The 115,343-nt window shown below is 41.3% G+C and carries 113 protein-coding genes and 1 tRNA gene (1 of these 114 running past the window's edge); 53 read left to right on the top strand and 61 right to left on the bottom strand.

The genetic code is table 11. From position 1 onward, the window contains the following. From B3394_RS10545 to B3394_RS10515, 7 genes are all read right to left on the bottom strand, one after another. Positions 1-8 carry the 5' end (the start) of a T9SS type A sorting domain-containing protein gene (locus B3394_RS10545; RefSeq protein ID WP_286920108.1) on the bottom strand. Its footprint begins 1,585 nt before the window's first position, so only the first 8 of its 1,593 coding nucleotides appear in the window; its start codon is at positions 6-8; its stop codon lies off the left edge, out of view. Positions 9-186: 178 nt separating this feature from the next. Then, positions 187-468, bottom strand: a complete 282-nt coding sequence (locus tag B3394_RS10540) for a helix-turn-helix domain-containing protein (protein ID WP_286920106.1) — start codon at positions 466-468, stop codon at positions 187-189. A gap of 12 nt (positions 469-480) precedes the next feature. After that, positions 481-828 (bottom strand): helix-turn-helix domain-containing protein, encoded by a 348-nt coding sequence (locus B3394_RS10535; protein ID WP_286920104.1) that lies wholly within the window; start codon positions 826-828, stop codon positions 481-483. Between the two features lie 778 nt (positions 829-1,606). Further along, a complete protein-coding gene (locus tag B3394_RS10530) occupies positions 1,607-2,035 on the bottom strand; it encodes an RNA polymerase sigma factor (protein WP_414654270.1) in 429 nt (142 codons plus the stop codon). A gap of 208 nt (positions 2,036-2,243) precedes the next feature. Beyond that, the gene (locus tag B3394_RS10525) at positions 2,244-3,833 is read right to left on the bottom strand and encodes a site-specific integrase (protein WP_286920053.1); all 1,590 of its coding nucleotides are present in this window, start codon (positions 3,831-3,833) and stop codon (positions 2,244-2,246) included. A gap of 491 nt (positions 3,834-4,324) precedes the next feature. Further along, positions 4,325-4,409 (bottom strand) — tRNA-Ser (locus tag B3394_RS10520). Positions 4,410-4,524: 115 nt separating this feature from the next. After that, positions 4,525-5,244 (bottom strand): DUF3667 domain-containing protein, encoded by a 720-nt coding sequence (locus tag B3394_RS10515; RefSeq protein WP_286920051.1) that lies wholly within the window; start codon positions 5,242-5,244, stop codon positions 4,525-4,527. Between the two features lie 112 nt (positions 5,245-5,356). On the opposite strand from B3394_RS10515, the gene B3394_RS10510 reads away from it, so the two are divergent. Beyond that, positions 5,357-6,121, top strand: coding sequence for a LuxR C-terminal-related transcriptional regulator (locus B3394_RS10510; RefSeq protein ID WP_286920045.1), 765 nt, complete (start codon positions 5,357-5,359; stop codon positions 6,119-6,121). 45 nt (positions 6,122-6,166) lie between these two features. Further along, the gene (locus B3394_RS10505; protein ID WP_286921937.1) at positions 6,167-6,745 is read left to right on the top strand and encodes a YdeI/OmpD-associated family protein; all 579 of its coding nucleotides are present in this window, start codon (positions 6,167-6,169) and stop codon (positions 6,743-6,745) included. Positions 6,746-6,832: 87 nt separating this feature from the next. Here B3394_RS10505 and B3394_RS10500 read toward each other — a convergent pair whose 3' ends face one another. Continuing rightward, positions 6,833-7,729, bottom strand: a complete 897-nt coding sequence (locus tag B3394_RS10500; RefSeq protein WP_177733439.1) for a LysR family transcriptional regulator — start codon at positions 7,727-7,729, stop codon at positions 6,833-6,835. A gap of 100 nt (positions 7,730-7,829) precedes the next feature. Between B3394_RS10500 and B3394_RS10495 the strand changes: the two genes are divergently transcribed. The 4 genes from B3394_RS10495 to B3394_RS10480 are packed head-to-tail and all read left to right on the top strand — an operon-like array spanning position 7,830 to position 10,691. Further along, positions 7,830-8,447 (top strand): NAD(P)H-dependent oxidoreductase, encoded by a 618-nt coding sequence (locus B3394_RS10495; protein WP_286920042.1) that lies wholly within the window; start codon positions 7,830-7,832, stop codon positions 8,445-8,447. Beyond that, positions 8,444-8,731, top strand: coding sequence for a putative quinol monooxygenase (locus tag B3394_RS10490; protein ID WP_286920035.1), 288 nt, complete (start codon positions 8,444-8,446; stop codon positions 8,729-8,731). Before B3394_RS10495 ends, B3394_RS10490 begins: the two co-directional genes overlap by 4 nt. An 11-nt stretch (positions 8,732-8,742) precedes the next feature. Next, positions 8,743-9,726, top strand: coding sequence for an aldo/keto reductase (locus B3394_RS10485; RefSeq protein WP_286920031.1), 984 nt, complete (start codon positions 8,743-8,745; stop codon positions 9,724-9,726). Between the two features lie 2 nt (positions 9,727-9,728). After that, entirely contained in the window at positions 9,729-10,691 is a 963-nt protein-coding gene (locus tag B3394_RS10480) for a cyclase family protein (RefSeq protein WP_286920028.1), read from the top strand. Between the two features lie 85 nt (positions 10,692-10,776). Here B3394_RS10480 and B3394_RS10475 read toward each other — a convergent pair whose 3' ends face one another. From B3394_RS10475 to B3394_RS10460, 4 genes are all read right to left on the bottom strand, one after another. Further along, positions 10,777-12,324, bottom strand: a complete 1,548-nt coding sequence (locus B3394_RS10475) for an FAD-dependent monooxygenase (RefSeq protein ID WP_286920027.1) — start codon at positions 12,322-12,324, stop codon at positions 10,777-10,779. A 73-nt stretch (positions 12,325-12,397) separates the two neighbouring features. After that, positions 12,398-13,183 (bottom strand): DUF6597 domain-containing transcriptional factor, encoded by a 786-nt coding sequence (locus tag B3394_RS10470; protein ID WP_218618711.1) that lies wholly within the window; start codon positions 13,181-13,183, stop codon positions 12,398-12,400. A 256-nt stretch (positions 13,184-13,439) separates the two neighbouring features. Continuing rightward, positions 13,440-13,763, bottom strand: a complete 324-nt coding sequence (locus B3394_RS10465) for a nuclear transport factor 2 family protein (RefSeq protein ID WP_286920026.1) — start codon at positions 13,761-13,763, stop codon at positions 13,440-13,442. 20 nt (positions 13,764-13,783) lie between these two features. Then, positions 13,784-14,578 carry an SDR family oxidoreductase gene (locus tag B3394_RS10460; RefSeq protein WP_286920025.1) on the bottom strand — a complete coding sequence of 265 codons (795 nt, stop codon included), beginning with the start codon at positions 14,576-14,578 and terminating at the stop codon, positions 13,784-13,786. Positions 14,579-14,702: 124 nt separating this feature from the next. Between B3394_RS10460 and B3394_RS10455 the strand changes: the two genes are divergently transcribed. The 14 genes from B3394_RS10455 to B3394_RS10390 all read left to right on the top strand — a co-directional run bounded on the left by B3394_RS10455 (position 14,703) and on the right by B3394_RS10390 (position 27,764). Continuing rightward, complete coding sequence (locus tag B3394_RS10455; protein ID WP_273246169.1) at positions 14,703-15,080, top strand: winged helix-turn-helix transcriptional regulator; 378 nt, start codon at positions 14,703-14,705, stop codon at positions 15,078-15,080. A gap of 3 nt (positions 15,081-15,083) precedes the next feature. Next, entirely contained in the window at positions 15,084-15,953 is an 870-nt protein-coding gene (locus B3394_RS10450) for a helix-turn-helix domain-containing protein (protein ID WP_286920024.1), read from the top strand. A gap of 73 nt (positions 15,954-16,026) precedes the next feature. Next, positions 16,027-16,812, top strand: coding sequence for an alpha/beta hydrolase (locus B3394_RS10445; RefSeq protein ID WP_286920023.1), 786 nt, complete (start codon positions 16,027-16,029; stop codon positions 16,810-16,812). Positions 16,813-17,128: 316 nt separating this feature from the next. Beyond that, complete coding sequence (locus B3394_RS10440) at positions 17,129-17,896, top strand: methyltransferase domain-containing protein (protein WP_286920022.1); 768 nt, start codon at positions 17,129-17,131, stop codon at positions 17,894-17,896. 142 nt (positions 17,897-18,038) lie between these two features. Then, a complete protein-coding gene (locus tag B3394_RS10435; protein WP_286920021.1) occupies positions 18,039-19,058 on the top strand; it encodes an SDR family NAD(P)-dependent oxidoreductase in 1,020 nt (339 codons plus the stop codon). 218 nt (positions 19,059-19,276) lie between these two features. Continuing rightward, positions 19,277-20,089, top strand: a complete 813-nt coding sequence (locus B3394_RS10430) for a helix-turn-helix domain-containing protein (RefSeq protein WP_286920020.1) — start codon at positions 19,277-19,279, stop codon at positions 20,087-20,089. A 266-nt stretch (positions 20,090-20,355) separates the two neighbouring features. Continuing rightward, complete coding sequence (locus B3394_RS10425) at positions 20,356-21,645, top strand: hypothetical protein (RefSeq protein ID WP_286920019.1); 1,290 nt, start codon at positions 20,356-20,358, stop codon at positions 21,643-21,645. Positions 21,646-21,724: 79 nt separating this feature from the next. After that, positions 21,725-22,177, top strand: coding sequence for a hypothetical protein (locus tag B3394_RS10420; RefSeq protein WP_286920018.1), 453 nt, complete (start codon positions 21,725-21,727; stop codon positions 22,175-22,177). A gap of 77 nt (positions 22,178-22,254) precedes the next feature. Continuing rightward, entirely contained in the window at positions 22,255-23,496 is a 1,242-nt protein-coding gene (locus B3394_RS10415) for a Na+/H+ antiporter (RefSeq protein ID WP_177733408.1), read from the top strand. Positions 23,497-23,578: 82 nt separating this feature from the next. Beyond that, positions 23,579-24,220, top strand: coding sequence for a FadR/GntR family transcriptional regulator (locus B3394_RS10410; protein WP_177733406.1), 642 nt, complete (start codon positions 23,579-23,581; stop codon positions 24,218-24,220). A gap of 166 nt (positions 24,221-24,386) precedes the next feature. Continuing rightward, positions 24,387-25,220 carry a sulfite exporter TauE/SafE family protein gene (locus B3394_RS10405; RefSeq protein WP_177733404.1) on the top strand — a complete coding sequence of 278 codons (834 nt, stop codon included), beginning with the start codon at positions 24,387-24,389 and terminating at the stop codon, positions 25,218-25,220. A gap of 20 nt (positions 25,221-25,240) precedes the next feature. Continuing rightward, on the top strand, positions 25,241-25,642 hold the full coding sequence (locus B3394_RS10400; protein ID WP_177733402.1) for a DUF1634 domain-containing protein: 402 nt from the start codon (positions 25,241-25,243) through the stop codon (positions 25,640-25,642). Positions 25,643-25,772: 130 nt separating this feature from the next. Beyond that, the gene (locus B3394_RS10395; RefSeq protein ID WP_177733400.1) at positions 25,773-26,624 is read left to right on the top strand and encodes an aldo/keto reductase; all 852 of its coding nucleotides are present in this window, start codon (positions 25,773-25,775) and stop codon (positions 26,622-26,624) included. 243 nt (positions 26,625-26,867) lie between these two features. Next, positions 26,868-27,764, top strand: a complete 897-nt coding sequence (locus B3394_RS10390) for a 3-hydroxyacyl-CoA dehydrogenase (RefSeq protein ID WP_286920017.1) — start codon at positions 26,868-26,870, stop codon at positions 27,762-27,764. Positions 27,765-27,820: 56 nt separating this feature from the next. Here B3394_RS10390 and B3394_RS10385 read toward each other — a convergent pair whose 3' ends face one another. The 3 genes from B3394_RS10385 to B3394_RS10375 all read right to left on the bottom strand — a co-directional run bounded on the left by B3394_RS10385 (position 27,821) and on the right by B3394_RS10375 (position 30,205). Next, positions 27,821-28,681: an SDR family oxidoreductase gene (locus tag B3394_RS10385; protein WP_177733396.1), complete on the bottom strand. Its 861-nt coding sequence runs from the start codon at positions 28,679-28,681 to the stop codon at positions 27,821-27,823. Positions 28,682-28,700: 19 nt separating this feature from the next. Continuing rightward, the gene (locus B3394_RS10380) at positions 28,701-29,549 is read right to left on the bottom strand and encodes an oxidoreductase (RefSeq protein ID WP_286920016.1); all 849 of its coding nucleotides are present in this window, start codon (positions 29,547-29,549) and stop codon (positions 28,701-28,703) included. A 71-nt stretch (positions 29,550-29,620) separates the two neighbouring features. After that, a complete protein-coding gene (locus B3394_RS10375; RefSeq protein WP_286920015.1) occupies positions 29,621-30,205 on the bottom strand; it encodes a TetR/AcrR family transcriptional regulator in 585 nt (194 codons plus the stop codon). 311 nt (positions 30,206-30,516) lie between these two features. Here B3394_RS10375 and B3394_RS10370 point away from each other — a divergent pair, with 311 nt between their 5' ends. Continuing rightward, the gene (locus B3394_RS10370; RefSeq protein WP_177733391.1) at positions 30,517-31,050 is read left to right on the top strand and encodes an HdeD family acid-resistance protein; all 534 of its coding nucleotides are present in this window, start codon (positions 30,517-30,519) and stop codon (positions 31,048-31,050) included. A gap of 90 nt (positions 31,051-31,140) precedes the next feature. On the opposite strand, the gene B3394_RS10365 is transcribed toward B3394_RS10370, so the two are convergent. Next, positions 31,141-31,533 (bottom strand): VOC family protein, encoded by a 393-nt coding sequence (locus B3394_RS10365; protein ID WP_286920014.1) that lies wholly within the window; start codon positions 31,531-31,533, stop codon positions 31,141-31,143. A 28-nt stretch (positions 31,534-31,561) separates the two neighbouring features. Further along, positions 31,562-32,500, bottom strand: coding sequence for a ketopantoate reductase family protein (locus B3394_RS10360; protein ID WP_286920013.1), 939 nt, complete (start codon positions 32,498-32,500; stop codon positions 31,562-31,564). Between the two features lie 284 nt (positions 32,501-32,784). On the opposite strand from B3394_RS10360, the gene B3394_RS10355 reads away from it, so the two are divergent. Continuing rightward, positions 32,785-33,426, top strand: coding sequence for an NAD(P)-dependent oxidoreductase (locus B3394_RS10355; protein ID WP_286920012.1), 642 nt, complete (start codon positions 32,785-32,787; stop codon positions 33,424-33,426). 39 nt (positions 33,427-33,465) lie between these two features. On the opposite strand, the gene B3394_RS10350 is transcribed toward B3394_RS10355, so the two are convergent. The 11 genes from B3394_RS10350 to B3394_RS10300 all read right to left on the bottom strand — a co-directional run bounded on the left by B3394_RS10350 (position 33,466) and on the right by B3394_RS10300 (position 46,919). Then, positions 33,466-33,846 (bottom strand): VOC family protein, encoded by a 381-nt coding sequence (locus B3394_RS10350; RefSeq protein ID WP_286920011.1) that lies wholly within the window; start codon positions 33,844-33,846, stop codon positions 33,466-33,468. Positions 33,847-34,076: 230 nt separating this feature from the next. Further along, positions 34,077-36,515 carry an outer membrane beta-barrel family protein gene (locus B3394_RS10345; protein ID WP_286920010.1) on the bottom strand — a complete coding sequence of 813 codons (2,439 nt, stop codon included), beginning with the start codon at positions 36,513-36,515 and terminating at the stop codon, positions 34,077-34,079. A 443-nt stretch (positions 36,516-36,958) separates the two neighbouring features. After that, a complete protein-coding gene (locus tag B3394_RS10340; protein WP_286920009.1) occupies positions 36,959-37,384 on the bottom strand; it encodes a VOC family protein in 426 nt (141 codons plus the stop codon). 10 nt (positions 37,385-37,394) lie between these two features. Beyond that, a complete protein-coding gene (locus B3394_RS10335; protein ID WP_286920008.1) occupies positions 37,395-38,819 on the bottom strand; it encodes an alkaline phosphatase family protein in 1,425 nt (474 codons plus the stop codon). Next, a complete protein-coding gene (eboE, locus tag B3394_RS10330; RefSeq protein WP_286920007.1) occupies positions 38,761-40,068 on the bottom strand; it encodes a metabolite traffic protein EboE in 1,308 nt (435 codons plus the stop codon). The genes B3394_RS10335 and eboE overlap by 59 nt, the downstream gene beginning before the upstream one ends. Positions 40,069-40,070: 2 nt before the next feature. Next, positions 40,071-41,231: a 3-dehydroquinate synthase gene (locus B3394_RS10325; protein WP_286920006.1), complete on the bottom strand. Its 1,161-nt coding sequence runs from the start codon at positions 41,229-41,231 to the stop codon at positions 40,071-40,073. A 24-nt stretch (positions 41,232-41,255) separates the two neighbouring features. Beyond that, entirely contained in the window at positions 41,256-42,146 is an 891-nt protein-coding gene (gene eboC, locus B3394_RS10320) for a UbiA-like protein EboC (protein ID WP_286920005.1), read from the bottom strand. 26 nt (positions 42,147-42,172) lie between these two features. Then, the gene (locus B3394_RS10315) at positions 42,173-43,078 is read right to left on the bottom strand and encodes a TatD family hydrolase (protein WP_177733369.1); all 906 of its coding nucleotides are present in this window, start codon (positions 43,076-43,078) and stop codon (positions 42,173-42,175) included. 31 nt (positions 43,079-43,109) lie between these two features. Beyond that, complete coding sequence (locus B3394_RS10310) at positions 43,110-43,937, bottom strand: EboA domain-containing protein (protein ID WP_286920004.1); 828 nt, start codon at positions 43,935-43,937, stop codon at positions 43,110-43,112. Positions 43,938-43,965: 28 nt separating this feature from the next. Beyond that, entirely contained in the window at positions 43,966-45,075 is a 1,110-nt protein-coding gene (locus B3394_RS10305; protein WP_286920003.1) for a ferritin-like domain-containing protein, read from the bottom strand. Positions 45,076-45,104: 29 nt separating this feature from the next. Beyond that, positions 45,105-46,919 (bottom strand): hypothetical protein, encoded by a 1,815-nt coding sequence (locus B3394_RS10300; RefSeq protein ID WP_286919977.1) that lies wholly within the window; start codon positions 46,917-46,919, stop codon positions 45,105-45,107. Between the two features lie 542 nt (positions 46,920-47,461). Here B3394_RS10300 and B3394_RS10295 point away from each other — a divergent pair. Next, positions 47,462-48,685, top strand: coding sequence for a hypothetical protein (locus B3394_RS10295; protein ID WP_286919969.1), 1,224 nt, complete (start codon positions 47,462-47,464; stop codon positions 48,683-48,685). A 53-nt stretch (positions 48,686-48,738) separates the two neighbouring features. On the opposite strand, the gene B3394_RS10290 is transcribed toward B3394_RS10295, so the two are convergent. From B3394_RS10290 to B3394_RS10270, 5 genes are all read right to left on the bottom strand, one after another. Further along, positions 48,739-50,961: a peptidase domain-containing ABC transporter gene (locus B3394_RS10290; protein WP_273246119.1), complete on the bottom strand. Its 2,223-nt coding sequence runs from the start codon at positions 50,959-50,961 to the stop codon at positions 48,739-48,741. Further along, the gene (locus B3394_RS10285) at positions 50,933-52,258 is read right to left on the bottom strand and encodes a radical SAM/SPASM domain-containing protein (RefSeq protein WP_177733357.1); all 1,326 of its coding nucleotides are present in this window, start codon (positions 52,256-52,258) and stop codon (positions 50,933-50,935) included. Before B3394_RS10285 ends, B3394_RS10290 begins: the two co-directional genes overlap by 29 nt. Before the next feature lie 130 nt (positions 52,259-52,388). Continuing rightward, positions 52,389-52,643 (bottom strand): hypothetical protein, encoded by a 255-nt coding sequence (locus B3394_RS10280; protein ID WP_177733355.1) that lies wholly within the window; start codon positions 52,641-52,643, stop codon positions 52,389-52,391. A gap of 111 nt (positions 52,644-52,754) precedes the next feature. Further along, positions 52,755-55,079: an outer membrane beta-barrel family protein gene (locus tag B3394_RS10275; protein ID WP_286919930.1), complete on the bottom strand. Its 2,325-nt coding sequence runs from the start codon at positions 55,077-55,079 to the stop codon at positions 52,755-52,757. Positions 55,080-55,401: 322 nt separating this feature from the next. Beyond that, entirely contained in the window at positions 55,402-56,055 is a 654-nt protein-coding gene (locus B3394_RS10270) for a response regulator (RefSeq protein ID WP_177733351.1), read from the bottom strand. Positions 56,056-56,146: 91 nt separating this feature from the next. Between B3394_RS10270 and B3394_RS10265 the strand changes: the two genes are divergently transcribed. The 4 genes from B3394_RS10265 (at position 56,147) to B3394_RS10250 (ending at position 59,490) form a co-directional block, all read left to right on the top strand. Beyond that, positions 56,147-56,860: a LytR/AlgR family response regulator transcription factor gene (locus B3394_RS10265; RefSeq protein WP_273246113.1), complete on the top strand. Its 714-nt coding sequence runs from the start codon at positions 56,147-56,149 to the stop codon at positions 56,858-56,860. 161 nt (positions 56,861-57,021) lie between these two features. Next, positions 57,022-57,180 carry a hypothetical protein gene (locus B3394_RS10260; RefSeq protein ID WP_286919899.1) on the top strand — a complete coding sequence of 53 codons (159 nt, stop codon included), beginning with the start codon at positions 57,022-57,024 and terminating at the stop codon, positions 57,178-57,180. A 19-nt stretch (positions 57,181-57,199) separates the two neighbouring features. Further along, positions 57,200-57,412, top strand: coding sequence for a hypothetical protein (locus tag B3394_RS10255; RefSeq protein ID WP_177733344.1), 213 nt, complete (start codon positions 57,200-57,202; stop codon positions 57,410-57,412). Between the two features lie 80 nt (positions 57,413-57,492). Further along, a complete protein-coding gene (locus B3394_RS10250) occupies positions 57,493-59,490 on the top strand; it encodes a tetratricopeptide repeat-containing sensor histidine kinase (protein WP_286919896.1) in 1,998 nt (665 codons plus the stop codon). A gap of 8 nt (positions 59,491-59,498) precedes the next feature. On the opposite strand, the gene B3394_RS10245 is transcribed toward B3394_RS10250, so the two are convergent. Then, the gene (locus tag B3394_RS10245; RefSeq protein ID WP_273246109.1) at positions 59,499-60,248 is read right to left on the bottom strand and encodes a metallophosphoesterase family protein; all 750 of its coding nucleotides are present in this window, start codon (positions 60,246-60,248) and stop codon (positions 59,499-59,501) included. Positions 60,249-60,381: 133 nt separating this feature from the next. Continuing rightward, on the bottom strand, positions 60,382-61,878 hold the full coding sequence (cls, locus tag B3394_RS10240; protein ID WP_286919829.1) for a cardiolipin synthase: 1,497 nt from the start codon (positions 61,876-61,878) through the stop codon (positions 60,382-60,384). A 214-nt stretch (positions 61,879-62,092) separates the two neighbouring features. On the opposite strand from cls, the gene B3394_RS10235 reads away from it, so the two are divergent. Beyond that, positions 62,093-63,094: an alpha/beta hydrolase gene (locus B3394_RS10235; RefSeq protein WP_286919826.1), complete on the top strand. Its 1,002-nt coding sequence runs from the start codon at positions 62,093-62,095 to the stop codon at positions 63,092-63,094. On the opposite strand, the gene B3394_RS10230 is transcribed toward B3394_RS10235, so the two are convergent. The 4 genes from B3394_RS10230 to B3394_RS10215 form a co-directional block, all read right to left on the bottom strand. Then, the gene (locus B3394_RS10230; RefSeq protein ID WP_286919818.1) at positions 63,095-64,735 is read right to left on the bottom strand and encodes a patatin-like phospholipase family protein; all 1,641 of its coding nucleotides are present in this window, start codon (positions 64,733-64,735) and stop codon (positions 63,095-63,097) included. 176 nt (positions 64,736-64,911) lie between these two features. Then, positions 64,912-65,727: an alpha/beta hydrolase gene (locus B3394_RS10225; protein ID WP_414654267.1), complete on the bottom strand. Its 816-nt coding sequence runs from the start codon at positions 65,725-65,727 to the stop codon at positions 64,912-64,914. A 301-nt stretch (positions 65,728-66,028) separates the two neighbouring features. Further along, a complete protein-coding gene (locus tag B3394_RS10220) occupies positions 66,029-66,967 on the bottom strand; it encodes a hypothetical protein (protein WP_286919814.1) in 939 nt (312 codons plus the stop codon). Positions 66,968-67,055: 88 nt separating this feature from the next. Next, complete coding sequence (locus tag B3394_RS10215; RefSeq protein ID WP_286919808.1) at positions 67,056-67,598, bottom strand: helix-turn-helix domain-containing protein; 543 nt, start codon at positions 67,596-67,598, stop codon at positions 67,056-67,058. Between the two features lie 190 nt (positions 67,599-67,788). Here B3394_RS10215 and B3394_RS10210 point away from each other — a divergent pair, with 190 nt between their 5' ends. Continuing rightward, positions 67,789-67,929 (top strand): hypothetical protein, encoded by a 141-nt coding sequence (locus B3394_RS10210; RefSeq protein ID WP_177733329.1) that lies wholly within the window; start codon positions 67,789-67,791, stop codon positions 67,927-67,929. A 52-nt stretch (positions 67,930-67,981) separates the two neighbouring features. On the opposite strand, the gene B3394_RS10205 is transcribed toward B3394_RS10210, so the two are convergent. Beyond that, complete coding sequence (locus B3394_RS10205) at positions 67,982-68,704, bottom strand: pseudouridine synthase (protein ID WP_286919806.1); 723 nt, start codon at positions 68,702-68,704, stop codon at positions 67,982-67,984. A gap of 229 nt (positions 68,705-68,933) precedes the next feature. Between B3394_RS10205 and B3394_RS10200 the strand changes: the two genes are divergently transcribed. Further along, a complete protein-coding gene (locus tag B3394_RS10200; RefSeq protein WP_177733326.1) occupies positions 68,934-69,128 on the top strand; it encodes a cold-shock protein in 195 nt (64 codons plus the stop codon). A gap of 310 nt (positions 69,129-69,438) precedes the next feature. Beyond that, entirely contained in the window at positions 69,439-70,041 is a 603-nt protein-coding gene (locus B3394_RS10195; protein ID WP_177733324.1) for a TetR/AcrR family transcriptional regulator, read from the top strand. Here B3394_RS10195 and B3394_RS10190 read toward each other — a convergent pair whose 3' ends face one another. Continuing rightward, a complete protein-coding gene (locus tag B3394_RS10190) occupies positions 70,042-70,884 on the bottom strand; it encodes a polysaccharide deacetylase family protein (protein ID WP_286919781.1) in 843 nt (280 codons plus the stop codon). A 9-nt stretch (positions 70,885-70,893) separates the two neighbouring features. After that, a complete protein-coding gene (locus tag B3394_RS10185) occupies positions 70,894-72,195 on the bottom strand; it encodes an Ig-like domain-containing protein (protein WP_286919767.1) in 1,302 nt (433 codons plus the stop codon). Positions 72,196-72,359: 164 nt separating this feature from the next. Between B3394_RS10185 and B3394_RS10180 the strand changes: the two genes are divergently transcribed. The 3 genes from B3394_RS10180 to B3394_RS10170 are packed head-to-tail and all read left to right on the top strand — an operon-like array spanning position 72,360 to position 74,114. Further along, positions 72,360-72,824 carry a hypothetical protein gene (locus B3394_RS10180; protein WP_286919726.1) on the top strand — a complete coding sequence of 155 codons (465 nt, stop codon included), beginning with the start codon at positions 72,360-72,362 and terminating at the stop codon, positions 72,822-72,824. Between the two features lie 3 nt (positions 72,825-72,827). Then, complete coding sequence (locus tag B3394_RS10175; RefSeq protein WP_286919723.1) at positions 72,828-73,142, top strand: DUF3817 domain-containing protein; 315 nt, start codon at positions 72,828-72,830, stop codon at positions 73,140-73,142. A 3-nt stretch (positions 73,143-73,145) separates the two neighbouring features. After that, the gene (locus tag B3394_RS10170) at positions 73,146-74,114 is read left to right on the top strand and encodes a hypothetical protein (RefSeq protein WP_286919705.1); all 969 of its coding nucleotides are present in this window, start codon (positions 73,146-73,148) and stop codon (positions 74,112-74,114) included. A gap of 41 nt (positions 74,115-74,155) precedes the next feature. Here B3394_RS10170 and B3394_RS10165 read toward each other — a convergent pair whose 3' ends face one another. The 6 genes from B3394_RS10165 to B3394_RS10140 all read right to left on the bottom strand — a co-directional run bounded on the left by B3394_RS10165 (position 74,156) and on the right by B3394_RS10140 (position 79,888). After that, complete coding sequence (locus B3394_RS10165) at positions 74,156-76,498, bottom strand: outer membrane beta-barrel family protein (RefSeq protein WP_286919701.1); 2,343 nt, start codon at positions 76,496-76,498, stop codon at positions 74,156-74,158. A 22-nt stretch (positions 76,499-76,520) separates the two neighbouring features. Further along, a complete protein-coding gene (locus B3394_RS10160) occupies positions 76,521-76,649 on the bottom strand; it encodes a hypothetical protein (protein WP_286919691.1) in 129 nt (42 codons plus the stop codon). A gap of 84 nt (positions 76,650-76,733) precedes the next feature. Continuing rightward, positions 76,734-77,792 (bottom strand): hypothetical protein, encoded by a 1,059-nt coding sequence (locus B3394_RS10155; RefSeq protein ID WP_286919670.1) that lies wholly within the window; start codon positions 77,790-77,792, stop codon positions 76,734-76,736. After that, on the bottom strand, positions 77,773-78,315 hold the full coding sequence (locus B3394_RS10150) for an anti-sigma factor (RefSeq protein ID WP_177733308.1): 543 nt from the start codon (positions 78,313-78,315) through the stop codon (positions 77,773-77,775). Before B3394_RS10150 ends, B3394_RS10155 begins: the two co-directional genes overlap by 20 nt. Then, the gene (locus B3394_RS10145; RefSeq protein ID WP_273246084.1) at positions 78,312-78,878 is read right to left on the bottom strand and encodes an RNA polymerase sigma factor; all 567 of its coding nucleotides are present in this window, start codon (positions 78,876-78,878) and stop codon (positions 78,312-78,314) included. The genes B3394_RS10150 and B3394_RS10145 overlap by 4 nt, the downstream gene beginning before the upstream one ends. A 164-nt stretch (positions 78,879-79,042) precedes the next feature. Then, complete coding sequence (locus B3394_RS10140; protein WP_177733304.1) at positions 79,043-79,888, bottom strand: DUF2911 domain-containing protein; 846 nt, start codon at positions 79,886-79,888, stop codon at positions 79,043-79,045. Positions 79,889-80,022: 134 nt separating this feature from the next. On the opposite strand from B3394_RS10140, the gene B3394_RS10135 reads away from it, so the two are divergent. Both B3394_RS10135 and B3394_RS10130 read left to right on the top strand, forming a co-directional pair. Then, a complete protein-coding gene (locus tag B3394_RS10135; RefSeq protein ID WP_273246083.1) occupies positions 80,023-80,511 on the top strand; it encodes an SRPBCC family protein in 489 nt (162 codons plus the stop codon). A gap of 10 nt (positions 80,512-80,521) precedes the next feature. Further along, positions 80,522-81,808 (top strand): cryptochrome/photolyase family protein, encoded by a 1,287-nt coding sequence (locus B3394_RS10130; RefSeq protein WP_286919646.1) that lies wholly within the window; start codon positions 80,522-80,524, stop codon positions 81,806-81,808. Positions 81,809-81,842: 34 nt separating this feature from the next. On the opposite strand, the gene B3394_RS10125 is transcribed toward B3394_RS10130, so the two are convergent. Further along, a complete protein-coding gene (locus B3394_RS10125) occupies positions 81,843-82,514 on the bottom strand; it encodes an HAD family hydrolase (protein WP_286919592.1) in 672 nt (223 codons plus the stop codon). 189 nt (positions 82,515-82,703) lie between these two features. Here B3394_RS10125 and B3394_RS10120 point away from each other — a divergent pair, with 189 nt between their 5' ends. From B3394_RS10120 to B3394_RS10110, 3 genes are all read left to right on the top strand, one after another. Continuing rightward, positions 82,704-83,246, top strand: coding sequence for an RNA polymerase sigma factor (locus B3394_RS10120; RefSeq protein ID WP_177733297.1), 543 nt, complete (start codon positions 82,704-82,706; stop codon positions 83,244-83,246). Between the two features lie 98 nt (positions 83,247-83,344). Beyond that, the gene (locus B3394_RS10115) at positions 83,345-83,758 is read left to right on the top strand and encodes a hypothetical protein (RefSeq protein ID WP_177733295.1); all 414 of its coding nucleotides are present in this window, start codon (positions 83,345-83,347) and stop codon (positions 83,756-83,758) included. A gap of 4 nt (positions 83,759-83,762) precedes the next feature. Next, entirely contained in the window at positions 83,763-84,206 is a 444-nt protein-coding gene (locus B3394_RS10110; RefSeq protein WP_177733293.1) for a sensor of ECF-type sigma factor, read from the top strand. A gap of 25 nt (positions 84,207-84,231) precedes the next feature. Here the strand turns inward: B3394_RS10110 and B3394_RS10105 are convergent, their stop codons facing one another. After that, positions 84,232-85,311: a WD40/YVTN/BNR-like repeat-containing protein gene (locus B3394_RS10105; RefSeq protein ID WP_286919553.1), complete on the bottom strand. Its 1,080-nt coding sequence runs from the start codon at positions 85,309-85,311 to the stop codon at positions 84,232-84,234. A gap of 43 nt (positions 85,312-85,354) precedes the next feature. Then, positions 85,355-85,714 (bottom strand): DUF983 domain-containing protein, encoded by a 360-nt coding sequence (locus B3394_RS10100; RefSeq protein ID WP_286919552.1) that lies wholly within the window; start codon positions 85,712-85,714, stop codon positions 85,355-85,357. A gap of 103 nt (positions 85,715-85,817) precedes the next feature. Here B3394_RS10100 and B3394_RS10095 point away from each other — a divergent pair, with 103 nt between their 5' ends. The 4 genes from B3394_RS10095 to B3394_RS10080 all read left to right on the top strand — a co-directional run bounded on the left by B3394_RS10095 (position 85,818) and on the right by B3394_RS10080 (position 90,352). After that, a complete protein-coding gene (locus B3394_RS10095) occupies positions 85,818-86,690 on the top strand; it encodes a helix-turn-helix domain-containing protein (RefSeq protein WP_286919517.1) in 873 nt (290 codons plus the stop codon). A 49-nt stretch (positions 86,691-86,739) separates the two neighbouring features. Further along, the gene (locus B3394_RS10090; RefSeq protein WP_273246076.1) at positions 86,740-87,954 is read left to right on the top strand and encodes an RsmB/NOP family class I SAM-dependent RNA methyltransferase; all 1,215 of its coding nucleotides are present in this window, start codon (positions 86,740-86,742) and stop codon (positions 87,952-87,954) included. 14 nt (positions 87,955-87,968) lie between these two features. Further along, on the top strand, positions 87,969-89,063 hold the full coding sequence (locus B3394_RS10085; RefSeq protein ID WP_273246075.1) for an endonuclease: 1,095 nt from the start codon (positions 87,969-87,971) through the stop codon (positions 89,061-89,063). A 212-nt stretch (positions 89,064-89,275) separates the two neighbouring features. Beyond that, positions 89,276-90,352, top strand: coding sequence for an endonuclease (locus B3394_RS10080; protein ID WP_286919508.1), 1,077 nt, complete (start codon positions 89,276-89,278; stop codon positions 90,350-90,352). Positions 90,353-90,423: 71 nt separating this feature from the next. On the opposite strand, the gene B3394_RS10075 is transcribed toward B3394_RS10080, so the two are convergent. Together B3394_RS10075 and B3394_RS10070 are read right to left on the bottom strand one after the other, a co-directional pair. Beyond that, positions 90,424-93,852, bottom strand: a complete 3,429-nt coding sequence (locus B3394_RS10075) for a methylmalonyl-CoA mutase family protein (RefSeq protein WP_273246074.1) — start codon at positions 93,850-93,852, stop codon at positions 90,424-90,426. A 193-nt stretch (positions 93,853-94,045) separates the two neighbouring features. After that, the gene (locus B3394_RS10070) at positions 94,046-95,533 is read right to left on the bottom strand and encodes a catalase (RefSeq protein ID WP_286919506.1); all 1,488 of its coding nucleotides are present in this window, start codon (positions 95,531-95,533) and stop codon (positions 94,046-94,048) included. Positions 95,534-95,744: 211 nt separating this feature from the next. Here B3394_RS10070 and B3394_RS10065 point away from each other — a divergent pair, with 211 nt between their 5' ends. Next, a complete protein-coding gene (locus B3394_RS10065) occupies positions 95,745-96,464 on the top strand; it encodes a DUF4197 domain-containing protein (protein ID WP_286919442.1) in 720 nt (239 codons plus the stop codon). 236 nt (positions 96,465-96,700) lie between these two features. Here the strand turns inward: B3394_RS10065 and B3394_RS10060 are convergent, their stop codons facing one another. The 3 genes from B3394_RS10060 to B3394_RS10050 all read right to left on the bottom strand — a co-directional run bounded on the left by B3394_RS10060 (position 96,701) and on the right by B3394_RS10050 (position 100,710). Continuing rightward, the gene (locus B3394_RS10060; protein ID WP_273246071.1) at positions 96,701-98,083 is read right to left on the bottom strand and encodes a di-heme oxidoredictase family protein; all 1,383 of its coding nucleotides are present in this window, start codon (positions 98,081-98,083) and stop codon (positions 96,701-96,703) included. Positions 98,084-98,226: 143 nt separating this feature from the next. Then, on the bottom strand, positions 98,227-99,321 hold the full coding sequence (locus B3394_RS10055) for an imelysin family protein (RefSeq protein WP_177733271.1): 1,095 nt from the start codon (positions 99,319-99,321) through the stop codon (positions 98,227-98,229). Between the two features lie 30 nt (positions 99,322-99,351). After that, a complete protein-coding gene (locus B3394_RS10050) occupies positions 99,352-100,710 on the bottom strand; it encodes an autotransporter outer membrane beta-barrel domain-containing protein (protein ID WP_286919404.1) in 1,359 nt (452 codons plus the stop codon). A 103-nt stretch (positions 100,711-100,813) separates the two neighbouring features. Here B3394_RS10050 and B3394_RS10045 point away from each other — a divergent pair, with 103 nt between their 5' ends. From B3394_RS10045 to B3394_RS10015, 7 genes are all read left to right on the top strand, one after another. Then, positions 100,814-102,205: an HTTM domain-containing protein gene (locus B3394_RS10045; protein ID WP_286919402.1), complete on the top strand. Its 1,392-nt coding sequence runs from the start codon at positions 100,814-100,816 to the stop codon at positions 102,203-102,205. Positions 102,206-102,343: 138 nt separating this feature from the next. Then, positions 102,344-103,702 (top strand): GEVED domain-containing protein, encoded by a 1,359-nt coding sequence (locus B3394_RS10040; protein WP_286919391.1) that lies wholly within the window; start codon positions 102,344-102,346, stop codon positions 103,700-103,702. 9 nt (positions 103,703-103,711) lie between these two features. Further along, the gene (locus tag B3394_RS10035) at positions 103,712-104,146 is read left to right on the top strand and encodes a thioredoxin family protein (protein ID WP_177733264.1); all 435 of its coding nucleotides are present in this window, start codon (positions 103,712-103,714) and stop codon (positions 104,144-104,146) included. Continuing rightward, positions 104,143-105,138, top strand: coding sequence for an FAD:protein FMN transferase (locus B3394_RS10030; RefSeq protein WP_286919382.1), 996 nt, complete (start codon positions 104,143-104,145; stop codon positions 105,136-105,138). Before B3394_RS10035 ends, B3394_RS10030 begins: the two co-directional genes overlap by 4 nt. Continuing rightward, the gene (locus B3394_RS10025) at positions 105,135-105,341 is read left to right on the top strand and encodes a DUF4266 domain-containing protein (protein ID WP_177733260.1); all 207 of its coding nucleotides are present in this window, start codon (positions 105,135-105,137) and stop codon (positions 105,339-105,341) included. Before B3394_RS10030 ends, B3394_RS10025 begins: the two co-directional genes overlap by 4 nt. A gap of 3 nt (positions 105,342-105,344) precedes the next feature. Continuing rightward, the gene (locus tag B3394_RS10020; protein ID WP_286919367.1) at positions 105,345-106,841 is read left to right on the top strand and encodes a DUF3570 domain-containing protein; all 1,497 of its coding nucleotides are present in this window, start codon (positions 105,345-105,347) and stop codon (positions 106,839-106,841) included. Positions 106,842-106,885: 44 nt separating this feature from the next. Beyond that, complete coding sequence (locus B3394_RS10015) at positions 106,886-107,491, top strand: hypothetical protein (RefSeq protein ID WP_273246065.1); 606 nt, start codon at positions 106,886-106,888, stop codon at positions 107,489-107,491. A 51-nt stretch (positions 107,492-107,542) separates the two neighbouring features. Here the strand turns inward: B3394_RS10015 and B3394_RS10010 are convergent, their stop codons facing one another. From B3394_RS10010 to prfA, 3 genes are all read right to left on the bottom strand, one after another. Beyond that, positions 107,543-108,340 carry an ABC transporter substrate-binding protein gene (locus B3394_RS10010; RefSeq protein WP_286919365.1) on the bottom strand — a complete coding sequence of 266 codons (798 nt, stop codon included), beginning with the start codon at positions 108,338-108,340 and terminating at the stop codon, positions 107,543-107,545. 224 nt (positions 108,341-108,564) lie between these two features. Continuing rightward, positions 108,565-109,383, bottom strand: coding sequence for an orotidine-5'-phosphate decarboxylase (pyrF, locus tag B3394_RS10005; RefSeq protein WP_286919331.1), 819 nt, complete (start codon positions 109,381-109,383; stop codon positions 108,565-108,567). 131 nt (positions 109,384-109,514) lie between these two features. Next, complete coding sequence (gene prfA, locus B3394_RS10000) at positions 109,515-110,588, bottom strand: peptide chain release factor 1 (protein ID WP_177733249.1); 1,074 nt, start codon at positions 110,586-110,588, stop codon at positions 109,515-109,517. A 108-nt stretch (positions 110,589-110,696) separates the two neighbouring features. On the opposite strand from prfA, the gene B3394_RS09995 reads away from it, so the two are divergent. Next, positions 110,697-111,191, top strand: coding sequence for an SRPBCC family protein (locus B3394_RS09995; RefSeq protein WP_286919329.1), 495 nt, complete (start codon positions 110,697-110,699; stop codon positions 111,189-111,191). 14 nt (positions 111,192-111,205) lie between these two features. Then, positions 111,206-111,724 carry a DUF6265 family protein gene (locus B3394_RS09990; protein WP_286919294.1) on the top strand — a complete coding sequence of 173 codons (519 nt, stop codon included), beginning with the start codon at positions 111,206-111,208 and terminating at the stop codon, positions 111,722-111,724. A 35-nt stretch (positions 111,725-111,759) separates the two neighbouring features. On the opposite strand, the gene B3394_RS09985 is transcribed toward B3394_RS09990, so the two are convergent. Then, a complete protein-coding gene (locus tag B3394_RS09985; RefSeq protein WP_286919248.1) occupies positions 111,760-114,069 on the bottom strand; it encodes a hypothetical protein in 2,310 nt (769 codons plus the stop codon). Beyond that, positions 114,029-115,057, bottom strand: coding sequence for a hypothetical protein (locus tag B3394_RS09980; RefSeq protein ID WP_286919246.1), 1,029 nt, complete (start codon positions 115,055-115,057; stop codon positions 114,029-114,031). The genes B3394_RS09985 and B3394_RS09980 overlap by 41 nt, the downstream gene beginning before the upstream one ends. Between the last annotated feature and the right edge of the window lie 286 nt (positions 115,058-115,343).

The raw sequence follows: 115,343 nt of genomic DNA, 5'->3' as shown, positions 1-115,343 counted from the left end.
TTAAACATGAAAACACATAGTTAAATTGATTAATAATAAGTTACATTTTGATCGTAAAAATATACAAGTATGTATATAGAATCCAAATGAAAAACCGTATTGACGCAAAAAAAGGGGGTATTCCCCCCCTCTCAACAGTAAATACACTTAACTAACTATCAACTAATTACGTATAAACACGTAATTTCAATTTTCAAAATGATGCCTTAGAAATTGATGAACATCACTTTCAAGATAAAAAGTCTTTTGCCCGATCCTTTTAAATGGTAAATTACCGGAAGCTCTATAGCGTTGTAAAGTTCTCTTACTAACTTTTAGTAATAAACATAAATCCTGGTTATCAAGAAGTTCTTCACTACCCAGCCTATTAGTAGAATTAAGCAACTTATCCAGTTTACGGCTCAAGAATTCTATTCTTTCCAGAATCCTTTCCATGTAAATCTCAAATTCTCTTTTATCAATATACATAACCGATCTATTTTAAGTTCTTCGATTTACATTCTCTAATCGCAATAGATACTGCTTTTTAAATTCAGATAAGGTAGCCGCATCTCCTTTGATCAAACGATCACTTAATGCCTTTTCTATATCAATAAGCCTATATACACATTTGCCCCGCAACATAGCGTATGGGATAAATTTATCATTCCGCAATCGTTGTAATGTTCGTGAACTGATATTAAGCAATTGACAAACATCTAGTGTGTCCATCCATATTTCATCCGAACTCTTGTTAGGTCCCTCCAGCTTAATAACGTATTCAGCAATCCGATCAATCTTAGCTACCAGAAGGCGATAAACCTCACTTTCCATTGTAATGATTTCCATAGTTTTCCTTTTTTACCAAAATTGCGATCCATTCAAAAGTTCTTTCACAATATCGGCACCGACTCGGATATGATTTTTTGAAATAAGGATGGTACAATCAATCTTCTAAAGCTTAGAAAAAGGATATTTATGAAAGTGGTTTTTACTTAGATAACCAGAAATCTCTTCTAGAAAAAACTACTATTCAGACAATTCGTCTAAAATGATCTTTATCTGCTTAATATATTTACCGTAAAAAAAGTTAATCCACATTGTCATTACAAGCATAACAATTCCTGTAAAAATCATTAAACATAAACTGAGCCATAATATTTTTTCATTAACAAAGAGATCAAAGGACTTCCCTTTTACCAGGTGTTTGTTAACGGCAAATAAAGCCAAACAAATAAGTCCATACGGTATCATTAGAAACCAAAATGACTTGTACTTTTCCATATACAAACGCAAGTCATAATATAGGTATATCAAACTGTTTTTAGTGTCCATTTCGTATTGATGAACGGTCTTATAAAATTTGTAAAAGCTATACAAATAATACGTTGACACAACAACAAGCATGGAATAAGCCATGAAATATACGGACTGTAAGGACTCTTGAAGCTTGAAAATATAAGGAAAAAACACAAACCCAATTATTCCCAAAATCTGAAAATAAAATTCTAGTTTCATATTCCTTTTAAGCTGCTCTAGCGGATGCATCGATTTCTTAAGCGTTTTGACACTTTTGGGAATATCCTGATCATTAATCTCGTCCCTTTTCCATTCTGATTTTAATTTTTCAAAATTCATAACCAAGCTTCTTGATGATTTTCTGTATTTTATCTTTGGTACGATTCAATTTTACTCGAGCGTTTACTTCGCTAATACCCAAATGTGACGCTGTTTCTTTATGCGATTGCCCCTCCATGTAATAAAAAACTAATGCTTTCTCAATTTGATTTAACTGTTGAGCTGCCTGATAAAATGCTCGCCATTGCACATCCTTTTCTCCTGTATATTCATCTGATACAAGGTCAGGAAGATTGTCTTTGTAATGCAGTAGACCTCTTTTTTCCTTTTTTAAGTACGTTATAGCGGTATTCACAGCAACTTTATACATCCAGGTAGAACGTAAGCTATCTCCTCTAAAACTACTATAAGATTTCCACAACTGAAGAATTATTTCTTGTTGTAGGTCCTTTCGATCTTCATAATTATAGAAATAAATTTGAGCTACTCTCCTAAGAATCCCTTTATGGTTCTCGATAAATTCAAGAAATGAGTTTTCGTCAACTTGTTGCACAGAGCGTATCGGCTAATATTCGCCCAATATATATACAAACAGTAAATTCTAAGAAAATTTTACTTTAAAAAACAAAAGGATTACAAATCTTGTAACCCTTTTATAGTCCTAAAATTTTAGAAAGTTTTCTGAATCAAGATACCATGCTATTTAAAACATTTAAAGGCTTTAACTCATTAATAGCAATTTTACCATAATGCATTTGTCCCAGAAATCCGGTTGGATAACTCATAAGCGTAAAATACCCTTCCATTATTTCTCCAAAAAAAACTGAACCAATAACTACTTCATCTTTACCCATTGCAACAACAAGATGATCGGTTTGGTACAAAACCATCAATTCCTTTGCTTCAATCGATTTCAAATAATGAGAGTAAGGGATTTCATCAAGTTCTCCACTTTGATTTACCAAGAAACGCTGAGCAATTCCAAAACCAGGATCAATTGTCTTATCCGTAGTTTTAGGAACAACTACCGGAGCTTTCTCCAATTCGCCATTATAGTTCCTTTTAATCGATGAAAACTCATCATGCAAACTTTTCATATCATTGGATATTTTGGAATCAGTAATACGTGCGTAAAGCTGCGTAGTAGTTATATTAGTATGTCCCAACATCTTCGACACCGTTTCTATAGACACCCCTTTCGCCAATGTAACAGTCGTAGCAAAAGTATGTCTGGCAATGTGAAAAGTCAACTTTTTAGCGATTCCACAAACCGTTGCGATTTCTTTTAAGTACTCATTCACTTTCTGATTACTAGGAACGGGTAATAAATTCTGCTTTTTGTCCTCGCAATCTGCATATTTACGAATTATTGCTTTAGGTATTTCCAAAAGGGGAATCCGAGACTGTATATTAGATTTCTGTCTATTCTTAAAAATCCAAAGATTTCCATCAAACGAATTTGTAATATCGGTAGTTTTAAGATTCCTAACATCAATATACGCTAGCCCAGTAAAACAGGAAAAAAGAAAAACATCCCTTACCCTATCCAATCTTTCTGATTCGAATTTCTTGTCAGTAATAAGCAAAAGTTCCTCTTCGGTAAGATAACCTCTATCAACTTTATTAAGCTTAATTTTATATTCCGCAAAAGGATCTTCCTTAATCAGTTTAGATTTTATAGCTGCCAAGATAATCCCTTTAAAAAACTGAATATACTTAGCTATTGTATTTGGAGCACACTTATACTTAGTCGCAAGATAGTCTTGATAATCTACAATAAAATCGTGCGTCAGATCATTAAGGTCTATGTCCGATAATTTGTATTTGGTCTTCAATAAACTTTCTAACCGCACACAATTTACCTCATGCTTATCCAACAGTACTTGGGATTTAATCTTGCTTTTCACAAGTTCTTCAAGGCTCTTATTTTTTTGTTTATAATATTCGATCAGATTATTACTGAGGACATCCTTATTTTTAAATCTGTTACGAATTTTCTCAGGTGTAACCGATCCTAAATCACTAAGCTCCTTATGAATCTTCTTTAAACTAACCTTTATCTCATCTAAGGTATCATTGAGAACTTTAGCTTCAGGAGACTTCCCAATCATCCGTTTTTCTTTGTCGTCCCAGTCATCAACAAAAATTTCCAAGTCAGAAGCAAACGGGCATTGCTTAGAATTAATTGTTAAACGTATCATAATCGATACTGTTCCATTTTTGTTTGGTCTATTCTTTCTCAAATAGAACAAGATACTTAATCCTTTCTTCATCATAACACTCATCATTAGAGTTAAACATAATTTATTATTTGTTAATAATGAGCTGTTTAAGCCTGCCTAATATTGACTAATGACCGACTAATGAGTAAATCGTTACCATTTTTTTAAGAGATTTCAATGGTAACGAATTGGTAACGTTTTCTATGTAAAAATTGGCTTTTAGTTGTCGTGACATGGAATAGACTCAAAGGAATGAAAAAGCGCCTTAACACATTACTGCATTAAGGCGCTTTCTTGATTTGGCAGACAAGTGTCTGACTATTTAGCGGAGAGTGAGACTCCCAAACCTTATTTTATAATACTTTGCAAATGTGCTAGTTACAATACCTTTTCAAATCATCGGTAACTATTTTGTAACGATTTAAAAGAACAATTTTTCATTAAATTGTCACCATTTGTCATTACCACGTTTACAAAAAAAAAGCCCTGAGATTAAAAATCTTAGGGCTAAATATGCGTTTTCTTCATTCTTTAGAAGATAGTCGCGGAGAAAGAGGGATTCGAACCCCCGGACCTGTTACAGTCAACAGTTTTCAAGACTGCCGCAATCGACCACTCTGCCATTTCTCCAATATGTCGCAACCATTTGCTGATTGCGGTTGCAAATATAGAAAGCTTTTTTATTTCTGCAAATTTTTATGGCAAAAAAATAAGCCAATTACTCCCTTATAAAACTTACCTCCTTTTACCGTTTTATAATCAGGTCTATAAAAACAGCTAAAAACGTTACAGTAATCGTAAAACAGAGCATCCCTAAGATGTAAGAAGCCGCCGCTTTAAAATAATTTACCGGTCTGACCGGATCAAAAAACTGCCCGATTGCCCAGGAACAGTAAACTAAAAACAACATTCCTGAAATCTGCATTAAACTGATATTCGTTACACCTTCGGCAATGGCGAAAACAGCAAACAACAACATCCCCATACCCATCACAAAGCATAACAGGATTAATATCTCAAAAAAATTATAGCGGTATTTGCGGAAGAACAGCTTTACCCAGGCTGCAATAAACACGCCCATGATAATATTGGAATACCCGTAATGATTCTGAATCCAGTCAAAAATAGCAACCAATGCCGAATTCTTTACCTCCTTCAGCTGCACATACCCACCTTCGATATGGAAAAAATGACTGATGATCGAATAAATCAGCGAACTGACAATAACAAAAAGTATCGGCTTAACAAGCCGGCTTCTGTTATCCGTGATAAACTCCCGGATGTTTTGCCCGGGTCTGATTATCAGCTCCTTTATCGTAAACAATATCCCCTTTTCAAAATGCAGTACGTGTTCGATCTCATGCAGGATATAATGAGCATCTATTCGTTTGAGATTTACCGGCTGTCCGCAATCGGAACAAAAATTCCCGGTCAGCTCACTTTTACAATTTTTACAATTACTCATTTCTTACTTCTTATATCTTACCTGAAACCTATAATTATCCATTAATAATCTTGTACAAAGTACAGAAAGATATTTAATTTGTACCTTACACCTCAGTGTAGTTTTAACATCCATGGAAAGAAATAAAAAAATACTGTTTTCCGATAAAAATCACATCTCAAGTATTGCGAAAGAAGAATCGTTTCAACTTGAGAATTACCTTGAAGTTGTCAGATCCTTTTCCCGTTTAACGTATGAAAGTATCTACGTGATCGACTATAAAGACATGGTATTTGAATTCGTTTCGGACAATCCCCTGTTTTTATGCGGCCATACTCCGGCCGAAGTTCAGGAATCCGGTTATGATTTTTACCTGAAAAATGTTCACCCGGACGATCTTGAATTACTCACAGTGATCAACACGGAAGGATTTAACTTTTTTGATAAATTACCCAATAATGAAGACCGGAAAAGCTATACCATCACCTACAACTTCCGCCTGATCAATGAAAAAGGAAAACCGATGCTCATCAGCCATAAGCTCACCCCGGTCTTTCTGACGAATGAAGGAAAAATTTGGAAAGCGATCTGTGTGGTTTCCCTTTCAAACAATCAGAAATCCGGAAACATCATCATCTCCAAACAAGGCTCCGGCAGTATCTGGAAACTGGACACCGGCAGCCGCGAATGGCTGGTGGAACAAAAACAAAAACTATCGCCAAAGGAAATCGAGATCCTGAGACTATACACCCAGGGATACAGCATCAACCAGATTGCCGAAATGACTTTTGTAACCTCCGATACCGTTAAATACCACAGGCGTAAAATCTTTGAGAACTTTGGGGTCAGCAACATTACCGAAGCCTTATTCTATGCCATCAACAACAAACTCATTTAAAAGTGTTTTTTGTATCTTTGGTCAGCACCCCGTTATGTAACCGCTATGGACCCTAAAGTTGATTTTTATTTTGATAAAGCCGACACATGGCAGAAAGAACTGAAACAATTGAGAACGATTGTACTGGAATGCGGACTTACCGAAGAATTAAAATGGGGTACTCCCTGCTATACCTTTCAGAAAAACAACATCGTTTTACTACATGTATTTAAAGAATACTGTGCCGTTTTGTTTTTCAAGGGTGCGCTGCTGCACAATACCGATGGCATCCTGATACAGCAAACAAAAAACACACAGGCTGCCCGCCAGATCCGGTTTACCAATGTACAGCAAATAACGGAGCAGAAAACCATCCTGAAAGCCTATATCTATGAAGCCATAGAAGTGGAAAACGCCGGATTGGAAGTCCGCTTTAAAAAAACGGATGAATTCACCGTTCCGGACGAATTTCAGCAGAAACTAAACGAAATACCGGCTCTGAAAATGGCATTTGAAGCCTTAACACCCGGACGCCAAAGAGCCTATCTCCTTTATTTTGCCGCACCCAAACAATCCAAAACCCGGGAATCAAGAATTGAGAAATACACCTCACAAATTCTCGAAGGCAAAGGATTAAAAGATTAGTCACATCCAAAAACCAACACATACCTCATACTTCACACTTCTAACCTCATACTTCTAACCTCATACTTCTAACCTCATACCTCAAACCTAAACCATCACCTCCCGGAACAGACTCTTAATCAACTCAATCTCCTTCGCATAGGTCGTATTCTTCCGGTTGGCAAAATAAAGCGTATTTTTCAGCTGCTTATGCCCTTTCCAGACCAGCTTTACCAGTCCGTTTTCAATTTCTTTACTGCACAGGAAATCCGGTATAACCGCCAGTCCTTTCCCGCTGCTCAGGCATCTGACGATCGAATTAAGATTCGGCACTATATAATTAGGTCTGAAATCGGGATTACTGCCAAAATTAAGCTGCCAGAAACGAAAAAGATGCTCCATATCCCCTGTTGTACCGTACCATTTCTGTGCTTTCAGCCATTGCTCCGCTTCGGCATATTTTTTCTGTTTGGTCAATTGCTGAAAAGGAACAGCATCGATATCTTTCCCCGCTACCAGTACAATGGTCTCCGATGAAAATGCCTGATGTTCAATATTACCGGAAGTCCCTTTTTGCGGCGTGATAATTAAATCCAGAATACCCTTATCCAGATTGTCGAGCATTTCGTGATAATCGCCAAAACGGATAATTACATTAAACGGAAGCGTAGAAATATACTGCTCCAGTGTGATCTGGAACGTTTCAAAACACATTCCGATACTAATGGTGGGCGTATGTTTTTCCGTGCTACGCTGGAAATTCTTCTCCGCTTCTTCCAATGAAGCAAGACTTTCCGCAACAGCGTTATACAAAATCTTTCCCCTTTCGGTAGGAACCATTTTCCTGCCGGAACGTTCAAAAAGCTTATAGCCCACATAACTTTCCAGGGAACTCAAATGCAGACTGACACCCGGCTGGGAAATAAACAAAGATTCCGCAGCACCAGTGAGCGTTCCGCTTTGATAGATTGCTTTAAACGTACGATACCATTCCAGATTTACCATAGCTAACTATAATTATTATAATACAAAGGTATAAATCATATTATTTTTATGATACTAATTTACCCTTTAATTTTGTCCTGTCATTTAATAACAAAATACAATGAAAAAAATATTGATCATAAATGCAGGACAAAACTTCGGTCATTCCGGCGGAAGGTTCAACAATACTATAGCAGAAGAAACACTTACTTTTTTCGGCGGTCAGCAAAACGTAGCGCTACAACAGACCACTATCGCAAACGGGTATAACCCGGACGAGGAAGTAGCCAAATTTGTATGGGCCGACACCATCATCTACCACACCCCGATATGGTGGTTCCAGGTACCGAACGGCTTTAAAAAATACATTGATGAGGTATTCACTGCCGGACATCAGAAAGGCATTTACCACAGCGACGGCCGTTCGGCAGCAAACCCGAAAATCAATTACGGAACCGGCGGTATGCTTCACGGCAGATCCTATATGCTTACCACAAGCTGGAATGCTCCGGAAACCGCATTTACCCTGCCCGGAGAATTCTTTAACGAACATAGTGTCGATGAAGGTCCTCTATTCGGTTTTCACAGAATGAATGCCTTTATCGGTCTGCAACCGCTAAAAAGCTTCCATTTCCATGATGTGGAAAAAAATGCCGACATAGACCGTGACATGGCTATTTACCGGGAACATCTCGCAACCGTATTCAACACCCAATTACACGAAAAAGCCGTACTATGAAAATACATTTAACAGCCATCATTAAAGCAAAAGCCGAATACCGGGACGACGTGCTGGCCGTATTACAGCACATGGTCACCCAAACCCGCAAGGAAGAAGCCTGCGAATTGTACAGCCTGCATCAGGGACTGGAAGACAAAAACATTTTTTCCTTTTACGAAATATGGAAAAATAAAGAAGGACTGGAAGCTCATAACCAGCAGCCTTACATTCAGGCATTTGGCGAACTTATAGCCGAAAAGCTACAGGAACAGCCAACCATTTTACGCACAACATTACTATAATACACCACAACATGGAATACAGAAAATTAGGAAATACAGCATTGGAATTATCGGCAATTACTCATGGCGCTTTTGCCATTGGCGGTAATATGTGGGGCGGCAACGAGAAAAAAGATTCCATCAACTCCATTCACGCCTCCTTAGATCACGGAGTAACCTCCATTGATACCGCTCCATTTTACGGATTCGGTTTAAGCGAGCAAATGATAGGCGAAGCCATTAAAGGAAAAGACCGCTCCAAAATACAGCTTTTAACCAAATTCGGATTGGTCTGGGACGGCAGCAACCAGGGAAAAGGTGAATTTTTCTTTGACGCCGAAGAAAACGGAACCAAAATCCCGGTATACAAATTTGCTTCAAAAGCCAACATTATTAAAGAAGTAGAAGAAAGCCTGAAACGTTTAGGAACAGACTATATCGACCTGTTACAATTGCACTGGCCGGACAGCACAACCCCCATCAGCGAAACGATGGAAGCGTTGGATTTACTGATCCAACAGGGAAAAATCCGCACAGCCGGTGTGAGCAATTATAGTGTAGACCAGTTAAAAGAAGCTTCCGGCACCCTGAAATTAGCCAGCAACCAGGTTTCCTACAGCATGCTCAACCGTGCTATCGAAAACGATTTAGTACCCTACTCTTTAGAAACCCAGACCGGGATTATCGTATACAGCCCGATGGAAAGAGGCCTGTTAACCGGTAAATACTTTAAAGAAAGTAAACTGAAAGACAATGACCACCGCAACGGATACTTCTCCCAGTTTGATCTGGATAAAGTAAAAACCTTTTTGGAAGCCATTGAACCGATTGCGCAAAGCAAAGGCGCCACGCTTTCCCAGTTGGTGTTACGCTGGACAACCCTTCAGCCGGCTATCAGCGTAGTATTGGCCGGTGCCCGAAACGCTGCACAGGCAATTGCCAACGCACAGGCGATGAACATTACCATCACGCCCGGTGAGCTGCAGCTGATTAACGATGAACTTTCAAAACTGTAATCATGAAAGCTAAAAATCTTTTATCAATCATAAGCCTGGCAGCGATAGCATTATCCGGCGGATTTTCGCTGCAAGCCCAGAACCAGGCAAACAACAGCTGGTATCCGTCGGGATATGGCGCAGCCGATGAAATCGGCGCCGCCAATCTGATCACTCCCGAAGTAGTCATGCAGGCTGTTAAACTGGTAAAAACAGGTAAAACATACCCTTTGGCTGTTCCGGTAGACAAAAACTTACCCGCCTTCCGGCACCGAAGCTTTCACCTGTATAACATCCAGCCCGGAGAACAGGGCGGACAGACATTAGGCCCGAATAAATTCAGTTTTAACGACGAACTGGTAAATGCCTGGACCGGCGTAGGAACCCAGCTTAACGGTATCGGTCATATCGGGATAGACAACATATATTACAACGGCAATAAGGCTGCCGATTTCGTTACCGTTGAAGGAGTCAAAAAACTGGGTATCGAAAAAGTACCGCCAATCGTAACCCGCGGGGTGGTTCTGGACATGACAGCTCATTACGGAAAAGCCATTGTACCCGGCGGTACCGAGTTTAGCGTAGCCGATATTCAGGCCGTACTTAAAAAGCAGGGATTAACGATCCGTAAAGGCGATGTGGTGCTGTTCAACACCGGATGGCTGGAACTGATCGGAAAAGATAACAAACAATTCCTGGAAGTAGAACCGGGTATCGGTATGGAAGCCGCAAAATGGCTGGCCGATCAGGGCATCGTTGCTTTTGGCGGCGACACCTGGGCTTCGGAAGTATATCCCAATCCGAAAAGTAATGACGAATTTCCCGTTAATCAGTTTATGCTGGCAAAACGCGGCATCTACAATCTGGAATTAATAGACAGCCGGGCATTAGTGAAAGATAAAGTCTGGGAATTCCTGTTTGTTTTGGGGCAGCCGTTATATGTAGGCTCCACCCAGGTTAACATAAACCCCGTTGCGATACATTAATTTCCACCGGTTAACGTTACAATACAAAAGGCTGGTGTAGTCCTGTTTTAGCAGTGCTACACCAGCCTCTTTCTTTTTTAATCTCTTAATTACGGACAAACCAACAGGCAGCAACCATTTGGAGTTCGCCGTAATCCGGTGCCGCATCACAAGCCCAGGCAACAATCCCGTCAGGACGTACCAGTATGGCACTCAATCCCAATTGCTCCTTTGCACTGCCCGAAACATACCGGATTTCCCGGCTATATTCATTTGCTAAACTCTTTAGGGAATCATTATTATTAAAATCAAGCAGTATTCCTTTCCCGTCATGCATCAAATCGCCAATTGTTGTACCGTCTTCCAACTCAAAATTGGGAACACTGTAACCGGTTAAAGGATGATTGCCACCGAGATGGTAATGCGTATGTACACCCCATACCCGTCCTGCAATATAGGTAGCTCCATCGCGGGTGTCGATAAGATCACGGACAATTGCATACAGCGCCCGGGCATCCGGATCCGGTTTCATGATCGCTGCCTGCGCACGCGACCAATCCAAAACACGCGCACCAATCGGGTGCCTTTCGGTAAAATAACTGTCCAGTAAACTTTCCGGTGCAGCCGTTTTGATAACCGCAGCAAGCTTCCAGCCCAGGTTCATCGCGTCGCCCAGTCCGAGGTTAAGTCCCTGACCGCCCAACGGTGCGTGAATATGCCCCGCATCACCGGCTAAAAATATCCGTCTGTTGCGATAAGCTGTCGCCTGCCGTGCCCTGTCGGTCCAGGTAGTGGCGATATACAGGGCAGTGATCGTAACATCAGTGTCCGAAATACGGCGCAATACCTCCTGAACATGTTCGGCCGTGACCGGCTCTCCCGAATTATGAAATGCCCCGCCATCAAAATCCTGTATAACCAGAAAACCCGGCTGCGATTGCAGGTACATCCCGGTTGCGGTCACGTTTCGGCCCGGAAGAAGTTTTTCCGGATTGGCCAGGTCAACTTTAGCAGAATAGCCGGTAAACTCCGGTTCCGTACCGGCAAACTCAAAACCGCCCGCCTTGCGGACAACACTACGGCTGCCATCACAACCCACAAGCCATTTGCCGGTAAAAGACTGTTCTCCGGACCGGACTGTCACGCCAGCTTCCGTTTGACAAAAATCCGTTACGGCAAAACCGCGTTTGATGGTTACTCCCAAAGTTACTGCCCGGCGGGTAAACACCGTTTCAAGCTCCTCCATTTCAGATAACAAATTCGTTTCCGTTGCACCGGACAGCCGGTACGGCCACTGCGTGCTGTCAATATTGCCTTGATGGAATGGAATACCGGCAAAGTGTCCTACCTGGCGGCGCGGTCCTGCTACGGCATGGGAATGCGGATTTTTAACGCGTTTGTGTATTTCCAGTTCATGGAGCAGTCCGCGGCGGTAAAGTGCTTCGATAGTAGGTGCCGAAAGTCCGCGTATCCCGAAAGGAAGCTGCTTTAAAGGCGAATGCGGCTGCGCTGCCTTTTCCAGTACCAGCACCGAACATTTTGCCAGAGCCAGTTCACAGGCAAGGAATAAGCCTACCGGTCCGGCACCGGAAATGATAACATCATAAACCGTAGGCTGCTGTGCGAAATTGTTGCTTTCAATTGTTGCTTTCATAATGATATGATTGAAGCACAAAATTCCGGAATGCTGCTGTGTCTGGCTTGTACAAACACGACAAAATTACGGCTTACAGGCGGTTTCCCTTTTTTGCTTTGCGGGCAAATGCCGCCGGCGTCGTACCGCTGTAGCGCTTGAATTCCCGGCTGAGATGGGATTGATCCGTATAACCGAACTCGTGTGCCAAACCGGCAAGATTCGAATCCGGATAAAGCCATAAGTGGTTTCGCACCTGTTCAAAACGCATCAAACCGGACACGTCTTTAACCGTATAACCGGACGATTGTTTGAATTTCCTTTCCAGCGTACGAACCGTTGCATGAGCCGCTGCCGCTACCTCGCTAACCGGCAGCATCCCGTTGGCGCTTCTCATCGCCACTCCTGCTTTGGATAGTAGATTGTTGGCAGTAACCTGCGGCCGTGCCTCCAAAAAATACTGTTTTACCCGGGTCACCGCTTCATCAATCCTGCCGGCATCGATAAACGGATGTAATTCCGACTGAAGCCGGGCAACAGGATGTTCAAACAGGTACACTGCTGTGTTACCGGACGGCAGTCCGAGTAAGTCAAACACTGTCCAGGGAAAACAACGGATACCGATGATTTCCAGGCGGTCTTTTGTGTTTAGAATAACCGGCTGATTGAGCAGCCCCATAATAAACGGTGATGGTAACGGCTGCAGGTTTCCTTCAGAAGAAATGCTGCAGGGACTTCCGAAATGAAAAATTATTTCGGCATAGCCATCGGGCATTACCTCAAAATCTGATTGCAGTCCGCCAAAGTCTATTTGGGTATACCAAAAACATTTTATGATATCCCGCAGTTCCTCCGGTGGTTCAAATTCCTGGTGCAGCATGTTGAAAGATAGCCTGTTTGGGTTATGGAATATATAAACGAAAAACTACCATATTTCAGCGTGTCTTCCGGAACAGACCGGAATACGTTTACAGATTCATTAAAAAATTGCCTTATCGTCTAAAAAGCCTTATACCAACTGATTAAACAAGGAAACAATCCTATTCAAAACTAAGCAATTATTTTAAAGAATGAACAAAAGGACTAACGGGAATTGTTCCCGCCAGTCCTTTTTATGGGCAATAACCCGGCTTTGGTTATCCAGTTATTTTCAACGACTGAATAAGCCCGGCAGCTTGTTCAAAATAATACTTTAAAATTATCGGGCTGCCGGCAAATGTGCCTGAAATTTCGGCTGTCAGCACACCAAAAGTACCGCTTTCGGTATATTTAAGCGGTGTCATTACGGTTTTATAATCTTCGTTTGCTTTCGCAATCCATTGGGCAATTTCACTTCGCCCATTGTAGGTATTGCCTTCGTCAATAACTATGGCTGTTTCGGTAAAACAGGCGGCATAAGCAGCCGTGTCATAATTGTCCTGAGCTGCTATTAATGCGGCTATACTATCGGGTAAATTCATCCGGTTCTCTTTTATGGTTATTAAATGGTAGGAATCGTTCCTCCGTCAATCACATACTCCGTTCCTGTTAAATAGTGTGCTCTCGGCGATACTAAAAAGCCCACTAACTCTGCAATTTCTTCCGGTTGTGCCGGTCTGCCAATCGGGATACCGCCCAAAGCATCCATAACGCTTTGCGTTGCCTGCCCGACTGTACTGTTCGAACTTTCGGCTATCCGTTCCATCATTCTTGTTGCCGCTGTGGTCATGATCCAGCCCGGAGAAACGGTCAGCACACGAACCCCTTGGGACGACACTTCATTGGACAGGCTTTTGCTGTAATTGATCAGTCCGGCTTTAGCTGCGGCATACGGTAAGGTAGCATCAAATAACGGCAGCCTTCCCTGTATCGAAGCAATATGAATGATTACGCCGCTTCCTCTGGCAATCATCTGCGGTAATATTCCCCTGTCTAAACGAACAGGTGCCAGTAAATTCGTCTGGATCGTTGCCTCCCAGTCACTATCGGTAAGTGCGGCAAAACCGCCTCCGGGTGTTTCCGAACCGCCCAGATTGTTGATCAGAATATCAAGCCGCCCAAACTGCGACAGCACCCCAGTCACTACAGCCTGCGTTCCTTCGGGCTTGCTCAGGTCGGCAGCGATAAAGTGCAGCCGTCCGTCTTCTTTTTCAGGAGCATTACGCGCCGTGATAATAACGGTTGCCCCGGCTTTCAGTAATCGGTCGGCAATCGCTTTTCCGGCTCCTTTTGTTCCGCCGGTAACCAATGCGATCTTGCCCGACAATTCATTATTAAAATTAAATTCCTGTTCCATGGTGTTCTTTTTTATTGCAAATTTGGGGCGTATGATCAAGCTGTACAAGTACGGAAAAACGATTCCCATAGGGATAAATTGATCCCCTATTGTACATTTTGAAACATCGGGTTAAATTTGTATTATGTACGAAAGAAAAATTATTCCGAACCTGAACTGCGGCCTGGACCTGATTGGAGAAGTCCTGTACGGCCGGTGGAAAATCCGTTTGCTCTGGTTTATCAATGAAGGATACCTGCGGCCCAGCGAACTGCAACGCAAAATTCCCGATGCTTCCAGAAGGGTTTTGAATATGCAGCTTAAGGAACTGGAAGAACACGAATTGATTGTCAAGGAAATTTATCCCGTTGTACCGCCCAAGGTCGAATACCGCTTAACCGCATTTGGTGAAACCTTAATCCCTGTTATTTCCGTTTTAGGGCAATGGGGCGATCAAAATGAGGAGCGTTTAAGAACCGTGATCCTGAAAAGACTTGAAGACATCCGAAATTTAAAATCCTAAAAAATGGCGCTTTCCAACTACTTTGAATCCAATTATAAAATGTTCGGCTATGTCAGAATAGATGACGCTGTGCTGCACAATATCAATACCGGTCTGTATAAAATGTACATACAGGTATTGTATCTTCCTAAAGGTTATAAACTGACCATCGATTTTAATGACTATACCACGGAAGAGTCCACTTTGTTTTTTGTGAGCAACAACCAATACATTCAAATACTGGAAACCGGCAGCGAGGAAGCACACTTTATTTACTATAACCGTGATTTTTACTGCATACAGATCCATGATGCCGAAGTGGCCTGCGACGGAATACTGTTCAATAACATCTATAACATGCCAATGACCCGCTTATCGGAAGGAGAAGCGGCTATGATTGATCATGTCTATACGCAACTGATAGACGAGCTTACCATAAAGGAATCGTCGCAGGAAGAAATGCTCAGAACCTATCTGAAACAGCTGATCATCAGAGCCACCAGGATATGGAAAAAACAGCAGCTTGGCAGACTAAATGAAGAACCCGCCAAAGAAATCGATTTTTTCAGGGACTTTAGCCGCCTGGTGGAAATACATTTTAAAGACAAACATACCGTGGCAGATTATGCCGATCTTTTAGGCCTGGCTCCCAAAACAATCTCTGCCCGTTTTAACCGCCTGGATCTGGCAGCCCCGAATGATATTATTAAGGACCGGATAATACTGGAAGCAAAACGACTGTTGTGTTATTCTCCATATAGCGTAAAGGAAATCGCGTACAAACTGGGTTATGAAGATCCGGCATATTTTAACCGCCTGTTTTTGAACAAAACGGGTGACACGCCTTCCAATTTTAAGAAAAAATACCTTTTAGGGAAAAATATACAATTATAATCAACTTTTACACATTTTTTAAGCTTGTCAACCGAAATATCTTTGCCCTGTTAATAATCTAAACATTAAAGATATGAAAGTAGCATCCCTGTCAAAAATCAAAATCCTGACCTGCCTGTTAGTATTATCCGGTATTTTCGGAAATGTAACAACAGCCTTAGCACAATCATCAAAAACAATTAAAAATGTAGTCCTGGTACACGGGGCATTTGTGGACGGTTCCGGCTACAGAGGTTTATACGATATCCTGACCAAAAAAGGCTATAACGTTACTGTAGTGCAAAACCCTTTAAGTTCCCTGGCAGCCGATGCAGACGCGACCACAGCAGCTTTGGACAGACAGGACGGTCCGGCAATTTTAGTAGGCCACTCTTATGGCGGAAGCGTAATTACCGAAGCGGGCGATCATCCTAAAGTTGCGGCTTTGGTTTACCTTGCCGCTTTCCAGTTAGATAAAGGCGAATCGGCTTTGGATTGGGCCAAAACGGAACCCGGTTCTTCCAAAAACGGTATTTTACCAGCCGATGAAAAAGGAATACTGTATTATGACAAAGCCAAATTCCATGAAGGATTCTGTGCCGATGTTCCGAAAGAACTGGCAGACTTTATGTATGCTTCACAAGGCCGTTTTGCCGCCGCTGCATTAGCCGCAAAAGTGACCAGAGCACCCTGGAAAACAAAACCTTCCTATGGTATCGTGGCTACTCAGGACGAAGCAATCCTGCCTTCCATTCAACGTAAAATGTATCAAAAAGCAAAAGCTAAAATAACCGAGATCAAAGGCAGTCACGCTGTGTTTATCTCACATCCGCAGGAAGTGGCCGACGTGATCATCAAAGCTTCAAAAGAAATAAAATAAGTCTTATCCTAATTATAAAAACACTCCGCAAATCCCGGAGTGTTTTTTTTGTATACCCGGAATCTGATTTATACTATCCCTATTGTTTTACAGGATCGTACTTTGTTCCTGATAGCTTTTTTTTGCGGCGGCTACCTCATCACACTAATTAGCAACATTTTAAAACCCTGTAATATTCTTTAGTAATACTATGGGATTGCCATTCTGAACAACGTTTTATGTTTACATATTCGTTATATTGCGTATGCAATAACTACTAATAAATGATTGTTCAATTGTCCTCTGTTTCTAAAGAGGCGCTTAAAACACTATTGATATGCCCTGGAATCCCGAATTATACGACCAGTTTAAAGACGTCCGTTACCGTCCTTTTTATGATTTAGCCGCCTTGATTACACCTGAAGAATCGTTTCAGGCAATCGATCTAGGCTGCGGTACAGGAGAGCAGACAGCCATATTGACCCAAAAATTTCCCGGAGCCCATTTTACCGGTGTGGATGCCTCTCCGGAAATGTTAGCCAAATCCAAAGCTTTTGAAAACGAACGTTTGCAGTTCCGACAGGCAACAACCGAAGCCATTACCGGTTCCGGCCAGAAATGGGATCTGATTTTCAGCAATGCCGCTTTGCAATGGTCGCCCGATCATGAAACCTTATTCCCGAAAATGCTTTCCCTCTTACATCCCGGCGGACAATTTGCCGTGCAGATGCCGGTTCAGAAAGAGAACGTGCTGAATAAAATTTTATTTGAACTCATCGAAGAGCAGCCTTTTGCAACTTACCTCAACGGTTATAAAAGAGATTCTCCGGTATTGTCCTTAGACAGCTATGCACAGCTTTTGTTTGATAACGGTATGAAAGACATCCAGCTGTTTCAGAAAGTATACCCCATCATTGCTACTGATCACGATACACTGTACAACTTTATCTCCGGAACATCGCTGGTTCCTTATATGGAACGTCTGGACAAGGAACAGCAGGAACATTTTATCAAAGCTTTTAAAGAAAGGATAGCCCGGAATTTCCCTAAACTGCCTGCAATATATGCGTTTAAACGAATCCTGATGTATGGCATCAAAACATAATCCCTGCAACCGGACTTCCATAAAAGAGGCTATTTCAAAGCATTACCAATCCATTTTGATAGTTACAACAAAGTAAAATGATACGCTCAACAAAATACAAAAGAGAATCCCGTTCTAATTTTGCAGTATCAAATCATACAAAATGGAACAAAACAATTATCAGGGGGCATTACAGAAACCTATAGGTTCTGGATTTAATGCGGCATCCACAGCACAGGATGTCATTAAAGGAATCGATCTTACCGGAAAAACAGCCATCATTACCGGCGGCCATACGGGTATCGGATTAGAAACAACCAAAACACTTGTAGCCGCTGGTGCTACGGTTATCGTGCTGGTAAGGGATGTGGAAAAGGCTAAAAAGAACCTTCAGGGCATTACAAACATCGAGCTGGAAACCATCGACCTGATGGAACCCGAATCCATTGAAGCTTTTGCCCAAAAATTCCTGGCAACCGGAAGACCAATTCATTTACTGATCAACAATGCCGGTATTATGTGGGTACCTTTACGCCGCAACAGCCTTGGCATCGAATCCCAGCTGGCTACGAATTATCTGGGTCAGTTCCACCTGACGGCCAGGTTATGGCCGCTGCTAAAAAAAGCCAACGGCGCAAGAGTACTGAATGTTTCGTCCTTTGGCCACCAAATGGCACCATTTGACTTTGAAGACCCTAATTTTGAACGTCGGGAATACCAGACCTTATCGGGCTACGGACAATCAAAAACAGCTTGTAACCTGTTTGCTTTAGAATTGGACAACCGAGGTAAAGCCTTTAATATACGGGCTTATGCACTGCATCCGGGTTCGGTGTATGGTACCGATCTGGGCAGGGAAGAACCGATCGAACTATTCAAGCAACTGGGTACGCATGATGCTGAAGGCAACATTAAACCGGAAGTTGCTGCCCGGTTAAAAACCATTCCGCAAGGTGCTGCTACCACCGTTTGGTGCGCTACAAGTGCAGCCCTAAACCATATTGGCGGTGTTTACTGTGAAGATTCGGATATTGCCGAACTGGATACAGGACAAATCGAACACCGTTATGATGAGCCGTCCACCATATACGGTGTACAGCTGTATTCACTGGATGAAAACCATGCAAAACAGCTTTGGACATTAAGCGAAAAACTAACCGGTATATCGTTTAAAACCAATTAATCAGCAGTCTTTTTTTTCCTTTAACAAGGCTATAATCGAAATATTAATCCCACTGTCTTTGGCAGCTATCCGCATACCTTCCAAAGACAGTTTTTTTAGCAAACTTTCCCGTTCCAGTACAATTACGATCAAAAAATAACCTGATCCGGCGTAAAAGCACGGATATTGTTTATTTTTACAGGAATAGAACAGCTTGCTGCAGCAATACCCTATACCCGATGGAATACCAGGCAAAATACATCACTCCGGACATCAAACTCTCCTGTTATGAGGATAAGCTTTTTAAATCCGAACTACTTTTCGATTACCACATGCTCGTCTGGTTTATTTCTGGCGAAACAAGGATCATACAGGCCGACAAGATCTATTGTTTCGGGGCCGGTGATATTTTCCTGATTCCGCGAAACTGCCTGGCTACGGTGATCAATTACCCCAAGCACGGATTACCGCATAAAACAGTGGTGATGCACCTGGCTACAGAAAGGCTGCAAGAATTCTACTCCGGTATTGCCGTTAAACAGCAGAGCAGTACATCCCAAAAGATCTTTCATTTCAAAGACCATCCTTTACTGGAAAGCTGTCTGGCTTCCTTAATTCCTTATTTTGACATGGAAGGTGTTTTTCCCGAACATCTTGCCAGCCTGAAAATTACGGAGGCGCTGAGCATTTTGCGGGAAATCGATACGGATGTGGACCAGGTTCTGGCAAATTTCGGAGAACCCGGAAAAATGGATCTGATGACGTTTATGGAACGTAATTTTATGTTCAACATGTCTTTAGAAAAATTTGCCTACCTCACCGGAAGAAGCCTGGCAACCTTCAACAGGGATTTCCGGAAATTGTTTCACGCCACTCCGCAACGCTGGCTGCTACAAAAGCGGCTGGAACTGGCACATTATTACCTTGCCGAAAAGCACAAAAAGACCACCGAAATTTACCTGGAAGTGGGTTTTGAAGATATCTCCCATTTTTCCTATGCGTTTAAAAAACATTTCGGCTACACTCCCACCATGCTGCCGGCAAAAGGGTAATTTTATTTTTTAAATTAAAAAAATAGCCCTAAATTTATATTCCGCTACCCGGTACCGTTTTGCCGGATGGTTCCCATCTCCCCTTGATGCATAAGGACGTTTGGTACGATACAGAAATGTAATGTTGCAAACGAATGCTTATACCCAAAATGTTGTTCAAAGGTCAGAATAAGCCTGCCCTTATAATGCGCAGTAATGCCAATAAATATTACCGAATAAAAAGCCCCCGGAGTTACAAAAAAATAGTGTTAATCTAAATGTATTCCATGCTTAAATTCTTGCTTTTCTTTTTCCTGCTTCCGACGGCCACACCGGTAACGGATTATGAGTTGGCCGAAATAATGTCCGGATTATCCAACAACCAGAAAACCATCCTTTACCAATATGGTACGTTAAAAACCTACGGTAATACTGCAACTGCTGACGCTTTCTGGATAGCACACCAAACCGGACTGGCACCATTAACCAAACAGCAGGCCGCCCTGATCGCTTCGGATTTATTAGAGAATGCGCAATTGGCCTATACTGTCAAAAAAACATCACGCCTGCAAGCCTTAACCGGATTGTTCACTGCGGCACGGCTTTTATCGGCTGCAGCGGCTTTAATAGCAACCTTTGCCCTGCTGATGCTGCTCAAACGTTTCTGGCATCATATCTATGAACGGATTCTCCAATATTTAACCCCGTTCTTCCGCTTGCTTTTTTCGCCAAAAATACTCCGTTTTGAACTGCTGCTGCTGGCTGTGGCAGCGCTATATTTCGGTCCGGAGCTAAAGGATGTTGTCCTTCGTACCGTCACAATACACCTCGGCCTGGCTGTATTCTGGGTACTGCTGACCTCGTTTACAACCGGGAAGCCTTTTTATAAAATCACTTCCTTTTCTTTTACCTATAAAAAGCTGACTCCAAAAGAAGTACTGATACAAATAACGCTGCCCGCAGTGATAACAATATTGGCGATGATCCGGGTAATCTACCAGACCAAAGATCCTTGGTATCCGTTTGAAATAACCGTGTCTGTCTTAATCACCTTATACCTGCTTCCTCCCGTACACAGGCTGCTGCCTAAAGCCTGGCGGTTATTATTCCCTTTTCCGGATACTTTATCCCATTCAAAAAAAATCCCGGCTTCCTGTATTGTACTCCTAATGCCGTTATGGCTGGTACTGCTGTTTTTACCGGCAGCGTTCGTAGCGCCATTGCTGGTGCTTAGCCTGTTGCTGATCCTGCTTTTACTATATGTCTCCCTAAACGAATCCTTTTCGGATAAAAGTTATAAGAATTATATCGGAATACAGCTGTTCACCGTCGTCTACCTGTGTGCCTGCGTGATTGCAGGCGAAAAATCACATGTTGCCACACTCACTTGGGCCGGACTTTGCGGTATCTTCTTTTATGTACTGATCAAATACTGGGAAATTCCGGTACTGTTTGGCTGGAGCTGGAAAAACAAAAAAGCACTGGGCATTCTGGGTATGGCAATCTTAATATGGGGAATTGCCCGGCTGCTTGTGTATTTCCCAAAACTGTTTCCGGGCTTTTCAGGCAGCTTATAATACGTATTAAAATGATGTTTTTTATTAATAGCATGGCACAATAATTATCAAACCAATGTTCACTTTAAATTTCGCAACCATGAAACACTTACTATACCTTTTTGTATGCCTCACATGTATGACAGCAAAGGCACAATTAATCGAAAATTCAGCCATCAGTGTCGGTTACCAATACCTGGGCCGCCACAGCCTTAGTCTGGGTACCGAAACCAAGATATTTGCCCAGGATGAACGCAATGCAACCGGTTTAACAGCAGGTTTGGGCATACGGTATCTGTTTAACGGATCCGGTTATCCCGATGTAATTCCAGAGGGCAGCCTTGCATACAGACGTATGTTTTTCTACGGTAAACTACAGGTATCTCCCCAACACATCAATCCCAATATCGGACTACAAATGTTCAATGCGATTTCGTTGCACAGTGGTTATAGCTGGAATCTGGGCGACAATCACAGCGGCATAAAAGGATTTACCATCGGACTCAATATTTCATTAGGAGGCCGTAATTTTTATGACAAATTATACTATTGATAAAACAGATTCTCTATTTTTACATAGCTCCTTGCGGGTAAATAACGAAACATTATTTATAGTCAAAAAATACTTTAATGGAAAACTACAGTGTGGTTATATTCATAATGGCTATTATGATTGCGCTTACCGCTATAGCCGATAAAATTAAACTACCTTACCCGATACTGCTAATAACAGCCGGAATCGGTATTGGCTTTATTCCTTCCATGCCCAATATTGAGCTTAGCCCCAAAGTCGTATTTCTGCTTTTCTTACCGCCTTTATTGTATGATGCCGCTTTTAATATCTCCTTTAAAGACTTTAAAACCCATATCAATACCATCGGGACCTTGTCTATCGGTTTGGTTTTCCTGACCACTACCGGTATCGCGGTCACTGCACATTATTTAATAGATGGTATGAGCTGGCCGTTATCTTTTGTATTGGGTGCCATACTTTCTGCTACAGATGCCGTAGCAGCTATTGGCATTACCAAAGGACTCGGTTTGTCCCATAAATCAATTACCATATTGGAAGGAGAAAGCCTAGTAAACGATGCCTCCGCGCTTGTTGCTTACCGGTTTGCCGTGGCTGCCGTTACCGGATCGGCCTTTATCTGGTGGAAAGCGTCCCTGGAATTTTTAGTACTCATGGCCGGCGGTTTGCTGGTAGGTATCGTCCTGGGGAAAATCCTCACCTATATACTCCGGCTGGTGCATCATGATATTTTAGTGACGATCAGCTTTATCATTTTAATGCCTTTTGTCACTTACCTTGTTGCCGAAGAAATTGGTGTTTCCGGTGTCATTGCGGTAGTTACCATTGGTTTGAGTATTTCCCGCATCAGCCGGAAAATATTCCCGGAAAACCTGAAACAGCAATCCCGGACCATCTGGGATATTATTGTTTTCCTGCTCAACGGACTGATCTTTATCCTGATTGGCCTGGAATTTCCGTATGTCCTGAAAAACATAGAAGAACACCAGATCCTTCCCTACATTGGTTATGCCTTCCTGATTACGGTTGTAGCCCTGGGACTGCGAATGGCAAGAGTGTTTTTACAGAAAATAAATCTACAGCGTGCATTTCAAAGTAAAAAGCGAAAAATACCCGAAGATGCTTTACTGGACTTTTCAAACAGTTTAATTATCAGCTGGTCCGGTATGCGGGGTATTGTATCGCTTGCCATAGCAATAGGTTTGCCGGCCACTCTAAAAGACGGCACGCCTTTTCCGTTACGCCACGACATTATATTTATTGCTGTGGTAGTGGTTCTTTTTACACTGCTCGGACAGGGGCTCACATTACCCTGGGTTGTAAAAAAATTAAAACAGTAAGCTTGCTTTTGTAAAATCGGCATCACAATTAAAGCCAGTTTTTAAACGAAACATCTTATGTTTGTAATAAATTAGAACTGTTATGAAACTGTATACCAAAATAGTCAACCAGATCAAGGAAGATATTGCCGGCGGAAAGTACAAACCCGGCGAAAAAATTCCTGCAGAACCGGAACTGATGCAGCAATACGGCGTTGGAAGATCAACCATACGGGAAGCTATCAAAACACTGGCGATTTCCGGTATACTGAAAGTTCAGCAGGGTTCCGGCACTACCGTTAACAGCGACTACAGGGAACTAAACATGGAGCAGCGCCTTCAGCATGCCGATTTTGATGAAATTAACGCCGTCCGGAGACTGCTTGAAGAAGAGATCATAAAACTGGCAAGTGTTAACCATACTAAAGAACAGCTTGAAGCAATCGAAAAATGTTTAGAGCGGCGTAAAGCAGCCATACTTGCCGAAAATCCACAGGAATGTGCCGATGCCGATATTGATTTCCACATGGCCATTGCTTTTGCTTCCGGAAATAAGGTTTTGGCCGAGCTATACTATGGTTTTACGGTAGTACTGCGCAATTTCTTTAATGCCCGTGAAACTAACGGCACCAGTAAATTTGCGATAAACCATTACCTGCACGAACAATTACTGGACGCGATAAAAAAGAAAAAAGCCAATACCGCCTTACAGGTATTAAGGAAAATACTGGAGCGCAATTACTAATATTCCTGTGTTAATTTTTTTCCAAAAAACATCAAAACATCTGATGTTTAAAAAAAATAGCGTACGTTTGTATTGAAATTTAAAACGATGTAAAAAAGCATACGGAATACGCGTATAAAACGATTGCATATTCCGTAGGATACCGTAACCCTCAATATTGAATTTTATGACCATACTTACCTTTACCCTTATCCTGTTAGTAGGTGCTTATCTGGCGGGTTTATTAGGTTCGCTGACCGGTTTGGGCGGCGGCGTTGTTGTCATTCCGCTGCTAACCCTTGGTTTTGGCGTTGACATCCGTTATGCCATCGGTGCTGCTTTACTGGCATCAATAGCAACCTCTTCCGGTTCGGCCAGTGCCTATGTAAAAGAAGGAATCACCAATATCCGCCTGGGCATGTTCCTGGAAATAGCCACGACCATCGGAGCCGTGATTGGTGCCCTCATTGCGGTTTATACGCCAACCAATACCATTGCAATACTGTTTGGTATTGTCCTTATTTTTTCGGCAGTAATGACCTTACGCAAGAAAAACCAGGTGGCTTTAACCGAAGGCAGCAGGCTTTCCTATGCCTTAAAGCTAAACAGCACCTATCCTACCAGTCAGGGTGAAGTGGCCTATAAATTAAAAAATGTAGGTGCCGGTTTCTCTATTATGACAGTGGCCGGTGTGCTATCCGGTTTGTTGGGAATCGGTTCCGGAGCCTTAAAGGTACTGGCAATGGATACCACTATGCGTATTCCTTTTAAGGTGAGTACCACCACCAGTAACTTTATGATCGGGGTTACCGCTGCCGCCAGTGCAGTGGTTTACCTGCAAAGAGGCTATATCGATCCGGGCATTGCTTTCCCGGTAATTATAGGTGTTTTAGGTGGTGCTTTTACCGGCTCAAAATTATTGACCCGAATGGATCCTAAAGTGCTGCGCATCATTTTCTGTATCGCCATTACTTTTGTGGCCATTGAAATGATTTACAACGGTTACCAGCATCAATTCTAACGAATCGCTATTTACAACTTATGAAAAAGCTACTTTCAAAAAATTTGTGGAACGACACCGATGTAGAACAATTGGTTGGTCAGTTATTGCGCTATGGCGTGATCACCGCCTGTATTTTAGCGCTTATCGGCGGTATTGCCTATTTAACGGAACACGGCAGCAACCCGGTTCCGCAGTATGGTATTTTCACCGGTGAAGGTGCAGAATACACCACTTTTAAAGGTATTTTAAACGGTGTTTTAACCTTAAATCCAAACGAGATCATACAGTTTGGCGTACTCGCATTGATTGCCACGCCTATTTTGCGGGTGTTGTTTTCCCTGTTCGCCTTTATACTGGAAAAAGACAAACTGTACATCGGCATCACCCTTATTGTTCTGTGCATCCTGATGACCAGTATTTTTGGCGGTCTGAAAGTTTAACCGGAAATACAACAAAAATTTAACGTACATCCCTTCAAAAATGGATAACTTTGGTTATATACTTTATGGCGTAACTCTTACACGATAAACCATTACCAACATTCATTTTTTTAATAAAACCATATACACTATGTCCCATTCCATTAAAAATTATACCTTAAATAACGGCGTTGAAATTCCGGAAATAGGATTTGGAACCTGGCAAACACCCGACGGAGCAACAGCTGTTCTGGCCGTTAAATCGGCATTGGAAAACGGGTATCGCCATATTGATACCGCAGCGATTTACGGAAATGAAAAAAGTATCGGACAGGCGATTGCCGAATCCGGTATTTCCCGAAAGGAATTATTCATTACCAGCAAATTATGGAATTCCGAAAGAGGTTATGACAGTACGCTAAAAGCCTTTGACAAAACCCTGAAAGACCTGCAAACCGATTACCTGGATCTATACCTGATCCACTGGCCGGCTACCGAAAAACAATTTGCAGACTGGCAGCAGAAAAATGCCGATACCTGGCGTGCTTTTGAAAAATTATACGAAGATGGAAAAATTAAGGCTATCGGGGTCAGCAACTTTTTAGTGCACCATCTGGAAGCCTTACTGGCAAATGCCAAAGTGAAACCGGTTATCAACCAGATCGAATACCATCCGGGTTACCTTCAGCCAGAAATCGTTGCCCTGTGCCAAAAAGAAAATATACTGATTGAAGCCTGGTCGCCGTTAGGAACCGGAAAAATGCTGACCAATGCTGTTTTAATGGAAATTGCTGCCCGTTATCAGGTATCCGTTGCTCAATTGTGCATCAGATGGTGCCTCCAAAACGGAACTTTACCATTGCCAAAATCCATCACTCCGGAAAGAATCCAGCAAAACCTGGATGTTTACGGATTTACGATTACCGATGCAGACATGGAAGCCATCAATGCTTTACCCTACATTGGCGGATCCGGCTTGTATCCGGACGATGTGGACTTCTAAAAATAAATAACGGCATCATGCCCGTCAGAAAAGGATAATGAAGATTATCCTTTTTGTTTTTTGATCATTATTCAAAAGTCATAAGATTGATAATTATAATGGTTTTACAGGATTTCCATTCCGATTTTTGGTAACTTTAGCCTTAGCCGGAATACCTGTTTTGGCTTAACCGTTTTAGGATTGCCCGCTAACAGGACAAATCATACTTATAGCAACAACCGATTAATTCAAAATATAAAAGAAATGAATATTAAAATTGTAACAGTAGCCGGAAGCGGTGTTTTGGGAGCGCAAATTGCTTTTCAAACGGCTTTTCACGGATATACCGTAAAGGTTTATGATATTAATGACGCTATATTAGAAAAAGCAAAAACTGCTTTTCAAAAGCTGGGAACGGCCTATCAGGCTGATCTGAACGCCACTCCGGAACAGGTTGAAAAAGCAATACAAAATTTAAGTTATTATACCGATCTGGCAGCAGCGGTAAAAGATGCTGATCTATTGATCGAAGCCGTTCCTGAAAATCCGGCCATCAAAACGGATTTCTATAAAAAGCTGGCTGCCGTGGCTCCGGAAAAGACCATTTTTGCGTCCAATTCTTCCACGCTCCTGCCGAGTCATTTTGCCGGCGCTACCGGAAGGCCTGAAAAATTCCTGGCATTGCATTTTGCCAATGAAATATGGAAACACAACACAGCCGAAATCATGGGGCATCCGGGTACCGACGCTGCCATTTTTGACACGGTGGTTACTTTTACCAAAACCATCGGAATGGTTGCTTTACCGCTCCACAAAGAACAGCCGGGCTATATCGTAAATTCCCTGCTGGTTCCTTTATTGGGTGCCGGTCTTGATCTACTGGTGCGAGGCGTTGCCGATGTGGAAACGGTCGACAAAACCTGGATGGTTGCCACCGGAGCTCCGGTAGGTCCTTTTGGTATACTGGATGTCGTGGGTATCACCACCGCATACAACATTAATAAAATTGCGGCTACCGCTTCCAAAGATCCCGGCCAGATAAAGGTAACCGAATACCTGAAAAGACATTTTATAGATACCGGAAAACTGGGTGTTGTTTCCGGAGAGGGGTTTTATAAATATCCGAATCCGGCCTATGAGGATCCTGATTTTTTAAAATAAAAGCAAAGCCGGTTTCATTCTAAAACGAAACCGGCTTTTTTATACCAATCCTATATTTAGCTTAAAACCTGTATCATCGTTTCAACCAGGCCTTTGGTTGCCTGATTGATCTGCTGAACATATTGTGCCATCGTTGCACCGCCAACAACGGTCCACAACGGTCGCTCCCCTGCCGGAAGCTCTAATAAACCGGCTACAGCATCGGCCACTTCCTGCGGATCGGAACTGTCTGTTGTAGGGGTAAAAAAGTGATCGAGTCCCGCTTTTAACCGGTGAACATCCTGTCCGTATGCAGACGCTGCTCCCGGATTTCCCGGTTGTAATGCCTTAGCTGTAATATCTGTGGTCTGATAAGCTCCCGGCTGAATAACCGCAACATCAATACCCGCCGATTTAAGTTCGTAGTGATACCCTACCGATAAGGCATCCAAAGCCGCTTTTGTACTGTTGTAAGTCGCTAACAGCGGTCCTACATTTCTCGCCTGTACACTGGTCAGGTTAATGATCAATCCTGACTTTTGCTGGTGCATCAGCGGCAATACCGCCTTGATCATTCTGTCCGGACCAATAACATTTACCTGGAACAGCTGTTCCGTTTGCTGTATGGTTAAGGTTTCGGCAATACCGATATAAGAAATACCGGCATTATTGATCAGTACGTCAATGTGACCTCCTGATTTTTCCGTTATTTCCGAGATAGCTTTCGCTACCGATGCATCACTGGTAACATCCAGCTCCACAATTTCAATAATACCGTTATGCGCTTTCGCCCATTCTTTTAGCGCTTTTGCCGGTTCTGCATTCGCACCGTTAATGTTACGCATTGTTGCATACACCGTATGCCCTTGTTTTACCAATGTTTTTGCCGTTAATAGTCCGAAACCGCTGGCACTTCCTGTTAAAATAATCTTTTTCATTGCTTTTTTATATAATAGTTTAATTTTTCTGATGATCGGTACTCACGGATAAGGTTTCCCATTCCGCTACTTCTTTTGCTATAATGCTCATTTTGGCTTGCAGGGCACTTACCGCATCTTTACCAACCGGTAAGTGTAACGGCGGATGTTCCGCGTTGGCCAGCTCCAGAATTACCTGAGCCAGTTTTGCAGGATCGCCGGGCTGATTGCCGTGAAGCCCCGCAACAGCCTGCCGCACCTGACCGACCGTTCCCTGGTATTCCTCCAGTAGTAGCTGTGAGCTTTTATAGGAATCACCGGAAGCAAAATCAGTACGGAACAATCCCGGGGCAACGGCTGTTACGTGAATACCAAACGGTTTTACTTCCAGCTGTAATCCTTCCGTGATGCCTTCTACTGCAAATTTTGTAGCCCCGTAAAGCCCGAAACCGGGAACCGTAGCCGCATATCCGAAAAGAGAAGAGATATTGATGATATGCCCTTTTTGACGGCTGCGCATATACGGTAAAACCGCTCTTGTTACATTCAGCAATCCGAAGACATTGGTATCAAACTGGCTTCTCACCTCCTGATCCGTTATTTCTTCCGTAGCTCCCAATAATCCGTAACCGGCATTGTTAACCAGTACATCTATTCCGCCAAATGTGGCAATTGCCTTTTCTACTCCGGCTATAACCTGTTTTTCCTGTGTGACGTCCAGAACCACCACGCTTAGATTTTGCTGTTCCGGAAACTGCTGTTCAAACTGTTCCGGGTTGCTTCTAACGGTAGCCACTACTTTATCGCCGGCTTTCAGCGCGGCTTTGGCAATTTCCAATCCGAATCCTCTTGACGCTCCGGTGATCAGCCATACTTTTTGTTTTTTCATGTTTTTATAGTTTTGATAAGTATTCATATATTTCAAAAATGACCGATAGGTCATTTTTTAGGTAAAAAAATTTAGTCTAACAATTCAATTTCTTTTTTTAAGATCGCAACGATCAATGGCATCGTTTTGCTGTTTTCTTCCATTCTGGACATCATAATGCCGCCTTCCAACAGGGCAAACATTTTGGTTGCAAATTCTTCGGCATTAAAAGGCTGCCGGAATTCGCCGGAAGCGATTCCTTCTTTTAAAATACTGGTTAAGGTAGCCACAGCAAGTGTTATGTTTTTGTTCACTTTCTTTTTGATAACCGGGTTGGTATCGTCTGCCTCCATACCAAAATTCAGCATCGGGCATCCACCGGGAATGGGCGGCTGTTTGGTATTGCTCAGAAAGTCAACATAGGCAAATAATTTCCCTTTGGCTGTTTTTTGACGGTCCAGCTGCTGTTTTACTTTTTCAGATAAACAATGCATCGTATAATCTACCACAGCATTGCAAAGTTCTTCTTTATTTTCAAAATGTACATACAGACTGCCTTTGGCTAAACCGGTGGCTTCCATAATGTCACTCATTGCTGTTGCCGCAATTCCTTTTGTATTGAAAATGGGTGCTGCCTGTTCAATGATGAGCTGTTTGGTACGTGCTGCTTTTGTCATTTCGTTCTGAATTAGAGTACAAATTTAAATGACCTTTCGGTCACTTTTTGCATTTGCTGCAAATTTTAACAGAAATTTATTGTTTGTGCCGTATTCTGTGCATTTGTCCATACCCGTCTTAATTTTCCGCTGCTAAAACACGGTAAATGCAAAAATGATGCGAACAACACATAATCTCTTCGTAAAAACATTGCTGTTTTATCAGAAAAATAGACTATTTTTATAGTACCAATCCGGAAACCAAATAATACTAAAACTGCTATAAATGATTTGATTACAAAAATATTCAGTAACTATTAAACACAATAATCATGAATAACAAATTAATTTACTTTTTACTTGGTCTTCTTTTTATTGCCGTAGGAATATGGGTTTTTAAAACTCCGGTGGAATCCTATATTGCGCTTTCTACATTATTCAGCCTGACTTTTTTGATTAACGGTATATTGGAAGTTATTTTCTATGGCTATCAGCGTAAAAGAATGAATGGCTATGGCTGGGGAATAGCCGCCGGTATTTTAGATATTATCTTAGGTTCTTGGCTGTTATCCAGTCCGTTATTATCCATGGAAATAATGCCGTTCTTTATCGGCTTCATGCTTTTATTCCGATCTTCAACCATTATTGCCCTGGCCATTGATGTGGCTGCACTGAAACGAAAAAACTGGGGCTGGTATCTGGTGTTTGGAATTTTGGGACTTATTTTTTCTTTCTTATTGATCTGGAATCCGTTATTCGCACAGATGACCATAATTGTATGGACTGCCCTGGCATTTATCACCATCGGACTTTCCAAAATATTCTATGTTTTTCAGTCACCGGACAATATCCAGCAGATTCTGTAAGATTCATCCAACGATAACAATATAAAAGCAGGAAACGCGTGCGACAAACGGGTTTCCTGCTTTTGCAATTATAGTCTTAGCCTGTTTTATTTAATGTGCCGGTGTACAGATTTCAACCAGGAAACCGTCTGTATCCCGTATATAAGCGACAATCTGTCCCCATGGTTTTTGTTTGGGCTCCATGACAACAACCGCTCCGGCCTTTTTAGCCTGCTCGGTTACTTCCGCGACCTGATCTGTAACAAAACCCAATTCTATTGCAAAAGGTTTGTTCTCCGGGCTGCTTTCAATAAAACCGTTCGGCAGGTTCGTAGCCGCCAATCCTTTTGAAGCAAAAGAAATTGTGGTGGCACCGGTATTTAATTCGCCATAATCGTTTTCCGGTGTTATAAATTTTCGTTCAAAACCAAAAGCGTTTTCATAAAAGCTGATGGCTTTGGTGACGTCAGCGACGTATAGAATTGTATATCCGAATTTTACCATTGTTTTCTTTTTTTGAATGTATGATTGCTTACTGTTGTGCCTTATGTTCCAGTGCGCCGAACATTTTGTTGAATACCGGCGTTTTCAGTCCGTATTTTTCTCCTTCCCGAACAACATAACCGGTGAGTGACTGCAGTTCGTTATGTGCCTTTTTATTCAGAAAATCGGAATGCATGGACGATGTTGCTTCCGCTGGCATGGCATGTAATATTTTTAATGTTCTGTCGGTTATATCCTGAACAATGGCAATTTGTTTTGCCAGAGCAACCTGTTTTACTTCATTGACTAAATCGGTAAAAGCCTGCACCTTTTCAGGATCGGACACTATAGCTCCGATATTGCAGTCAAAATAGGTTGTAGCCGTGGCAATAGCGGCAATAAAAATAAATTTCTCCCAGATAACCGTAGCGATATTAACCGATAATTTGGCTTCTATGCCCGCCTGTATAAAAAGGCTTTCCAATTGCCGTAATTGTTCGTTTTCGAAATGATCCAATCCGAAAAACAGTTTTTCAATATTCCCCAGGTTCTCTACTTTTCCGGCTTCTGTTAAGCGGGAAACAATATAGGCACAGCCATCCAAAACCATATTTTCCGGAAAAACACTTTTAATACGCTCCCGGCTGTCTACACCGTTAAGAAAAGGTACAATAACGGTTTTACTGTCAATACAGGGTTTTAACTGAACAACAGTCTGCTCCAAATCATAGCTTTTAGTGGTAACGATAACAAAATCTGCGATACCAATCTCGGAAGCATCATCTGTTGCCAATGCCGGCATTGCTACAAACTGATCCGCTCCTTTTACGACTTTCAGGCCATCCTTCTTTATCGCTTTTAAATGTTCGCCACGAGCTAAAAAACAAACCGATACGGCATCATCCTTATCAAAATGTTTTGCTAAAAGTCCACCGAAATATCCGCCAACGCCTCCGATTCCGGCAACTACTATTCTGGTTTTATTCATATTTAGTATTTATAAAAAATTGTAAATCAATATCATAAACCCTCTCATACCGGGATATACAACACATCATTGTGAATTCCGAAGTTATGAAAATTATTTATTCCGTACAGTCAATTCCCTTTCTTAAACCGCATTTCGTTTTAAAATACAGGCTATATTTACACTATTAGAATCTGTTTATAAAATAGTACCCCTGATTTTGCGAAACATGTGTTTTGCAGAAATTACTGTTCTTCACGAAGAGGAGCATGATTTTTCCATGTCTAATTTTATAAACAATGATTATGAAACCAATCAAAATAGCCGTACTTGGCGGAACCGGTAAAGCCGGAAAATTTCTTGTAACTACCTTACTAAACAGCGGTTTTGAGATCAGACTGCTGATCCGGAATCCGGAACACCTGCCTTTCGAAAATCCATTAATGGACGTGATTACCGGCAATGCCAATTGCTATCAGGATATCAAATCGTTATTGACGGGTTGTGATGCCATCATCAGTACGCTCGGTTTAGGAATACCCAACAGTGAAACGTCCATATTCAGTACCGCCACAACAAATATATTAGCGGCCATGCAAGAGTTAGAAATCAACCGGTATATCGTTATTACCGGTTTAAATGTAGCTACACCTCAGGATATCAAAAATCCGGCGGTGCAGGCAGCTACCGACTGGATGAAAACGCATTACCCGGAAACGACTGCCGATAAACAGCAAGAGTATGCCATATTATCGCAAAGCGAGGCCGACTGGACTTTGGTCAGGCTTCCGTTAATTGAACTGACCGATGCGATTACCGAAATCAGGGTCAGTACACAGGATTGTTCCGGGAATATGATCGGTGCAAAAAACCTGGCCCTTTTTCTTATTGCCCAATTAACCGATACCCAATATCATAGGAAAGCACCTTTTATTGCAAACGTCTGATCGAAGCAGCGGGTTTTTAAGCCCGCTGTTTTTTTTATATTAACGGACAAATTGCCGTAAAGCGATCCGGTTTCCTTCACTGTCTTCAAATTCGGCTACAAAGCCCCATTCTCCGTTGGAGGTTTTCGGAAAAAGGATTTTCCCGCCGTTTTGCACTGCAAGTGCCAATGTTTCGGTTATGTCTGCTGTTCGGAAATACAGCAAGCAACCGTCTGTCGTAGGTTTATAGATTTCTCCTTTTGCCAGTCCGCCCGAAATACCGGAACCGTTTTCTTTTATCGGGAAAAAAGCCATTTCATTGCCGTCAATTATATCCTTTTCAAATTCAAAAGCAAAAACGGTCTGGTAAAATGTTATGGCCCGGTCTATATCCGTTACCGGAATTTCAAAATAGACCACCGGGTTGTGGGGGGTGTTCATGAGGTTAGATATTAGAAGTTTGATATAGGATATTAGATATATGAGGTTTGAAGTTTGAGGTTAGATTTTTGATTGTGTGAATGTGTCCGTAACTCAATTTGTCCTATTCAAATATACTAAAAACAATGCTGTTGTTCCGGTTATTGGTATGAGGTATCCCACAAAAAAATAGCGAACCCTTTATAATGGTTCGCTATTGAAATAGTTTGTATTCAAATTCCGGTTGGTTACTATTTCATTCTTTTTTTCGTATCGTCCTCTTCCTTGTTTATTTTTCGGGCGGCATTGCTCTGGTCACCGAAATTATACGTAAATGAAACGTTTACAATACGGCTGTCGAGATTGATATTCTCTTTCATGTCGATATTGTTAAACTGCATGGTTCTGTAGAAACGTCGGCTTTTAAAGATATCGTTTACCGCTACTTTCACTGTTGCCTTGTTGTCCAGTATCTTTTTTTGCAATCCTGTGGATACCACAAAAAAGTCTTTTCGTTCGAAAGTGCTGTAAATGGATCTGGAGTTGTACTGGAAACTGAATTCGGCCGATAATCCCTGTTTAAATTTCATACTGTGCTGGGAATTGACGGTATAGCTCCAGATGCCCGTGGCTACAGCTGTTTCGTTTTGCTCACCGCTGAATTCATTTTTATAGACATTCACAAAGGTGTTCGCATCCCACCAACGGCTTATTTTTACAGCAGACGTAAGGCTGAATCCGTAATTCTTTCTTTTACTCAGGTTTTCCGAACGCAGTATGGTGGTATTGCTATTGTCTATCTGCGTAATCGCATCAACAATCACATCATCGGTACTGCTGTAGAAAAAGTTAATCATGTGCTTGCTCAAAAAGGAATAACCACCTTCCACAGAATGGGTCAACTCCGGCTGCAGGTATGGATTTCCTTCATAGAAAATAAACGCATCCCTGAAAAAACGGAACGGGTTCAGGTCGTAATAATCAGGACGGTCAATCCTTCTGCTGTATGACAGTTGTACGGCATGACGCTCGCCGATGTTTTTCTTTAGGAACAGGCTCGGGAACAGCTGTACATAATCTCTTTTAACAACGGAGTTCAGCGTTACCTGGTTTCCTTCCGCATGTGTATATTCCGCTCTCAGCCCTGCCTGAACTTCCATAAAGCGGAAACTTTGCTTGTAATTGACATAACCGGCATGGATCTGCTCTTTATAAATAAAATGGTTGGTCGTTCCTTTGTCAATCGTCCAGTTACCGGCCGCAATTGTATCGTATTGCACATCGTTGTCCGATTTTACAAAACTGCTCTTCCATCCGCCTTCAAAGCTTAATTTTTCTTTGATGCGATAAATATAATCGGCTTTGGCTACAAAAATAGTAGTCGACGAAGGGGTCATTCCCCTACGGGTCGACAGATAAGCATTCTGGCTGGCTGTAGGATTGAATTGGGTTTCCAGAAGCGCATTGTCCCGGAAGCGGGAATGGGTATAATCCAGATCGGCACTGATTTCCTGCTTGCCCTGGTTGAATTTATGTAAAAAACTTCCGTTATAACTCAGGCTGTTCCATCTGGAATGGTTGTGATTGTTTGTCAGCGCATCGGAAAGCAACTCGCTGGCTGCTGATCGTACTTTATTTTCCGACATACTGTTGCTGGTATAGCTTCCCACATCGCCCGTAAGGCTAAAACCGATAAAGGTGTTTTCGGAAATATCATACTCTACTCCGGCTTTAAAGTTGTTGGTTTTTAAAGGTTCGTCGGTCACACTGTACTGATTCGAGATTTTGTCAAGCTGCTGACGGTTCCCGTCGGTATAAAATTTTCGTTCGAAAGTGAATGTTTCGCTTTCCCCGCGGTAATACTGGTCGTAGCTACCGTAAAAATTGTATTTACTGGCTTTATAATTCAGGTTTAATCCGCTGCCAAACCGGTTTTTACGTCCCCTGCCGTAATTGCCGTTTACCGATCCGTTAAATCCGGATTTGTTGTTTTTCTTTAGTTTGATATTAATGACTCCGGCATTTCCGGCCGCATCATATTTGGCAGAAGGATTGGTAATCACCTCAATCGTTCCTACCGAAGAAGAAGCCGTTCCTTTTAGCAGATTGGTCAGCTGCTGCTGGGATAAATATGTTTTCTTATCATTAATCATGATCGTCACTCCCTGCTTTCCTCTCAGGCTGATGTTTCCGTCATTATCCACTATAACTCCCGGTGCTTTTTCGAGTAGTTCCAAAGCCGTATTCCCTTCTGATAAGGCACTGTTTTCAATGTTCATCACAATCTTATCCGATTGCAGCTGTATCAAAGGTTTCTTTACCGTGGCTTCTACCACAACTTCATTGAGCAGTGTTTTATCTTCTTTTAACACTATGGCGGCTATTGTTTTATTCCGGTCACCGGAATGGATCGTGATGCGTTCCGATCCGGAAGTGCTGTAACCAATAAAGCTTGCCGTTACGACATAATCGCCGGGTGCCACTGCCGCAAAAGTATAGTTACCGTTTGTATCGGTAATCGTACTGCTAATTATTTTCCGGGTATCACTATCCAGTAGTGCTACCGTGACAAATTCAAGGGGAAGGTTATTGTTAAGGACATTTCCGTTTAGTTCGGTATGGGAAGTATTCTGGGCGGTAACCTGATACTGGATGAGCAATATCAGCAGAAGGGTAAAAATTTGTTTCACAATATGGGCTTTATATAATCGGGAGCAAAAATACATCTATTTAGACTAAATAAAAATAATATCAGCGTTAAAGTTTCGGTTAAACCTTTTAAAGCATTGGCAGTCTTATGTACTATAAAGCGATAGTTTTAGATTTCTTAACAGCCACTATTTTCTATAAGCTATATAAGGATCTGATTTTTAATCCCAAATCAACGCTCGTTATGACAAAAAAAATTATTTCTCTATTTTTTCTTGTCATTTTAATCCTGATATCCGGATTTCACAATGACAAAGGTATCTGAAATTATTCCTGAAATGCTATAGCTGCTAATTGCAGTCATGTACCGTTTAATTTCAACAGGAAGTATTGTTTTACAACACTTTAATTACTAATTGATCCATAAAAAAACACGTTGCCGGATTTTATCCGGCAACGTGTTTTTTTAATTCAAAATGTCTTTTTAATTCATATTCTGGCGGATTGCCAAGGTATTGTTATCAGGATCCGAAAAGAAAGCGAAGCGGTCAATATAACCTTTGTCGGAAGTATTTTCAACAATATCACTAACGGTCACCCCTTCCGAAAGCAAATATTGGCGAACCGAATCGATGTCTTTTACGATAAAAGTAGGTGCGGTTCCGGTATCTTCCGGCTGCAGCGGTTCGTCAATATCCTTATACAATCCCAAAGCAACTTTGTGCTCCATTCCTTCGTTTGTGAGCTGTATATAGGAATCTTTTTCATAGGTACCGCCTTTGTTGATGGTGTAGTCCGGTACCACTTTAAAACCTAATTTTTCGGTATAAAACTTTTGCGCTACCGCTACGTTGCTTACCGATAATTTAATGACCACCTGGTTGGTCTGAATCATGTCTGTTAAGTCCATAATGGTAAAATTAACTGGTTATTGGTATTTGTTCCATAATTGCCGGTTCCGTTTTACCGGATGCCTGTTCTCCGAAAATTGCTTTCAGAATAATCGGGCACACTTCTGTTGCGTTTATTTTTTGGGCAGTATCCAGCGGACTTATCAGCAATGGTTTATCGGTATCTTCAACGGCTATTCTTCCGTGTGATCCTTTTACAAGACCGGCATCCAGTGGAATAACATCCATCAGGGTGCGGAAACCTAATTTTTTACGCAGCAGTTTCAGGGCAATTCTGGGCAGCATCATTTTTTTATGCGGATCCAGAAACATTTCCACGGGATCATAGCCCGGTTTTTTATGAATATCGACCGTCCGGGCAAAATCCGGAGCCCTGTTATCGTCTTTCCAGTAATAATAGGTAAACCAGCTGTTTTTATCGGCTATACAGATCAATTCCCCGGCGCGTTCGTGGTTAATGTTATACTCTTTTTTGCCGGCTTCGTCCAGTACAAGTTCAATACCGGGAACCTGTTCCAGTATGGTTTTGACGACATTAATCTTTTCGGGATTGCGCACATACACATGAGCGATCTGGTGATCGGCAAGGGCAAATGCCAATGACTGACCGGCATCCAGCAACTCCAGTCCTCTTTCTTCCCGTATGGTAATATAGCCGCTGTCGCGTAATATCCTGTTAATATGGATCGGGTGGTTTACCGGTGTGATCCCGTATTCCGAAACCACTATCGGGGTTACTCCCCTGGCTTCAAAGAAACCGATCAGGTCTTCACAAACGGCATCAATTTCTTTTAAATCTTTTTGTATTTCCGGTGAACCGGGCGCAAACTTCTGACAGCAGTAATCCAGATGCGGCAGGTAAACAAGCATAAGGGTAGGATTTTGCCATTGGTGTACCAGTTTAGAAGCATCGGCGATCCACTTACTGGATTTTATGGTTGTTTTTGGTCCCCAGAAATCAAATAAGGGAAATGTTCCCAGTTCCTGCTGCAACTGATCCCGAAGGAAGGCCGGCTGACTGTAGCAATCGGGTTTCTTCTGTCCGTCAGCCCAGTACTGCGGCCGCGGTGTAACCGAAAAGTCCGCTCCGGAATACATATTGTACCACCAGAACATGTTCGCACAGGTAAATTCCGGATTCAGGGCTTTTGCCATGTCCCAGATTTTAGGAGCCTGTACCAGTTTGTTGGACTGTTTCCATAATTTCACTTCGGCTTCATCCCTAAAGTACCAGCCGTTCCCCACGATACCGTGTCCGGCAGGGTGTTTACCGGTCAGATACGTTGCCTGAGCCGTACAGGTGAGCGCCGGAAAAACGGGTTCAATCGTGCTGAGCTGTCCTTTTTTGCTTAGCCATTTACTCAGAAAAAGGTCCTTATCCTTTAATAACCCGGAAGTGAGTCCTACTATGTTTATGACTGCTGTTTGCTGCATATTTAATTCCTTTAACGGGTGGTTTTTGGTTTTCTTTTTTGTGTTCAATACAGTGCAGAACCCACGCTAATTCACGTTGAATAGCGTCTGTTAGATCCATCTGAAGCTGTGAGGGCGAAACATCCCAGGTATAGGTTTCTACTTCCAGATGTGCGGTATACGGCTGTTTCGTCCATATTTCCAGAGCGGTAACAATATCTTCCTGGGTGGAATACAGTCCCTGATAATCCGGCAGGAATATGGGTACGTGAAAATGGGTACGCAATTCTTCCGGATCATGCTGCTGCATCGCCTCGATTCCCTGTTGTAAATCAGGGTATTTTAACAACGCGCCCGATTTTGTTCTGAGTACCGCCTGATGCAGGTAAACCGGCTCGTTGAACTGGTTTAAACGCCGGCACAATTCTGCTGTTGTCACCTCATCCGTAACCGGACAGCGCAAGGCAGCACTGATTTGCAGCTTGCCGATTTTTATCCGGCTGTCGGCCATTTTCTGAATCACCGTTTCCGGTTTTTCAAAAGCTACCGCAAAATGGCAGACATCATAACAAAGCTGCAGGTGTTCCCGGATGTAATGCCGGGCTTCCGCTCCGGTACATTTCAGTTGTCTGATCAGGGCAATCACACCGTCTTTTAAAAGATAATTCTGGAAAAAATCAATAAAATCATCGGTATTTTCCAGCAATCCGTCCGGTTCCGGTTCTATATCGAGGTGCATTTTCTTTCCGGTCCACTTGTTTAGCTGCACCAGATGAAGTACTACCGCAACCAGATGCTCACAGCTTTTCTTTTTGGCAAGGTCACGGTCTTCTTCAATGGCATACCAGTATTTATAAGATAGCGGCGAGGTGGAAATACCGCCTTCCATGCCTTTGGGCAGCAATTGTGCCAGCAAGTCAAACAGCATGCAGGTATAGTTCACTCTTTCATGGCTTAGCCAGTCCGGAGCATGAACCTGGTCTTTTACCTGCTGTCCGTGGAAATTACCATACGGAAAGCCGTTAATGGTAAAAACATAGGTTTTATTTTCGTCCAGCCAGTTTTTAAAGGCGCTGCAATTTTCTGCCTGCGACAAAGTCACCGCACTTTCGTAGGAAAGTCGTAATCCGATACCAAAATCGGTTTCGGGAGCCATTTTTTCCTTTACCGCCAGCGTGTATTGTTTTAGGCTGGCAAACACTTCTTCCCAGGATTCTCCCGGGTGAATGTTAGTGCAATAGCTCAAATGAGCTTCATTCCTGATTTTCATTCCTATTCCTGAATTAAAACATTCGATTTTGCTAAATACTGAACAGCCTCCGAAAGAATATTTTTGTTCAGGTGGTGTACTTCCTCCCCTGTCCCGATATTTCTTAACAGCATGACTGTGAGTTCTCCTCCCAGATGTTCTCTGAATTCTTCCAGTCCTTTTACTAATGCCGGATTGATCTCCATAGTGGTTTCCTGCAATAGCAGCGGATGAAAAATCTCAAATCCCAATGTGGTTAAAACGTTTAAAATGTGCTGTAAATCGGTACCATCCAGACGTCCAGACAGTCGGGAATATACTGCGTCCAGCGCTACTCCTACCGCTACCGCTTCTCCATGCAGTACCTGGTAACCGGAAAGGTATTCCAGTTTGTGAGCCGCCCAGTGCCCGAAATCAAGCGGACGTGAGGATCCTTTTTCGAATGGGTCACCAGCCGTTCCGATATGTTCCAGGTGCAATTGGGCACAACGGAAAATCAGCTGCTCCATTATTTCCATATTGCGGTCATTCAGTGCCCTACTGTTTTCGGTTATCCAGTTAAAAAAAACAGCATCTTTTATCAGGGCAACTTTTATGGCTTCGGCTATACCGGAACGCCAGTTTCTTTCATCGAGCGTTTCCAGAAAAACGGAATCATTGATCACCGCATAGGGTGGAGAAAAAGTGCCTAAAAAGTTTTTCTTTCCAAAGTAGTTCACGCTAGTTTTTACTCCAACGCCCGAATCGTTCTGTGACAGAACCGTTGTGGGAATACGGATTAAACGGATGCCGCGATGGGCAATTGCAGCAGCATAGCCGGCAGCATCAAGTACCGCACCGCCGCCAACAACAATTAAATAGGAATGGCGATCCACCTGGTTGTTGTGGATCAGCTGTAATATTTCTTCGGTGGCACGGGTATCGTTTTTAATACTTTCGCCGCCTTTCACAATCAAAATACTGCTTTCCACAGTATCCATCTGAAAGTATCCGGCAATATCGTTAATGATTCCCGGATGGTAAACGGCGATATCTCTTTCGATAACCACCACAATTTTAGCGTTATCGTTGTTGATGATATTTTTTAGTGCTGTGTTCGTCTCGTTAAAAACATTTCGGGTAAAAACAACCTTATAGCTATAATCAACCTGAAAGTGCTGTTGAATGGTTTGGGCTTTATACATGGGTTATAATGTTTGGGTTAAAAATCAGGTTACGGCAAATTTCTTCGCTAAAACAACCGAAAAAGGCAATAAAATCAATACCGGAACGGCGTAGTTCCAATTGGCAAAGCCGGCGACATAACACGCATTTAAAAGTATGAGCGAAAGCACTCCCGTTTTTACGGCTCTTTTAATCCAATTCGACTCGTTATAGCGGTAAGCTTTGTATTTTGCTAAAAAGTTCACCCCATACCAAAGGATTAAAAACGGTGCGGTTACCGCCAGGTTAAGGTCGCTGTAACGACTGATCCCTATAAACAGCAGGACTACAACAGCATCCAGCAGCATGGCCATCAGTATCGCTGTTTTGTTGTTTCCGCTAACTTCTTTCTGGGCCGTCAGGGTTATGGCTGCAATGAATATAATCGGTATGATAATGATATACCAATCCCGGAACATCGTCCCGGGAAGTATGCTCATTCCCAGTAGCAGGTTAGCCCCGCGGCAAAGCCCCATATTCAGGGGACCGAAAAACTGGTAGTGTTTGGCTATTTTATTATAGGTGAGTGCCAATAGTGCTATAATCAGGGCCAGCAGTCCGCTTAAAAGGGAAACCATTATAGCCGCAGCGATACCGATTGTGAAAAGCAGCACGCCAAATTGTATGGCTTCTTCATAGGCTACTTTTCCGCTGGGCAAGATGCGTTCCGGGCGTTTTTTGCAGTCCTCTTTCAAATCAAAAATATCATTAAAAACGATTCCGCCTCCGTAAAGCCCTATAGTGGACAACGTCAGCAGACCAATATTTCCCAGTGCTGCCGCGTTCCAATCGGTACTTACAAAAAAACCGGAAATCGCCACACCACCCAGTATATCCGAAATGGCAGTAACAATATTAGCCGGACGCATCAGTGTTAAATAGTACTGTATTTTCATCTTGTATCGGGTATTGGCACAGGTGATTAATTGTCAATAATATTGGAATAGGAGATCACTTTGGCTTCCTGTCCGCGCAATATTCCGCTTCCGTCAAAAAGGGCTGCCTGTTCCACAGTCATTTCTTTTTTCCAGTCTTCTTCTTTCATCTGCCCGCTTTGCGAATAGGCCGTTAAAGCATTTTTATAGCAGGTAAGGTGTACATCTTCTTTGGCAATCCCGCGTTCAAGCATTAAAGCGGCCGTTTTCGGAACCGATAGCGGATCACTCACGCCCCAGTCTGCCGAGCTGTCCACAATGATTCTTTCCGAGCCATATTGTTTTACGATTTCCACCATTCTTTCATTTCCCATTTTTGTGTTGGGATAAATGGTAAAAGCGGTCCAGTATCCTCTGTCCAGTACATGTTTTACCGTTTCTTCATTGTTGTGGTCAATAACGACCATGTGTGGCGGTATTCCGTGTTCTTCCAGTACATCCATACTGCGGATGGTTCCGTTTATTTTATCCCGGTGCGGCGTGTGTACCATGACCGGTAAATTGAATTGTAAGGCAATTTCAATCTGCTGTCTGAAATATTTATCTTCTGCCGGAGTCTGGTCGTCATAACCAATTTCGCCTATGGCTACTACACCTTCTTTTCCGGCAAACAGCGGCAGCAATTCCATAACCTGCTCTGCCAGCGCTTCATTATTGGCTTCTTTGGAGTTCAGTCCCATCGTGCAATAATGTTTGATGCCAAACTGGGAAGCACGGAATCGTTCCCATCCGATAAGGGTACTGAAATAATCTTTAAAAGAGCCTGCTTCAGTTCTGGGTTGTCCCAGCCAGAAAGCCGGTTCAATAACAGCTACTATACCAGCTGCGCGCATGGCCTGGTAATCGTCCGTTGTGCGGGATACCATGTGAATATGTGGGTCTATAAAATACATCGTTGTTTGTTTTAGTTATTAATAATTGTGTTTAGGCCTGTGTTGTCTGGATCAGGAAGGCCGCTCCGATCTCGTTCCAGGATTTGCAGGATCCTTTTAAGGCTTTTATAGCTGCTTCCTGTTCTAAAAATGTTCCGGTTTCGATCATTTTGTTCAGATCGGCAGCTATTTCGTCATTGACAAAGCCGGTGATTCCTCTCCATATTTCCGGTGAAACAGTTCTTCCTGCCGACCAGCGTTCCTGGATATAACCGTGCAGTATCAGTGCTAATCTTTCGTTGGCACGCTGATCCAGTCCGTATATTTTGAACAGGGGTCTTCCGGTAAAAACAGCCTTTAGTACCAGCTGGTTCCAGGCATCTTCCGACAAATACAGATAGGCATACGGATTGTGCAGGGCAATGGCTTCAAAGACATCCGTCATATTGGTCCGGATTCCTTCCTGCATCCGCAAAACAAAATCGTCTGCGTTTTCCAGGAAGTACAAACCTTTATACAGGATAACCAGTTCTTTGATGTCTGCGGTTTCAAATAGTTTTTTTAAGATTGCTTCATTCTGATCTGGCGGAAGTTTCAGCATCAACACGATTCGGCATAGCTGCTGTATGTTCCATCCGGATTGTGAAAATCCGGGATATAATTTTTCCAGTCCGCTCACTGTTTCCGGGCTGAATTGGGGTGTTCCTGCTGTAATGAATCTGGGAATCAAACTAAATAAAGGAATGAACTGGTGTGCCAGTTCATTCCCGTTCTTTGCAATTATATTTGTAGTAAACCAGTTCCATTCGGCTTCAGGCAGGTTAGCCATTAAGGTTTCCTGCAACAGTTGCTGCGCGGTAATTTCTGCTGTTTTATACATTTTATGTATGGGTCATTTGGTTAAACATTTACACGGTTTCCATCAGCTTGGCCTTTTCGGTAAGGCTAAGGCTGTCGTCGGTAACATATTCATAGCTTGGTCCGGCTACAAATCCAGGGTTATTCGGATCCGGTGTCTGTAACAGTTTTAATGCATACAGTCGTAAGGAATACATTAATCCCATAGCAGCATCAATCTTGTCCGGTTCTCCGTTAAAAGTGATGTGCAGGCTGTTCAGCAGGTTTGTATAGGTATAGTTAAAGAACTTACTGTTTGTATAGGCCACGGTATTTACCGGATAATCGTTCATTTTCGGATTCATGGTCATGTTCGGGATTAACGCGGTATTGTAAGGTATCGGTGCCCCGGAATACGAATATTTTGGCTCGCCCGCCGGGTCCGGATTCTGAACCAGTCTTTTACCTTTATAAATCTCTTCAAAACGATAGTAGTGTGCCGGTTCTTCCGGTTCGCCGGTACCAAGATCACTTTCTTTAACAAAAGGATCGGTACTGGTTCCTTCTCCCTGATCGACTATCAGGTCAATGCCTCTGAATGCCGATTCTTTGCCGGTAATCGGGAATAATTCCTGAGCCGGGAACCATTTGTTATTGGTCATCTGATAGGACGGATCACCGGTGAAGATGGTCTTCCCTACAGCGTTAGCCGCTGTTTCCAGGATATCAATCTGGCCTTTTATTTTTTCATAGAACTTCCCGATCGTAATTTTCTCGGCATCAACTCGCATTAATTCGATAGGGATAATCGTTTCCGGTTCCTCGATCATCATAAAAACCTTTTTAATAAGTTTTTTGGAAAATTTAGCGATCGGAACTATCAGCCCGGTTTCCACACCTCCCGGAAGCGGTCCCGGATAGGTCGGGATAAAACCCGGTTTGTTGATTACCGGGTTTCCACCTATAGCATTCAAGACATTACAGGCGATAGACATGTGCAGCATTTCTTCTTTGACCACAGATCCGATCAGGTTACTGATCTCATCATTACCGGTATTATACAGCGTAAACATTGCTGTTAAATACGGTGGAATGGTCGCATGTTCCAGTTCGATTGCCGTTTGCAGTGCCCCTCTAAGGTCCTGTATGGTTTCCAGTTTTATATTTTTAAGATAAATCATTTGTTTTTGTTTTTGTAGGTTGGTATGGTTTAGTTGTTTTCCGCAATAGTTGCCATGGCTTCCGGTGCTCCTGCTTTGTTTTTCGATAGTATTCCGTCCAGGTAGTTCAATATCATTTTTTGTTTGTCTCTGGAAAGATCACGGGTAACCGGCATGTGGTTCGGATCTTCTTTCGGCAAGGCAAATACAAAGCGTAATATCTGAGCATTGTTGTCGACCACTTCTTTGTTCGCCAGGTTAAAGACTCCTTTTGACATTAGCGGATATAAGTTGGCATACTGCTGCATAACCGGCTGTACGTCTTTATCCCAATCCGGATTTTTAATTACTTCCGGCGGCAGGCTGTCAAAAACCAGGATGCTGATAAAATTAGTCGGATCAATTCCGGATAAGGTTAACGGCAGTACAACTGGATTTCCGCTGGCATCCACTGTAAAACTGAAATCGGCTGTTGGCTGTCTGTTCAGATAATACCATAAGGCATATACCTGTCCGTCAATAAATCCTCTCGGGTTTTTAGGGTCTGAAGCTTTTACATTCAGAACGGCTTTACCTGAGTAATCGGTTACAACATTGGATTCAAATTGCAGGATATTAGGTGTTGCCGTTGCCGGTGTTCCGTCTCCCTGTCCCATGATATTGATCAGGCTTTCCTGGAACTGGCAAATCACGGCCTGATCGGCTAAAGGTTTCCCCAGATAGGTTGCATAGAAATCGATGTCTCTATCCTCATCGGCATTCATACGGAAAACAAACTGGTCGGCACGGACATAATGAGTGGTTTCATTGATTAACGGCTGCAGGCTTCCGTCCGGTAACAGGTTTGCTATTGTTAACGGGAATTCCTGGGCTAAATGTATCTGTTCTTCGTTCAGTCTTAACGTTACCAGTCCTCCTCTTTTCTCATACCAGTTTTTTGCTTTATATTTAAGGGGACCCAGCAGTACATAATCCTGATCGCCTCTGTTTACTGCCAACACCAGGTTACGGTCTTCGGAAATCATCCCGTTTGCTCCGGATGTTTTTAAACAGTTTCCTAAATCCAGTATGATCTGTTGTGTCGTTTCCTGAACCAAAGCAGTAGCCACATACAGTCCTACTGTATTTGACGGCAGGTAGCTTCCTCCCATACAAACCATGTCCGGAATGAACTGACGACCCATGACAAAATGTTTCGGTTCTGATACTTTAGACGGCCCGATACTTCCGACAATTCTTCCGATAGTAAATTGTGCAGAACATTTTTGCTGGTCAAACATGTCTACGGTAAATTTCATGGACAACTGCTCCGGACTTACCGCTCTTAATTCGTTCAGATAACGGGATTTGATCGTATTATCTGACCAGTTCAGGTTATTGATAACCGACTGGTATGCTGCCGATGCCCCGCCGGAACCTTTTTGAGTAGTCGATCTGATCCACCAGATGTCGTTAAATCCAACCGGTTCAAAATCACCTTTAACAAAGTTGGTTTCCCCCTGTCCGATTCTGACAATCATTCCCCAGATCTGGGAAACGGACTGCTGCTGCGGATCCAGGTCCACAATCTTACCGGCCACACGGCTGTTTGCATCAATAATGCTCATTCCTATAACAGGATCGATATTCGGATCATGTGTAGTGGTTCCGTCCTGATAGGTCACACTGGTAATAATGCAGTCTATTAAACGCCAGTTACCGGTTCCATCCGGGTTCCACCAGCCATTTGTCCCGCTGGGTCCATACTGCTGGTAACTCGGTTGAAAAGTTTCGTTGTTGTAATGATTGACATCATTGTTAACGGTGGAAGGATCTGCCTGAAACTTCCCCGCAAAAGTTAATCTTGGTGAATTTAAATAAGCCATTTTATGATAGGTTAAGTTATTGCTATTCCAAAATATCGAGCCCAAAAGACAAATCGCCCTAACCTTAAAATTGACTATTCTTCAACATTAGAATGTATTATTTATAATTATTCTAAATAAAATCAATAAATCCGTTAAAAATCTGCTTTATTACAATATTTCAATCGTTTAAAGTTCAGCAATTGAATCGCGTATTATCCAAGTATAAATACCCCTTTTACAAACACCGTAATTCTACCTGACCGGTACTTCAAACCAAAAAAGCTCAGTATCAAAAAGTTACAGATCATAATGCCGTAAGCCTTCAAAACAGTAGTAATAACAGGCAGTCAAGTGTGAAACTCTATTTTTTTTTCACGTTATCCTCCCCAATCGTTTCCGTTTCGGATACAGGTTTACAGCCTTTTTTTATTGAAAGTCAATCTATTAACACTAAAAAATAATCGCAAAATGAACCATTTTAATTCTACAATTGTTTATTTTTATCTAAAGAAATATCACATTTTGTATATTTTACTACTATTCACCCAAATCTTAACATCATGATAAAAAAATTACTTCCTGCATTAGTCGTAGTCGCCACAGCCTTTTTATCCGGCTGCCAGCATGATGACGGTAACGAAAATTATTCTCACGATTCCATGTTTTTTATTGATTACCGGCACTTAGGCGGTGGAAAAGACGGAATGGCTGTAATTGAGCTTGATCCGGAATCGGCTGACTTCGGGCACATCAGCAGTAAACTGGAATTGGGCGAAGGCGTATTACCGCATCATATCTATTATGATTATTTTGAGCAACGGCTTTATACAACGGCTTTGGGCGGCAGTTATCTTTACCAGATCAAAACCGTTGAAGATGCCAACGGGCTTCCGACGCTGGTGAGTGCCAATCCAATAGATACCAAAGGAAATACAGTGGGTGAAGATATTTTCTTTACCAGTGACGGGCGGTATTTTGTGACCTTTATGGGTGGCGACGGAACGCCCAAAGGCGGCAGCGTTGGTGTTTTTAATGCCTATACCAATAAACATATCCGGACTATCTCCGGTTCTATAAATGACAATCCCAACAAGTTTATTATGTATCCACACGGTATTTCCGTTAGTGAGGAAAAAGGGTTGGTGATGGTTACCTCAACAATCCATCCGGATTTAACAACCGGCGTGGGGAATACCTGCACGCTGATCGATCTGAATACCTACCAGATGATCGAAACCTATACGGTAGCCGACAGTCCTTCCGATTTATCAAGTCCGGTAGAAGTGCTGCTACTGCGTGGCCAGTTCCCGAAATTTGCTTTGGCAACAACCATGCTGGGCGGGGACATCTGGATGGCACCTTATAATCCCGTTACCCGAAAATATGATGCGTTTACGAAGGCTTTCGACGGTTCTTCGCAGGGTTTGGGATGGGCTTTGGAAATGTATATGGATAATAACAAACACTTGTATGTGAGTTTCGGACAGCCCGGAAAAGTACTGGTATTCGATATCAGCAATTTACCACAGTTAACGCTTTTAAAAACGCTTAATGCCGATAAAGGTGCGCATCACATGGCTTTCTTTAAAACGAAATCCGGAAAAGAGGTTGTGGCCATACAAAACAATTTACTGAATCTTCCGAACCTGAATTCCGGTACAATCACTGTTGTTGACATTCAAACCAGACAGACTTTAGGAACAGTCGATTTACCTGCACGTTACGGCATACTGCCGGAATCTATTGAAGGTACCGGCGGACCGAGTAATTATTTACATCATTAAAAGAAAACCTGTCATTAATCATGACAGGTTTTTCTCTTTTGCACTTGTGGTATTTATTCTCCCAATTCCAATTGGTTCTTCACTAAATTAAAATATCCTGCCCTGTTGCTCACCAGGTCCTGATGGATTCCCTGTTCTACGATCTGTCCTTCTTTCAGGACGATAATATTATCGGCATTCTTTACCGTACTTAAACGGTGTGCAATGATCACGACTGTTTTTCCTTTAAAGAATTCCTGCAGGTTGTCGTGGATCTTTTTCTCGTTATCGGCATCCAAAGCACTGGTTGCTTCATCAAAGAAAATATAATGAGGGTTCTTGTACACCGCTCTGGCGATCAGGATTCGCTGTTTTTGCCCGCCGCTTAATTCTATTCCGGCATTTCCTATTTTGGTATTAAAACCCATTGGCAGCTCTTCAATAAATTCCAAAATACAGGCAATTCCGGCTGCATTGATAAGCTTTTCTTCAACTATCGTTTCTTCTGCCAGGGCAATATTTTCAGCAATAGTTCCGCTAAAAATAGTTCCGTCCTGTAAAACAATCCCGCATTTTTTACGCCATTCATTCGAATAAACATTATTGATGTTCAGTTCGTCCAGCGTTATCATTCCGTCTGAAACCGGGTAATAGGACAGTAATAGTTTCAGCAATGTGGTCTTACCGCTGCCGCTTGCCCCAACAATAGCCGTTACCGAGTTGTTGGGAATTTGCAAAGAGATATTGTCCAGGACAAACCTGTTAAAATTACCGGGATATTTAAACGATACATTTTCTAAGCTTATTTCCTGAAATATCCGGTGTTCAATATGTTCCTTATTCTGGTTATCCTCATCACTGTTATTGTAGATCTCTCCTATCCGTTTATTGGCAATATTGGCATCCTGGGCATCCCGTACAAAACTGACCAAACTCTGGACCGGATTGATCAACTGCCCGATAACATAGGTTATACTAAGCAGTGTTCCGAGTGTCATCTGGTTGTTAATAATAAAGATAGCACAGATGGCTATGGCTATTATTTCTTTCAGTTTGGACAGGAAGTTAACGCCTACTAACTGGTAGGTATTCAGAAACAGGGACCGCAATTCCAATCGGTTTATTTTTTGCTGTATGGTCAGTATTTTGGTGATAATCTTATTTTGGGCATCATTAATTTTTATTTCCGGCATATTCATGATGAATTCATAAATATTGTTGCTGTTTTCGGACTGTCCTAAAAACAGTGCATATTCCAGTACGGCTCTTTTCTTTAAAAAGAACAGTACCCAGATTACCGACAAAATGGAAAGTGAAAAATACATGCTGAAAATCCAAAAATTGAAATAGCATAATATGGCGCCAAACACAAGAATGTTCATGACGTTTAAAGCCAGCTCAATTCCTTTCCAGGTAATAAAATTCTGAATTTTATTCTGGTCATTGAGTCGTTGCAAGGTTTCCGTATTTAAACGGGTATCAAAAAAATGTATCGGTAACCGCATTAATTTACTAAGCAGGTCTTTTTTCAGACTGATACTCAGCTGGAAGTTGATTTTGGTCAGTATTAAATGACTTATAAAATCAGCTATAAAGCCCGAAACAAACAGTACCAGTTGTGCCAACAGTAAATAGTATACAACCGCTATTACCTTTGGGGTAATACCAGTGTCTATTATCCGCTGGAATATAAAGGGAATACAAAAGTTCGTTGCGAGACTGATCAGGATAAACAGTATTGAGCCGATATACTTCGCTTTATTTTTAGCCAAAAAGGCCAATGCCGTTTTAAAAAACGGGGAAGCGGTAATGGATTTTTTTGTTTCTTTGGGAAAGCTGAAGGCTAAGAAATCATCTGAAGGTTCCAAAACGATACCGACTCCTTTTTCGTTATTGCCGCACCATTCCTTGATAAATGATTCGCTATCCAGTATGATCCTTCCATAAGCAGGGTCAGCCAGATGGTAATAGCGTTCCCCCTTGCGGATCTCAATTTTTTCCAAAACAATAAAGTGTTCCTGCCGCCAGTACAGAATAGAAGGCAATGGAATTTGTTCCAGTTCTGCCTGGGTTAGTTTTAAAGGTACCGATATCAGTCCGATTTTTTCAGAAGTTCTTATAATATCCTGAATGGAAACGCCAACCCGTGTAAATTCAAAGAGTCCTTTTATCTGTGATAATGTAACTTTCTTATCATAATAGCTCATAATCATGCACAGGCAGGCAGCACCGCAATCGGTGCTTTCCAGCTGGTGGCTGAACTCTACTTTAGGCTTCCTGAAGATTTTCCCTAACAATGTCTTGTATTTTGGTATTTACTACTTTGTTTTTCTCATTTTCATCGCCATAATATATACAGTAATCGTTTCCTTCTTCTCCGTGCTCCATAGCATGCTGCGAGCATCCTCCGTTACATAGCGGCATAATTTTACAGCTCAGACAAGGTTTATTCCTGAATTTGGCACTCATTCGCCTTTCAAGATAGTCATTTTCCCAGACCAATCCTCCTTCTTCATCAATATAACCGGCTCTGTTTACTGTTTCGAAGTCCCTGGCAGTACATTTAAAAATATCACCGTTATAATTAATGACCACGCTATTCCGCTTGTCTGCATAACAGGAATCGTACACATTGTTCGGAGAATATGTCCCTTTGGCATTAAAACCGTCATCCCGGATAGCTGCAAGATTCTTATCCAGCATCAGGTTCAGGTCATCCAGCTGGTCATTTTGCCACACCCTGTGAAAATCAAATATTAAATATTTTTCTTTAATATCATCTGCCACATCAGCGAAGTCCAGTGGTATTTTATTTGTATCTTCAAGATTATCATCGGTATAATTGATCCGGAGTGTCACAAAAAAGTGGTTCTGAATAAGCAGTTTCACATTTTTAATGATTTCGAAATACGAGCCTTTTGTTTTACTGACATACCGTACTTTGTCATGTTCTTCCCGATAACCGTCCAATGTTATCTGTAAGCTGCATTTGATATCTTTAGAGTCAAAATAATCGATAAATTCCTGATTGATCAGATACCCGTTAGTTGTAAAGGCTATATTGCCTGCTTTATTGTTTATTTTACAGCTGATTAAAAAATGATCAATAACCGGGATTACATTTCTATTGAAGTACAGCAACGGTTCTCCACCAAAAAAAGAAAGCGTAAATTCTTCCAGTTCTTTTTTTGAAGCAGTATTGTCGATAAACTTCTGTATGCGCTGGATTTCTCCAACCTCCATTCTTGATTTTTTTATATGCGTTTCATAGCAATAATAGCATTTGAAATTACAGTTCATCGTTGGGTTTATTGTCAACGTATAAAACCGTAAGCTTTCATCAACTCCAGTCGATATCTTTTTGACCGCTTCAACCTCATTAAGGCTTTCTTCGACTAAAAATTTATTGTCAATTAAATGTTCATAAAAAGCCGGGTATATTTCCTGCAGATTATCTATTCCTTCTGAAATTCCGGCTTCCAGCAGTTCTTTTAATACCGGATCCAAAAAGATCACGTTATTATTAAAGGAGTTATAAAGACTATACTTATCGCCTTCATAAGGAAGCAAGCTGTTAAATTGACTGTATTTCATGATCTTGACTTTTTACGAACAGTTTGTATTGTTTTGAAAAGGTTCCTGACTGTTGCATGCTGCCTTTATGGCAATAAGCAAAGAACAACTAAGGCACCATACAGTACCTTAGTTGTCTATAGCTAAAGGATTACCCCATGCTGATACCGGAAGCAACAGTAGTCGTTGTTGTAGGTGTAGTAGGTGTTGTAGTTCCTCCACATCCTTTCACGCAGTTACCGCTGTTTGTAACAGTACATTTGTAACCATTAAATGAATTAGCACTGATACCACCGGCATTAGAAGTACTTAATGCATTTGAGAATCCTCCTTTTAGAACTTCTCCTTTTGTTTGAAGCACCTCGAATTGAGTAGCATCAAATTTTTTAAGTTGGTTTGATTTCATGTTAAAAAATTTAGTTGTTATAATTTATAGTTTCCTGTCTATTATTTCTCCGAACAGTCGGATAACTTGCAAGTAATTATTATGATTGTTTTTGTTTCCGTATAATCGTTATCAGTTTGTTCTGTTTTTTTCTTCTTCATTACTAACCTGGCGTTCCGCAACATTTACTTTCGAGCTTCCCCATTTGTATAGTAAACTGACTCTGCAGTACCGGGTATCGTAATATCCCTTATAATAAGCTTCTATATCGTTGCGGTTACTCTTATTATTAAAATCATAGGCTTTCAGCAGATTGTTTCCCACTATTGTCAGTTGCAGTTTTTTATCTAAAAAGGAGAAACGTGCCGATACATTAAGCTGCGTAATCCCGTAATTATAGACCAAGTCGCCGGATCTGTTCGGAAACTGGTACTGCAAATCGAATCCGGCCCGGATTGTTTTATCTTTATTTAAGATGAAATTATTGGAAGTGCCGATACTTCCTCCCAAACCTTCATTACTTCTTGGAGTAACCGGATAAATTTTTGAATCGGAATGCTGAAAATATCCGACCACCATATTCTGGCTTTCCAGCCAATGGAATTTTTTAAAGATGTAAACCTGCTGAAATCCGAAGCTGTAGCTGTCGAAATAATTCAGTCTGGTTACCCTTTGTGTATAATCACTTTCGTTTAATAAAACCACCTGTCCCGAATTATCGGTATCTCTGGAAAAAAACAGGGTTGTTTGCAGCAAATCCCTGTAGCCGTAATTTGCTTCAATATTGTGGGAGAAAGAAGGCTGTAAATACGGATTTCCTTCCGAATAAGCATACGGACTGGAGTACCATTTAAACGGGTTCAGGGCATTAAATCCGGGTCTGTTTATCCTTTTGCTGTAGTTCAATGAGAAAGAATGCTGCTCATTCGGGGTATAGGTTATATAGGCCGTTGGAAAAAACTGTGTATATTCTTTTTTAACTTTCTCATTGAGTACGATCGAATAGCCTTCTGTCCGGGTGTTTTCCATTCGTAATCCCAACTGGGTTTCCCATTTATTATTGCCAAATTTTTTATTCCCGGAAGCATACAGTGCCTGAGTATTTTCTTTGTATTCGAACTGGTCACTTTGTGAGGTATCAAAAAGAGGGATGCTACCAGTTATATCAAAATAGGCGACATCGTTCCTTGTTTTGGAAAAAGACAGTTTTGTTCCGTAGCTCAGGTTCATCCATTGCAAAGGATGTTCTACATTAACCTGCCCGGAATAGTTATTGATCTTCTGATGAATCAGGTTATTGGCGGCTACCCTCCCGTTTGGAACTTCGGCTTGTGCCGAATTATAAGTATCGGAATGAAATACGGCATCGTTATCGGCAATATAATTCAGATAGTCAAAATCGGCACTGATTTTTCTGCCCAAAGTATCCAGGTCAACATTGGTATGCCAATTCAGTGTATTCAGGTTCCGCTTTCTTAAATTCTTTCCTTTTGTTGTTATAACGCCATTTGGAATTCCGGGATTAGCATCGATGATATTTGTTTCGTTATCATCTTCAATATCCGGTTTGTTAAAGCTTCCGATATACTGTACCCCCATATTCCATTTTTTGGTAAACTGGTAGTCTACTCCTGCCCTGCCGTTCCACAAGTCACTTTCATATTTTGCTACGCCTTTGCTGTCCCATAATTTTGCCGGATAATATATGCTGCTTTCTTCTTTTCCGCGGTAACTGCCCTTTGTGTAATTCGTGCTTAAAACGAATGCCATTTTATCCTTGTTATAGTTAAAATTTCCGCCGGTACTTCCGGTACCGTAAGCCGCTTGTTTATAGGCTCCAAAAACAGTGGCATTCCAGCTGTTATCCGGTGTTTTTTTTAGCTTGATATTAATCAGTCCGCTGTTGCCTTCTGCATCATATTTTGCCGGCGGAGTCGTTATCACCTCTATATTTTTGATGTTATCGGCCGGAATGGTTTTCAGAAAGTTTATCAGGTCGTCGCCCGACAGCTGCATTATCCGGTCATTGATCATTACCGCCAAAGTACTTTTGCCAATTATACTGATCTGATCGTTCTGGACATTAATATTTGGGGTGACCTTCAAAACATCGATGGCATCCCCGCCGGCAGCCGACTGGGAATTTTCGACATTAAAGACCAGCCTGTCCACTTTTCTTTCGATCAGTTTGGTCTTACCCTGTACGATTATTTCCTGTAATTGCTGCATGCTTTCAATGTTTATAACTCCTAAATCGGTATCCTTATTTAAAACCAATTCCCTACTGTATATTATTTTTCCGAATTGTCTTATAGCCAATGCATAATCCCCTTCCTGTACTTTAATATTGAATTTCCCGTTTGCATCCGAAAATTCCACCGCGACTGCAACGGAATCATTTTTATACAATACGATTTCCGCCAATTCATACGGCTTACCGGTTTTATCAGCAAGCATCCCTGATACATTTAGTATCTGGGCAGATAAGATCATGGGTAGTAATAAGGCGATTATCAATATTATTTTATGGCACTTCATCTGTAACGTTCTATTTTACCTCCGTTGAAAACTTCACCGGAAACCGTCAATAAAAAACAATAAATACAAGAAAACAATTCAAACAAAAGACACAAAAACAGATTTTAAACCTGATTTTTAACAAATAAAGTGTCAATTATTTAAATCTAAAATAATAAGTCCGCAGCAATAACGAAACATTCGTCTGCTACCTTTAACAAAGGAGGAAGTTTTTAAACCGGAAATGTTAAAATTGAGCCGGTTAAATGAATTTCTGGGAGTAGGCTTCTTTAATCAAACTGCCGTCTTCGGCAACATCAAAGGCCTTTTTCATCTGGATAATACGCTTCTGAATGGCACTGGTAGACAGGCAGATTACATTTTCCAGTTCTTTTATTTTAAAGCCTCTGGATAAGTACAGCAGGATCTGCCGGTTATAATCGTCTGCCAACAGGTCTTTTTTCCATAGTTCGCCAATACATTTCTTTACGGTCGGGCTCTGGTAATGGTTGTCATGGATTACTTCGTTAAGAATAACCGGAAGATTTTCCGGTGTGATATCATTTTTGATAACCAGGCCTTCCGGTCTGACCTTTTTGACAATATCATAGACAACAATAACCTCTGTATGAGCGGTGATCATGATAATCTTACAGTGTGGCAAATGGGTACGGATATACAATGCCAGTTCACTTCCGGAATAAATTGACTGTTCTTCATAAGCCGGTAAACTTTTATCAATAATGGCAATATCTACAGGATTATGCTTCGCGTTCTTTATAAGGTGGAACGCTTCCTCGCAGGTATAGGCTTTACTGATATTGAGCGTAAGGGACTGCGACAAACAAAAATTTTGAAGGGAGTAGATATAGCCATTTACGGTCATCGGGTGATCGTCCACAATAAGAATATTCATCACTTAATTATATTTAACATTTATGGTAGTTTTTAAACAACAATAAGAGCGATCTCTTTTTTAGCTTGCTTATTCATTCAAGCCGCTTATTATGTGTTTTTCCTATATCATTATCGACGACGACAACCGCTATACTGCCGAAATACAGGAAAATTTCAACTATTTTCCGAATTATATCTGTGCCGGTATATTCAATGACAGCCAAACAACATTACAGCATATTATTACGATTAAACCCCATTTGGTTTTTATTGAAATTCCAGAAAATCCTGACCAGAACAAAGCCCTGTTCGCTACCATATCCGAATCTTTCCAATTCCTGGCAACGATGCCCTACTTTGTTGCCCTTTCCGGGACTTCTGCACATACATTAGCCGCTATTCAGTCCGGATTTTCCGATTATCTGTTACAGCCATTCCCCCTACAGGAGTTTGGCAAAATGCTCTTTAAGTTCGAAAAAAGAACTCCGGATCAGCTTTTCTCCAACATCTGTATAAAATCATACAGCGATTACCAGTTTGTTGATCTGAAAGATATTGTCTACTTAAAAGCCGATAACAATACCACAGACATCCAGATGTGCAATGGTAAAATCGTCAATGCCTATAAAACATTAAAGCATTTTGAAAGCAGTTTGCCTTTTTTCTTCCTGAGGATTCATAAAAGTTATATCGTCAATATTTTCCATGTTTCCAGAATCAATTTCGGCAAATCCAAATGCTTTTTAAACTATAACGAAACAATACCTTTTTCACTACATTACAAATACAACGTTGAAATTATTGTAAATAAAATGAATTTATAATAAACATACTGTTAATAAATAAAAAATTACACCACGCAAATCAAATGCTTTCCTCACAAAATACCCTGTTTCACTATATAGCGTCAAAACTCCGAGGATAACTCCTTGTTAACGCTTTAATTTGTTTTAGTGAAATCGATTAATCACACCTGCTATAGTAAATGGGGAAACCTTACCATATACTGGTAACAGCATTCACTATAGCCCGGAACAGCACTTTCCCTGCTTTTTCTACACAACGCTCATGGCTGCTCAACAGTATTAATGAGTATAAAACAATTGCATCCGGCTGGTTACTCAAAAACATGCCTGCCGGTTAACCTTTAAAACAAAACAAACATGAAAAAGCTATTACTACTCACCGGTTGTGTTATCACCGTTATCTGTTTTTCTTCCTGCTCAGACGATGGTCTGGAAGCTTTTGAAAAAAACACCGGTACCGACTCGAAAACGAATACTTCCCTTTTTTCTAAGGATGAAGGCAATACCACCCAGGCAAATTCATCGGCTACCGATAACGGAAATAAGGACAAAGACAAAGCACAAGGCTGACTTTTTTAAGTTATAAAACCTGCAGATTATTACAATTTGTAGGTTTTATAGCTTATTTTTGAGTTACTAAAGCAGGCGTTTTGAGAAAAAAAATACACTTTATTCTATTTTTATCGTCATTATTGGTAATCGGCTGTACCCGTAAAAAAGAGGCTATTTCCAATAGTGCCAAAGTGATTGCCTTATTGAATACGGACGGCAGCGACTCTTTAAAGAACAAACAATATAATGCCCTGCTGACCTATCTGTCAAACCATGAAAACGACTCAGTGAACCGCAACCTGCAGTTTAATCTTGCTTCCAGATTTTACGCTATAGACGAACTGGAGTCTTTTTTAAAACTGTCCTTCCAGCTAAAAAAACTTGCAGCACAGCAATACGATTCCACACACCTCGCAAAATCACTTTATTATATAGGCGACTATTATGACGAAAAGTCCCAGCTGGACAGCGCCTATTACTATTATTCCAAATCGGAAAAAATATATGCCCGGATCAGGGATACTTTAAACTCCGGCAGAACGTCCCTTTATAAAGCAGGAATTCTCTATGATGCCGGAAATTTTACGGAAAGTGAAATTGAGATCGTCAATGCCCTGCGGTTGCTCTCCAAAACCAATAATATCCGGCTGAAATATGAAAGTTACAACCTGATGGCCCTGTCGCTAGAAGGATTAACCGACTATACAAAGGCTCTGGATTACTTTGGCCTGGCCATGGAAGCGCTCAATAAACTGGAACTAAAAGGCTACCCGAAAAACAGGCTTATTAAATCCCGGATAGCCCTTTATAACAATATGGCCGGTGTTTATGAAAAAACCGGCGAAACGGAAAAAGCAATTGACCTGTATGATATCGGTTTAAAAACCAAAGCCTTAAAAGAAGAATACCCTAAACTATATGCTATGCTGCTCAATAATTCCGCACATGCCAAAATGAAAAGCAACGGGTATAAAAATGTAAAAGAAGAACTGTTTGAATCGCTGAAAATAAGAGAAGATCTGGATATTAAACCCGGAATAGTGGCTTCAAAGATTACAATAGGAGAATATTTTTTAGCGCAGGAAGACACCCTGAAAGCCTTGCAGTACTTAAAAGAAAGTTATAAGCTCGCCACCGCCATACAAAGCAATTATGACGTGTTGACCACTTTAAAATTACTGATCAAAAACGACACTAAAAACAATGCTTACTATTCCAATAGATTTATAAAGTTCAATGACAGTATTAAAAAATCGGAAAGGGAGATCAAAAACACCTTTGCCCGGATTGCTTATGAAACCAAACAGGTGGAAGAGGAAAACAGGATACTGTCCGACAAGAACACCAAGATTATCATTGGATCATGTGTGCTTTTTTTCTTCCTGGGTTCCTTATTGGTGATATACCGTTTAAAAATGAAAAACAAGGAATTGAATTATTTTCAGGAACAGCAAACGGCCAATGAAAAAATCTACCGGTTGTTCTTTGCGCAGCAGGCCGAAACGGAAAAAGCCCGTAAAGAAGAACGGAACCGTATCGCTATGGAACTGCATGACGGGATCATTAACAGCGTATTCACAACACGTTTTAACCTGATACAGTTACAAGCCGAGCCGGAAAGTAAAAAAACGGAGCTCATCCGGGAGCTGGAAAAAACGGAAACCGAAATCCGGAAAATATCCCACAATTTAATGGACGACCCGCTTATTGACGACCGGAATCTTCCCGAAATCCTTACACGCCTGGTTAACGGGCAACAGAATAATTTCAATACAAAATTTGACACTATTATAGATAAATACATTGATTGGTCTTCCATTACCATCGAATGCAAGATCAATATTTACAGGATTGTACAGGAGGCGATACAAAATGTCAATAAATATGCCCGGGCAGAAAAATGTTTTGTTTCTGTACTGAAAACCGGCGATTATACCACCATACGAATATGGGACAATGGACAGGGATTTAACCCGCTGAAAATAAAGCAGGGACTGGGCTTAAAAAATATAACCGAAAGAGTGAAAGCCATAAACGGAACCATCAATATTGTTTCAAAAATAAAAGAAGGAACAACTATTGAAATCCGGTTTTAACAACCGTTTTATTTCTGATACAGCAGGTAATTGGCATAAAACTCCGGAATATCACTCGCCATAATGCCTTCGGCGGTTTCTTCTACCGGATAGGCTAATTTGACCAGTTCTGCCGTTGTGGTCTGCTCGTCAATGTGCAGCAGCAAATAGGTTGCCTGTGATTCGCCTTCTTTGGAACGTCCCACAGAACCGCAATTCAGCGCCAGCTTTTCCGGTTGTCCGTTTTCCGGCTGTATCTTGCGGATATAGGATAAATGGGTATGTCCCATGATTAGCACAGCTGCTTTTTCCTGCTGCATCATTTCATACAGGTCCGCTTCGCTGTGGTTTTCATAAATGTATTCTTCGTTGCTTCTGGTACTGCCATGTACCAGCAGTATGTCTTTTTCGATCCCCTGCTGGGTGTAGGTGAGTCTTATTTTACGGGGCAGTTTCCCTAAAAACAGTTTGTTTTCCGGTGTAATCGTTTTGCGGGTATAATCAATAGCCTGAATTCTTGCCATGGTTTCCGCTTCACTGTGTTTGCTGAGCGGGATAACATCATAATTAAAGGCAATGCGCTCGTCGTGATTTCCCATAATACAGGGAATGTGTGAATTTCTCAACAGCGCAATCACTTCATTTGTCCATGGTGCAAAATCAACCAGATCACCCAGGCAATATACCTGGTCCGGTTTCCGGCTTTCAATATCATTCATTACCGTTCGAAGTGCCGGCAGATTGCCGTGAACATCGCTAAAAACAGCTATCAGACTCATAGGATTCGGGGTATAATTCTATATAAACAAATTTAAGCAATTACTATTGTTTGTCATGCGGCTTATCTTTTATTAATAGTAACACTGTTAATCTTCCCTCTTTTTAACAGCTAAAAAACGATACCGCAATTTTTTACATTAAAGGTGCTGCCAATCGTACCAGCCGCTCTTTAAACTTTTCCATTTTGGAGCGCCTGCGCCATTGGTAAGGATCGATTTTCTCGGCATCTTCCAGATCCTTTAAAAACTGTTCCCGCAGTACTCCAGAGAGTTCCGGATCGTAAATAATGGCATTGGCTTCAAAATTCAGATCAAAGCTTCTGTAATCCATATTGGCAGAGCCCACCATACTCAGCTGGCTGTCGCAAACCATCGTTTTGGCATGTACAAATCCTTTTTGATAGCGGTACACTTCCACACCCGATTCCAGCAGTTCTTTATAGTAGGAACTGGAAGCCGCATTGACAATACGGGAGTCGGAAATTCCGGGAACCAGTACTTTCACATCCACACCGCTAAGGCTGGCAACTTTTATCGCATTCAGTATTGTTTCATCCGGAATAAAATAGGGCGAGGTTAAAAACACTTCTTTCCTGGAAATGGCGATACACTGCGCCATCGACAACATGATGGATGGTATTTTAGAATCGGCTCCGCTCACAACGGTCTGAACAATCTTATCCCCGAAATTTTCCCGGTTTAAACCCGCCGGAAAAAACGCTTCTTCCGGTTGTAAGGATTGTCCCGAAGCAAAATTCCAGTCGCTCAGGAAAGTATATTGCAGGTTGTAAACACCCGTTCCTTCAATCCGGATGCTCATATCCCGCCAGTAAAGGTCATTTTCAAGACGTCTTTCGTTGCTGTATTTATCACTGATATTGATACCACCCACATAACCGATCCGGCCGTCAATAACCACAATTTTCCGGTGGTTCCGGTTATTGACCCGATTGGCCAGCAGTGAAAAAATGATCTTATAAAACGGATATACCTCTACGCCGCTTGCCCGCAGGCGCCCGGCTAATTTTTTAATTCCGGAACTTCCGAAAGCATCATATACAAAACGGACATTTACACCTTCGGCCGCCTTTTGAATTAAAATGGCCGCAATCTCATTTCCGATAATATCATCTTCATAAATGTAATATTCCAGGTGGATGTTGTGTTTTGCCTGCTGCAGATCTTCTTTCAGCCGTGGAAACTTCTGTTCTCCGTTAATCAGCAGATCAATCTTGTTATTGTCGGATACCAGGCTGTTTTCATTTTTCAGGATCATCCTGGCAACCCTGTCGAAATTGCCGAAAACCGCACTATTCTCATTCAGAATCTTTATGGAATTATCATTAATCGCCCGGATAACCTGATGAAGCAGGTTGTCATCCCTGATTATTTTTTTGGAATAGATCTCGCGTTTGCGGTAGTTAAATCCGAAAGAGAAATACACAAAAATTCCGGCTACCGGTAAAAAGGTCACCAGTAACAGGTAGGCCGATGCTTTTGCCGGCGACTTGGTATTATAGATCACGATACAGCAAACGGCAAATACTATTAAATAGTAAATTGCCAGCAGCAGGCTACTCCAATGTGTCGTCCAGAAATCGATACTCATTTGAGATTCTCTAAAATTCACTATTAAATGTAGTTCCTTTTATTTAGAGCCACAAATTTTAACAGGAAAAACAGAATTGTTTATATTTGACAGGAGCTTTTCTTTCCTGATTAAAAAGAAGCCCTAAGCCGCTAGAATCCAATATAATGTCGTCCGTAAAAGTGTTTTGGAAGATCAATTAATTGAAAACGGCTACCGGATAATAACATTCGCCAGACTTTAAATTCCTGCTGTTATGAAAAAGGGATTCCATCTTAAAAAATTGCTGTTCCGCTTACTCAGTACGCTGCTGCTGCTCGGAATCATTGGCTATACCGCTTATAAAGTCAGTCCCTGGCCGACAGCTTTGGTACTCCGTTATGCTTTTGATGCCGGAGCCGAAAAAAAGTCCGGAAACCTCAAAAAATATGTCCCCGCCGGTATTACCGCCTTATACAACCGGCAATATGATACTGCGGACAATGATGCCCGGCTGGATGTTTACTATCCGGCGGCAGCTTCGTCATCGGCCACCATTGTCTGGACACATGGCGGCGGATGGTTATCCGGGAATAAGGAACAGCTTGCCAATTACTGTAAAATTCTGGCTTCAAAAGGGTTTACGGTCGTTGCGATCGATTATGCCTTAGCTCCGGCTGCTCATTATCCCACACCGGTAAAACAGCTCAATACTGCTTTAGGCTACCTGCTTCAAAACAGCCGGCAGCTGCACATTACTCCCAACCGAATGGTACTCGCCGGTGATTCTGCCGGTGCACATATCACTGCCCAGCTGGCGGCAATCTGTACGTCACCGTCGTATGCTGCGGGTATGGGTATAAAACCGGCTATCGCCCAAAAAGCCTTAACCGGCGTATTGTTGTATTGTGGTCCTTATGATCTTGGTAAAATTGATATAGAAACCGGGTTTAACGGACTGGCAAAATCAATTTTATGGGCCTACTGCGGTACTAAAGATTTTACTACCCATCCCGATTTTGCACTGGCCTCCGTGAACCGTTATGTAACCAAAGATTTCCCGGCGACATTTATTTCTGCCGGAAACGGCGACAGTCTGCTATTGCAGTCGCAGGTACTCGCCCAGCATCTTGGCCGGCTTGGTGTAACGGTAGACAGCCTGTTCTTTCCGAAAACTTACACACCGAAGCTGCCGCACGAATACCAGTTTGATCTGGACACAGAAGCCGGTAAGCTCGCATTGGAACGTACTGCGGCGTTTATTAACGAACAGCCCTGATCAGGCTTCCATCAGCCAGAAAGGGTTTTCTTTAAAAGCTTCGTAGTCCTGCAGCAAAGTGCGCTCCAGCTGTAATACAGCATCCGTTTTTAAAGTTATATCCATCTCTTTTATATAGTGCAGCAGGTTATAGCAGGTGGTGAACTGCCCGGTAGCAATAATACATTCTTTTCGTTTTTCTGCCTGATGTTTTTTATCAAACCATAAGGTAGTGCTCATGGTACGGGCTTTTTCGGCTACCGCTATCATTTTTGGAGAGGGATGCAGCGAATCACTGGATTTGGCTTCCGGTGGAAATTTAGCGCTGCTCAGATCATAAATTGTATTCTGAATTACTTTGCTTCTGTATTTTTTATTGGAAAAAAGTCCTTCATAGTACATTCTCCGGATCTGTTTCAGGTAGACATCATTCGCCAGGATGAATACTGATTTTGCCCGTGACAATACCATTTGTTTCAGGATATCAAACCGCAGCCGGAAAAAGACACTTTTATATTTTCTAAAAACGGTGTTCCAGGAGCCGGAGCTTTCTTTTTCATCGGAAACGGCTTTTACCAGAAAGGAGAAGCCATATCCCAATACCACCACACTAAAAATTCCGGTTAAGGTTCCCACCACATAGTGCCAGGGCTTCCAGTCATCCAGAAACAGCAGCATGAGCGGTAAAACGGAACCAATCCCTAAAACCCAATACCCCAGTTTTTGCAGCGTGAAATCGTTATACCATCGGCGGGTATACACCGGTAAGGTATAGGCGTCCATTAAATAGCTGCTGACGTCGCAACTGATAAACAGGTCAAATTTTTTCTCTTTACTTCTCCGCTGGTCGGCTTTTAAAAAGGATCCGATTCCCTGGTTATCGGTAATACCGCCATCCATAATGCCAAACTGCTTTTTTTCAAAATTTTTATTCTTAAAAAAGTCGGCACTATTGTAGTCGTCAAGGGTATATTCGTTTTCTTTATAGGTGATGGCATCTTCCAGACTTGCTGTATCAATGCCGGCATAGGTAAAATCGTTCGGAAAAATCATCGGTTCAAATCCGGAAGGGAAACAGGACGAACAGGCTAATATATCGGCAAGCTTCATTTTATAAGCCACTTCCCTGCTCTTCGGTTTAAAATAAATATAGCGGTTCCCGATCTTCCCGTTCGAAAAACCTTCGGTCCGGTTTTGCGACTGAAAGCGAAACGGCAAACCGTTTGAAAATTCCGTTGCATTGATACAGATCTCTTCCAGATGTGTGGCCGGATCGGGATGCGAAAACAAGCCAAAAGTTCTTCCTTCCAGCAATTGATCATATACGAGGCTGAAAGCATTGATCAGGTTAACGCTTTTTTGCGGCCGGTCTTTCCATTGCGACCGGTCGCCCAAGGTTTTGACAGCTTCCCCCAAAAGGGTATCCCCATCCAATTTTTCGGAAAGGAATTTGTAAAAGGCCTCAAACGGTTTTTTCTCAAACAGAAAAGCGCTGTACAGTAAATTTGTAATACTGCCGCCGGAAGTTGAAGAAATATAAGTCACATTGTGCAATAAGGGTTTTCCGTCAAACGGTACACGGTTCAGGTACGACAGACACCCTAAACTATAGGCTGCCGCTCTAAAGCCGCCACCTGAAAAAGCAAGCGCAATGTTTTTCATATTTTTATTTTAGCCTGCTAAAGTTACTCTTTAGCATAAAACGAACAAACTTTTTTTAGGGTTCCGAAAGAATAATAACTAAAAGGTTTCGCTTTTAAAATAAAAACACAAATTCTGATATCTGACAAACTATTTTAGCGTATTAAAACGTAATGCTGATTCTGTTATTATGCTTTTTAATTGTTGCCCAACGTCCATTTTATCGCTTTTTCTTTTGTTGCCCTGAAAATTGTTTTGTGTGTTTCTGTTGGTTCGTCTGCATAGTTCCATTTTATACCGGCAGGATTTTCACTTTTTAAAATATCCGACAATTCCTTTGTATAAGGGGCAATATCCGCGGCATCCGAACCGGCAAACCAAAATCTTTTTGCCGTTGGCGGGAACTTAGCCAAATGTTCTTTTGAAGTCCTTACCAAAGCATGATTGTTCCACCACAATGACGGGTCAAAGGCGATATAATAGTCAAACATTTCGGGTTTCAGAAAAAATGTCTCCACTACAAAAAGTCCTGATGCCGACTCGCCAAGTATTCCTTTTTTACCGGAAGTCCGATAGCGTTTGTCTATTTCCGGAAACAATTCATCATTTATAAAGGCTCTGAATTTTTCTGAACCGCCTACAACCGGGGCTATTTCTTTATCTTTTGCTACTTCGGTTGGCCCGGTCAGATCTCTTGCCCGCTGCGTATTTTCAATCCCTACCAGAATTACCGGCGGAATAGCCTTAGCTGCTACGAGTGCCGCAATGGTATTGGCTATATGCGGAAAATCTTCCTTTAAACCACCATCTGCCATATACATAACCGGCAATGAAATCGTATCGGTCTTATAGGTTGCCGGCGTCCAGACATTAATCGTTCTTGTTTCGCCAACTTGTTTAGAAGGCATCGTAAAACTATCGTGAGCCGGAACAGGATCCTGTTGTGAAACATTGCCACAACCTGTCAGTACAGTGCATATCAGCAAAATGCCATATAAAATTTTCATATTCATATTTTTATTGTTTATCGTGGTTTTTAATTTTACTATGCCTAAAAAAACTAATTGCCAGTGGTTTTTTCTTTCTCAGGTATTTTTTCCTTTCATAACAGAAAAAAAATATATTCGCTATTATTCCTGCAATACTAAGAAAAATCGCATAATATTCTTTTTTTTTACACTCCTTTTTTGAGAGCAGTACTTGTTTGTTTTTTAGGATGCTGCCTTTAAACCGGCTATAAAACAAATCTAAAGAAAAGCACTGAATATATCCTTTTGATTCCTGACTTGTTTTTACAAAATACAACTCAAACCGTTATTCCACTTTAAATTTTTTGTTTTTACAGTCTAAAATCAGTTTGTGGTTTATAAAAAGTTTATTCCCGGTCATTCCCTGCATTCCGGATCTTTTCATTAAAAAGTTCTGCATTGCCGATGTTCCTTCTATATAGGTCACTTCGGAAAGCTTCAGCTCCCGGTTCCCTATTTTTATTTTGAGAGCTGCAGGAGCGGATCTAACGGTTAGTATATTCCCCCAGGAATTGCCTTTTTCTGTCTTTATTTTTCCATTCGGCGTTTTATAGCTTTCCCATTCCTTTTTATTCGTAATCAGCTCATAGCCGCTGGTTCCCGAATCGTAAAGCAATTTCAGGCTTTCATTTCCGATTGTCGCCGGAAATATAATCCTGCGTTTTTTAAATTCCAGTCCGGTAAATTCACCATCCCGGATGTCTGTTGTTAAGGAACATAAACTGTTTTTAAAATCCAGTACAATTGTCCGTTTTTCTAACAAATCGGTTCCGATGGTTCCGATGATATTACCGGCATCCGGATGCTCAATATCAATCTTATTACCATAATCCAATACTGTAAAACGATCCGAAGTCACCTGCATGTTCCCAATGTTAAAACCTGTTGAAATTTCGTTCGGGTTGTTATGTCCCTGAAGCTGATTCCGGAATTTTGCCGGTAAAGATGCCAATGCTTTTTTATAAAACACCGTCGTTGGGGAACCCGAATCCAATTGCATATAAAATGTCTGGTCCATCCCGGTGAGCTGAACGGGTAACAGCACGGCAGCATAAGGGTTCCCGTCGGCAGCAACCCACCGTATTGTCACGTTTTTTGTAAACCCGGAAACACTCAGGTAATTTTCAGGCGATGCAAACTTTTTTTCAAAATAAAGATACCCTCCTGATAGGGATAATACGATAATGATAACGATAGCCAATGCTATTTTTCTGAATGTTTTCATGCTACTATTTTTTTGCAAGATTCAGCATTACCATTCAGTTTTACGGTAAAAACATTACGTCATTTTTACGACATCTTTATGACATCATTTATAAAAAACTGTTTTTCAACCGGATACACAAATTACTTTTTTGATTCAGACTGATGCCGTTTTTGATGACTACCCATAGTTTCAGACAAAGAAATGCAATTAAAAAGAGGATAAACAGCGGGAATTTTAGTCCTAATGCTTTTTGAACAAACGGACTTACGATCATCAGGACAGACGTAATCAGGCTCAGCAGGATCTGAATACTGACGATATTTTTTCCCAGTTCTTTATTTTTTGCGTCCTTTGTTTTGTAGGTTAAAATCAAAGGCAATATCACCCCGCCAAATGGCAGTACAAGACCCGATAAAGCCGAAAGGTTAATTAATTTTGCCCTGTCAATTCCGGTATTTTCATCGCTACCGGCAAGCAGCTTTTCGGGTTCGGTTTCCAATGATCGGGCTATTGCTTTTAAGGTAAACCCTTTGAGAGCATTCCCGGCTTCAATCCGCTGGATGGTTCGCAGGGAAAGCCCTGACTTTTCGGCAAGTTCATTTTGAGTCATATTTTTCTCTTCTCTCAAAATTTTAATCCTATTCTTCATTTTTTATAGAGATCGGTTTTTATAAACTTTCCGCTACTTGTAGTGTTGCTTAGCAAAACTAAATAAAATATTGAGAATCCACAGGTTTGTTTGAGAGGATTGAATTATGGTTTTCCGTAATTACACAGCGATTTATTTGCTGTTATTTGGCATTGCGTAATAATATTAATAGTACATAAAAACAAGTATCATGGAAACAATCCAAGCAATTAAACCCGGACCAAAAAGAAAAACAGAGGAAGGAAAGGATGATAAAAGACAGCGTGTTACACCGGACAACAAGCCAAAGCATCCTACTTTAAAACCTCATAAACATAAACCTAAAGATTAAAAGGTTTAAGTAATCTGCTACGCAAAGTTGTGAAAACTTTGCGTAATTGCAATTAATTTTCTGATACTGCAGCAGTAACCCCACCGGTTTTATCCATTTCAAAACCCAGTATACCGGCCGATCTTAGAAACTCTTTATGCGGACGGGCGGTAAGCACCACTTCTTTAGTTGTAACAGGATGTGTAAAAACCAGTTTTTGAGCATGCAACAGCATCGTATTCATTTCAAATTTTTCAAGCCATATCTTGTTTTGCTTGTTACAGCCGTGAGGACGGTCGCCGATAATCGGGTGTAAAACATGCGCCAGGTGTTTGCGGATCTGGTGCATTCTTCCGGTTAACGGGGAAGCCTCTATAAAGGAATACCGGGAAGTATCGTGTTTTCCGGACGGAATGGGCAATACTGTTTGTGCCAGCGTTTTGATGGTAGTCTGTGCTTCCTGTAGCACACCGTTGTCTTTATATAACGGATAGTCGATGTGCAATTCCTCCGGAGTAAACCCTCTCACGATGGCCCAGTATTTTTTTTCAACGGTTTTTAAGGTTAACTGTTCCGTCAGACTTTTATTTACTCCCTTATCCAGTGCAAAAAGCAATATCCCGGACGTTTTACGGTCAATCCTGTGAACAGGATATACTTTTTTGCCGATCTGATCCCGCAGCAGCTGAATCGCAAATTCGGAAGCATCCCTTGCAATAGGAGACTGGTGCACCAAAAGCCCGTGCGGTTTGTTGATTGCCACTAAATAATCGTCCTGGTAAATAATCTCTAACATAATCGTATAAAAAACCGTTCAAAAGTAAGCGTTTTTTTCAGAATGCCTCCCAAAAGCCATGATGAATTAAAATACACTAATCATTCCTAAATGACAGTCCCACCCAATTATATGCCCAAATAGCTCTAAAAAAATAAATTCTGATTTTTGTCGAATTCCGTAATTATACGTAACAATTTGTTAATTTTTATATTTAGATTTACCATTATAATTTTTAAAAAACAGCACAATGATTACAGGTACAGTAAAATTTTTCAATGAAGAAAAAGGGTATGGTTTCATCAAACACGATGATGAAAATAAAGAATGCTTTGTACACTCTACAGGGTTAATTGACCGTATTAAAGAAGATGACAAAGTATCCTTCACAGTCGAAACCGGTAAAAAAGGACCAACGGCAACTAATGTAAAACTAATTAACTAGATTTATAAAGGACACCAGTACAAAAAAACCTCATACAAGCGATGAGGTTTTTTTATTAGTATATAGCTCCGGCTTGCCCTTTGCCCTTTGCCCCTTGCTTTTTGCCCTTTGCTTATATTACCGGTCATCCGGAAGTCTGTATCGCTTTGCAGCATTATTTCCGCAATGAAAAAAACTGGGATACCAAACACCTGAAGACAAAACCTTTCTGGAAATAATCCGCCGGACAGCGTTTATGAATACTGCCGGTTTTTTTTGAGTCCCCGGTAATTTTATACTACCTTCGTCAAATCATACCAATCAGTATCTTATGTCGAAAGCTGCGAATACCCGAATGACCATTCTTCAGAAATCGTTTGATCTGATTTACCGGCAAGGTTATCAGGCAACCAGTATTGATGAGATACTGGCTACAACACAGGTCACCAAAGGGGCTTTTTATTATCATTTTAAAAGCAAAGAAGAAATGGCACTGGCACTGATCCGGGAACACATGCGTCCGGAAATGCATACCATTATGATCAGGCCGCTCATTGAAGCAGAACATCCAATGGACGAGATCTATTTGATGATGACGAATCTGCTTCAGGATACTACTTTTTTTGATGTGAAATACGGCTGTCCTGCCATTAACCTGATTGAAGAAATTGCCCCGTTAAGCGAGACATTCAACAAAGCACTTTCCCTTTTAATGTTCGACTGGAAAGCGGCTATCGTAACCAGCATTGATAAAGCAAAAAGCAGGCAGCTTATTAAACCGGAAACCAATGCCGAACAGGTTGCCGTTTTTATCATTTCGGGCTATGGCGGTATCCGCAACCTGGGAAAAATAGGCGGAAGAAGTTATTACAACAGCTACCTCGACCAGTTAAAAGCTTATTTAGACAGTCTGAAACCAGCCATTCAAAACTAATTATCGTCCTTTGAGCGGATAGTCTTTTAGCTGTGCAAAAGAATAGCCTTGTTTTTTGAGTTCCGGCACGATTACTTTCAGCGCTTCATACGTATTCCATTTCGGGCGGTTAAAATGCATGATGATAATGGCACCCGGTTTTACGGTAGTCAGGACATTATTGACAATTGTTTTTACCGGCGAAAAAGGGATCGCATCACCGGAAAGCACATCAAAACTGATGATGGTCGTATGAAGGCAACGGGCAATTTTCGCACAGGATTCGTCGGTATAGGCTGTAGCCGAACGGTAAAAAACAGGACGTCTTCCGGTAATTGCTTTTATTTTTCGGGCATTTGCTTCTATTTCATCAAAAGCATCCGGAACATCGGGTGTGCCCTTTATTCCATATTCACTTTCCCCGTCAACCGAACAGGGACGATGATTCAGTCCGTGGTTTTCAATTTCAAAAAGCGGATTTTTGCTTAGCTGTTTCAGGGTTTCCAGATTGGCATCGATCCATTTTCCGGAAACAAATAAGGTTGCCGGAATTTTTTCCCGTTCTAAAAAGGCAATGAGTTCTTTATCAAAATCATCGCCATGCGGTCCGCCGCAGGCATCAAAGGTTAAAGCCAGTATTTTTTGCCGGGTAACCAGGTCTTCGTCTACGCCTTTTACAAATTCTCCCCAATGACCGGGTAAAGCATTACGGAAAACAGTACTGATACTGTCTTTTTCCCTCAGGTAAGACTTGTCCTGATACAATTGACGGAGAAAAACGGTATTGGTATAAATGCCGGATTGTGCCAGGCAGGCGGCTACCGGAATGAACAACAAAAAGGCAATGACTATATTTTTCTTCATATCTCAAATTTATTCAGCGGTCTGTATGTCTATCAGATACGGTTTTAAGCGAATACCGTCAACTGTTCTGAAACGGCTGGTTGCATAGGATTGATAGTGTTTCCCGGGTTTTAGATCGGCTTCAAAGGTAAATGACTTTCCATCCTCCGAAAATCCGATAACATTGGCCACCCGCAAAACATGTTCTTCTCCCAACGGGCCGAAATCGAATCCCCTGAAATTTTTATGCATAACCTCCGAAAAGTGAAGGGTAATGCGAACCGGTCCGGGGCTTACATTTTTACTTCCGTCTGAAAACGGGGTGACGCTGACAACCTGCGGCCGTGCGTTGTCATAATCCGTTTCCATCTGCGCTAAAGTGCGGGAAAAGAATTTTGTTTTATCCACAAAAGCAGCTACTTCTTTCTCATGAGTATAATCCAGTTCTATCATTTCCTTAAGCGCCTGTTTTTTGTCTGTCGCCATTTCATAATAGCGCTCGCATATCGCGTAGCCGATATAATAACCCAGATCCCTTTCTTTTAAGTCGTTTTGGTTTATGCCCCAAATCCAGTTATAAGTGTTGTCCATTACCTGCATCTCCTTTTCAAATTGTTCCCGGACCGCTTTTTCATGCTTTTTTCCAAAAGCGATGGCTGGTATGGCAGCAGGTTTTCCGGTTACTTTTGTCGAAACAAATTCCGCTACACCTTCATACAGGCAATAGTATAATAAGCTGCCCGTTAGTGTTTTTTGCTGGGTATGCACATACTCATGCGTACACAACAGACCAATTTCTTTAATCGGAGTAAACGTTTTATAAAAATAATGCAGGTTTTCCGGCAGCTCACTAATCACGGTAGCCTTATCTGCCAGGGCCATTTCACTGCCAATCAATACCGTATTGTCCAAAATTGTACCATTGGTCCGGAAAGCTCCTATTGTAAAATAGACCGGAACCGGGCGCAAAGCCGGATAAGCTGCTTTTAGCCTGGCGATGTCATGCTCAATCTCCGAAGCCAGCTTTTTTGTTTTAAGGGTGTTTTTCCGGATCGATTTCCAAAACTCAGGATAATTGTTTATTGCCTTTATATAGTCTTTAGCAGTATAACGCCTTGCCTGCATTATGTTTTTCAGACCTTCGGTTCCTTTATCAAAATACATTTTTTGCAGTATATCATACTGTTTGACACTGTCTGTTGTTGCCGTTATTTTATCGTAGGCATTCCAGAAGTTGGTAACATCCGTGGCGATAATTGTTGTTTTATCATCCTGTGCAGCCATTACTGCCCATAAAAAGAAAAAAAATACTGCTAATTTCTGTTTTGCCATACTGTTGCTGATTGCTGTTTAAAAGGTTCCTAAATATAACAGGAATTATACTAAGCACAAACAAATTGCGCTGAATTCCATTATTTGAAAATGAATCTTTTTTAAAAACATACCAATTAGTATGTTTTTTTATTTACATTTGTCACCATATAAAAACAACGGTGATGTATACTTTATTACTACAATTTCATTCCCTGTTCCGATGGCTGGTTTTGTTCGCCTTATTACTCGCCCTTTTCAGATCGTTTACAGGTTATTATAAACAAACGGTGTTCACCAAAACCGACAATGCGATCCGGCACTGGACCGCAACACTTTCCCATATCCAGTTGGTAATCGGGATGCTGCTGTATACCCAAAGTCCGTTTGTGACCTATTTTTATGATACCTACAAAACGGATAAGCTGACCATCGAAGCACTGTTTTTTGGTGCTATTCATATTGTCCTGATGTTTTTTGCCATCATTTTTATCTCCATCGGTTCTGCCAAAGCAAAAAGAGTAACAGCAGACCGGGACAAATTCAAAACGATGCTCGTTTGGTTTTTCATAGCCCTTGTGATTATCTTCATTGCTATTCCATGGCCTTTTTCGCCTTTAGCCAACCGACCACTTTTAAGACCTTTTTAAATCATGCTGCACTATTTCAAATCCGCTATCGGCCGTTTACGGATCATTGCTTTTCTGGAAGGCATGAGTCTTTTGGCATTAGTTTTTATCGCCGTTCCTTTTAAATATTTTCTAAACTATCCGGAACTGTCAAAAACCTTAGGTCCCATTCACGGGGCTTTATTTCTTCTTTTTGTGTTCAATGCCTTAAGCGTTGGCGTCCAGCAAAAATGGACCTTCCGGGAAACTACTTGGAAAGTTTTACTCGCCTGTGTTATTCCGTTTGGCACATTTTATATTGACCATACCCTGCTTCGCAAAATAAAAGATACCGATTAAGCCATGAAAAATGCCAAATGGGTTGTCGTGTTATTGCTGCTTTTTAGTCTTACCGTTACCTACTTTAGTGTACGGGGCTCCCGCCCCATTCAAAACAGCTATGCCTTCCCGAAAAAACTGTCGGCTTTACGGCTGTTTGCCGGTCCGATGTCGCTTTTAACCCCGGATGAAGGTGTGGAAGTACTGGAACTTTCGGCTACCTTGTTTACCGATCATGCCGAAAAACAACGGCTTATACGGCTCCCAAAAGGGACAAAACTAGTTGTTAAAGACGACGGACTTCCTCTATTTCCGGAAGGGACATTGCTTGCCAAAACATTTTATTACCCGTTGGCCAACAGCAAAAGACAGCTGATCGAAACCCGTATTTTACTGCTTAAAAATTCCAAATGGAATGCGGTTACCTACCAATGGAACCGCGAACAAACGGAAGCATTCCTGATTACACAAGGTGCTACCGTAACCGTAACTCTGGCTGACAATACAGTGATTAACTACCAGATTCCGTCGGCCACAGCCTGTACTTCCTGCCATCGTGCTGGCGATGTTTTACTGCCAATCGGTCCGAAAATGCGCAACCTCAACCGGATGGTAATGCTGGATGGAAAACAGCACAACCAACTGGATGTACTGCAGGCCAAAGGTTTGCTAAACAATACCACTGCTTCCCCAAAAATTACCGCATTACCCAATTATAACGATACCGGCATTCCGTTGGAACAACGTGCCCGGGCGTATATGGACCTCAATTGTGCCCACTGCCACAATCCGGGTGGAATGGCCGGTAATCAGACACTAAAACTGGACTATGCGGTTCCTTTCGGGAAAAGCGGTATTGCCATAAACAAACTCAATATTATTTACCGTATGGAAACCAAAGGGGATTTCCACATGCCTAAATTAGGAACCACCGTTACCGATACCGCAGGGCTGACACTCGTGAAAAACTACATTAAAAGCCTAAATAATTAAAAACAGGTTTTGATTTGATTGATGATTGAAAACTCTTATTGTTAATTTGCCCTGTTTTTTTCGTCAAACTTAATGTTGCTTGTAGCGCCTTTTACTTTGTTGTTACCAAAGTTGTAGGTAGCACTCAGCGTTAGTGTCCGCCCGTCATAATAGTTATCGTATGTTGTGCTGATGGTTGTATAGGTGGTATTTCCTCTGCCTCTGTCGGAACGGAATACATCGTTTATAACGGCATTAACCTGTAACTTTTTATCCAATAGCGCCATTTTTAAACCCGGAGAAAACTCATAGGAACCTTTTATATAGGAATTTCCATAGGTGTACGGTAATGCCTGCCAGAAATTAAGCAACAGGAACATGGTTTTGTCCTTATTTAACGTTATCGTATTATTGGTCGTATAGTAAAAGGAAAACGACTGCTGCCCCACAATGTCAGCATATAGCCCTTTCGTTTGGGTATGATAGGTATTCAGATTTACGGAACTTTCCCAGAGGCTGAAAAACGTATCAACATAATTCACCGTTAACCCGGTTTTGCTTTCGCGGAAATAATTCTGGTAGCCTACAATTTTATAGCCGTCATTAAAGTTTACTACCTGTCCGTAATTATCGTCACTGAATTGCTGGTAAAGCGTAAACGATAGTTTATTTTTAAACGAATACCCCAATTCTATATTGTCGTTATAGGACGGCTGCAACAACGGATTTCCTTCTGCATAAGTATAGGTATTGGAATACCAGCGGTATGGGTTCAATGCTCTGAAAAACGGCCTGTTGATCCGTCTGGAATAGTTAACCGAAAGTGCGTGATTATTAGTGGGTTTGTAAACCACATATAGCGACGGAAACCATTTCCCGTAATGTTTTGTTGTCTTCTCTCCTGTTGCCGGCGTCAAGCCTTCAATAATGGAATATTCATAACGCAGCCCCGCTTTTGCCGACCACTGCTCACTGAAGTTTTTATGCATACTGAGATAGCCTGCCAGATTTTGCTCGTTGTAACGAAACAAGTTACTGTTGTTCGGGTCCAGTACATATTCATGCTGTAAAAAGTTGAAATACTGAATATCGGAAGCATTCCGGAATAGTGTATATTTTGTTCCGGTTTCCAGATTGACCCAGTCGTATGGCAATACCAGATCGGCCTGACCGGACCAGATGGCATAATCAATGACGCTGTAATTGCGAACAGTTGTGCTTTGCTCCGTTTGCGTATTCAGTGTCCGGAAGTTTATTTTGTTATCCGGAATATTGGAAAAATAATTCCCGGTAATGTTTAGCTTTTTGCCTAAAGTATCCAGTTTTTGTTCATAAAATACACTCAGCGTATGCGACGGAACATTATAGCGGTGTTGCGAATTGGTTGTCAGCAGTGAATCTGTCACGCTTCCGGTTTTATAAATGGATGCATTATGAATATCCATATTGAGTTTCCCCATATTAAAATCATAAATAGCGCCTATTTTAGATTTTTCAGACAGCGTATAATCCAGACTCAGGTTCCCACCTATTCCCTTATTCATATCTTCCCGGACATCCGTACTGTAAACCGAATTATCGCCCTGAACACTGGTTCGTTCTACCGATTTCTTTTTACGGTCGTAATGCCGCAGCTTTAAGGAAGTACTAAATCGCTCCGACTGGTAATTCAAGGCTGCAATGTTTATATAACCGTTGAACGTTTTGCGCACATAGGTGGACGATACATTTCCGCTCCATTCCAAAACCGGATTCTTTTTAAGGATAATATTAATGATTCCGCTATTTCCCTGGGCTTCATATTTTGCCGGAGGCGTTGTGATCACTTCTATTTTGGCAATATTGTCTGAACGGAATGCTTGCAGGTAATTGACCAGTTCACTTCCCGAAAGGTTAAGCATCCGGTCGTTGACCATAACCGAAACACCGCTTTTCCCGACAATCGAAATCCCGTTATTCGCATCTACTTTTACCATCGGGGTATTGCTCAAAGCCTGTGTGGCATCCATTCCCTGGGAAGCAACGCTGTTTTCGACATTAAAAACCAGCCGGTCCACTTTCCGTTCGATGAGTTTTTTCTTCTTTTCGATGACCACCTCCTGTAATACTTCTGTATTTCCAATTTTCAGGTCGCCTAAATCGATATTCTTGTCCAGCTGCAGTGGGCTGTGGTAAACCGTTTTGCCAAGCCGGTTAATTTTAAGCGTATAATTGCCTTCAGCTGCTATTATTTTAAAATTGCCTTTTTCATCGGAGAATTCTTTTTTTACGATCAGGCTGTCGTTTGTTTGCAGCAGAATTTCCGCCAGATCGACTGAACCGGCAATTCTTCCGGAAACCGTATATTGGGCTTGTGCCCTACTCCAAACAGCAACAAGGGCTATTACAATAAAAAGTAGACGCATATTTTGTTTTGATTTTTTGAGGTTACGGCTGTTCCGCTTCGAAACAGCTTTTTAGTTGTTTTACGGCAATAGTCTTCCTGTCCCGTTCTTTATCAAAAGAGGGTACATGGTGTAGTCCTGTTGTTTCGGCACCGGCAATAGTTTCCCGCATCCGGAACGGATGTTCTTAAAAAACAGGAAACTATCAGGGTTAACAACGAAGGGTTGGCCTGTTTAAGACTGTCGTAATTTACGCTTACATTTTCATGATTTTTACGTTGCCGTAAGTAGATTTAATCGTCATCGTGTTGGCACCGCTTTTCTTGTAAAATCCGGTATAGGTAGTCGTATTTTTAACCGTTGTTTTGTTGGCATCCAGACCGGAATTGTCCGTTAAGTTGGCATACGTAAGTTCAAAATTATAATTAAAAGGATAGTTATCGGCATGACCGATTGTAATTCCGGTATATCTGGAAATTATGCTCACATTATTCGCTTTTGCTTCTATCCCATTAATCGTTATCTGCCCGTAATCGGACGTAAGCGCGATATCTTTTGAGAGCTGTCCGAAAACCATTGTTGTGTAATCGCCATCCCCTTTAACCAGGTCGGCACTGCCAATAGTAAGCCCGCCGTACTTTGATTTAAAATCCAGTACATTGACCTCTTTTATTTTTGCCTGTGTATAGTTGTTCACCAGGTTTAATTTATCGGATTTATTCAGTGTAAAATCCGAATAATTGGCTGTCAGCACACCTTCTTTCAGGTAACCGATAGTTGAAGCACTGGAATAGCTTATCTCGATAGTGTTGCGGCTGCCAAGCAGTTCATTAGCCGTAAGCTTACCGTAACGGCAGTTGATATTTGCTTCTGCCAGCAGTTTATCGACTGTAATATTGCCAAATTTGTTTGCCAGTTTTACGCTTCCGTTTTTGGGAATTTTAATCGTATAATTGATTTCGATACTCAAATTGGATTTGCTTTCACCCATTTTATCCAGAACCGTTGTGGCCGTTATCCTGTTTTTCAAAGCTTCCAGATCAATACGGATTGCCTCAATTCTTTTGTTAACGGCCGCTTCGTTGTTGCCACTAACCTTAATGAATACTTCAATGGCCGTTTTAGCCTCATTCCAGGTTGTCACATAAATGTTTCCAAAGCTGTTGCTGACTTCCAGATGGGCATCCGGGTTTACTAAATATGTTTTTTCAATCTTTTTTTCTTTGCTGTATTTACCCGGATTGCCATTACCTGCAATAAGGAAAGACGGTACTATTAAAAGAAACAGCATTATTTTAGAGCATATTGTTTTCATGTGATTTCTTATTTAGTTTATTATTATTGTCTATTTGATGCAATACATCTTCCAAAAAGGATATTCTTGTTTTCAGATTGGTGAGCATTGCAAAAATCAGCTGCTTGTTTTCACCATTATGAAGAAGCTCGAGCTTAATTTTTTCATAATCGCTATCCAGTTTTTGCATCTGTATAATCGCATCTGCTATGATTTTTTTGTTTTCGGGTGTATCGCGTTCCGTTACTTTTTCCAATTCATTGTCAATGATCGCTGTAAAATAGAAATGTATTTCCTGTACTTTCGGAGAAGTATCTGCCCATTCTTTTGCTGCCGGAGTCTGGTGCTGGTAATACATAAAATAAGACCCTATACACAGGATAACGGAAGCCGCTACAGTTACCGGCATCCAATATCTGGTTTTCTTTTTCTGTTGTATCTTATCAAAAAAACGCTCCTGGTGTCCTGATTCCGGTTCTTCAAAATCCCAGTCTTTTTCCAACCGGTTAAACAGCGTTGTTAAGTTGTCTTTTTCCTCTTTCATCTTACGGCTTCATTTAGTTTTATTCGTAATTTATCTTTTGCCCTGCTAATCATTGTCCGGCAGTTCATTTCTGTTATTCCCATGATCTGGCTGATTTCTTCCTGATCATATCCTTCTATCAGAAACAGCGTTAAAGCGATCCTGTAATTGTCCTGCAGTGACTGAATCGTTTTCATAACCTGTTGTGCTTTCAGGCTGCTGTAATCCATTTGCGTGTTATCGTCCGGAATGTCTTCTACTTTATTCAACACCGGATGCAATGCTTCCGTTGCCATTTTATGCCTCTTTTTGTAATTGTCGATACTCTTGTTCACGACAATCTTTTTAAGCCAGGCTCCAAAAGAAACTTCCTTTTTATATGCGTCCATATTCAGGAAGGCACTCAGAAACGATTCCTGCATAATGTCTTCCGCCCAATGCTCATCCTTCACAATACGATAGGCCGTATTGTACATCGCTTTATAAAACCGATTGTAAATTTCAAATTGGGCACCCCGGCTTCCGTTCTGGCAGCGTATAATTAAATTGTCGATATCGTTTGGTTTCGTTTCCAATGAAAGCATCAGGTTTTTATATAAAGACAGTACTTTTTTTGAAATGTTACACTTTTCAGAAAATAATATGCAAAATAGTATCAATATTAAAAAGATACCACTATCTCCTCAAATTATAGCGCATAAAAAAAGCCGGCACTAAGCCGGCTTTCATCATATCGTGATAACAATACTTATTTTTTAGACCATTCCAGGATAGAATCCTTGTTCATCTTAACATAGTCACCATTGTTTTCTTTTTCAGCACCTGCCAACGATAATTTTGCTGTATCAATAGCGCCTTTTTTATCGCCCAGTTTCGCCTGAACCAATGATTTCAAACGCAAATACCAGAAAGGTGGTTCTTTTTTCATTTCAATAGCTTTGTTAACCCATCCTAAAGCTTTGTTCATATCACCATTGGATTGATAATAGTACTGAGCTGCTGAGAAATAATCATTCTCTGTTGGACCTGCTAAAACATTTTCGATGCTCTTAGCGGCTATTTTTTGTGTAGGCACTTCAAACTTAACGGCTACCAATGTTTTTTCCCATGAAATTTCAAGGTTAGCATAGTCGTTATCCAGGTTGTTTACCGCAATAGTAAAAGTTTCTACTTTTCGGCCTAACGTTTCCGGTTTTACCGTTGTACGCAACGCTACTTTAGACTCATCCCATTTTTCAGGATTCCCCCAGTTATCTGTTGAAGTGTAAAAAATCACATCCCATGAATCTGCTTTTGGCAGTGTATAAAGGGCATATTTTCCTTTTTTCAACGTTTTACCGTCAATTACAACATCATCACTAAAAGAGATTGTCGTATTCGCGTTTGCTCCGGTTCTCCATATTTTTCCGTAAGGAACCAATTCTCCAAATACTGCTCTCCCTTTTGAACTTGGACGGGAATAATCCAACTCCACCTGGGTCAAACCAACTACTTGTTCCAATTCTGCTTTTGGACTCGCTTGTGGTGCTTTTACCTGCGCTTCAATGGCTAAAGTTGCCATAAAAAATGCTGCAGTTATAAAAATTTTTCTCATAACTATTGTCTGTTTATTAGCGAACGAATTTACTAAAAATTAACACTTAAAATGTTAATTTTAATTTAAAAGAAAAAAATGCTGTTTAACGATTTCATAAAAAAATTAAACAGTTGTACTTTTACCAAAAAAGTATGAGACTTTATACCTTACATACCAAACAAAAGCTTCCCATTACAGTGGATGAAGCCTGGGATTTCTTTTCAGATCCGGGCAATCTGAATGTGATTACACCGGATAACATGAAATTCCGGACCCTATCCGGTGATAAGCAAAAAATGTTTGCCGGACAGATCATCCATTACCGGATTTCTCCTTTTCCCTTAATAACGATGCAATGGGTTACCGAAATCACACATGTTCAGGAAAAAAGCTTCTTTGTGGACGAACAGCGGTTTGGTCCTTATAAGTTTTGGCACCACAAACATTTTTTCAAAGCCATTGAAGGCGGCGTTGAAATGGAAGACGTAGTACATTATCAGGTTCCTTTTGGTGTTTTAGGCGAATCGTTTCATCCGCTTATCGTAAAACCCAGGCTGAAAGCTATTTTCGATTACCGGAAAGCCGCATTAATCAAGCGCTTCGGGGAATACGATCCGAATATTAAAACATCAAGGTTATAACAAATTATATATGACTATTTTTTGGTTCAGAAGAGATTTACGACTGGAAGACAATATCGGTTTGTTCCACGCACTCAACAGCGGGGAACAGGTACTCCCTGTTTTTATTTTTGATCCTGATATCCTTACCCAGCTGCCGGAAGACGATGCCCGCGTAACTTTTATACACACCCTTTTGTCTAAAATCCAGGAACAGCTCTTAAAGAAAGGAAAATCCCTTGCCGTATTTCACGGAAAGCCGCAGGCGGTTTTTCAAACACTTATTGCCAGTCATAACATCAGCACCGTCTATACCAATCATGATTATGAGCCGCTGGCACGAAAAAGGGATATGGAAATCTATAGCCTGCTAAAAGAACATCATATTGCTTTTAAAACCAGTAAAGACCAGGTTATTTTTGAAAAAAATGATGTGGTTAAAGACGACAGAACGCCTTATGTGGTGTACACTCCCTATTCCAAAAAATGGAAAGAAAAATTCCGCGGCATTCAATTGTCCCGGTATCCTTCTGAAGACTATCTGGACAACATTAGCACCCACGCCTATCCGTTTTTAAGCCTGGAGGACATTGGATTTAAAAAATCGGCTATTACGGTAAGCCCTTTTGATATTTCCGAAAAATTAATTGACCATTACGAAGCCACCCGCAACTTTCCTGCTGTTTCAGGAACGTCAATGCTGGGAACCTATCTGCGTTTTGGAGCGGTAAGCATCCGGAAAATGGTTCAAAAAGCATCCGAAAGCCGTTATGAAACTTTTTTAAACGAGCTGATCTGGCGTGAATTTTTCATGCAGATCCTGTGGCATTTTCCACATACAGTAAACCGTAGTTTCCGGGAAAAATACGATGCTGTTGTTTGGGAAAACAATGAAGTTCTGTTTCAAAAATGGTGTGAGGGAAAAACCGGTTATCCTTTTGTTGATGCCGGAATGCGGGAACTGAATGCCACCGGCCACATGCACAACCGCGTACGCATGATTGTTGCCAGTTTTTTATGCAAACACCTGCTGATAGACTGGAAATGGGGCGAAACCTATTTTGCACAGCATTTACTGGACTACGAACAATCCAGCAATGTCGGCAACTGGCAATGGGCAGCGGGCTCCGGTGTTGATGCCGCTCCGTATTTCAGGATCTTCAATCCCACCGAACAGATCAAAAAATTTGATCCGGATTTGAAATACATAAAAAAATGGATCCCGGAGCTGGAAACCTCCCTTTATCCCAAACCGATAGTCGATCATAAAGAGGCACGGGAAAAATGCCTTAGTGTCTATAAAAAAGCCGTGGGATAATTTTACATTAGTCCACGGCTCAATACCTGTTATTCTATAAAACGATTCTGTTTTTTATCCCTTTCACCGTTTCAAAATTGATCTCATCAAAATGGTTGATTTCAAAATCGGCTTCTGTTAAATCCTGAAGTTTGGAATTGGCACTGTTATAGGCCAGACAGAAAATATCTGCCGCTTTGGAAGCTCTTACCCCATTGGTACTGTCTTCAATAACGATACAGTTTTCTTTTGGCGCCGCCGATAACGAAGCGGCATGCAGAAAAATGGCCGGATGCGGTTTCGATTTCGGAAAATCCTCTCCGCTCACCGTATGTGTAAAATACGGATGCAGTTCAAAACGGTTAAAAACCCTTTCAATAGTACCTTTGGAAGCAGAAGATGCCAAAATAAGCTGCATCCCGTTTCCATGAAGATCCACGATTAATTTACGCACTCCTTCAATCAGTTCTAAATCTTCCTTAGTATCGAAAGCATCGTTGAATAAAAAACGTTTCCGAAGGATCAGTTCTTCCACATCGTGCGGCAAACCGAAAGCATCTTTTAATTTCTGGAAAACATTACGGGTGGAATTCCCGGTAAAAGTGGCATACATTTCTTCTGAGACTGCGATTCCCAATTCTGAAAAATGTTTGTAGTAAGCATATTTATGAACCGGTTCCGTATCTACGATTACGCCGTCCATATCAAAAATCACTGTTTTAATCATTGTGTTGTCGTTGTTTGTGCAAAAGTACGGCTTATTGTTTTATTTTTCCAAAGCGGAAGCGAACAATCCGTTTTTATAACGGTTCTATCCGGCTGAATAATAACACTTCCAAATGATTTTCGGCTGAAAATGAATTTTTAATTAAACTTTTTCCTTTACCTTTAGTCTAATTCACAAACAGCATGGCTTTTGCAGGACGAAAAAACATTTATCAGCGAATTATTGAATCCGAAAACGCAGAATGAAGCGTTTCGAAAGCTGCTATCCGAATACCAGCGTCCGCTATACAATCATATCCGGAACATCGTTATCAATCACGACGATACCGACGATGTTTTACAAAACACTTTTATCAAAGTATTTAATAATCTGAATGGTTTTAAAGGCGAAAGCAAATTGTTTTCCTGGATTTACCGTATTGCTACGAATGAAGCCATTACATTTATCCATCAGAGAGCCCGGAAAGCCGGTGTTTCCAGCGAAGAGCTGCAATCGAAAGCCGTGAATAACCTGGAAGCCGATGTGGATTATGACGGCGATGTCATCCAGCTGAAATTACAGAAAGCTGTGGCTACCTTACCGGAAAAACAACAGCTGGTTTTTAAAATGAAATATTTTGAAGAACTGAAATATGAAGATATGTCGGAAATTTTAGGAACCTCCGTAGGCGCCTTAAAAGCGTCGTATCATCATGCTGTTAAAAAAATTGAAGAATATTTAAATTCCGATTAAACCTTTTTTTCGGAACCTTGTCAAATAGATAACATGAATATGAAATAGCGGTGTTTTACTATATAAATACCGTTTATGAAGCACGAAAACTGAGAATAATGAAAAAGTTTGATTTACATAACGATCCGAAAATAACCTCCGGTTTTAAAACTCCGGATGCTTATTTTGAAAAATCCGCTGCGGAGATAATGGCGAAACTACCGGTACCAGAAAGTGGTAAGGTCATCGCATTGCCCCAGCGAAAAGTAGTCTGGATGTCGGGCATAGCCGCTTCCCTACTATTGGTATCCGGATTGTCTGTTTATTATTTTGCCGGCACACCGTCTACCGGAAATTTAGACGATGCCGTGGTGGAATCCTACCTGCAGGCCAATGTGAATTCTTTCGACATTATCCAGCATCTTGATGAAAAAGATATTAAAGAACTTGAAAAATCCATCGTTTTAAGCGACGATGCCGTAGAGTCCTATTTATCCGATAACAACAATTTAGACCTTTATTTAAACGAATAATACCATGATTGCAAAACGAATCTTACCGTTTATACTTTTACTGATTTCCATCACCGGTTTCGGACAGGATTTCAAAGAAAAAAGAGAGCAGATAAAACAGCTTAAAGTTGCTTTTATCACGACAGAAGTAGGACTAACAACCGAAGAAGCCACTAAATTCTGGCCTATTTACAATACTTTTGACGAAAGGCAGTTTGAACTGAGACATAAAAAAATGCGCGGTTTCCAGAACAATATGAAGGATGATGCCATTGATAAAATGACCGAAAAAGAAGCACTTGCTTTTCTAAACCAGATTGAAAATACGGAAGAGGAACTGTTTAACCTGAGGCTGAAACTGATAGCCGATTTAAAAACGGTTTTAAGTCCTACCAAGATCTTAAAATTCAAAAAAGCAGAAGACGATTTTAACCGAAAGCTGTTGCGACAGATGAGGGACCGAAAATAAAAAAAGGAGCTAAATGCTCCTTTTTTTATTGAAATTGAAATCGAAATCGTATTATCTTATTATTTCCGGCAGCTACAGCCGTTTTGGAGTCCAAAAAACGCAGGGTAAACAAATCTTTGTAGTCTGCAATTTTACGCCAGCTCGTTCCCTGGTCAGCTGAGTAGAAAACTCCCGAAGCTCCTACTGTCAGCAATTCCTGTCCTTTACTGTCCGGAAAAAACTGTACACAGGAACCATACCCGAATCCTTCATGCTCCGCGATGCGTTTCCATGTTTTACCGCCATCGGCAGTACTGATTTTGTTACCAAAATTCTGTTCCGGTTTTTCATAGTTCCCGCCCACTGCAAATCCGGTCATTTCATCATAAAAAGCAGCCGAAAATATTCCGGTCATCGCTTCGCCCTGAACTATTGGCGTTGCATACGTTTTCCAGGTCATTCCTTTGTCTGGTGAATAAAAAACGTTTGATTTTTTCCCACCGGAAACAATCCAGGTATGTGTGCCTTTTATAATAATATTGGTATTACTGGCTGCAAAAAAAGCTTCACCGGCAGCGATTTCCGGTAAAGCACCGCAGTTTATTTTGGTCCAGCTTTCTCCGCCATCCCGGGTTATGATCAGGGAAAAACAATTTTCGACCGGATCGCCCACAGCAATTCCTTCCTTATCATTCCAAAACTGCATGCTGTCGTAAAACACTTTTTCTCCTTTTTCGGCATACACTAAAGCCGTATGTTTCCCGTCTTTTGAAATCCGGTACAGCAAACCGGGGTTACCGATACTCAGTATAAAAACATGCTCTTTTGTCTGGGCAATACTTCTGAATTCTAACTTTAAATCGTCTTTGGTCACATGACCGGTAAACGTTTTGCTTTTATCCAGCGTAACATAACCATACTTCCCATTGTTTCCGGCATACCAGATCCGGTTGCTGTCTGCAGCAATTGCCCGGATACTGATTTTCTCCGTCAGTAAGGTGTCCGCAATAACTTTTGTAAAGCCGGACCTGGGTGTGGTGGTGGTCGTTTCCGGATTTTCGGATTTTGTTTTCAGTTTACACGAAAAGCAAATACAGATAATGGCAAGCAAAAAGCCTTTTTTCATTTATAAAATTTTAAAAGGCTAATTTACAAAAACAATGCTGCGATTACAGTCTTTTATTTTTACCGTCCAAAAGGTGCATCCACAACATTCGGGACAGCCTGAAATTGAACGTGCTCAGCAATACAGACATGATGGCAATTAAAACCACGATCGTGACAAAACTGTGTACGAAAAACTGAATGATCAGGAAGAAAATAACCATTTCTGCTACGGCTACTGCATAGCTCACAAACATGGAACCAAAGAAGTAACCCGGTTCTTTTTCAAACTGATGGTCGCAATGCGAACAGCGTTTGTTCATCTTCGGCATTTGAAAAAGCAGTATGTTTCCCTTTTTCTCAAAAACTTTTCCCTCTCCGCATTTAGGACATTTCTCGGTAATAATATTCTTTAAAACTGACATATTCTTTTTTTATACAAATTTCACAAGAATTCCCGTTTTAGCTATAGACTAATTACACTATATTTTGTACTTTTCGGACACAAAAGCAACCCTCCCTTACCCCATGCAAACGGCTATTCTCGATATCAGGCAATTCGATGCCACCGGAAACCGGAAAGAGTTTTACGTGAATACTATTGAAAATCACATCATTACCAACCACCGGAACATTCACAAACCCCATAAACACAATTTCTATCTTGCTGTACTATTCACGCAGGGAACAGGAATTCACGAGATCGATTTCACGACTTATGCAGTAAAGAGAGGCAGTTTGTTTTTTCTGAATCCCGGACAAACCCATCACTGGGAACTTTCCGAAGACATTAGCGGTTATATCTTCTTTCACACCCAGGCTTTTTACGATTTGCACTTTACCCGCAACAGGGTTACGCATTTTCCTTTTTTCTATAGTGTTCAAAACTCGCCTTATCTGGAATTGGATGAAAAAAACTGTTCCGGTTTCACAGCGCTGTTCCGGGATATTTATACCGAAAACCACGCAGATCACTTTTTAAAAAACCAAATAATCCTTAACAGTATCGACCGGCTTTACATTGAAAGTACGCGGCTTTATATTGAAAAAAACACTCCTAAAATAATAACCCAGAATGCGTATGCCATCCGTTTCCAGGAACTGGAACAATTAATTGAAAAGCATTATAAAACCGAAAAATCGCCCTCGCAATATGCCGACTGGCTAAATGTGAGTCCCAAGCACCTTAACCGTATTACCCAGTCCATGGTTGGCAAAACCACTTCCGATGTGATACTGGACCGTGTTTTTCTGGAAGCCAAAAGGGAACTGATCCGTTTCAAGAATAATTTTGCCGAAGTTGCCCTCCAATTGGGCTATGACGACTATGCCTATTTCTCTAAACTTTTCAAGAAAAAATGCGGGGAAACACCTTCGGCGTTTATTAACAAATACAGATAGGCAATCAAGACAATAATTTGCTTATCTTTGCAAGCTGATTTTTACACAGATGAGATTACACAGAAACTTAGTTTTTACCGTTATAGATTCCATTATGGCAATCTTCAACGAGGGAGAATATGCCGATAAGGTTGTTGCGAGAGCATTAAAAAAAGATAAAAGATGGGGAAGCAGCGATAGAAAATTCGTCGCAGAAACCATTTATGAAATAGTACGCTGGAAACGTTTATACTGCGAAATTGCAGAGGTAAAAGAACCTTATGACAGGGATAATGTCTGGAGGATTTTTGCAGTTTGGGCAGTTTTGCGCGGTTATACGCTTCCGGACTGGAAGTATTTTGAAAGTACACCGGTTCGAAAAATCAAAGGCCGTTTCGACGAGTTGTCAAAAATCAGAAAATACAAAGAATCCATTCCGGACTGGATGGATGAATTGGGTGTTCAGGAATTAGGAGAAGCCCTTTGGTCAAAGGAACTGGCTTCACAAAATGAGCAGGCTAAAGTTATTTTGCGTGTAAACACTTTAAAAACAACGAAAGAAAAACTTCGTGCCATTTTAATGGACCTGAACATCGAAACGGAATTCGTAGAAGGATATCCGGATGCTTTGGTACTTAAAGAGCGTGCTAATGTTTTCCTGACACAGGCTTTTAAAGACGGCTTTTTCGAAGTTCAGGACGCTTCGTCACAATTAGTGGCCCGTTTTCTGGATGTAAAACCGGGTATGCGCGTTGTGGATACCTGTGCCGGAGCCGGCGGAAAAACACTTCACATGGCATCGCTGATGGAAAATAAAGGGCAGCTTATCGCGATGGACCTTTATGAAAGCAAACTAAAACAATTAAAACTTCGCGCCAAAAGAAACGGGGCATTCAACATTGAATACCGTATTATTGATACAACCAAAGTTATTAAAAAGCTTCATGAAAAAGCCGACAGGGTTTTAATTGACGCACCTTGCAGTGGTTTAGGAGTACTGAAAAGAAATCCTGACAGTAAATGGAAACTACAGCCGGAATTTATCGATAACATCCGAAAAGTTCAGGCTGAAGTATTGGAAAGCTATTCTAAAATTGTAAAACCCGGAGGAAAACTGGTATATGCTACCTGTTCTATTCTTCCATCGGAAAATCAGGAACAAGTCAAAAAATTCCTTGCTACAGAATCGGGTAAAAACTTCGAATTTGTAAAAGATGTAAAAGTATTGGCATCCGAATCAGGGTTTGACGGATTTTACATGGCTTTATTTGATCGGAAGATATAATAAACAAAACTTACATGAAAAAACTCTACTCTTTAGCGTTATCAATCACTTCACTGATTGGTTACGCTCAAGCTGGCGCGCCGGCGTCTCCTTATTACAACGGGTTTAACTGGACTGTAACCGGGAGTACGTTAAAAAGTGCGTTAGCTACCAAAATTACGAATACGCATACCAAAACGCTGAGCTATGACAACGTTTGGGATGCCGACAAGATCATTGACCTGGACCCGAATGATGCTTCCAATGCCAATGTTTTATTGCTTTACGGATTTAGCAGCACGATGTGTCCGGCTTCCACTTCTGACGACAACAATCACAGAAGAAGAAATAAAAACAGTAACGGCGGCGGTACCACCTGCGAATGGAACAGGGAACATACTTTTGCAAAATCACTGGGAACTCCGGATTTAGGAACTTCGGGCCCTGGTGCAGATGCACACCATTTAAGAGCTTCAGACGTACAGCGTAACGGTGCCAGAGGAAGTTTAAAATTTGCTCCGGGTTCCGGTAATTCAGGACCTGTTTCCGGCGGATGGTATCCGGGTGACGAGTGGAAAGGCGATGTAGCCCGTATGATCATGTATATGTACCTGCGCTATCCAACCCGATGCCTGCCTAAAAATGTAGGTACCGGTTCGACCGTTTCTTCCGATGCCAATATGATTGCGCTATTCCTGCAATGGAATGCCGAAGACCCGGTTTCGGAATTTGAAGACAGAAGAAATACCTATTTGGGAAATGCCGGTAATACTTACGGTCAGGGAAACAGAAATCCATTTATTGACAACCCGTATTTAGCAACTGTTATCTGGGGCGGTCCGGTAGCCGAAAATCGCTGGCCATCCATCCTGGCTACAGACAGCTTCGATGCTCTGGCAAGTGTTCTGGTCTATCCAAACCCGTCTAACGACCAGAGAATCAATATTTATTCTGAAAAAGAACTGGATGAAATCCAGTTAATCAATATTAACGGTCAGATTATTCAACAAATCAAAAAACCGGCACACTATCAGCAGACCTACACGATAGAAAACCTGCCGCAAGGTTTTTATCTGGTTCGAATTTCGTCTGAAAACCTGACCACTACCAAAAAAATTATTGTCAATTAAAGGAGTTCCTTTAACTATAAAAAGCCTGTCTTCAATAACAGGCTTTTTTTATGCCTTTTATAATTATTTCAAAAAGTTACAAATAAAACATTTTTAACCTCATTTACCCTGTAACATCGCAAAAAGTCATAATCCACTAACATCTAAATAGTTAAAATTCTTTTTTTATAACAGCAAACGCTATAATTTTACATCCTAATTATTCATCCACTATGAAAAAACTTTACACTACCGTCTTGTTGATGTCGGTTTTTATGGGTTTTGCCCAAATTCCTGTGGGCTATTATAACAGTGCTACCGGCACCGGTTATACATTAAAAACCCAATTGTATAATATTATCAAAGGTCACTCGGATCTGGGGTATAATGGTCTTTGGACCACTTACAGTACAGCCGACAGGGATCACTACTATGAGAATGACAATACTATTTTAGACATCTATTCGGAAAAACCGGCAGGACCGGACGCTTACAGCTATACTTACAGTACGGACCAATGTGGAAATTACACCGGCGAAGGCAGCTGTTACAACAGAGAACATACCATTCCTCAATCGGTATTTGGTTCTCAGGTTCCGATGTATTCTGATGCGCATCATATTCCGCCTACAGATGGTTATGTAAACAACAAAAGAGACAATTATCCGCATGGTATGGTAGGAACGGCAACGTGGACCTCAACAAACGGATCCAAACTGGGAGCGGCTTCAAACTCCGGTTATGCAGCCGGATATACCGGAACTGTTTTTGAACCAATTGACGAGTTTAAAGGCGATATTGCCAGAATGTACCTTTATTTTGCGACACGCTACGAAAATGTTGTAAGCGGTTATACATACCCTATGTTTAACGGAACCAGTAATCAGGTTTTCACCAATACCTTCCTTAAAATATTAGTAAACTGGCACAATTTAGACCCGGTTAGCCAACGTGAAATCGATCGTAATAATGCCATCTACAACCGTCAGCACAACCGTAACCCGTATATTGACCACCCGGAATATGTACAGTCCGTATGGGGAGCAGCTTTGGCAACCGAATCTTTCGATGCTTTAGCCAATGTATCCGTATATCCGAATCCGTCTAACGATCAGAGAATCAATATTTATTCTGAAAAAGAGCTGGATGAAATTCAGTTAATCAACATTAGCGGTCAGATCGTACAACAAATCAAAAAACCGGTTCACAACCAGGAAACCTATACTATAGATAACCTGCCTCACGGTTTCTATTTATTGAAATTGTCTGCAGAAAACCAAACGACAACTAAAAAGATAATCGTTAACTAATACGATAATGCGATACTAAAAAAGGAGTGCTGAATCAGCACTCCTTTTTTTATGGTTATCTCACAAATGAATTACATATTTCTTCGGTACTGACCGCCTACTTCAAACAAAGCAGCCGTGATTTGACCTAAAGAGCAATATTTAGCAGCATCCATTAATTTCTCAAAGATATTCTGGTTCTGAATCGCAGCTTCCTGGATAATATCCAGTTGTTGCGCCACTTCATCCGCATTTGCTTTGTGAAGGTTTTCCAAGGTCAGGATCTGGAATTGTTTTTCCTCTTCCGTAGCACGGATAACCTCAGCCGGAACTACCGTAGGCGAACCTTTTGAGCTTAGGAAGGTATTTACACCGATGATCGGGAATTCTCCGGTATGTTTCAGTGTTTCATAATACAGACTTTCTTCCTGGATTTTCGAACGCTGGTACATGGTTTCCATAGCGCCCAATACACCACCTCTTTCCGTAATTCTGTCAAATTCGGTTAAAACGGCTTCCTCCACTAAATCCGTAAGTTCTTCAATGATGAATGATCCCTGGATCGGGTTTTCGTTTTTAGCCAATCCTAATTCTTTATTGATGATTAACTGGATAGCCATTGCTCTACGTACCGATTCTTCCGTAGGTGTTGTGATCGCCTCATCATAAGCATTGGTGTGCAGTGAATTACAGTTATCATAAATTGCATACAATGCCTGTAATGTAGTACGGATGTCGTTAAAGTCGATTTCCTGTGCGTGAAGTGAACGTCCGGATGTTTGAATATGGTATTTCAACATCTGTGCTCTTTCGTTGGCACCGTATTTATTTTTTAAGGCTTTTGCCCAGATCTTACGGGCCACACGTCCGATTACCGCATATTCCGGATCGATTCCGTTTGAGAAGAAAAACGACAGGTTTGGACCGAAATCGTTAATGTTCATTCCTCTGCTCAGATAATATTCTACATAAGTAAATCCGTTTGCAAGCGTGAAAGCCAGCTGTGTAATCGGGTTCGCTCCTGCTTCTGCAATATGGTATCCGGAAATGGAAACCGAATAGAAGTTACGCACATTTTGTTTAATGAAGTATTCCTGAACGTCACCCATTAAACGCAGTGCAAATTCTGTAGAGAAAATACAGGTATTCTGCGCCTGGTCTTCTTTTAAGATATCTGCCTGAACAGTACCCCTCACCTGTGCCAGGGTTTTTATTTTAATATCGCTATATACGTCGGCAGGTAAAACCTGATCTCCGGTTACTCCTAACAACATTAGTCCAAGTCCGTCATTACCCTGTGGCAATTCGCCATTGTAACGAGGACGTTCCACTCCTTTTTTCTTATAGATAGCGTTGATCTTAGCATCAACTTCTTTTTCTAAACCGTTTTCTTTAATGTATAGCTCACATTGCTGATCGATTGCCGCATTCATAAAGAATCCTAACAACATTGGCGCCGGACCGTTAATTGTCATACTCACCGAAGTCATCGGGTGTGCTAAATTGAATCCGGAATATAGTTTTTTAGCATCGTCCAGACAGCAGATCGATACCCCGGCATTTCCAATTTTACCGTAAATATCGGGACGGTGTCCGGGATCATTACCATATAAGGTTACACTATCAAAAGCTGTTGAAAGACGTTTTGCCGGCATTCCCAAACTCACATAGTGGAAACGGCGGTTTGTACGCTCCGGTCCGCCTTCTCCGGCAAACATACGCGTAGGGTCCTCACCTTCTCTTTTAAACGGATATAATCCGGATGCAAAAGGGAATTCTCCCGGTACGTTTTCCTGCAGCGACCAACGCAATATGTCACCCCAGGCTTTGTATTTCGGTAAGGCAACTTTTGGTATCTGGGAATGCGATAAACTTTCCGTATGTGTCGCAATTTTAATTTCTTTATCACGAACCTTAAACGAGTAAACCGGATTTTTGTATTTGTTTACTTTTTCATCCCACGTTAAAATGATTTCCCAGTTGTACGGGTCTAAATTCATTTTTACCCTGTCGAATTCTTTGGTCAGCAACGACAGGAATGGTTCTTTCTCTTTATCGGTTACTGCGATGGAATATTCATCAATTCCGGCTTTATTGATTACCGGTACTTTACCGGAAACCGTTTCGATGGTTTTGAATATTCCGTATAATTTCTGTGCTACTTCTTGCTGGCTTAAGGCCTGCTCATCGTATTTTCTGTTGTTTTCTGAAATTTCCGATAAGTAACGGGTTCTGTGTGGCGGAATTACAAATATTTTCTCGCTCATTTCGCGAGTGATCTCAAAAGTAGATTGTAAATCGGCTCCGGTTCTTTCTGCTACTTTATCCATAATGGATTTGTAAAGCGTGTTCATTCCCGGATCGTTAAACTGTGAGGCTATTGTTCCGAAAACCGGCATTTGATCCGGATTTACGTCCCAAAGATTATGATTTCGCTGGTATTGTTTTTTTACATCGCGAATGGCATCCAAAGCCCCTCTTTTGTCAAATTTGTTAATCGCTACCAGGTCGGCAAAATCCAACATGTCGATTTTTTCCAACTGAGTCGCCGCACCAAATTCCGGTGTCATCACATATAATGACACATCTGAGTGTTCTAAGATTTCCGTATCCGATTGTCCGATACCGGAAGTTTCCAATACGATCAAATCATATTTAGCGGCTTTCAATACTTCGATGGCTTCCGCTACATATTTTGACAATGCCAAATTGGACTGACGCGTAGCCAGGGAACGCATGTATACTCTCGGGTTATTAATGGCGTTCATTCGGATTCTGTCGCCTAACAAAGCACCACCTGTTTTTCTTTTGGAAGGGTCAACCGAAATTAATCCGATTGTTTTTTCCGGGAAATCAATCAGGAAACGACGTACTAATTCATCTACTAAAGAGGATTTTCCGGCACCACCCGTTCCGGTAATACCCAAAACAGGAATGTTTGATTCTTTATTTTTCTGATGGATGGCATCCAGCGTTGCTTTCGCTACTTCCGGATAGTTTTCTGCCGATGAAATAACACGGGCAATTGCCGTTGGGTTCTTTTCTTCCAGATGGTTGATTTCTCCGTTTAAGGTATCGCCAACCGGATAATCCGAGCGCTGTACCAAATCGTTAATCATCCCCTGTAATCCCAGTTCACGTCCGTCATCCGGAGAATAAATTCTTGTGATTCCGTATTCGTGTAATTCTTTTATCTCTTCCGGAAGGATTACTCCTCCACCGCCTCCAAAAATCTTAATATGTCCGGCACCTTTTTCTTTTAAAAGGTCATACATATATTTAAAATATTCATTGTGTCCTCCCTGATAGGAAGTCATCGCAATTGCATTGGCATCTTCCTGAATAGCGGTGTTTACCACTTCTTCCACACTTCTATCATGTCCTAAGTGAATTACCTCAACACCGGTTGCCTGAATAATTCTTCGCATGATGTTGATGGCCGCATCGTGACCGTCAAATAAAGACGCTGCTGTTACAATCCGGACTTTATTGATAGGTTGGTAAGGTTGTGCTTGTTCCATTTTTGTTACTGAATTTGAGGTCGCAATGTAGTGAATAATTAAAAATTAAAAAAGCGATATACTGTTAATAGAATGCTTTTCAGGAAGTATTTCAGGTATTTTTATAACAAAAAAGACCCACCAAAGTGGGCCGATCTTTATTTAAAACGATATTCGCGATATCGTGTGTCCAGAAGTTGTTTGTCCGGCAGCCTTATGCTTTGTGAATACTATCCATATCCACTTCAACACCCAGTCCCTGTGCAATTCCCATTCCGAGTTTTGCATCGGCCCGGAACCAGTGGCAAAGCTGGCGGTTAATGATTTCCAGTCTTTTTGGTCCGCCTATTCCTTTCATCGCGCCTACAATATTGTTGATCGTATTCTGCTGTGCCTCCGGTGTCATCAATCGGAACAGGTTTCCGGGCTGCGTAAAATGATCGTTTTCTCCTTCGGCGTTTCTGTCATACCAATCGGCCAGACCGGTTCCTAAATCCCATGCCGGTTCTTTATAAGCCTGATCGACTTCTATAGCATCGAAACTGTTTGGAAAATAGTTCGGATTGCTTCCTCCGTTACCGTCCACACGCATTTTACCGTCTCTTTGGTAATTGTTTACCGCAAACGGGCATCTGTTTACCGGAATCTGCTCGAAGTTGCTTCCCAAACGGTAGCGGTGTGCATCCGGATAGGACAACAAACGTCCCTGTAACATTTTATCGGGCGAATAACCGATTCCGTCAATAACGTGTGCCGGTGCAAAAGCCGCCTGCTCCACATCCTGGAAGTAGTTATCCGGATTCTGGTTCAGTTCCAGCACACCCACATCAATTAACGGGTAATCGCCATGCGGCCATACTTTTGTCAGGTCGAAAGGGTTGATATGATAGGTTTTGGATTCTGCTTCGGTCATTACCTGGATTTTCAGGTTCCATTTCGGATAGTGTCCGTCTTCAATAGCATTAAAAAGATCACGTTGTGCATAATCCATATCCTGTGCCCGCATCTGATCGGCTTCCGGCCCGGTAAAGTTTTTTATTCCCTGCGCCGATTTGAAATGGAATTTCACATAAAAACGCTCATTACTGGCATTAATCATCGAAAAGGTATGGCTTCCGAATCCGTGCATAAACCGGTAACCGTTTGGCGTCCCTCTATCAGACATTAAGATCAGTACCTGATGCAGACTTTCCGGGTTTAACGACCAGAAATCCCACATCATCGTTGGTGATTTTAAATTGGTTTGCGGATCTCTTTTCTGAGTGTGGATAAAATCCCCGAATTTTTTGGGGTCTTTAATAAAAAAGATGGGTGTATTGTTTCCAACCAGGTCCCAGTTTCCGTCTTCCGTGTAGAATTTTACCGCAAAACCTCTCGGGTCACGTTCCGAATCGGCCGATCCTTTTTCGCCACCAACAGTTGAGAAACGCAGGAATACTTTTGTTTCTTTCCCTATAGTATTAAATACTTTTGCTTTTGTATATTTTGTAATATCATGGGTTACCGTAAATGTTCCGTATGCTCCGGAGCCTTTGGCGTGTACCACTCTTTCCGGAATACGTTCCCTGTTAAAGCTTGCCATTTTTTCGTGCAGGATAAAATCCTGAAGCAAAATGGGGCCGCGCGCTCCGACTGTTTGCGAGTTTTCATTCTCAACATAAGGCTTTCCTGAGGCAGTAGTAAGTTTGTTGTGAGTTTTCATTTGTATTGCTGTTTTTAGTTAATAAATACTGGAATCACATTTAAAGTCCTGAACATCAATTTCTATTGCACTTTAAATTTACTCAAATTTATCCAATGTAACCGCATTAAAACTATAAATCAAATCGATTGTTTTTATTTTTTAATAGCAAAAAACTATACTTAAAATTGGTATGAACTTTGATTACCTTTGCCTATCAAATTCTCCCTATATGAAAAAAATTATTTTCTTATTTGCTTTTTTACCGTTTTTCGGATGTGCAGAAGCACAGCAAATTTTCAATCAGTTACCGAATAAGGCTAAAACCTCCGGTATTTTAAATCAGACGGATATTGCTGCCGGACTAAAAGAGGCCTTAAACAATGGTGTGGAAAAACAGGTTGTAAAGCTAACGCAGGTTGATGGTTTTTATAAAAATGAAATGGTCAAGATCCTGATGCCGGAAGAATTGCAGAAAGTAGACAAAACATTGCGCAGTATCGGGATGGGAAGTCTTGCCGATGAAGGTATAAAAATGATGAACAGAGCTGCTGAGGACGCTGTAAAAGAAGCGACACCGATATTTGTGAATGCGGTAAAGAGTATGACCATTACCGATGCCAAGAACATCCTGATGGGAAGTGACAATTCGGCAACGAACTATTTACAGACTTCTACAACAACAGCTTTGTACGGTAAATTTAACCCGGTAATTAAAAGTTCTTTTGATAAAGTAGGTGCAGATAAGGTATGGAGTACCATTATTACAAAATACAACAGTATCCCGCTGGTTAAAAAAGTAAACCCGGATTTAACGGATTATGTAACCAATGAAGCGATGGAAGGTGTTTTTAAAATGATCTCTGTAGAAGAGAAAAACATCCGAACCAATCTGAATTCGAGAACCTCCGGACTGCTTAAAAAAGTATTCGCTTTACAGGATAAAAAATAGTCCTGAAATTGCTGAAAATGGAAAAATATACGGATCGGAAAGAAAAATCTTTAAATATTCTTAGAAATCTAAATTTTTAATTATCAATAACATACAAATAACATTCTGTTAACACTTGGGCTAAAAAAAATGTCGGACATTTGCAGAGTAATAAATGATTTCTCATTTGGTTAGGGTTAGTTAAAAAAAGAAATGCCGGTGCTTCTCATCACCGGCTTTTTTATTTTATCTATATCTTATAATGAATTCAAAAAGGCTAAAAGAGAAGCTCTTTCTGATGTGGTGAGCTGTTTGAACCTTTCTTTAGGCTGCTGGGCTTCACCACCGTGCCACAATATGGCTTCCGTTATATTTCGCGCTCTTCCGTCATGAAGGAAATTCGTATGCCCGTTTACCAGCTCCGTTAATCCGATTCCCCATAAAGGACGTGTTTTCCATTCTTTTCCATTTGCCAGGAAATCCGGTCGGTTATCTGCTAAATCATCGCCCATATCGTGCAGTAATAAATCGGAATACGGGAAAATTGTCTGGTTGGACAAGGCCGCAATGGCATGATATCCGGTAACCTGTTTCGGCGTGTGGCATTTTGCACAGCCAATGCGGTCAAAAATCTTAGCCCCTTCCCTTACCGGTTTGTTGTTTATATTACGCGGTGCCGGAACGGCTAACGTTCTGCAGTAAAGCGCCACCTGGTTCAAAACATCATTGTTGATTTCCGGATCGTCGTTCAGACCGTCCTGCCCGTTGGACTGATTGTAACCGGTTTCGTTAGGAAAGACCGGATTCGTGATCCCCATATCTTCCACATAAGCCGCTGCACATTGCACCAGTATGGTTCCGGTATTGGCTTTCCAGCCAAATCTTCCCAATACGGTTTGCTGCAGTTTCGGATCCCAGACAAAGTTTGCTTTCCCGGAAATCCCGTCACCATCGGCATCATTAACATCCTGTAAAGCGAGGATATTGGCTTCCGGTATGGCTTCCAGTAATCCCAATCCGAAAACCGGAGTTCCGATTCTTGGGGACAGCATCATGTTTGCCGGTAAAGGAATATAAGGATTCACCAGGGTTATTGTCGGTTTTCGTAAGGTTATAACGGTACCGTCTGCCAGTGTTTCCGTTTTTTCCGTAAACACAACCTGATAGGCTGCTTCCGGTGTGTAACCAAACAAAGCCTGGTTTTGAATCTGCAAGCCGAAGCCCGGTGCCGAAAGCGGTCCGCCGTGACTGTCCATTCCCGGAATACTGGCTCTGACCAGTAATCCGCTTCGGTTGTTAATCATCACCGGAAAGGCCGAACGTCCGTCTCTTGGATGACAGGCAATACAGGAAGAGTTATTAAAAATAGGTCCTAAACCGGGATTCACATTTGCCGGAGCTGTTACAAAAACAGCTTCAAACTGTACATCACCAGCCAAATGTATTCCTAAACTTTCGGCATCAAGATTGGGCGCCGGAGTACTAAACGCATTACTTGTCGCTAAAAATACGGTCGTACCGCCACCTGCCAGTAACCGATCGTTTAAATCAGGAATATCTTCATAAACATCATTGTCACTATTATCGCAGGAAAGGAAAGCGACACTCAAAAAACTTAATACTAGGTATTTTTTTATCATTATTGGTATAAATTAGAAAATACCCCACTTAATAAATAAGTGAGGTATTAAAAAGACATCATAATAATAGTCGCAGGTATTCCTCAATCCCTGAGCCTATATTATAACAGTCTTATTTATAGTTACTATGGCAATACTATTCGTTAATTATTAATTAGCGGTAATAACTGAGTCTGTAATAAATTGAATAATTCATTTACTTTTTCCTGAGCATTTTCCACTGCCGGTCTGTTGTTATAGATCGCATCTGTAAACGATACCGGGATGGCTTCAATTGCTGTAATTGCCTCACTGATCTTCGCTTTGATAGTAGCATCCAATTGTGGGTTTCTAGCCGCAACCACATCGGTAAGTCCTTTACCGTCTATAGCATTATAATCTCCTAAATAAACATTCTGAACGCTACGGATGTTGTCTGCAAAATCCAATAATGAATTTTTACTGAAACGTGATTCTTCAGCCTGTGGCGAAACTCCTTCTCCATTAGGACCGTTTAAAGGCTCCTGGATTTTAGTATTGGCAACCTCATCGGCAATTGTGATGATTCCGTGTACGAATTCTTCTAACGCCGCTTTCTGTGACGGATATTTCACATTATTAGCATTTCCGGCTGTTAAGAAGTAAGCTACATAATTTCCGGCAGAACTGCTCCATCCGTTAATTAATGTTTGTGTATTGTTCTGTAAATCTTCAGCGGCAGCTTTAAGGTATTCAAATTCTCTTGCTGTAATCTGAGCAACGGTTTTAGTTCCGTTTTCTCCCCATAATAAAAACTCTATAAGGTGAAATCCTCTTGCTTCCGGGTTAGATGCAATAACGTTAGCAGTGATTGGCTGGCCACTGGACAGGATGTTGTTCATCGCTTCCACATCTACCGGCCAGGTATCCATGGCAGGATCCAAACCTCCGTTACCAAGTGCATCATCTGCTACCGGTCCGTATAAAAATCCTTCCGATTGTTCCCATGGTTTTCTGGTTGCGCTCCATGCTAATCTTGCAGCTGCAAGATTATCCTGAGTTGGTGCAGCTGCTAAAGTGTTAATAGCTGTTCTTAACGCTGTTGCTCTTTGGTTTAGTGTTTTATATGTTTCCACTACAACGTTAGAGGCAACATTACTAATTACATTTGAATATAATGACGCATTCGGGTCTACATAATTTGTGTCGTCGTTATTACTGCAATTTACTAATGCTAATGCCATTGCAATAAATCCTAAACTTAAAACTCTTCTTTTCATTTATAAAATATTTGTGTTAGTAATCTGTTTTTAGAAGGAGAAACCAATACCGGCAGAAAATGTATTTTCCTGTTGTTTCTCTCCTGTATTCAATGCGGTTACCGGATCAAACTGATACGAACCTAAATTTCTGTTCTGATAATGTGCTTTTAACACGATCTGCGGGTGTACAAACCAGTTGAATCCTCCGGTAATAGCACTTCTTTCCCATCTTGGTTTTTTAACAACGTTTCCTTCCACTCCATGCATCGTATCGTAGTAATCGTATCGCATAAACGGATAGAATTTTTGTTTGGTCGTTTTGTTGAAGAAATGCAGGATCTCGTATCCGGCTTCTGCCGAAAATCCTAAAACACTTTTTCCTACCGGTGTTCTTTTCACCCCTAAGTTGTTTGATAAACTGGCGTTCTTTCTGGAAACGATATTCGAGTTTTCAAGATTTCCGTATAAGATAATGGAATTGAAACGCAGGTAATCTTCGTCATAAGTGATATGTCCTTCAAAAATGGTTACATAAGCCGTTTCTTTCATGTCGTTTTTCGGTCTGTTTGCAGCCGCATCATTAATATAGGCTGACGCTCCGAAATAGGTATTTTTATGGGTTCCGAATTTGTAGTCCAATCGGGCTGTAAATGCCCAGCTTTCGCCCACAGACATTTCAAAACGCTGCTGGTATCCTTCTTTGATCCAGCCTCTTGAGCTAAATCCTGAAGCGTCTAAACCATTGGTAACGGACACTTCATATTTGAATCTTTTTTTCCAGAAGGTTCCGTGGAACTGTACGCCGTTTTCATACCATCCCAAAGGAAGGATTTCGTTTTCCATTTCCTGACGGTGTGTGGTAAAATAGGAAATCGGACGGTCTAAATCCTGAGCAAGTCCAAAGTGGATCTTCATTCTTCCCACCCGCACATTGAAGTAAGGACGAACGGCCAGGTTGATGTGGATCTGCTCGATCTTCACTTCTCCTCCGGCTTCCACTTCTTTTTCATATTCTCCGGCTTCTTCCTGGGTATCCAGCTCTACTGTGGAACCGGTTCCGCCGTGTTCAAATTCTATTTCCGATTTAAAACTGATCCAATCATTGAAATTGTATCCCAGGTATAAATTAAGGCGTTCCGCATCAAATTTATCTTTCATTCCCAAATCGGTATCGTAACGTCTGTAGTTGTAATAGTTAACAACTCCGTATCCGCTTAAAGTAAACTTACTCCAGTCAAAAAGGGTTTTATTTTCTTTAATAAAATCGGCTTTAACCTGTTGTTTCAGTTCTTCTCTCAACTCTTTTTTTATCTCCTCCTTAAGCTTCTTAACGCTTACAGAGTCAACGCTTTGCGCGTATCCGTTAAAAGTAAAAATGACTAGTAATAAAAGTAATATTCGGTTCATGTAATTTTGAAATTTTCGGCAAAGCTATATATTTATTTTTAATAAGTCTAAATAAGTTCATTATTTTTTTAACTTTGCCCTAACTTTTATTTAAGCTTTTTTTATGTTAAAAGAGTCCGAATCCGCTAACGATACGCTTCTCAGCATTTTCATTTCTTTAAAAAAATACCTGGAAAACCGTTATCAAAAATGCCGTTCTGCCTTATTCACCCCGATTGATAATTCGCAGTTAATTCTATTCCGGATAGTCTTCGGAATACTGATTTCATGGCATTGCATCCAGTGCATTATGAACGAATGGGTAAGACGCAATTTTATACTGCCCACCTATACTTTTTCCCATATCGGGATGGAATGGCTGCAACCGCTGCCGGGTGAAGGCATGCATTACTATTTCTATTTTATGGCACTTTTGGGTGTTTTTATTTCCATTGGTTTATTTTACCGCTGGAGCCTCGGCCTGTTTACCCTTTTATGGGCAGGTGCTTATTTTATGCAGAAAACAGCCTATAACAATCATTACTATTTGTTATTGCTGGTTTGCATTATCATGCTGTTTCTCCCTGCCAATGCTTCCCATTCTGTTGATGCCAGACGAAATCCGGACATCCGCAGCAATACGGTTCCTTCCTGGTGCATCTGGGTTATGATCCTGCAAATCGCTATTGTCTATTTTTTTGCTACAGTCGCTAAACTCTATTCCGGTTGGCTGGATGGCAGTTTTACCAAAGGGATGCTGCACAAAAATGCCATTCCGCTTTTAGAAAATTTATACAACCAGCAGTGGTTTTATCTGTTTATTGCCTATGCCGGAATTTTATTCGACTTATTGATTGTGCCGGCACTGCTATGGCACAAAACCCGGAAATATGCCTTTATGGCTTCGCTGTTTTTCCATTTGTTCAACAAATTGCATCTGGGCATTGGTATTTTCCCGTTTATGGCATTGTCCTTTTCGATCTTTTTCTTTCCGCCGGAAACCATCCGAAAACTGTTTTTCCGGAATAGAACTGCTGTTGAAAAGACACCGCTGAAACCCGATTACGGAAGAAAAATGGTGCTGTATTTCTTTATTCCGTTTTTTATCTTCCAGGTTTTATGCCCTTTGCGGCACTGGGTAATTAAAGGCGACGTACTCTGGACCGAAGAAGGACACCGCCTGAGCTGGCGGATGATGCTGCGCAACCGCAGCGGCTATACCAAATTTTTAGTGGTCAATAACGAAACCGGAAAGCAGCATTATTTCAAGCTGAAAAAACTGCTTACCAAAAAACAGATCCGCGGGATGCAGACCAAACCGGATATGATCTGGCAGACAGCCCAAAAAATCAAGGAACACTATCAGCTAAAAGGAAAAAAAGTGAGTATTTATATCGATTCAAAAGTGGCTATTAATAAAAAGCAGCTCCGAAGGCTTATTGATCCCAATGTCGATTTTGCCAAGGCAGAATGGAATTACTTTTCTCATAATGAATGGATTCTATTATACGATTAATAGCAACAAAACACTCTAAAATCCGAAAAACCTTGAACTATTCTTAAAAAAAGTAAAAAAACTTGGAACAAATACTAAATAAAATTAGTAGTATTGCACTCTCTATTTAGATTTAGTATAAATAAAAATAACTTACTCATGAATACAACTTTACGCGCCATTTTCTTTTTAACATTCTCCCTGTTGGGTCAAAATAGTATCCTGCAGGCGCAGACAATTACCATTGGAAATGAAACGAGCAATAATATTACCAACGACGCTCCACTAAACGCCGTTTATGAAAAATCTGCCAGCGAAAGTATTTACCTATCCAGTGAAATCAATACTTCCGGGACTATAACCGCACTATCGTGGCAGCACAGTTCGACTTTTAATGCCGCTGCGACGAACAATCTAAAAGTTTATTTAAAGTTATCCAGCCTCAACAGTTTACCTACCGGTGCTGTGGGAACTACCGATTTTGCAGGCTATACCGAAGTCTATTCCGGCAGCCTTCCGGCAATCGCTACTGCGGGCTGGAATACAATAACGCTTAACACACCGTTTGCTTATAATAAAAGTGCGGGTAACCTGTCGGTATTGGTTGTCAGAGATGCCGCTACCAAAGACGATAACAACTATCCGCGTTTCAGAGCAACAACAACCAACCCGAATTATTTGTCCCGTAAATACAGCAATGGAGTCAACTTTTTTAACCCGACAGCCCAGCCGTGGACCAGTACGACGAGCATGGATCGTTTTTTCTACCGTCCGAATCTTCGTTTAACGATGGCTACAACGGTAAGCTACTGCCCTATCGGGAACAACAACAGCTGCCTGTATGGCGGAACGGTAACGAACGTTACCTTTGCCGGAATTAACAATACCACCGAATGCAGCCAGGACAACTATTCGTATATCGACTATACGCAGGCGGTTAATGGCGCCCAGGTTACCAAAGGGACTGCCTATACTTTAAGCGTAACCGTTGACAATCCGGGAAATAGCGGCGGCGTGGGTGCCTGGATCGATTTTAATAAAAATGGTATTTTTGAAAGCTCGGAGTTTTTTAGTTTAGGAACGCAAAACAGCAGCAACAGTACTGTTTTCAGCAGTGCAGCGATACAGATTCCGGCAACGGCACAAACCGGAACCACCCGAATGCGAATCCGTTCGAAAAGATTAACCGGTGTTACTGCTGCAGAATCCTGTGAATTCATTGGCAGTGCCCGCGGAGAAGTAGAAGATTATACGGTAAACATCGCCGAACAGCCTATGGGAGTATCGGATTTTGATAAAACTGCCGTAAAAATTTACCCGAATCCCACTGCAAATGTTGTGACCATTGCATCGTCAGAAACAATAAAAACCATTTCCGTATACACACCACTGGGTCAGCAGATCATATCGGGCAAAGAAAATCAAATCGATTTATCGGCTTACACCCAGGGAATCTATCCGGTTAAAATTGAATTTGAAAACGGACAGATCCAGTTTAAAAAGATTATTAAAAAATAGTTTATTACCATGAAAATTACCTGCCTGCTATTGCTGTTGAGTACGTTTAGTTATGCACAGCACTGGGAAACAAATTTTGAAGAAAGTAAAAAAAGTGCTGCGGCAGAAAACAAGAATATTATCCTGGTTTTCTCCGGTTCCGACTGGTGTGCGCCCTGCATCAAATTAGACAAGACCATCTGGAGTTCGGAAGCTTTTCAAACAGAAGCAAAAACCAACTGGGTACTGGTAAAAGCCGATTTTCCGAAGAAGAAAACCGCGGCACTTTCCGAAACCCTGAAATCCCAGAATGCCTCTCTGGCAGAACAATATAATAAAGAAGGCCATTTTCCGCTGGTTGTGGTTTTGGATAAAAACGGAAAAGTACTGGGAAAAACCGGTTACAAAAACGTTAATCCGGAAGAATACATCAAATTATTACACACTTTAGAAAAGAAAATATGAAACGGTTAATTCTTCTTTTTTGTCTTTTCAGCCTCACCACCCTTTCTGCCCAGATTGCCCAGAAAAGAGTTGTAAAACTAATGGGAAGCCGGTTTGACATTACCATAGTTGCCAAAGATGCTCCAACGGCAGATGCCTACATCGATACCGCTGTTGCTGAAATTACGCGAATTGAAAATCTTATTTCCGAGTGGATGCCGCATACGCAGGTTTCCCAAATCAACCAGAATGCCGGAATCAAACCCGTAGTGGTAGACAAAGAGCTGTTTGATCTGACCGAAAGGGCCATTGGTTTTTCAAAACTAACGGACGGTGCTTTCGACATCAGCTTTGCCGCTGCCGATAAGATCTGGAAATACGACGGCAGCATGACCGAATTGCCTTCGCCGGAAGCCGTTAAAGAATCGGTAAAAAAGATCGGCTATCAAAACATTATCCTGGACAGGGAAAAGAGTACCATATTCTTAAAACTTCCGGGTATGAAAATCGGTTTCGGTTCTATCGGAAAAGGCTATGCAGCCGATAAAACCAAGTATTTCATGATGGCTAAAGGTGTTGTGGCCGGTATTATTAACGCTTCGGGCGATATGAATACCTGGGGAAAACAGCCGGATGGCAAAGAATGGACCGTTGGCATTACCAATCCGATGAATAAAGACCGTGTTTTTGCTGTTTTTCCTTTAACAAACAGTGCCGTGGTAACTTCCGGCAATTATGAAAAATATGTCATGCTCAACAACAAACGCTATTCCCACATTATCGATCCCAGAACCGGTTACCCGGCTACCGGAATTGCCAGTGTGACGGTATTTGCCAAAAGTGCCGAAATGGCTAACGGTCTTTCAACTTCCGTAGTGGTACTGGGCCGCGAAACCGGAATGAACCTGATCGACCAGATTCCGCAGGTAAGTGCCGTAATTGTTGACGATGCCGGAAAGGTCTATTATTCCAGGAATGCCCATATTAAGAAATTAAAAAAATTACGTAAATGAAATTAACAATACTCTGCTTGTTGTGTCTTGTTTGTTATTCCTGCAATACCGTTAAGGAATATGAAAAGCAAAACATAAATGATCCCGATATGAAACTTTCTGCCCGTTCGTCCGAACGATATGAAACTAATTTTCAAATTTATCGCGAAGGCGCTTCCGGTGCCAATGGCGGAAAAACAGGAGGAGGCTGTGGCTGTAATTAAACCATGAAAAAAATTCTATTTATTACAAGCCTTTTTTATCTTACCTCAGCAAATTCACAGGAAAAAGACAGCACTGCTGTTTATAAAAAAAGAGTTTTAGAAACAGCCGAAATCGAGTTTTTAGGAAGTTATTACCAGCAGGATGGGAAACATTCCCCTGTGGGTGGCGGTATTGGTAGTGAAGAACTAAAAGATTACACTTCTAATATTGTATTGTCCATTCCGGTGAGTGATGATGGTGTTTTAACCATCGATGCCGGTTTTTCGGCCTATACTTCTGCTTCTTCCAGCAACATCAATCCTTTTGTTAGTGACGGTTCTTTTACAACCACGACCAATAACAACAATACGGGCGCTTCAAGAAGTATGAATTCCAACACGCCGTATACGAATAAAGACGATGATTACTACAATACAACAACAACTGTTCCGGCACCATACGGAAGTCCGTGGATAGAATCGACCGGTGCTTCGCGCAAGGATGTTTTAAAAACACTTTCGGCGAGCTACAGTCACAGTTCCGACAACCGTAATACGATCTGGAATGCGAATGCCAGTGTTTCTAAAGAATATGACTACCAGTCCTTTGGCGTTGGCGCAGGCCTTGCGAAGCTTTTTAACGATAAAAACTCGGAGATCAGTCTGAAAGCCAGTGCCTATTTTGACAAATGGTATGCTATTTATCCAACAGAGCTGCACGAGTATTCTTTATACGGGATGCATTTCCAGAATAGCGGCTACTTTAAAGGAGTAAACATCCTGGACGAATACGGTATGGCCACAACGAATTACCTGCCGAAATCCTTCCATCCTTTTTCAAACGAGAAAAGAAATTCCTATTCGATGTCTTTAGGGTTCTCGCAAGTACTGACCAAGAACCTGCAGGCATCTGTATTTATGGATCTTCTTTATCAGGATGGTTTACTTTCTACACCTTACCACCGTATTTATTTTGCCGATAAGGCGAATTACTATATCGGACAACCGCGCTATATCCCTATTTATGATAGTCCGGGGAATGTTGGTGTTTTCAGATTGGCGGATGATGTGGAGCGACTGCCGAAAACCCGTTTTAAGGTTCCTGTGGGCGCCCGTTTGAATTATTATATCAACGAGCAGTTTGTCGTGAGAAGTTACTATCGTTACTATGCTGACGATTGGGGACTTGAAGCTCATACTGCCAGTATTGAAATTCCGTACCGTATTTCTGAATATTTCACCATACTGCCGATGTACCGTTTTTATACGCAAAAAGGGGTTCGCTATTTCGCTCCGTTTGAAAAGCATTATTCGTTTCAGAAGTATTATACATCCGATTATGACCTGTCGTCATTTGACAGTCATCAGTACGGAATCGGGTTAAGCTATTCGGATATCCTGACCCGCGCCCGGGTCCTGAAATTCGGATTAAAGAATATTGATTTCCGCTACAACCGGTATGAAAGAAGCGATGCTTTAAAAGCCGATATCTTTTCACTGGGGATCAAATTTGTACAATAAATACTAACCAAATAATTTATCAATTAATTTAAATGTTATCTCTTATGAAGAAAAAACTATTTTTAATGTTAACCATTATTACGGCTATTACTTTTTTTAGCTGTAACAAAGATGAAGATACTGTTGCGTTGCAAAGCAATCCGATTATCGGGACCTGGAAGCTTGTTGAGGAATACAGCAACAATCAGTTAGTTGTTTTAAACAACTGCAACCTGCAGGAAACCTATATTTTCGGAGAACAACAATTCACACACGAAGCATATTCCAATACCGGAAAAATGAAATTTGACGATTCTTTGGCTCAAAAAGGCGGAGACGATGATGATGACGATGATCACGGCGGAAGCGGTGGAGACGACGATGATGACGATGACGATCACGGACCGGTTAATCCAAATCCAGGTAACGGAGGCGGTGACGACGACGACGATGACGATCACGGCGGTAACGGAAGCGGAACTTGTGTACTGGCTGAAACAGTTATCGGTTACTGGGCAAATGCAGAAAACGCTTACCACCTGACCAGTACCAACATCACAGACACTAAAAATATTATCTTTACCGATAACGGGAATAAGTTTTACTATGAAAAAACTACTACTGTTAACGGTGTGACCGTAACTAAAAAATATGTTTTCAAAAGACAATAATCATAATTGCCTGTAAACAAAAAAGCTGTTTGAAATTCAAACAGCTTTTTTTTATGCTATCCTGCCGTGCAGTTGTTTAAAATATTCGAAGGCTTTAACGAGGTGGCTTCCATACCACGAAAACATTTCACCGTCTACAAAAACGGTTTTGGCATGATGGGTAAACCTGCCGATCTCAAAGGCGTGTTCATCCTTAAACGGATACGGCTCCGACGAAAGAAAAACCAGGTCCGGATCGCCTTCCAGGCGAATCTTTTTTAGTTCCACTTCCGGATAACGTCCTTTACTTTCATAAATATTATGGAAGTTATTCAGCTTTAATAATTCATTGATAAAATTATCGGAACCGGCCGCCATATACGGATCTCTCCAAATAAAATAGGCCGCTTTTTTGACGGGTTTGTCTGCTATGAACCGTTTGAAATCTTCGTAGGCATAATTGGTTTTATCGATCCATTTCCGGGCATCGGTACGTTTATTGAACAATTGTCCGAAGTCGGAAATCATTTTTAAGTTGTCTTCAATCGTAATAATATTGGTCACCCAAACCGGACAGATTTTAGACAGCTCCTCCACTATTTCCTGGGTATTTTCTTCTTTATTGGCAATAATGATATCCGGTTCGAGTAACCGGATCTTTTCGGCATGTACTTTTTTAGTACCGCCAATGATCTTTTTGGTTGCTTTTAAATGGTACGGATGGATGCAGAATTTTGTTATCCCGACAATATTTTCCTCTAATCCTAATTCGAAAAGTAATTCTGTTTGCGAAGGCACCAGAGAGATTATTCTTTTGGGAGTGGTTTCAAAAGAATGCAGTGTTCCTAATTGATCTGTGAACATTTTCATAGTGCAAAAATACAAAAAGCGCTATCGCTGTAATGAAAAATCAGCCAGAATGGAAAACTTTTATTTTGGTTTTCGGGACTGTTTGTGTTTACCGGTATTGCCGCTAAAAACCAAAAATGGTTGTCTTAAATCAGGAACCGGGAATGGTTGCGGTTTTACCCATTTGCTTCAACCCTGTTTTATCCGGCGGATGAAATACAGGGTTGAAACCTTATAAGGTAATTTTATTTTGCAGCCAGGATGGCTTGCATTTCCTGTTGCATTTTTAGTGCTTCGGCTCTGGCTTTTTCGGCAAAATCGGCCCCGTCTGAAGCATAAATAATACCGCGTGACGAATTGATCAGTAAGCCCACATTGTCGTTCATACCGTATTTACATACTTCCGAAAGGCTTCCGCCCTGTGCGCCAACTCCGGGAACTAATAAAAAACTGTCCGGGATGATCTTTCTGATCTCCGTAAAATATTCTGCTTTGGTTGCCCCAACCACATACATCAGGTTACTGCTGTTCTTCCATTCTTTGGAAGTTGCAATTACTTTTTTATACAGTTCTGCGCCATCCACCATTTGGGTCTGGAAATCAAAGGCTCCTTCATTGGACGTTAAGGCCAGCATTATCGTGTGTTTGTTCTCAAAAGCTAAAAACGGTTCCACACTGTCTTTCCCCATATATGGCGCCACGGTTACACTGTCGAAATTCAGATCTTCAAAAAAAGCTTTTGCATACATAGACGACGTGTTACCGATATCTCCTCTTTTAGCATCGGCTATTGTAAAGATGTCCGGATACTTTTCGTTAATATAACGGATTGTTTTTTCCAGTGACTGCCAGCCTTTAATTCCGTAAGCTTCATAAAAAGCTGTATTCGGTTTGTAGGAAACGGTAAGATCGTGTGTGGCATCGATGATTGCTTTATTGAATTCGAAAATAGGATCTTCCAGCGCTAAAAGGTGCTTTGGAATTTTATTCAAATCGACATCCAGGCCCACGCACAGGAATGATTTTTTTTGTTGAATCTGCTGAATTAGTTGTTGTGTTGTCAAAGTAGTGTGTTGTTTATGATTACTGGCAAATTTCGGAAAGTTTCAGAAAGTTGCCAAAAGGTTAAAAAAAATGCCACACTTAGATTGTTCTTCCGTGTGACATTTTTTGATAGTATTGCATTTAAAAAAAATTAAAATACTTCGCTTTCTTTTAATTTCTCGGTGTTGCTTACCAATTGTAATTCGTCGATTACTTTCTGGATGCTTCCGTTCATTACCCCGTCCAGATCGTATAATGTCAATCCGATTCTGTGATCGGTAACACGTCCCTGCGGATAGTTATAGGTACGAATTTTAGCAGAACGGTCACCGCTGCTCACCTGTGAGTTACGTTTTTTAGCATCTTCTTCCTGTTTCTTTGCCAATTCCATTTCGTATAAACGGGAACGCAATACCGTTAGTGCTTTATCTTTATTTTTATGCTGCGATTTCTCATCCTGACACTGTGCCACCAAACCGGTTGGAATGTGTGTCATACGTACAGCCGATTTTGTTGTATTTACCGACTGACCACCAGGACCTGACGAACAGAAAAAGTCAATACGCACATCATTCATATCAATCTGTACATCAAATTCTTCTGCTTCCGGAAGTACCATAACGGTTGCTGCCGAAGTGTGAACACGTCCCTGAGTTTCCGTTTGCGGAACACGCTGTACACGGTGAACACCTGCTTCAAATTTTAAAGTACCATACACATCTTCTCCGGTTACTTCAAAAATAACCTCTTTGAATCCTCCCGAAGTTCCTTCGTTCATATCCACTACAGATGTTCTCCATCCTTTACCTTCACAGTATTTGGTATACATACGGAATAAATCGCCGGCAAAAATACTGGCTTCATCTCCTCCGGTACCGGCACGGATCTCCACCATTACGTTTTTAGCATCTTCCGGATCTTTCGGGATCAACAAAAACTTGATTTCTTCTTCAAGTTCCGGTAAGCGTTCTTTTGCTTCATCCAATTGCAATTTGGCCATTTCTACCATTTCCGCATCAGAACCGTCGGCAATTATTTCGTTCGCTTCCTTAATATTCCCGTCAAGATTTACATACTCATCGCGTTTTTCAACCAATGCTTTTAAATCCTTGTATTCTTTATTTAACTGTACATAACGCTTCTGGTCGGCAATAACATCCGGCTGGATAATTAAGTCCGAAATCTCATCAAAACGTTGTTTTACTATTTGAAGTCTGTCTAACATCTTTTGTTTCTCCTTTATTGGAGTGCAAAATTACAAAAAAATCCGTTTAGTTTCTAACAGTAGCCCTGTAGATTTTTTTTATACATTTGAAATTAAAATCAAGCGGTTATGGAAAATTTCGATTGGACTACATTCACGATAAGGATTGCCATAAACACTACTATTTCAAAACTTTATGCTGCCTGGACACAGGCTTCCGAAATAGAAAAATGGTTCCTGAGCAATGCCAATAATTTCGATCCTGACGGAAATATCATCGCTAAAAACACCCCGGTTCAAAAAGGGTTTCGCTATGAATGGAACTGGTATTTGTATGATGTCATGGAGATGGGAACGTTTACCGAAGCCAACGGCAGGGATGCCCTTCAGTTTACCTTTGCCGGATCGTGCCAGGTTGCAATCAAACTTACCGACCACAAAGAATATGTACTGGTCGAACTGACTCAAAAAGACATTCCGACAGATGATCATTCCAAAAAAGAAATCCGTCTGGGCTGTCACAGCGGCTGGTCCTTTTATCTGGTGAATCTGAAATCTGTTTATGAAGGCGGACTGGATTTAAGAAACAGGAATCCTAATTTAAAACCAATGCTCAACAACTAAAAACCCCGATAATTATGGCTCAAAAAAGTATCACACTGGCGGCAATCGCAATAACGGCTCTGGTGGTTTCCTGCCAGAAAAAAGAAAAAACGGAAACCACAGCCCCAGAACCCGCAGCAAAAACCTATGCCCTGATTGACAAGGCTTCCTGGCTGGTTGGCGAATGGGGCAATACCTCCAAAGAAGGTGTTTTAACCGAAACCTGGACCAGACTAAACGACAGTACACTAACCGCACAGACCTACTTTGTGACGGGTAAAGACACCGTTCATACCGAAAGTGTTGTACTGGAACAAAAAATGGACAGTTTGTTTTATATCCCTACCGTTAAAAATCAAAACGACGGCAAGCCGGTTACTTTTAAATTGACCAGCAGCACAGATCAGCTTCTGGTTTTTGAAAACCCGAAACATGATTTCCCGCAGAAGATCACGTATAACAAGGTTACAAACGATAGCCTGGTCGCAGCAATTTCCGGAATGAAAAACGGAAAAGAAAGCAAGGAAAGTTATCCGATGAAGAAAAAATCATAACCACAAAAAACGCGTCATAAATGACGCGTTTTTTGTTAGCGGCGTGCTTTGAAATAATCCTCAAAGAAAGAACAGTCACTGGTTAACGATGTATAATCGTCACTGTAATTATTCTTTAAATCGGAATAATAGCGGTTCTTACCCAGAAGATAGCTGTCATAATCCTTTATGTCCGATCCATAACGATCCGGATAACGATAGGCCAATCTATTCTTTTCACATCTCCCGATCATTCGCAGACACAACGCTTTAAACTTCCGGGTTTTAGCGTTTTCCAGTGCCAGCCTGTAATATTTTTTAGCCAGATTGCATTCGTAATATTCCGATTCATCTTCCAGTATGCTGTGATTGCCGCTGCTTGACCAGGAATAACGCCGCATCATCCAGGCATTCCCATATTGCGTCATGTTGTAATAGCAATTGGCGGCCAGAAAATAATAATAGTCCCGGTTTTGCTCTGCCGGATTATCTGCTTTATTGAGATACCTGATCAGCTGCCGGGTTATGCTGGTCTTGGTGAGTCGCATCGAATCTTTTACTGCAATAAATTTCGGGGTATAATTCAATTCATAAAATGGATTTTTGTCAAACACATTGCTGTAATCCCAATAACTAGCTGTTTTTTCCCAGGCTGTATATTTTTTATCCCAAAAATCCTGCGTTACTTTTTTAAAACCCGCCAGGGCAGCAGGCAACTCATTCCGGCGGATGTATTTTGTACCGAGCAAATCATACAAGCGGGGTATTTCCTTTTGCAATCCGTTATATTTCCAGGCAGAGAAAACGTCCTTTTTATTTCGGTTAGCCAGTATATCGCCTATCAGTTCTTCCAGTTGTTTCGGAGTATACATGACATTCACATAATCAAAATAATTGTCATAAAAATCGAAATAGGTATCCCCTTTGTTCTTTTGTGTTTTCCAAACCACCTCCGAACTGTAACGATCACCATTTCCTAATCGGGTATATAGCAAAGCGGCATCTGTTGTATTTCCTTTATATTCTAACTCCCTGCCCAAAGCAAAAATAAATTTCTGGTTGTCTTTATTCTTAAGAATGATTGTTTGTACTTCTTCCGGAATAACAGCTTTCCCGTTTGCCTGATTTGCGGTGAGATTTAATGCCTTTAGCAGCGCTAACTGTTTTAACAGGGCTGCATTCGATTTATTTTCCTGAGCCAATTGCCCGATCAGTACCAAACTTTCCGAATAGTCTTTCGTGATAAAAAGCAAATGTGCCTTAGTAGTTTTCCAGAATACGGCATCTTCAACCTTGTTTATATTCACAGTATTGACAAAACGCAAAACTTTCCGGGCATAGTCCCTGTCGTTTTCAACCCTTTTTAAAACAATTTTCACGGAATTATCTTCCCAAAATGACGTTACGGACGGACTGAACAAGGAATAATAAGGCGTAAAAATCCAGTCTTCAATTTTATTGACTTCCCGCAATAAAAGAAAATTCATCGCTTCCGATCTGGGATTGTACCGGTATGTTTTTTCCAGATTTTCCAAAGCTCTGTCGTGTTTTAAAATACCGGCTAAAAAATAAACACTTGCTTTTTCCTGGTTTGTTGCAGCATATTTCAAAACCTGATCAATAGGAACAGTTCTATTATATTGCTGGGCAATCATAAAACGTTTGTCCGGGGCATTTTCAAAAACCCTGGCGGCATAAAAATTAGCCAGTGCCTTGTCTGTTTCAGCCAAAGTTCTGAAATACAAACTCCAGTAGTTCAGAATATCCTGATTGCCCTGATTCTTAAACACGGTATCATACAACTTCCGGATGGTTGCAAAATCCTTATTGTAAAAGGCCAACCGAATGGCTAAAAAAGTATAGCGGCGTTTTATTTCATTATTCCCAACCTGTTCAGACAGCCGGATGGCTTTGTCGATCTGTTTGGTCCGTTCCGGCAATATTGCTCCCGAGCGGCGTTCCCAGGGATCATCCAGCCAGGTGTTAAAAAACTCACAGCTCTTGGCAAATTTCAGGTAATTGATTGCTTCCCAATCCTGCTGCCGGTGCAAATACTGCAGCATTTTATTATCATTCCCGATCGTTTTATCTCCATACAAAACCTCCCAGACAGCCGAAGCCGGAACTTTATGGTTACAATACCGCAACCACAACACCTCATTAGGCGATAATTCTGCTTCTTCCTCTTCATATAGCGCTTTTGGTTTAAACGAATCCGAAGAATAATTAAATTCCGAATAGCCGTAATAACGGAAAACATTCGGATTAAAGAATGAAAAGCGCAGTTCTTCTCCGTAAGGATAAAACCCGCAGGCAAAAAGCGGTTTACTGACTAAAATCAGAATAAAAAGCAGAAAGTTCTTCATCGCTGCAATTGCTTAATTGTTGTTCGTCTAAATGAAAAAGGGTCACTGTGGTTGTTTTATCAAAGGCCACATTCTTTTTAATAATCCGGATAGCCTGCCGGATCGTTCCGGCAGTAAGTTCTTCCAGTTTAACCCGGTCGCCAATCCGCAGATACATCTCTTCCACAACCGTATCTTTCGTAATTTCATACCATAACGGTTTTACAGGTTTCAGTATTTTCTTTACCGCTTTAATATCGGTATAAACCACTTTTGAAAACTGATTGTTCTGGTATACCTGCAGCCAGGAATAAACCGGTAACGCAACGTCCAGATGCAGCGGATATTTCTTTTTAGCTGGCAAATAGCTTTTTAATTCCTCAAGATCCAGTATCGAATTTTTACGGGAACTTTCCAGCGGATTAATCAGGTTATAACACATTAACATCACTTTATCCACCGGAGGCACACCCATTTTATCAGGGTATTTATACGGATACAGGCGCAGCGTACAGCTGATCTGTTTCCCGGAAAGGGATTTGAGTTTCTTTAAAAAATAGAAATAATTGTCCTTCGTTTTTAAAGTCCAGTCACAGTCCATCTGGTATTCCTTAACTTCCGGCTGCTTCCCGAATCGTTCCTTACAATATTTCTCAATCAGGAAATGAACATTGTCTGCCAGTGTATCCAGACTTCCCTTACTGCTTTGACTGAAAACTTTGTTTTTCAGGTAAACCGTCGGAATAATATGCAGATTGCCTTTGGGCATTGAAAAATTCAGATTGGTCTTTGAAACCGGATAATTTCCCATTTCATTGCTATTGTCAACTTCAAAAAATTTGACGTATAATTTTTGTACCTGCAGCTTTTTAACAATCGAATCCTCCCTGTCTGAAAAATATCCATCATAACTTTTCCAGTAATAGAACGCTTTTTCCACATTTTCAATCTTGTGCTGACATGACAAAAACAGCAAGGCAGCCATTCCTGAGAATATAACATTTTTCATTTTAGCCTGTATTTCTTTTTAAGATAAATCCGTATTAAAGTTATGTTATTTTCTGAATGTATTAACAACAAAAAAAGACTGTTTTAATATTTAAAACGAGCTTTTTTTAGTGTTATTTTAATTCACTTTTGTTAGTGTTATGTTAGTGGGTATCGTAAAAGTACTTGGCTGGTCTAAGCCACGCATTCCCATAGGTAAAGTTACCTCCCATCGTGCTGTATCAGGATTAACCGGATTGATTATCATTTCTAATTCTCCTCTAACTCCCAAAGGATAAGCTGGATTC

The sequence above is a fragment of the Flavobacterium sp. UBA4197 genome, from assembly GCF_002379575.1.
Taxonomy (GTDB): domain Bacteria; phylum Bacteroidota; class Bacteroidia; order Flavobacteriales; family Flavobacteriaceae; genus Flavobacterium; species Flavobacterium inviolabile.
This window is presented reverse-complemented; position numbering and strand designations above follow the sequence as displayed.

Coding starts and splice junctions, on each gene's coding strand:
- B3394_RS10540 (WP_286920106.1), bottom strand. CDS start 468: ATGTATATTGATAAAAGAGAATTTGAGATTTACATGGAAAGGATTCTG.
- B3394_RS10535 (WP_286920104.1), bottom strand. CDS start 828: ATGGAAATCATTACAATGGAAAGTGAGGTTTATCGCCTTCTGGTAGCT.
- B3394_RS10525 (WP_286920053.1), bottom strand. CDS start 3,833: ATGATGAAGAAAGGATTAAGTATCTTGTTCTATTTGAGAAAGAATAGA.
- B3394_RS10515 (WP_286920051.1), bottom strand. CDS start 5,244: ATGAGTAATTGTAAAAATTGTAAAAGTGAGCTGACCGGGAATTTTTGT.
- B3394_RS10510 (WP_286920045.1), top strand. CDS start 5,357: ATGGAAAGAAATAAAAAAATACTGTTTTCCGATAAAAATCACATCTCA.
- B3394_RS10505 (WP_286921937.1), top strand. CDS start 6,167: ATGGACCCTAAAGTTGATTTTTATTTTGATAAAGCCGACACATGGCAG.
- B3394_RS10500 (WP_177733439.1), bottom strand. CDS start 7,729: ATGGTAAATCTGGAATGGTATCGTACGTTTAAAGCAATCTATCAAAGC.
- B3394_RS10495 (WP_286920042.1), top strand. CDS start 7,830: ATGAAAAAAATATTGATCATAAATGCAGGACAAAACTTCGGTCATTCC.
- B3394_RS10490 (WP_286920035.1), top strand. CDS start 8,444: ATGAAAATACATTTAACAGCCATCATTAAAGCAAAAGCCGAATACCGG.
- B3394_RS10485 (WP_286920031.1), top strand. CDS start 8,743: ATGGAATACAGAAAATTAGGAAATACAGCATTGGAATTATCGGCAATT.
- B3394_RS10480 (WP_286920028.1), top strand. CDS start 9,729: ATGAAAGCTAAAAATCTTTTATCAATCATAAGCCTGGCAGCGATAGCA.
- B3394_RS10475 (WP_286920027.1), bottom strand. CDS start 12,324: ATGAAAGCAACAATTGAAAGCAACAATTTCGCACAGCAGCCTACGGTT.
- B3394_RS10470 (WP_218618711.1), bottom strand. CDS start 13,183: ATGCTGCACCAGGAATTTGAACCACCGGAGGAACTGCGGGATATCATA.
- B3394_RS10465 (WP_286920026.1), bottom strand. CDS start 13,763: ATGAATTTACCCGATAGTATAGCCGCATTAATAGCAGCTCAGGACAAT.
- B3394_RS10460 (WP_286920025.1), bottom strand. CDS start 14,578: ATGGAACAGGAATTTAATTTTAATAATGAATTGTCGGGCAAGATCGCA.
- B3394_RS10455 (WP_273246169.1), top strand. CDS start 14,703: ATGTACGAAAGAAAAATTATTCCGAACCTGAACTGCGGCCTGGACCTG.
- B3394_RS10450 (WP_286920024.1), top strand. CDS start 15,084: ATGGCGCTTTCCAACTACTTTGAATCCAATTATAAAATGTTCGGCTAT.
- B3394_RS10445 (WP_286920023.1), top strand. CDS start 16,027: ATGAAAGTAGCATCCCTGTCAAAAATCAAAATCCTGACCTGCCTGTTA.
- B3394_RS10440 (WP_286920022.1), top strand. CDS start 17,129: ATGCCCTGGAATCCCGAATTATACGACCAGTTTAAAGACGTCCGTTAC.
- B3394_RS10435 (WP_286920021.1), top strand. CDS start 18,039: ATGGAACAAAACAATTATCAGGGGGCATTACAGAAACCTATAGGTTCT.
- B3394_RS10430 (WP_286920020.1), top strand. CDS start 19,277: ATGGAATACCAGGCAAAATACATCACTCCGGACATCAAACTCTCCTGT.
- B3394_RS10425 (WP_286920019.1), top strand. CDS start 20,356: ATGCTTAAATTCTTGCTTTTCTTTTTCCTGCTTCCGACGGCCACACCG.
- B3394_RS10420 (WP_286920018.1), top strand. CDS start 21,725: ATGAAACACTTACTATACCTTTTTGTATGCCTCACATGTATGACAGCA.
- B3394_RS10415 (WP_177733408.1), top strand. CDS start 22,255: ATGGAAAACTACAGTGTGGTTATATTCATAATGGCTATTATGATTGCG.
- B3394_RS10410 (WP_177733406.1), top strand. CDS start 23,579: ATGAAACTGTATACCAAAATAGTCAACCAGATCAAGGAAGATATTGCC.
- B3394_RS10405 (WP_177733404.1), top strand. CDS start 24,387: ATGACCATACTTACCTTTACCCTTATCCTGTTAGTAGGTGCTTATCTG.
- B3394_RS10400 (WP_177733402.1), top strand. CDS start 25,241: ATGAAAAAGCTACTTTCAAAAAATTTGTGGAACGACACCGATGTAGAA.
- B3394_RS10395 (WP_177733400.1), top strand. CDS start 25,773: ATGTCCCATTCCATTAAAAATTATACCTTAAATAACGGCGTTGAAATT.
- B3394_RS10390 (WP_286920017.1), top strand. CDS start 26,868: ATGAATATTAAAATTGTAACAGTAGCCGGAAGCGGTGTTTTGGGAGCG.
- B3394_RS10385 (WP_177733396.1), bottom strand. CDS start 28,681: ATGAAAAAGATTATTTTAACAGGAAGTGCCAGCGGTTTCGGACTATTA.
- B3394_RS10380 (WP_286920016.1), bottom strand. CDS start 29,549: ATGAAAAAACAAAAAGTATGGCTGATCACCGGAGCGTCAAGAGGATTC.
- B3394_RS10375 (WP_286920015.1), bottom strand. CDS start 30,205: ATGACAAAAGCAGCACGTACCAAACAGCTCATCATTGAACAGGCAGCA.
- B3394_RS10370 (WP_177733391.1), top strand. CDS start 30,517: ATGAATAACAAATTAATTTACTTTTTACTTGGTCTTCTTTTTATTGCC.
- B3394_RS10365 (WP_286920014.1), bottom strand. CDS start 31,533: ATGGTAAAATTCGGATATACAATTCTATACGTCGCTGACGTCACCAAA.
- B3394_RS10360 (WP_286920013.1), bottom strand. CDS start 32,500: ATGAATAAAACCAGAATAGTAGTTGCCGGAATCGGAGGCGTTGGCGGA.
- B3394_RS10355 (WP_286920012.1), top strand. CDS start 32,785: ATGAAACCAATCAAAATAGCCGTACTTGGCGGAACCGGTAAAGCCGGA.
- B3394_RS10350 (WP_286920011.1), bottom strand. CDS start 33,846: ATGAACACCCCCCACAACCCGGTGGTCTATTTTGAAATTCCGGTAACG.
- B3394_RS10340 (WP_286920009.1), bottom strand. CDS start 37,384: ATGGACTTAACAGACATGATTCAGACCAACCAGGTGGTCATTAAATTA.
- B3394_RS10335 (WP_286920008.1), bottom strand. CDS start 38,819: ATGCAGCAAACAGCAGTCATAAACATAGTAGGACTCACTTCCGGGTTA.
- eboE (WP_286920007.1), bottom strand. CDS start 40,068: ATGAAAATCAGGAATGAAGCTCATTTGAGCTATTGCACTAACATTCAC.
- B3394_RS10325 (WP_286920006.1), bottom strand. CDS start 41,231: ATGTATAAAGCCCAAACCATTCAACAGCACTTTCAGGTTGATTATAGC.
- eboC (WP_286920005.1), bottom strand. CDS start 42,146: ATGAAAATACAGTACTATTTAACACTGATGCGTCCGGCTAATATTGTT.
- B3394_RS10315 (WP_177733369.1), bottom strand. CDS start 43,078: ATGTATTTTATAGACCCACATATTCACATGGTATCCCGCACAACGGAC.
- B3394_RS10310 (WP_286920004.1), bottom strand. CDS start 43,937: ATGTATAAAACAGCAGAAATTACCGCGCAGCAACTGTTGCAGGAAACC.
- B3394_RS10305 (WP_286920003.1), bottom strand. CDS start 45,075: ATGATTTATCTTAAAAATATAAAACTGGAAACCATACAGGACCTTAGA.
- B3394_RS10300 (WP_286919977.1), bottom strand. CDS start 46,919: ATGGCTTATTTAAATTCACCAAGATTAACTTTTGCGGGGAAGTTTCAG.
- B3394_RS10295 (WP_286919969.1), top strand. CDS start 47,462: ATGATAAAAAAATTACTTCCTGCATTAGTCGTAGTCGCCACAGCCTTT.
- B3394_RS10285 (WP_177733357.1), bottom strand. CDS start 52,258: ATGAAATACAGTCAATTTAACAGCTTGCTTCCTTATGAAGGCGATAAG.
- B3394_RS10280 (WP_177733355.1), bottom strand. CDS start 52,643: ATGAAATCAAACCAACTTAAAAAATTTGATGCTACTCAATTCGAGGTG.
- B3394_RS10275 (WP_286919930.1), bottom strand. CDS start 55,079: ATGCTTGCTGATAAAACCGGTAAGCCGTATGAATTGGCGGAAATCGTA.
- B3394_RS10270 (WP_177733351.1), bottom strand. CDS start 56,055: ATGAATATTCTTATTGTGGACGATCACCCGATGACCGTAAATGGCTAT.
- B3394_RS10265 (WP_273246113.1), top strand. CDS start 56,147: ATGTGTTTTTCCTATATCATTATCGACGACGACAACCGCTATACTGCC.
- B3394_RS10260 (WP_286919899.1), top strand. CDS start 57,022: ATGGGGAAACCTTACCATATACTGGTAACAGCATTCACTATAGCCCGG.
- B3394_RS10255 (WP_177733344.1), top strand. CDS start 57,200: ATGAAAAAGCTATTACTACTCACCGGTTGTGTTATCACCGTTATCTGT.
- B3394_RS10245 (WP_273246109.1), bottom strand. CDS start 60,248: ATGAGTCTGATAGCTGTTTTTAGCGATGTTCACGGCAATCTGCCGGCA.
- B3394_RS10235 (WP_286919826.1), top strand. CDS start 62,093: ATGAAAAAGGGATTCCATCTTAAAAAATTGCTGTTCCGCTTACTCAGT.
- B3394_RS10230 (WP_286919818.1), bottom strand. CDS start 64,735: ATGAAAAACATTGCGCTTGCTTTTTCAGGTGGCGGCTTTAGAGCGGCA.
- B3394_RS10225 (WP_414654267.1), bottom strand. CDS start 65,727: ATGAATATGAAAATTTTATATGGCATTTTGCTGATATGCACTGTACTG.
- B3394_RS10220 (WP_286919814.1), bottom strand. CDS start 66,967: ATGAAAACATTCAGAAAAATAGCATTGGCTATCGTTATCATTATCGTA.
- B3394_RS10215 (WP_286919808.1), bottom strand. CDS start 67,598: ATGAAGAATAGGATTAAAATTTTGAGAGAAGAGAAAAATATGACTCAA.
- B3394_RS10210 (WP_177733329.1), top strand. CDS start 67,789: ATGGAAACAATCCAAGCAATTAAACCCGGACCAAAAAGAAAAACAGAG.
- B3394_RS10205 (WP_286919806.1), bottom strand. CDS start 68,704: ATGTTAGAGATTATTTACCAGGACGATTATTTAGTGGCAATCAACAAA.
- B3394_RS10200 (WP_177733326.1), top strand. CDS start 68,934: ATGATTACAGGTACAGTAAAATTTTTCAATGAAGAAAAAGGGTATGGT.
- B3394_RS10195 (WP_177733324.1), top strand. CDS start 69,439: ATGTCGAAAGCTGCGAATACCCGAATGACCATTCTTCAGAAATCGTTT.
- B3394_RS10190 (WP_286919781.1), bottom strand. CDS start 70,884: ATGAAGAAAAATATAGTCATTGCCTTTTTGTTGTTCATTCCGGTAGCC.
- B3394_RS10185 (WP_286919767.1), bottom strand. CDS start 72,195: ATGGCAAAACAGAAATTAGCAGTATTTTTTTTCTTTTTATGGGCAGTA.
- B3394_RS10180 (WP_286919726.1), top strand. CDS start 72,360: ATGTATACTTTATTACTACAATTTCATTCCCTGTTCCGATGGCTGGTT.
- B3394_RS10175 (WP_286919723.1), top strand. CDS start 72,828: ATGCTGCACTATTTCAAATCCGCTATCGGCCGTTTACGGATCATTGCT.
- B3394_RS10170 (WP_286919705.1), top strand. CDS start 73,146: ATGAAAAATGCCAAATGGGTTGTCGTGTTATTGCTGCTTTTTAGTCTT.
- B3394_RS10165 (WP_286919701.1), bottom strand. CDS start 76,498: ATGCGTCTACTTTTTATTGTAATAGCCCTTGTTGCTGTTTGGAGTAGG.
- B3394_RS10160 (WP_286919691.1), bottom strand. CDS start 76,649: ATGCGGGAAACTATTGCCGGTGCCGAAACAACAGGACTACACCATGTA.
- B3394_RS10155 (WP_286919670.1), bottom strand. CDS start 77,792: ATGAAAACAATATGCTCTAAAATAATGCTGTTTCTTTTAATAGTACCG.
- B3394_RS10150 (WP_177733308.1), bottom strand. CDS start 78,315: ATGAAAGAGGAAAAAGACAACTTAACAACGCTGTTTAACCGGTTGGAA.
- B3394_RS10145 (WP_273246084.1), bottom strand. CDS start 78,878: ATGCTTTCATTGGAAACGAAACCAAACGATATCGACAATTTAATTATA.
- B3394_RS10140 (WP_177733304.1), bottom strand. CDS start 79,888: ATGAGAAAAATTTTTATAACTGCAGCATTTTTTATGGCAACTTTAGCC.
- B3394_RS10135 (WP_273246083.1), top strand. CDS start 80,023: ATGAGACTTTATACCTTACATACCAAACAAAAGCTTCCCATTACAGTG.
- B3394_RS10130 (WP_286919646.1), top strand. CDS start 80,522: ATGACTATTTTTTGGTTCAGAAGAGATTTACGACTGGAAGACAATATC.
- B3394_RS10125 (WP_286919592.1), bottom strand. CDS start 82,514: ATGATTAAAACAGTGATTTTTGATATGGACGGCGTAATCGTAGATACG.
- B3394_RS10115 (WP_177733295.1), top strand. CDS start 83,345: ATGAAAAAGTTTGATTTACATAACGATCCGAAAATAACCTCCGGTTTT.
- B3394_RS10110 (WP_177733293.1), top strand. CDS start 83,763: ATGATTGCAAAACGAATCTTACCGTTTATACTTTTACTGATTTCCATC.
- B3394_RS10105 (WP_286919553.1), bottom strand. CDS start 85,311: ATGAAAAAAGGCTTTTTGCTTGCCATTATCTGTATTTGCTTTTCGTGT.
- B3394_RS10100 (WP_286919552.1), bottom strand. CDS start 85,714: ATGTCAGTTTTAAAGAATATTATTACCGAGAAATGTCCTAAATGCGGA.
- B3394_RS10095 (WP_286919517.1), top strand. CDS start 85,818: ATGCAAACGGCTATTCTCGATATCAGGCAATTCGATGCCACCGGAAAC.
- B3394_RS10090 (WP_273246076.1), top strand. CDS start 86,740: ATGAGATTACACAGAAACTTAGTTTTTACCGTTATAGATTCCATTATG.
- B3394_RS10085 (WP_273246075.1), top strand. CDS start 87,969: ATGAAAAAACTCTACTCTTTAGCGTTATCAATCACTTCACTGATTGGT.
- B3394_RS10080 (WP_286919508.1), top strand. CDS start 89,276: ATGAAAAAACTTTACACTACCGTCTTGTTGATGTCGGTTTTTATGGGT.
- B3394_RS10075 (WP_273246074.1), bottom strand. CDS start 93,852: ATGGAACAAGCACAACCTTACCAACCTATCAATAAAGTCCGGATTGTA.
- B3394_RS10070 (WP_286919506.1), bottom strand. CDS start 95,533: ATGAAAACTCACAACAAACTTACTACTGCCTCAGGAAAGCCTTATGTT.
- B3394_RS10065 (WP_286919442.1), top strand. CDS start 95,745: ATGAAAAAAATTATTTTCTTATTTGCTTTTTTACCGTTTTTCGGATGT.
- B3394_RS10060 (WP_273246071.1), bottom strand. CDS start 98,083: ATGATAAAAAAATACCTAGTATTAAGTTTTTTGAGTGTCGCTTTCCTT.
- B3394_RS10055 (WP_177733271.1), bottom strand. CDS start 99,321: ATGAAAAGAAGAGTTTTAAGTTTAGGATTTATTGCAATGGCATTAGCA.
- B3394_RS10050 (WP_286919404.1), bottom strand. CDS start 100,710: ATGAACCGAATATTACTTTTATTACTAGTCATTTTTACTTTTAACGGA.
- B3394_RS10045 (WP_286919402.1), top strand. CDS start 100,814: ATGTTAAAAGAGTCCGAATCCGCTAACGATACGCTTCTCAGCATTTTC.
- B3394_RS10040 (WP_286919391.1), top strand. CDS start 102,344: ATGAATACAACTTTACGCGCCATTTTCTTTTTAACATTCTCCCTGTTG.
- B3394_RS10035 (WP_177733264.1), top strand. CDS start 103,712: ATGAAAATTACCTGCCTGCTATTGCTGTTGAGTACGTTTAGTTATGCA.
- B3394_RS10030 (WP_286919382.1), top strand. CDS start 104,143: ATGAAACGGTTAATTCTTCTTTTTTGTCTTTTCAGCCTCACCACCCTT.
- B3394_RS10025 (WP_177733260.1), top strand. CDS start 105,135: ATGAAATTAACAATACTCTGCTTGTTGTGTCTTGTTTGTTATTCCTGC.
- B3394_RS10020 (WP_286919367.1), top strand. CDS start 105,345: ATGAAAAAAATTCTATTTATTACAAGCCTTTTTTATCTTACCTCAGCA.
- B3394_RS10015 (WP_273246065.1), top strand. CDS start 106,886: ATGAAGAAAAAACTATTTTTAATGTTAACCATTATTACGGCTATTACT.
- B3394_RS10010 (WP_286919365.1), bottom strand. CDS start 108,340: ATGAAAATGTTCACAGATCAATTAGGAACACTGCATTCTTTTGAAACC.
- prfA (WP_177733249.1), bottom strand. CDS start 110,588: ATGTTAGACAGACTTCAAATAGTAAAACAACGTTTTGATGAGATTTCG.
- B3394_RS09995 (WP_286919329.1), top strand. CDS start 110,697: ATGGAAAATTTCGATTGGACTACATTCACGATAAGGATTGCCATAAAC.
- B3394_RS09990 (WP_286919294.1), top strand. CDS start 111,206: ATGGCTCAAAAAAGTATCACACTGGCGGCAATCGCAATAACGGCTCTG.
- B3394_RS09985 (WP_286919248.1), bottom strand. CDS start 114,069: ATGAAGAACTTTCTGCTTTTTATTCTGATTTTAGTCAGTAAACCGCTT.
- B3394_RS09980 (WP_286919246.1), bottom strand. CDS start 115,057: ATGAAAAATGTTATATTCTCAGGAATGGCTGCCTTGCTGTTTTTGTCA.